Source organism: Pseudomonas silensiensis, assembly GCF_050434865.1.
GTDB lineage: Bacteria > Pseudomonadota > Gammaproteobacteria > Pseudomonadales > Pseudomonadaceae > Aquipseudomonas > Aquipseudomonas fluorescens_W.
In genome coordinates, this window is the sequence record NZ_JBNDJH010000006.1 from 230687 (window position 1) to 344847 (window position 114161).

Here is a 114161-nt window from a genome sequence, read left to right on the forward strand (position 1 = left end):
ACAGCCTTCGCCAAACCCCAACCTTCCAGCAAACCGACCTCGCCATTGCGGGCGCGGACGAAACGGTTGTCAGGATCAGCCACCACCGCGATAAAGCGAACGGGTCGGTCACCCAATACACCGTCGGCAACCTTCAATGAAGCGGGCAAACCATCAATCGGTTTTGTGCCCGCACTCAAGGCGTTGAACCAGTTCAAACCTCTCAGGGAATACGAACTCATGAGCGCTCTCCTTGATACAGATCGCGAACCGTTGACGGCTCGATTTGCGGCTCGGCGTCCAGACGGGCCAAGCGTTGCAGGAACAATTCGGCCTGACGGCTGCGTTGCTGTTCCGGCAAACCTTGCTTAAGCAATTCGCTGACCTGCTGCTGAACCTGCGCCACGTCGTCAGCGACAAAACGATCCACCAAACCGCTGGCGAAACGTTGCTCTCCACCGGTCAGGCTCCAGATGAAGGGACGATCACGGGAGTCATATTCCTCAAGCCCGGCTTCCTGTTCGATCACTTGCGGACCGTTGAGGCCAAGCCGCGCTTCCTGAGTCACCAGCAAATAACTGCACAACCCGGCAGCAATCGACATCCCGCCAAAGCAACCCACGCTGCCCGCCACCACGCCAACCACTGGCTGGTATTGGCGCAGATCGACAATCGCCGCATGAATATCGGCAATCGCCGCCAGCCCGAGGTTGGCTTCCTGCAAGCGCACGCCACCAGTTTCCAGCAGCAATACGGCGCGAGTGGGAATGCCCTTGCGGTTGTCTTCGGCGGCCAGCTCCAGCGCACCGGCAATTTTCGCCCCGCCGACCTCACCGAGGCTGCCGCCCTGAAATGCACCTTCGATGGCGGCGATCACCACCGGCAAACCGTCGATGCTGCCCTTGGCGATCACCACGCCGTCATCCGCTTGCGGCACCACACCCTGGCGCGACAGCCACGGCGACATGACGCGTTGAAACGGGTCGAGCAATTCGCGGAAGGTGCCGGCGTCGAGCAAGGCTTTTGCCCGTTGCCGGGCGCCGAGTTCGACGAAGCTGTGCTTCTGGAGGAGATCAGTCATGGCCGATCTCCTCAAAGCCTTGTTCCAGACGCAAGCGCACCACGCCCGGCGTCGCGCCGAAATCGTGGATATCGATCGCCATCGCCGGCGGTGTCTGACCGTCGAACATCCGCGCGAACAGATGCTGCCAGCGTTGTTCGGCGCCGTTGACCGAGGTCTGCACCTTGATCGTCAGTTTGCCGGCCTGACCCGGTTCGATCAGCACTTCCAGGTCGCCCGAGCCGACACAACCCACCAGCGTTCGGCCGCGTGGTGGCTGCCCGGCGGGGAATTCAAAAGATAAGGTTTCCATCAGAAAGCTCCGGACTCGATGCGGTCGATAAACAGGCAGGCGGCGAGCAAATCCGCTGCACCACCGGGCGACGCATTCAATGCGATTAATTGTTCGTCCAATTCGTGCAAACGGCGGCGACCGGCGAGGCTGGCGCTGCCGCCCGCATCGAGCACGGCTTGGGCGCCGAGCTGCATGGTCTGCAGGCCTTGTTCGCCTGCGCGGTACAGCACGCAGGTGTCGGCCAGATCCGTCATGATCGCCAGCAAGGCATCGAGCCGGGCGTTCTGCTCGCCATCGCCGGCAGCGCGGCTGCGTTTGAGTTGCGGCAACGCCCGTTGAATCACTGCCGGGAAACCAAGCTGGGCTTCTTCACGGGCACCACGAGCGCCGTAACGCTGGGCGACTTGCGCGCCGTGGCTCAGAGGACGCGGCGCGTAACGGTCGTCGAGCAAAGCCAGACGTGCAGCGCGCAAAGTGATGGAGCCTGCGCCAGTGGATTCAGGTTCCAATGCAGCCGCCGCGACCAACAAACCCAAGGCCCAGATGGCGCCGCGATGGGCATTCACCCCACCCGTGGTGGCGAGCATCACTTCCTCGCCTTCACGACCGATCAGGCCAATGGCTTCGCGCAGCGGCAAACAGACCTCGCCGAATTCAATGGCGGCCTCCGCCATTTCCTTGAACGCAGGCCACAGGCACAGCGCCGAGGCGTGCATCAGCCCGAGGTGCAAATCGGTGTGCGCGCCATTGCCGCGACGGTCGACCAGCGCCGGTTTCGGCGACAGGTCCGCTTCGTCGATCAGCGCGTCCACGGCCAGATCCGCCAGGCGCTCGGCCAACGACAGGGTTTTCGGTTGCAGGTTAAATGCGTGCATTACCAGCTCCTGAACTTGGCGGGCGGGTTATAGAGGCCACCGGACCACTCCACCAGATCAGCCACGCTTTTGGCGGCGAGCAATTCGCGGGTGGCGTCGGTGCGGCGGATGCCGAGGTCTTCGGGCAAGGCGATCAGACCTTCGCGGCGCATGCGCGCGGTGTCTTTCGGGTTGTGGCGCAGGCCGATCACGGTGACTCCGGCCACGGCCGCGATCATCGCCTGACGTTCTTCCAGCGAACGCGCCTTGTAGAGATAGGCGATGCCTTCTTCGGTCAGCAAGTGAGTGACGTCATCGCCGTAGATCATGATCGGTGCCAGCGGCATGCCACTTTTCTTCGCCACTTCCACGGCGTCGAGGGTTTCGACAAAGGTCGGTTTGCCGCCCTCCTGGAAGGTCTCGACCATTTGCACCACGAGTTTCTTGCCCCGCTCCAGCAGCGCTTCGGGCGCATCGTCGTGGCGCATATCGAGCCAGGCTGGGGTGCCGTGGCGGCGACCGCGTGGGTCATGGCCCATGTTCGGCGCACCACCGAAACCGGCCAGGCGTCCGCGCGTCACAGTGGAGGAATGGCCGTCGCCGTCGACTTGCAGCGTCGCACCGATGAACAGGTCCACCGCGTATTGCCCGGCCAGTTGGCAGAACATTCGATTGGAACGCAGAGAGCCATCGCGGCCGGTGAAGAACACGTCGGGCCGAGCGGCGATGTAGTTTTCCATGCCCAGTTCGGTGCCGAAGCAATGCACGCTTTCGACCCAGCCGCTTTCGATGGCCGGGATCAGGGTTGGATGCGGATTGAGCGTCCAGTTGCGGCAGATTTTGCCCTTCAGGCCGAGGGATTCGCCGTAGGTTGGCAGGATCAGTTCGATGGCGGCGGTGTTGAATCCGATGCCGTGGTTCAGGGACTGGACGTTGTGTTTTTCGTAGATCCCGCGGATCGCCATCATTGCCATCAGCACATGCACAGGCTTGATGTGGCGCGGGTCGCGGGTGAACAGTGGCTCGATGTAGAACGGCTTGTCGGCCACCACCACGAAGTCGACCCATGAGGCCGGGATGTCGACGCGAGGCAACTCGCTGACGTCGTCCACCAGTTGATTGACCTGAACGATGACGATGCCGTCGCTGAAGGCGGCCGGTTCGATCAAGGCGGGTGTGTCTTCGGTGCTCGGGCCGGTGTAGATGTTGCCGGCGCGGTCAGCCATGAAACCGGCCGAGAGCACGACGTTGGGAATCAGGTCGACCACCAGTCGCGCATAGAGCTCGATGTAGGTGTGGATCGCGCCGATTTCCAGCAGGCCGTCTTCCAGCAACTGGCTGATGCGCAGGCTCTGGGTGCCGGCGAAAGAGAAGTCGAGCTTGCGGGCGATGCCACGTTCAAACAGGTCCAGGTGCTCGGAGCGTCCGACGCTGGGCATGATCATGTGCAGGTCATGCAGCTTTGCCGGATCGGCCTTGGCCAGGGAGCGGGACAGGAAATCCGCCTGCTTCTGGTTATTGCCCTCCAGCACCACACGGTCGCCGGGCAGGATCAAGGCCTCCAGCGCCGCAACGATTTTGTCGGAGGGCAAGACCACACCGTCGGCGAAACCCCGTACCAGCTCGAGACGCCGCTGCTTTTCGCTGCGCCGCCGCGTCCATCGCGAGTCGGGGGATATTGTTGTTGTCATGACCACTCCACGGGTTCGCTGTCGTGGGAGTCACCTTAGGAGTGTTGGGTGGGGGGCATCAATCAAGCAGAGAGACGGATCGTTACGGTCAGGGTAATGGTTGGTCTGGTTTTCTTTTGTGTCAGTTAGATTCACCCCTCACCCTAACCCTCTCCCCAGAGGGTAGAGGGGACTGACCGAGGTGTTTGTGCTGAATGCTGCGACCTGAAATTCCTGAGTCGAATTCAGGACCTGAAAAGCATGAAGATCTGCTCCCTTCCCCCCCCCGCCCCTCTGGGGAGAGGGTTGGGGTGAGGGGTGGATTTCGAACACACCTGGTTTTTGTGTTGAAACATATGTCCTGAGAAAGCTCCACAGCAATCATCGACAAGTCCCAAAAAAGGACCAATCAGTCCCTTTTTTGGGACACTCTGCGTGGGAGCGATCAGGTCCACGATGAACTGAAGGACGCCATCTGTTCCTGCACTCGAATCAGAAGCTGTTCAGCACTTTTCAACAACTGCGCCAACAACGCCGGATCTTCATCCATATAGCCTTCGTACTCCGCCAGATTTCGTCGCTCATGACACAGGGCGAATAGCCGAACCTGTACTTTGCCAATATCAGCGGTATGTACCAGGCACTGAAACACCAGATATCGCTTGTCTGAACGGTAGCCGCACAAGCGAAGAGCCGTCAGTGCAAGGGCATGGGCAGCGTTGTAAGCCAGGTCGAAACGACTCGCGAAGGAAAGCGAAGACGTTTGCGCGTCTTTCAATCGGTCTACCGCCGAACGCATCAGCCCTTCGCATTCCTTGCGATCCGGCGGTTCAGCTTTCAGTCCACCGCTACGTAACAGGTTTTCCAGGTTCTCGTTGCTGCCCATCCTTGGACTCCAAAGGGTTTCCCCCCATCAGGTTGATCTTGTCCTGCTGCGCTACCCGCACGACGAAGCTATTTTCAGCCGCCAGTTTTGCGGCCCAGTCGTCGGGGGTGTAGAGCGTCGGGTTGAGGACGCGGCCCAACTGCTCCTCCATCGGTATAAGCCGCTCCATCACTTCACTGTAGTGCAGGCCCTCGCCGATCAGCATGAGATCAATGTCACTGGATGCGTTTGCCTGATCCTTGGCGATAGAGCCGTACACAAATGCCCAAGTGATCTGTTCGGCAAAGGGTTGGAGCGCTTGGCGCAGAGGTTCGGCAATACCAAAAGTTTTGCGGGCGATACCCAGCAGTTCCGCATAGATCGGGCAGTCGGGATTGGCTTGATAATGGGTCTGGTTGCCCTGACGGGTCATGGTCAGAACGCCTGCCCGCTGCAACCGATCCAGCTCGCGCATAAGGCTGCCTTTACCCACTTGAGCCCAGCGGGCGATCTCATTGGCGTAAAAACTTCGGTCGGGTTTACTAAACAGCAGGCCCAGCACTTTTTGCTGGGTGGTGGTGAACAAGGCTTCGCTCAATGACAGGTTTTTCACGGCAATGACCGATAAGTCCCAAAAAAGGAACGATAGGTCCCTTTTAGGGACTTATCAAGGGATGACAAAAATCCTGTGGCGAGGGAGCTTGCTCCCGTCCGGCTGCGCAGCAGTCGTAAAACCATCGCACTCGGTGTACCTGATACACCCCGGTTGCAGGTTTTGAGGGCTGCTTCGCAACCCAGCGGGAGCAAGCTCCCTCGCCACAGGGTCCGACAGCCTGGGGTTTTGTGTTTAAAAGTTTCTCCGCAGGAAGGGTGAGCGGCTACGCAGTCTGGCGTCGCTGCCTACAGCAATGCCGGAACCCGCCGACTGGTGCGGTTTTGCGTTGGTCCTTATCGTTTGCGTGTCGCTGCACATCCAGTGACTGGGACTGGAAACCCCAAAAAAAGGGCGCAAAAGCGCCATTCATAACGAATGGGCCAATTCCAATCTGTAAGCGGAAACTCATTATGTCCAAGGTAACGCCCAACTCTGCAGATAACACTGACACCGGTTCCGAAGCATCCCTCGAAGCTGAAAAACTCAAGGAAGCCGCCGACCGCGTCTTTTCCTACTACTTCCCACCCCATGAAAAACCGGGCAAGCGCCGCAAGCATCATCTCTTCAGCGTCTCCCCTGATATCGACACCGAAGCCCTGCTGGCCAATGCATCCGAAGACCTCCTGTCCATCAGCGCCATTGCTGCCGATCTGGCGGACGATGTGGAAGGCTCACGCCGCTCTGTAGCCTTGGCGCTCAGCCGCATGGCGGATGGGGTGCAGTTGTTGGTGGAGCGGGCTCTGGATCATCACGAGTCGGCGCAGATGAAGACTCGGACCGGGGTTTAGCGCAGAAACCTTGTGGCGAGGGAGCTTGCTCCCGTTCGGCTGCGAAGCAGTCGTAAAACCATTGCATGCGGTGTACCTGATACACCTCGGTTACAGGTTTTGGGGCCGCTTCGCGACCCAGCGGGAGCAAGCTCCCTCGCCACAGGGATCCGGTTAGACCAGACCCGCACTCACTAGCAGTTCTTCCAGCGCCAGCAAGTCAGGCACCTTCGCCACCTGCTCCCCCACCTGCACCGCCGCCTTTTCCAGCGAACACAACGGCACATCCACATAGCTCAACTGACTATCAAGCTTGTAAGACCGCGGAATCCCCTGCACCAGCAGGGCGATGAATTTCAAATCAGGCCGCCCACCGAGGGCATTGAGGATGACAATCCGCGCCCGCTCACCGATCACGATTTTCTGTCCACACGCCGACTCAAAACTCAGCAACGGAATCTGCCGGTTCCGCCACATGACCCGCCCGAGGTACCACGGCGGCGTGTCGAGGTCGAAGGCGCTGGGTTGGTAATCAATAAGCTCCGCAACAGCGACGTTGGGCAGGATCAGGTTGCGGTCGGCCAATGGCAACAACAGCCCCGTCAGGTTGTTGGTGCGCTGGTAAAAATGGTCATCAAGCATGGGTTTTGCTCCACAACGCGATGCTTTCGAGCAGCACCGATTCCTGGTACGGCTTGCCAAGGTAGTCGTTGACGCCGATGGCCATGGCGCGGTCGCGGTGTTTCTGGCCGGTGCGGGAGGTGATCATGATGATCGGCAGGTGCTGCAGACGTGCGTCGGCGCGTACCTGGGTCGCGACTTCGAAGCCGTCCATGCGCGGCATTTCGATGTCCAGCAGCATCAGGTCAGGCATGTGTTCTTCAAGCAGCAGCATGGCGTCGACACCGTCCTTGGCGGTCAGCACGTTCATCCCGTGGCGTTCCAGCAGACGGCTGGTGACCTTGCGCACGGTCACCGAATCGTCGACCACCAACACCAGCAATGGCTTGTGCGGCTCGACCTCCGCCTCCTGAGTCACTGGCTGTTGCGGCACGCGGGCCTGCATCGCGCGGATTGGTGCCAGCAAATCGAGAATCAGCACCACCCGCCCATCGCCGAGAATCGTGGCCCCGGACAGACCCTGCACCGCCGCAAATTGCGGGCCGAGGCTTTTGACCACGATCTCGCGAGTGCCAGCCATGGAGTCGACTTGCACCGCGATGTGCCGCTCGTTGCACTGCACCAGCAACACCGGCAGCGGCAGGCTCTGGCCGAGTAGTTTGGGGCGATGGCTGGTTTTCAGCAGTTCGCCCAGGTAACACAGTTCATAGTGTTGCCCGGCGTATTTGTAGGTCGGCGGATCGAGCCGGTAATGCCCTTCAAGCTCGTTGGGCAGCACGCGAACGATGCCATCGATGGTGTTCAGCGGGATCGCGTACTGATCATCAAAACACTGCACCATCAGCGCCCGGTTGACCGACACGGTGAACGGCAGGCGAATCCGGAAGTGCACGCCCTGCCCGGCCACAGAGTCGATGCTCATGCTGCCGCCGAGCTGCCGGACCTCTTCGTGCACCACGTCCATGCCGACGCCGCGTCCGGAAATCTGGGTGATTTTCTCGGCGGTGGAGAACCCCGGTTGCAGGATGAATTGCAGTACATCGCGGTCGCTGATGTCGCTGTCCGGGGCCAGCAACCCGCGTTTGATCGCCTTGCGCCGCACCGCGTCCAGCGGCACGCCGGCCCCGTCGTCGCGGATGTCGAAAATGATGTCGCCGCCCTCTCGCGACAGATCGAGGGTGATTCGACCCTGAGCCGGTTTACCCGCCGCGATACGCACCTCGGCGGATTCCAGCCCATGATCCACGGCGTTGCGCAGCATGTGTTCCAACGGCGCGGCCATGCGTTCGAGAACGTTGCGGTCCATCTCGCCTTCGGCATTGCCGACGATGAATTCCACATCTTTGCCCAGCTCGCCGGAGACCTGACGGACAATCCGCTTCAAGCGCGGCAGCATCCGTTCGAACGGCACCATGCGCGTACGCATCAGGCCTTCCTGCAATTCGGTGTTGATGCGGCCCTGCTGTTGCAGCAGGTTTTCCGCGTCCTGATTGCGTCGATCGAGGGTTTCCTTGAGGTCGAGCAAGTCTGACGCGGATTCGAACAGCGCGCGCGACAGTTGCTGCAACTGTGAGTGGCGGTCCATTTCCAGCGGATCGAATTCTTCGTAGCCCAAGCGTTCGGCATCGACTTGCTGGCGGCTGAGAATCCGCCCTTGGGTTTCCGTGTCGAGACGACGCAACTGGTCGCGCATGCGCTCGATGGTGGTTTCCATCTCGCTCAGGGTCACGCGCGCATCGTTGACCTGTTGTTCGATCCGGCCACGGAAGATCGACGTTTCGCCGGCCAGGTTCACCAGATCGTCGAGCAGTTCCGCCGAGACCTTGACCATGTCCGCGCCGGCATCGGGTTGCAGTGCCGGCGTCTCGACTTTCGGCGTAGCGGACACCACGACCGGTGCCGGTGCTTCTGGCACGGCCGGATGACTGAAATTCTTGATCGCGTCGATCAGTTGATCGGCGGGCGGCAATGGCTGACCGGCACGGGCCGCGTCAAGCATCTGCGCCAGTCGGTCGTGGCTGCTTTGCAACAGGCCGAACAACGCGGCGGTGGGTTGCAGCACGCCAGCCGACAGGCCTTCGTAGAGGAATTCCAGCTCATGGGCGAGGTCGCCAATCGGCGCGATTTCCACCATCCGCGCGCCCCCCTTGAGGGTGTGCAAATCACGCAGCAGGGTTTCCACTTCCTGACGATTCGACGGCTCGGCCTGCCAGCGCACCAGCGCCGCGCCAGAGTTTTCGATGATGTCGAAACCTTCCTCGAGGAAGATCTCCAGAAGCTCCGGATCATGGCCCGGCGAATCCTCGGCCCGTGCCGGTTCGACCGTTTCAACAGCGCTGGCGTTGCCCTGGCGAAACTCGCGAATGGCCTCGATCAGCTCACCCGGATCGCCCAATGGTCGCTGGTTCTGCAACTGATCAAGCAACTGCGCGAGCCGGTCGTGACTGTGTTGCAGCAAGTGCGCCAAGGCTTCGCTGTAGGCGTAACGGCGGTCCACCAGCCCTTCGTAAAGACTTTCCAGTTCATGGGCCAGATCGCCGACCGGCTCGACCTCGGCCATCCGCGCGCCCCCCTTGAGGGTGTGCAAATCTCGCTGCAACGACAACAACGGCGCGGCGTTGTCCGGATCGCTCAGCCAGCGCTGCAAGGCCTGGCCGGCGCTCTCGAGGATATCCACCGCCTCTTCGAGGAAGATCGAAACGATTTCATCGTCCAGCTCAACCTGGGTCGCGGTCTGCTCCAGTTCGGCCGTGGCGCTGCCCAGTTCCCGAATGCTCAACGTGCGGCTGCCGTCGCTGCGAATCAGGCCCATGGCCGACGGATCCAGGCTCTCATCGAGCAACCCGCGCAAGGCCCGGATGCGTTCCGGTTGCGGGCTGACTTCCTGGCCGGCGGCCAGTTCGTCGAGCATGTTGATCAGCGCTTCGTGGGCACTTTGCGCCTCGTGGAAAAACGCCTCGCTGACCGCCAGGCTGCTTTCTTCCACCGCGCCGTAGAGGTCGAGCAAGGCTTCGCAGAGTTCATCCACCGGATGCAGATCCGCCAGGTGGGCGCCTTCACCGAGGGTGGTCAATTCATCCAGCAGTGCGCTGAGTTCCTGACGCTCGCCGGGATGTTGCTGCCAGCGCTGCAACAGGCTTTCGGCGTCGAGCAGGATGTCCATGCCTTGCGCGAGGAAGTTGTTGATCAGTTGCGGATCACGCTTGATGCGCAACCCGGTATTCGGTGCACTCAGGAGTGTTTCCAGACGCTCGGCCAGCAACGCCTGGGTTCGCTCGATCAATGAGCGGGCGCCGGGAATTTCTGCCAGCGGATCAGTCTTGAGCTGTCGCAACCCGAGACGGAACAAGCCTTCGGCTTCGAGTAACAGTTCGACTTCGTCCAGGTCGAGGGCGAGCAGGTGCGCCTTGTACTCCCGGGCCAGATGATCCAGCGGTGTTGCCAGTTCGGCGATCGGCAATACGCCAGCCATGGAGGCGCTGCCCTTGAGCGTGTGCAGCGCCCGCTGCAACTCGTCGCTGGCCTGCAATGGCAGATGCTCGGCGGCTTTATCGAGGAAACGGTTGAGGCTGCCCAAATGGGTTTCGGCTTCGTTGCGGAAGATCTCGAGCAGCAGCGGATCGAGGGCTGCGACGTCCTGCGCATCCTCGTCGGGGATCGGCTCATTGCCCTTGGCCAAGGCGTGGGCGCGTGCGGCCAATTGGTCAACGTCGTTGCGCTGGCGCTGGGCATTGGCCGCAAACTCGGCCACCAGTTCCGGCAGCAGATTCAGCGCTTCGCCCAGCAGTTGCTGCACCGCCGGCCCCGGCGGAACGCTGCGTTCCAGTACGCGGTTGAGCAGGTTTTCCATCGCCCAGGCCAGTTCGCCCAGGACCAAAGCGCGGACCATCCGGCCACTGCCCTTGAGCGTATGGAAGGCCCGGCGCAGTTCGCTCAGGGCCGACTCGCTCTCGGGATCGGCCGACCAGCGCGGCAGGTACTCCCGGAGGATTTCGAGGACTTCATCGGTCTCTTCGAGGAACACTTCCCGCAGCTCATCGTCCACCGGCTCTTCACCAGCGGGCGGCGGCAACAAGCTTCCCGGGGTCGTCAGGGCGGGCGGGTTGACGGAAGACACGGGGCTGGCCAAGACATCGGCCAGTGACTTGACGGTCTCAGGGTCATCCAGTTCCTGCAGATCCTGCATGACCTGCGCTTCACTCGGGCTGAGCACATCTTCAAGCACCGGCACCTGTTGCTCGATGGGGAAAAAGCCGAGTGAGGCCAGGCTTTTTTCCGCGACGTCGAGCAACTGTTCGCCCGGCGCTTCGGGGTCGTCGCTGAGGCGCTCCAGGTAATACTCGATGCTGGTGATGACGTCGGCCAGGCTGTCCAGTTCCTGCCAGCCGGGATGATCCGGATCCAGCAGCAGGTGCTCGCGGATGAAGTGGTTGCAGGTTTCGATCAGGCTCGCCGCACGGCTCAACGGGATCATCGCCAGCGCACCGCGCACCTGGGTCAGCAAGGCCGGCAGTGGCTGCAAGTGCTGGCGGTCCCAGTCGGCGTCGATGTAGTCGACGATCATGTCCTTGGCCTGTTGCAGGCAGATGCGCGCTTCCTTGATCACAATCTGATGGATTTGGGTCAGGTCGGTGGTCGGCAGGCGGCTGTCTTCCTGGCTTTCCGGCTCGACGGTGCCGACCATGCCAGCCAGCGTCGCTTCGACGTAGAGCAAGGCACCGGCGACGTCCATCAGGATCGCGTCGTTGGGCTCACGCTGGCCCTGGGCGAGGCTCAATACCACCGCCAGTTGATCGATGATGACCTTGCGTGGCTGGCCGAAACCGAGCACCGCCAGGGTGTCGGCGATTTGCCGCAGGGGCGCCAGCAGGCTTTCGAGGTCCGAGGTGTGTTGGCGGTCACTGCGCACGAACAGGTCCAGGCGTTCCTTGACCCGCACCAGTTCTTCACACAATGCGGCCAACACCGAGCGCATGGCATCGCGGTCGGGACCGGCCAGCCGTGCTCGTTCTTCGTCGACCATTGCGCTGTCAGGCAGCGCGTCGTCCAGTCCGTAGCGATCTTTCATGGTCAGCATCTGCCCGGTGGGATGTTCGGCCTTGGCAATGTAGAACAGCAAACTCTTGAGTAACTCCAGCGGCGCTGGCTGATTGATTCCGGGCATGCCCTGTTCGAGCAGGCGCTTCAGTTCTTTATCGGCCTCCTTGAACAGACTACGCAACGCCGGACTGTTAGCAATCGAGCCGCCGCGCATGCCTTCGACCAGCGCCGAGGCGACTTGCCACAACGGGCTCAAGGGCGCGTTGCCGCACAGCCCTTCGAGGCGTGCAAAAACTTTGGTCAGGTAACCGAGGTTGGTTTCGCCGTCCTGCTCACGCAGCAATCCGACCAGGGCCATCTGCAACATCTGCCGCAACTTGCGCAGCACATTCGGTAAATCTGCCGGTTCCAGCAGTGCCAGCGACTCTTCGTCCAGTGGCGCCAGGTCCGGCAATTGCGGGCTGAACAGGCTGGTTTCCGACAACAGGCTTTCGCCACGGGCGCTGCGCAGATCGTTGATCAGCGGCAGCACCACCAGCGGCAGGTCGCGGCGCGCACTTTGCACCCGGTCGAGGTAAGTCGGCAGCCGCCCAATGGCTTGCAGCAACAGGTGGAGCGTCTCATCGCGATGACTGACGCGGTTCTGTTGCAAGGCGCTGGTCAGATGTTCCATCTCTTCGGCGAGCAGCGCCGCGCCGTAGAACTCGACCATCTGCAAACTGCCGTGAACCTGATGGATGCACGCCAGGCATTCACTGAGCGCGTGCGTCGCCTGCGGGTCATCAAGCAACGTTTCAATCGCCTGGTGAGCCACTTTCAGCGTTTCGGCAATCTCGCCTTTGACCCACTCGAGGGCCACATAGTCGTGCCGATCACCCATAACCACTCCACTCATCATTCGCGCGCCTCAAGGCGCATCACACTTTATCCGCAGCCTGCGCCTTTGCGGCCGGCAAGGTGAAACCGGACACCGAACGCCGAAGCTGGCTGGCCATTTTCGCCAGGTTGCCAATGCTCTCGGCGGTGGCGGTGGAGCCGGACGAGGTCTGCGTGGTGATCTGCTGGATCACGTTCATCGTCAGGGAAATCTGACCGGCCGAAGACGTCTGTTGCTGGGCTGCGTTGGAAATACTCTGGATCAACGCGGCGAGGGTCTTCGACACGCCTTCGATTTCTTCCAGGGCCACCCCGGCATCCTGCGCCAGACGAGCGCCACGCACCACTTCGGTGGTGGTCTGCTCCATGGAAATCACCGCTTCGTTGGTGTCGGTCTGAATCGCCCGCACCAGGGTTTCGATCTGGCGGGTGGCGGCGGACGAGCGCTCGGCCAGCCGCTGCACTTCATCGGCGACCACCGCAAAACCGCGCCCGGCATCACCGGCCATGGAAGCCTGGATCGCCGCGTTGAGCGCAAGGATGTTGGTCTGGTCGGCAATGTCATCGATCAGGCTGACAATGTCGCCGATTTCCTGAGACGACTCGCCAAGGCGTTTGATGCGCTTGGCGGTGTCTTGAATCTGCTCGCGAATATTGTCCATGCCGTGGATGGTGTTGTGCACCACCTCGTTGCCCTTGTTGGCGATTTCCACCGAGCGTTCGGCCACCGCTGAGGATTCCGCAGCGTTGGCCGAGACCTGATCGATAGACTCGGCCATGTCGTTGATCGCCGTGGAGGCTTCGGCAATCTGCTGCGCCTGATGCTCCGACGCCTGGGCCAGGTGCATGGCGGTGGCCTGGGTTTCCTGCACGGCGGCAGCGACCTGGCCAGCGGTGAGGTTGATGGTCGCCACCAGATCGCGCAGTTGGTCCACGGAATAGTTGATCGAGTCGGCGATGGTCCCGGTGAAGTCTTCGGTCACCGACGCGGTCACGGTCAGGTCGCCGTCCGCCAGGTCTTCGATCTCGTCGAGCAGGCGCATGATCGCGTTCTGGTTACGCTCGTTCTTCTCGGCCGTTTCGCGCAGCTGACGGTTGGTTTCACGGACCATCACCAGACCAATGAGGATGATCGACATCAGCGCCAGCAGGCCCAGCACGTAGCCGCCAATGGTGTCGGTGTTGCGCCCGCCGGCCAGGTTTTCGAAACCGCCGGCCAGGTGTGAGGCTTCTTCAAGCAGGGTCTGCGACAGGGTGAAGATATTGGTCGCCGATTCACGGACCTTGAACAGCTCCGGCGAAGTTTCGAGGATTTCATCCACCGAACCCGAGACGAATTCGAACAGCTCGGAAATCTCGATCAACCGCGCGCGCGCGTCGCGGTCTTCAACCTGGCTGACTTTCAGTGACGGATTGCCCTGGAGCATGCCGTTGAGCACCAGGCCGAATCGCGCCGCATCGCGACCGAAGGCGTCGGCGGCCTGCTGCGAGTTTTCATCACCGGACAGCACGGTGTTCACCGCACCGAGAATCCGCTCAGCCAATAGCGACTGGCGCTGCGCCATGGCCACCTGCGCGGCCGGGGCACCGCGCTGGAGAAGCGTTTCGACGACTTTTTCGTACTCGACCTGCAACTGCGGCACGGTTTCGGCCAGGGTCGCGGCGACTTGATGCAGCGACAGCACGGTCTGTTCGCTGGAGAGGATCGCGTCGGTGTTTTTCAGCAGGCGTTCCCAGTCCAGTTGCACGGCGCGCATTTCCGGGCGCACGGTGGACGGTGCCGGCGGCAGGCCGGTGGAAGGATCGCCTTTCTTCAGATAGCCCCAGCGTTGGGCAAAGTCGTTGCGCGCATCGCTCAGCAGTTTGAACGCCGCAGCCTTGCCGGCAGCGGCTTCGGTGGCGTTCTTGGCAATGCGCTGGGACAGCACGCGCAGCTCACCGGCGTGGCCGATGTACTGTTTGTCGTACGTGGCCTGGGTGTTGAGGTACGCGAAGTTGGCGAACAGCAGCATGATGAAGACGATCAGCGCCATGAACAGCGCGATGATCTGTGACCGGCTGCGCGACCCTTCTGGCTTGCCTGTTTTTGCTTTTATCATCGGTCCTCGCCTGTCCTGCCCAATTCACTCTATGCCCTTGTAGGAGCGAGGCTTGCCCGCGAAGCAGGCGCTGCGGTCTTACAGAAACACCGCGTTTTCGTTCTTCGCGGGCAAGCCTCGCTCCTACAGGATCGGCGTCGCCGCGTTTACAGCGCGACGTGCATGAAGCTTTGAGACTGCACCAACGCAAACGGGCTGAACACCTGCCAGGTCTGCTCGCGCTGAAACTGGCCCTGGATGAAGGGTGCAATCGCGCCGCTCAAGCTATCTGCCGGCTCAAGACTGTCCTGGGCAAAGTGCTGGAGGCCGAAAACCTCATCGACCATCAACCCGGCAAACACTTCGTTATGCTCGATCACCAATACCCGGCGCTGCTTGCGCACGGCCGACAACTCATGTCCGAAGAAGCCGCACAAGTCGATGATCGGCAACAGACGCCCGCGCAGGTTGGCCACGCCCTTGACCCAGGGTCTGACCCCCGGCAGCTGGGTGAACCGAGGTTCGTGCAACACTTCGCTGACCTCGCCCATCGGCGCGACGTACCAGTGCTCGCCCAGACGGAAGCCGATGCCGCTCCAACTGTCTTGTCGGGTCGGCTGGGACGGCAAGTCCGCCGCCAGCAGACGACAACGCTGGTCGATCTGCAGCAGCAGTTCGAAAGCCGTCAGCGACTCGGTCATGGCCGGACGATCAACCGGCCAGCACGTTGTTCAGGGTCTTGATCAGGGTCTCTTCATCGACCGGTTTGGTCAGGTAATCCTTGGCGCCCTGGCGCGTGCCCCAGACCTTGTCGGTTTCCTGATCCTTGGTGGTGATGATGATCACCGGGATGTGCCCGGTTTCCGGGTCTTTGGTCAGCTGACGGGTCGCCTGGAAACCATTGAGGCCAGGCATGACGATGTCCATCAGCACGGCGTCGGGTTTTTCCTGACGGGCCAGGGCCACGCCGTCGGCACCGTTTTCGGCTTTCAACACTTCATGACCGTTCTTTTCCAGCATGCCGGTCAGTTTGTACATTTCGGTCGGCGAATCATCGACGATCAGAATACGTGCCATGGTCTTCCCCATTCTTGTCGACGCCGGGCCCGCTGGCCGAGCGTCACTGTGCGTGTCCTACTGCGGCAAAACGGCGGCGAAGCCCGGTACATGGGCCTGGATCGCGTTCAGCAGTTCTTCCTTGCTGAAAGGCTTGGTCAAAAACTGGTCGGAGCCGACGATGCGCCCCTTGGCCTTGTCGAACAGCCCGTCCTTGGACGACAGCATAATCACTGGCGTGGACTTGAACGCACTGTTGTTCTTGATTAAAGCGCAGGTCTGATAACCATCCAGACGCGGCATCATGATGTCGACAAAGATGATGCCGGGGTGATTGTCGGCAATCTTGGCCAGGGCATCGAAACCATCGATAGCGGTGATCACTTCACAACCCACGTTTTTCAAAAGCGTTTCGGCGGTGCGGCGAATCGTTTTCGAATCGTCGATCACCATGACCTTCAAGGCGCTGGAATGCTGTTCCATAAATGCTCTGCCGTCGCCTTTGCGAATCAAATTGTCCATTTCCGATAACCGGAGGCTCGAAACCCTTGATGTTCAAGGGCCAGAACGATATGGCAGCCTTTTTAGCACAGTCTCCAAGTGCAATCTATCGGGGGACTGGCACAGTGGTTTTTCCTTGACCGGGAACACTGTGAGCGCCAATCTGACGCCACTTTTTCGTGCCGCACCGGCCACCCAAATTTCGAGGAAAAACCCATGAGCGTTCGCGTCGGGATTGTCATGGATCCTATTGCCAGCATCTCCTATAAAAAGGATAGCTCGCTGGCCATGCTGCTGGCCGCACAGAAGCGCGGCTGGGAACTGTTCTATATGGAACAGGCCGATTTGTACCAGGCCGAAGGCGAAGCGCGGGCGCGGATGCGTCCGTTGAAAGTCTTCGCCAACCCGGAAAAATGGTTCGAGCTCGAGGCCGAGACCGACGCGCTGCTGAGCGATCTGGACGTGATCCTGATGCGCAAGGATCCGCCGTTCGACATGGAATTCGTCTACTCCACCTACCTGCTGGAGCAAGCCGAACGCGCGGGCGTGCTGGTGGTCAACAAGCCGCAAAGCCTGCGTGACTGCAACGAGAAACTGTTCGCCACGCTGTTCCCGCAGTGCACGCCGCCGACCATCGTCAGCCGTCGCCCGGACGTACTGCGTGAATTCGCCGATCACCACGGCGATGTGATCCTCAAGCCGCTGGACGGCATGGGCGGTTCGTCGATCTTCCGTCACACCGCTGGCCACCCGAACCTGTCGGTGATCCTCGAAACCCTGACCTTGCACGGCAAGCAGCAAATCATGATTCAGGGTTACCTGCCGGCAATCAAAGACGGTGACAAGCGCATCCTGATGATCGACGGCGAACCAGTGGATTACTGCCTGGCACGAATTCCTGCCGCCGGTGAAACCCGTGGCAACCTCGCCGCCGGTGGCCGTGGCGAAGCCCGACCGCTGACCGAGAAAGATCGCTGGATCGCCGCACAAGTCGGCCCGACCCTGCGTGAAAAAGGCCTGTTGTTCGTCGGTCTGGACGTGATCGGCGAGCATCTGACGGAAATCAACGTCACCAGCCCGACCTGCATTCGCGAGATTGATAACGCGTTCGGCACCGACATCGGTGGCCTGCTGATGGATGCCATCGATCAGAAGCTCAAGGCCCGTTGATATAGAACAGCCAAGAAACGACCAACATTGCGTTATCATCCGCGGCCTGTGAAAAACGCGATGTTGGTTTTTTTGTCATGACGCTCCCGTCCGATCTGCCCGCTGAACTCGCCCATCGTGGCGTGCGCCCGGCTGATCGCCTCGGTTTTACCCTGTTTCTCGCGGCGCTGATTCACCTGGCCGTGCTGTTGGGCGTCGGCTTTACGATGGTCGAACCCAAGCAAATCAGCAAAACCCTGGAAATCACCCTCGCCACCTTCAAAAGCGAAAAGAAGCCAGAGAAAGCCGATTTCCTCGCTCAAGAGAATCAGCAAGGCAGCGGCACCCTGGATAAAAAGGCAATTCCCAAGACCACCGAGGTCGCGCCTTTCCAGGACAACAAGGTGCAGAAAGTCACGCCACCGCCGGCGGCCAAGCCTCAAGTGCCGGAAGCCGCACCGAAGGCAGCCGTGACGACCGTCGCGCCCAAGCCGAAAAAGGCTCCCACCAAAACCGAAGAACCCAAGCCCGTCACCAAACCCGCCGTCGCCGCGCCGACGTTTGACAGTGAACAGCTGTCCACCGACATTGCCAGCCTGGAAGCGGAACTGGCCAACGAACAACAGTTGTATGCCAAGCGCCCGCGTATCCACCGCCTGAGCGCCGCGTCGACCATGCGCGACAAGGGTGCCTGGTATAAGGACGAGTGGCGCAAGAAGGTCGAGCGCATCGGCAACCTGAATTACCCCGACGAAGCGCGACGCAAGCAGATCTATGGCAATTTGCGCCTGATGGTTTCGATCAACCGTGACGGTTCGCTCTTTGAAGTACTTGTGCTGGAGTCGTCCGGGCAACCGCTGCTGGATCAGGCAGCGCAGCGCATCGTGCGGCTGGCGGCGCCGTTTTCACCGTTTACCGGGGATCTGTCGGATATCGACCGTCTGGAAATCATCCGGACCTGGAAGTTTGCCCGCGGGGATCGGTTGTCCAGTAATTGATTGGAGATTTCCTGCCAAATGTTACCCCTGTGGCGAGGGAGCTTGCTCCCGCTGGGCAGCGAAGCAGCCCCAAAACCTGCAGGCCTTGTATTTCCTGACACACCGCAACGATCGGAATACGACTGCTGCGCAGCCGAACGGGAGCAAGCTCCCTCGCCACAGGGTTCTGCGGTGGCTTCAATCACCATTTCCTGCGCATCCTCAGCTTGTCAGTTTGCCCCTCCAACGCCACACTAGCGCTCATGAAGAACGTCAGCCCCAGCTACCTCAAGCATCAATTCCTGATCGCCATGCCTCACATGGTCGACCCGAACTTTGCGCACACCTTGACCTACATCGTCGAGCACACGGCCAATGGTGCCATGGGCCTGGTGGTCAATCGTCCGCAAGACCTCAACCTGGCCGATATCCTCGAGCAACTGCGCCCCGACATCGAACCGCCGATGCTCTGCCAGCATGTGCCGATCTTCATCGGCGGCCCGGTGCAGACTGATCGCGGTTTTGTCCTGCACCCCTCGGGGCAGAGTTATCAGGCCACCGTTGAGCTTGATGAGAAACTGGCCCTGTCGACCTCCCAGGATGTGCTGTTCGCCATCGCCGACGGCGTCGGTCCGGCGAAAAGCCTGATCGCCCTCGGATACGCTGGCTGGGAAGCCGGGCAGCTGGAAGCCGAACTGGCCCAGAACGCCTGGCTGACCTGCCCGTTCGATGCCGAAATCTTGTTCAACACCAGCAGCGAACTGCGCCTGGAAGCAGCGGCCAAGCACCTGGGCGTCAATCTCAGCCTGCTGACCAGCCAGGCGGGACACGCCTGATGGCCCTGCGCCTGATTTTGGGTTTCGACTACGGCACCAAACAGATCGGCGTGGCGGTCGGCCAGGTGATTACCGGCCAGGCCCGCGAGCTGTGCACCTTGAAGGCACAAAACGGTATTCCCGACTGGAATCAGGTCGAAGCCCTGATTAAAGAGTGGAAACCCGACGCCGTGGTGGTTGGCCTGCCCTTGAACATGGACGGCACGCCGAGCGACATGTGCGTGCGCGCCGAGAAATTCGCCCGTCGCCTGAATGGCCGCTACAACCTGCCCTTCTATACCCACGATGAACGCCTGACCACCTTCGAAGCCAAGGGCGAACGGCGTGATCGTGGCGGACAAAAGGGCAGCTACCGCGACAACCCGGTGGACGCCATCGCCGCCGCCCTGCTGCTGCAAGGCTGGCTCGACGAAAACACCGCACTGTTCGAATCCTGAAGAGCCGCAACAAGCGTCTCTACTTAGCGACAACCCGAGCCACCTCTCCAGCAGAATCCGGCTCGGGCCCAAGAAGGAGCAACCATGAGCCTGCCCAATCCCGTTGAACTGATCAGCCAGATGGCGACCCGGCTTGACGCCTATCTGGCCAAACGTGGCATCAGCGAACCGCGCTACATCGGCATTCGTACCGGTGGTGTCTGGGTCGCCCAGGCATTGCTCAATGAACTGGGCAGCGACTCGCCCCTCGGCACCCTGGACGTTTCCTTCTACCGCGACGACTTCAGCCAGAACGGCCTGCACCCGCAAGTGCGCCCGTCTGCCCTGCCGTTCGAAATCGAAGGCCAACACCTGGTGCTGATCGATGACGTACTGATGAGCGGCCGGACCATCCGCGCCGCCCTCAATGAGCTGTTCGACTACGGCCGCCCGGCCAGCGTGACATTGGTGTGCCTGCTGGACCTGGACGCCGGCGAGCTGCCGATCCGCCCGAACGTGGTCGGCGCGACCCTGTCGCTGGCCGCCCACGAACGGGTGAAACTGTCCGGCCCGGAACTCAAGCTCGAACTGCAAGACCTCGCCCTTTAATTCGCCCTATTGAGAGTCCCCCTCGCGATGACGCCTCTAGAAACCAAGCGCCCGCTGCAGCTCAATGATCAGGGCCAGCTGCGCCACTTCCTCTCGCTCGACGGTTTGCGCCGCGAGCTGCTGACGGAAATCCTCGACACCGCCGACTCGTTCCTCGAAGTCGGCGCCCGGGCGGTGAAGAAAGTCCCGTTGCTGCGCGGCAAGACCGTGTGCAACGTGTTCTTCGAGAACTCCACCCGCACCCGCACCACCTTCGAGCTGGCGGCCCAGCGGCTGTCGGCGGACGTGATCACCCTGAACGTGTCCACGTCGTCGGCGAGCAAGGGCGAAACCCTGCTCGACACCCTGCGCAACCTGGAAGCCATGGCCGCCGACATGTTCGTCGTGCGCCACGGTGATTCCGGCGCGGCACACTTCATCGCCGAACATGTCTGCCCGCAAGTGGCGATCATCAACGGCGGCGACGGCCGTCACGCCCACCCGACCCAGGGCATGCTCGACATGCTCACCATCCGTCGGCACAAGGGCGGCTTCGAAAATCTCTCGGTGGCTATCGTCGGCGACATCCTGCACTCGCGGGTGGCACGCTCGAACATGCTCGCGCTGAAAACCCTCGGCTGCCCGGACATCCGCGTGATCGCGCCGAAAACCCTGCTGCCGATCGGCATCGAGCAATATGGCGTGAAGGTTTACACCGACATGACCGAAGGCCTGAAAGACGTCGACGTGGTGATCATGCTGCGCCTGCAGCGTGAACGCATGACCGGCGGCCTGCTGCCGAGCGAAGGCGAATTCTACCGCCTGTTCGGCCTGACCACCGCGCGCCTGGCCGGAGCCAAACCGGATTGCATCGTCATGCACCCGGGGCCGATCAACCGCGGCGTGGAGATTGAGTCGGCAGTGGCCGACGGCCCGCACTCGGTGATCCTCAACCAGGTCACCTACGGTATTGCGATTCGTATGGCCGTGCTGTCCATGGCCATGAGCGGGCAGACTGCCCAGCGCCAATTCGAGCAGGAGAACGCCCAGTGAAGCTCAGCATTCTCGGCGCCCGCGTCATCGATCCAGCCAGCGGCCTGGATCAAGTTACCGATATCCATATTGAAGCCTGCAAGATCATTGCCCTTGGCGCCGCACCAGCCGGTTTTGTCGCCGTCGACACACTCGACGCCAAAGGCCTGGTCGCCGCCCCCGGGCTGGTTGACCTGAACGTCGCCCTGCGCGAGCCGGGCTACAGCCGTAAAGGCTCAATCGTCAGTGAAACCCGCGCCGCCGCGGCCGGTGGCGTCACCAGCCTGTGCTGCCCGCCGAAAACCAAACCGGTGCTGGACACCTCGGCCGTGGCCGAACTGATCCTCGACCGCGCCCGCGAGGCCGGCAACACCAAGGTTTTCCCGATCGGCGCCCTGAGCAAAGGCCTGGACGGCGAACAGCTGGCCGAACTGGTCGCCTTGCGCGATGCCGGTTGCGTGGCCTTCGGCAACGGCCTGGACAGCTTCCGCAACACTCGCACGCTGTGCCGGGCGCTGGAATACGCCGCAACATTCGATCTGACGGTGATTTTCAACTCTCAGGACCATGACCTGGCCGAAGGTGGCTTGGCCCACGAAGGCCCGACCGCCAGTTTCCTCGGTTTACCGGGCATTCCGGAAACCGCGGAAACCGTGGCTCTGGCCAGGGATCTGCTGCTGGTCGAGCAAAGTGGCGTGCGCGCACACTTCAGCCAGCTCACCAGCGCCCGTGGTGTGGCCCTGATCGCTCAGGCCCAGGCTCGCGGCCTGCCGGTGACGGCCGATGTCGCCCTGTATCAGCTGATCCTGACCGACGAAGCGCTGATCGACTTCAGCAGCCTCTATCACGTCCAGCCGCCGCTGCGCACCCGCGCTGACCGCGATGGCCTGCGCGAAGCGGTGAAATCGGGTGTGGTCTCAGCCATCTCCAGCCATCACCAACCCCACGAGCGGGATGCCAAACTGGCGCCGTTCGGGGCCACCGAGCCGGGCATCAGCAGTGTTGAACTGCTGCTGCCGTTGGCGATGACACTGGTGGAAGACGGTTTGCTGGACCTGCCAACGCTGTTGGCGCGCTTGAGTACCGGACCTGCCGAGGCGTTGCGCCTGCCGGCGGGCAAACTGGCGGTAGGTGGACCGGCGGACATCGTGCTGTTCGATCCGGCGGCTTCGACCGTGGCCGGCGAGACCTGGCTGTCCAAAGGCGAAAACTGCCCGTTCATTGGCCACAGCCTGCCGGGCGTGGTGCGTTACACCCTGGTGGATGGACGCATCAGCCACCAGGCGTAAGCCCGCGTCGCCCCCAATCGCGGGCAAGCCCGCTCCCACAGGGGATTTGTGTTAATTCACAAATCGATGGCTATACGCCGAACCTGTGGGAGCGGGCTTGCCCGCGATGGCTTACTGGAAGGCGCCCCTATTCTGGGCATTGCGAATCGACACCTGGTCGTTCAGCGTCCAGAAGTCATACAACACCCCCAGAAAGAACAACCCGCCCGTTAACAGGTACAGCAATCCGCTGATCCACTTCCCCTGATACATCCGGTGTACGCCGAACATCCCAAGAAACGTCAGCAGAATCCATGCAACGTTGTATTCGATAGGCCCCGCGGTGAACCGCAGGTCTGCTTCACGGTCCATTGCCGGGATCAGAAACAGGTCGATCAGCCAGCCGATACCCAACAAACCGAAGGTTAAGAACCAGATCGTCCCCGTCACCGGCTTGCCGTAATAAAAGCGGTGAGCGCCGGTAAAACCGAAAATCCACAGCAGGTAACCGATCACTTTGCTGTGCGTGTCTTGATGCGGAACGGGCTGTTGATAGGTGTTCATGAAGGACCTCGATTCACACGATAGATAAATATTCTTTAAATCTTTGTGACTTTTTTACGAGTTGCCGACGTATGGCAAATGGTACTGTCTCTCCCGTCAAAGCCTTATACCACCTGACGTCTGTCCGACAATCGCGTCCATTTTCCGCTTATTTGGTTCCGTTGACCCCAAGGTTGAATCGACCAACGGCCTCGGAAGGGGCAAAAAAGCTGTTATAAAGTTGCGCGCTAACTTATATGAGCCCTGCCTAATGCGTCCATTTTTCAAGACATGGCTAACCATTTGCCTTTTGATGCCACTGGCCGCCCACGCCACCAATCGTGAGCAACGTCTTCCTAACGTTAATGGTTACACCCCAAAATCCCATGTTTCTGCTCCTTCGAGCAAAAACAAACAGACCGTAAATCGCGCTCCCCAACTGAGCAGCAAAAGTGGCCTGGTTCCGCCAATGGCGAGCAAGGAAAGCAGCAACGTGCTGAGCCGCGCCGTCAACGTCCTCGGTACACCCTACCGTTGGGGCGGCAGCAGCCCAAGTAAAGGCTTCGACTGCAGTGGTCTGGTGAAATACGCGTTCAACGACGCCACGTTTGACCTGCCGCGCACCTCCAACGCCATGGCCAGTGGTCATGGGGAGAAAGTCGATCGCAAGGATCTGAAGCCTGGCGACCTGATTTTCTTCAACATCAAGAGCCGTAGGGTCAATCACGTTGCCATCTACCTGGGCAACGACCGCTTCATCCACGCACCACGTCGTGGCAAGTCGGTGACCATCGACACGCTGAAAAAACCCTACTGGGAAAGCCACTACGTGGTTGCCAAGCGGGTTATGCCGAAAGAGAAGAACACCCTGCAGGTTGTTCAGCGCTGATATGAAATCCTGAGGCTGACCCGGGACTTACTTTGATCATGCAGCCCCCTTCGCGGGCAAGCCTCGCTCCTACAGGATCTATGTAATTCCCTGTAGGAGCGAGGCTTGCCCGCGAAGGCGTTTCTGGATCCCTCAAAAACCATCCGGCGTGCGCGCCTTCTCCCGTGCATGCTCGCGGCTGATCAAGCCCTTGCTCACCAGTTCCTTCAAGCACATATCCAGCGTTTGCATCCCCAGGTTCCCCCCGGTCTGAATCGACGAGTACATCTGCGCCACCTTGTCTTCGCGGATCAGGTTACGGATCGCTGACGTTCCGAGCATGATTTCGTGGGCCGCGATCCGCCCGCCGCCGATCTTCTTGACCAACGTCTGCGACACCACCGCCAGTAACGACTCGGACAGCATCGAACGAACCATCGACTTCTCGTCCCCCGGAAACACGTCCACCACCCGATCGATGGTTTTCGCCGCCGAGGTCGTGTGCAGCGTGCCAAACACCAGGTGACCGGTTTCGGCGGCAGTCAACGCCAGGCGAATGGTCTCCAGATCCCGCATCTCCCCCACCAGAATCACGTCCGGGTCCTCCCGCAGGGCCGAGCGTAGAGCCGTGGCGAAACTGCGCGTATCACGGTGGACTTCACGCTGATTGATCAAGCATTTGCGTGACTCGTGGACGAACTCGATCGGGTCTTCGATCGTGAGGATGTGCTGATGACGATGGCCGTTCAGGTGATCGATCATCGCCGCCAGGGTGGTGGATTTGCCGGAACCGGTCGGACCGGTCACCAGCACCAGCCCCCGCGGCGCTTCGGTAATCTTGCGAAACACTTCCCCCATGCCGAGGTCGTCCATGCTCAGGACCTTGGACGGAATGGTCCGGAACACCGCGCCAGCACCACGATTGTGGTTGAACGCGTTAACCCGAAAACGCGCCACGCCGGGCACATCAAAGGAGAAGTCGGTTTCCAGGTGCTTCTCGAAGTCCACCCGCTGGGTGTCGTTCATGATGTCGTAGATCAGCGCCTGCACCTGTTTGTGGTCCAGGGCCGGCAGGTTAATGCGCCGCACATCGCCGTCGACACGAATCATCGGTGGCAGGCCGGCAGACAGGTGCAAGTCGGACGCGCCCTGTTTCGCGCTGAAAGCCAGCAGCTCAGTGATATCCATAGCGTTCCTCAATTCCAGTAGAATGCCGCGAACCTTCAGCCGCCGGCGCCTAATCCTCGCCTGATAAAGTCGCCGAGCGATGATCAGGCAAGGCAAAAGTCGGCGAAAAAGCGGAGTTGACGTCAGTCAATGAGCATTTTGAGTCGACTTTTAACGCCGCATGATCGAGTGCAGGCACTTTTCAGGCAGGATTTGATGTCCACGATAGCAGACAACATCGCTCAGGTTAGTTCACGCATCCACGCAGCCGCCCTTGCCGCAAAGCGCGACGAAGACAGCGTCCAGCTGCTGGCCGTGAGCAAGACCAAGCCCGCCGAAGCCCTGCGCGAAGCGTATGCCGCCGGGCTGCGCGACTTTGGCGAGAACTACCTGCAGGAAGCCCTGAGCAAACAGCTCGAATTGGCCGACCTGCCCTTGATCTGGCACTTCATCGGCCCCATTCAATCGAACAAGACTCGCGCTATCGCCGAGCACTTCGCCTGGGTGCATTCCGTGGATCGTTTGAAAATCGCACAACGCCTGTCCGAACAACGTCCCGCCGATCTGCCGCCACTGAACATCTGCATCCAGGTCAACGTCAGCGGTGAAGCCAGCAAGTCCGGCTGCACCCCGGCCGACCTGCCGGCCTTGGCCAATGCCATCAGCGAACTGCCGCGCATCAAGCTGCGCGGATTGATGGCAATCCCCGAGCCGACTGAAGATCGCGCCGCCCAGGATGCCGCTTTTGCTGCCGTACAAAGCCTGCAAGCCAGCCTGAACCTGCCGCTCGACACACTTTCCATGGGCATGAGCCACGACCTCGAGTCGGCCATCGCCCAAGGCGCCACGTGGGTACGTATCGGTACGGCCCTGTTTGGCGCCCGCGACTACGGCCAGCCATAACGTGGCTGACTTACCTCTCTATAAGGACCTGACATGAGCAAGACTCGTATTGCCTTTATCGGTGCCGGCAACATGGCCGCCAGCCTGATCGGTGGCCTGCGCGCCAAAGGTCTGGACGCCGCGCAGATCCGCGCCAGCGATCCGGGTGCTGAAACCCGCGCTCGCGTGAACGCTGAACACGGTATCGAAGTGTTCGCCGACAACGCCGACGCCATCCAGGGCGCCGAAGTCGTCGTACTGGCGGTCAAACCTCAAGCGATGAAAGCCGTCTGCGAAGCGCTTCGCCCAAGCCTCAAGCCGAATCAACTGGTGGTTTCGATTGCGGCCGGCATCACCTGCGCCAGCATGAACAACTGGCTCGGTGCCCAACCGATCGTGCGTTGCATGCCCAACACCCCGGCGCTGCTGCGTCAGGGCGTGAGCGGTTTGTTCGCCACGGCTGAAGTGAGCACCGAGCAACGCCAACAGGCGCAGGAACTGCTGTCCGCCGTCGGCATCGCATTGTGGCTGGATGAAGAGCAGCAACTGGACGCGGTCACCGCCGTTTCCGGCTCGGGCCCTGCGTACTTCTTCCTGCTGATCGAAGCCATGACCGCCGCTGGCGTGAAACTTGGCCTGCCAGCAGACATCGCGGCACAACTGACCCTGCAAACCGCTTTGGGCGCTGCTCACATGGCCGTGGCCAGTGACGTCGACGCTGCGGAACTGCGTCGCCGCGTGACATCGCCTGCGGGCACGACGGAAGCGGCGATCAAGTCGTTCCAGGCCGACGGCTTCGAAGCCCTGGTAGAAAAAGCACTTGGCGCCGCGGCGCACCGCTCGGCCGAGATGGCCGAACAACTGGGTCAATAAGGAGCCTTACATGATTGGATTGAACACTGCAGCGGTCTACGTGCTGCAAACCCTCGGCAGCCTGTACCTGCTGATCGTGCTGCTGCGCTTCGTGCTGCAACTGGTACGCGCAAACTTCTACAACCCGCTCTGCCAGTTCGCCGTGAAAGCCACTCAGCCGTTGCTCAAGCCATTGCGCCGGATCATCCCGAGCATGTTCGGCCTGGACATGTCCTCGCTGGTGCTGGCGATCCTGGTACAACTGGCGCTGATGGCCCTGACCCTGCTGCTGACTTACGGCACCACCGGCAACCCGCTGCAATTGCTGATCTGGTCGCTGATCGGCGTGACCGCGCTGTTCCTGAAGATTTTCTTCTTTGCCCTGATCATCAGCGTGATCCTGTCCTGGGTCGCACCGGGCAGCCATAACCCTGGCGCCGAGCTGGTGAACCAGATCTGCGAGCCCGCCCTGGCGCCGTTCCGCAAGATCCTGCCGAGCCTCGGCGGCCTGGATATCTCGCCGATCCTGGCGTTCATGGTGCTCAAGCTGATCGACATGCTGGTGATCAACAACCTCGCCGCCATGACGATGATGCCGGAAATCCTGCGTCTGCTGATCTGACCCGGTGAGCTACTTTCGCTGGGACGGTGACGACCTGATTCTGGAATGTCACCTGCAACCGGCAGCCCGCAGCGATAATTTCTGCGGGCTGCATGGTGATCGATTGAAGATTCGCCTCACGGCGCCGCCGGTTGAAGGCAAGGCCAACGCGTATTTAATGGCGTTTCTGGCCAAGGCGTTTGGGGTTTCCAAGAGTCAGGTCAGTTTGATTAGCGGCGAGCTGAACCGGCAGAAGCGGGTTCGCATCAACTCGCCGAAGAAGTTACCGGATCTGCCGGGTTTGGTGCAGCGTTCGCTTTGATTGGGTATTGCTTCATAAAGCCACCCCTCACCCCAGCCCTCCCGAAACGTCGGACCGCCCCAGTGGGGAGAGGGGGAAAGGGAGCAGATCGGGGACTTTTCAGAACCTGAGTTCGACTCAGACTTTCAGGTCGATGTAGCTTGGCCAAACACCTCGGTCAGCCCCCTCTACCCTCTGGGGAGAGGGTTAGGGTGAGGGGTCGATCCAACGCCGAGCACCCATTTCCCAAACACCTCGGCCTTAGCTTGCTGCTAAAGGCAGCGGTCTTTAGACTTACGCCTCATTTCAACGAGAGCAGGGTCGATGCCAGCTGCCTTCCCCCCCGATTCTGTTGGTCTGGTGACGCCGCAAGTGGCGCACTTCAGTGAACCCCTGGCCTTGGCCTGCGGCCGTTCGCTCCCAGCTTATGACCTGATCTACGAAACCTACGGCACGCTGAACGCCGCGGCGAGCAACGCCGTGCTGATCTGCCACGCCTTGTCCGGTCACCATCACGCTGCCGGCTTCCACAGCCCCGACGACCGCAAACCCGGTTGGTGGGACAGCTGCATCGGCCCCGGCAAGCCGATTGATACCAACAAATTCTTCGTGGTCAGCTTGAACAACCTCGGCGGTTGCAACGGCTCTACCGGCCCGAGCAGCACCAATCCGGAAACCGGCAAGCCGTTCGGCGCCGACTTCCCGGTGCTGACCGTGGAAGACTGGGTTCACAGCCAGGCGCGCCTGGCAGACCTGCTCGGCATCGGCCAATGGGCCGCCGTGATTGGCGGCAGTCTCGGTGGCATGCAGGCGATGCAGTGGAGCATCACTTACCCGGATCGCATTCGCCACTGCCTGGCCATCGCCTCGGCGCCCAAGCTGTCGGCGCAGAACATTGCCTTCAACGAAGTGGCGCGCCAGGCGATCCTCACTGACCCCGAGTTCCACGGCGGTTCGTTCCAGGAAGCGGGCGTGATCCCCAAGCGTGGCTTGATGCTGGCGCGGATGGTCGGGCACATCACGTACCTGTCTGACGACTCGATGGGCGAGAAATTCGGTCGTGGCCTGAAGAGCGAAAAGCTCAACTACGACTTCCACAGCGTCGAGTTCCAGGTCGAAAGCTACCTGCGTTATCAGGGCGAAGAGTTTTCCGGGCGCTTCGATGCCAACACGTACCTGCTGATGACCAAAGCGCTGGACTACTTCGATCCGGCGGCGAACTTCGACGATGACCTGGCGAAAACCTTCGCCAACGCCCAAGCCAAGTTCTGCGTGATGTCTTTCACCACCGACTGGCGCTTCTCCCCTGCCCGCTCGCGGGAACTGGTGGACGCGCTGATGGCCGCCAGGAAAGACGTCTGCTACCTCGAGATCGACGCTCCGCAAGGCCACGACGCCTTCCTGATTCCGATCCCGCGCTACTTGCAGGCATTCAGCAATTACATGAACCGCATTACGTTGTGAGAAAGCCATGAGAGCTGATCTGGAAATCATCCAGGAATGGATCCCCGCCGGCAGCCGCGTACTCGACCTCGGTTGCGGCGATGGCGAATTGCTGACCTGGCTGCGCGATAACAAGCAAGTGACCGGCTATGGCCTGGAAAACGACCCGGAGAACATCGCCGAGTGCGTGGCCAAGGGCATCAACGTCATTGAACAGGACCTGGACAAGGGCCTGGGCAACTTTGCCAGCAACAGCTTCGACGTCGTGGTCATGACCCAGGCGCTGCAAGCCGTGCACTACCCGGACAAGATCCTCGACGAAATGCTGCGCGTCGGTCGCCAGTGCATCATCACCTTCCCCAACTTCGGTCACTGGCGCTGCCGCTGGTACCTGGCGAGCAAGGGCCGGATGCCGGTGTCCGATTTTCTGCCGTACACCTGGTACAACACGCCGAACATCCACTTTTGCACCTTCGAAGACTTTGAAGCGTTGTGTCGCGAACGTGAAGCCAGGGTCATTGATCGGCTTGCCGTGGATCAACAACACCGACACGGGTGGGCCAGTAAGCTATGGCCTAATCTGTTAGGTGAGATCGGTATTTACCGCGTCAGCAGCCCCGGGCTGCAAGACCACAAGGTCGCGGTCTGAGTCACGACATTTCGAGGAGAACGATCATGGGTCGTCTAGCGCTGTTTGTACTTACTGCCTGCCTGAGCGTCACCGCCATGGCCGCCGACGTCATCAAAGGCGAGCGCAAAGAAACCTTTGGCGATGTCACGGTGCACTACAACACCTTCAACTCCACCTTCCTGACACCGGATATCGCCAAAGCAGCCGGGCTGACTCGAAGCAAGAACCAGGGCGTGATAAACGTCGCCGTGATCAAGGATGGCAAGCCATTGACCGCTGATGTCAGTGGATCGGTGAAGGACTTGACCAGCCAGACCGTGCCGTTGAAGTTCAAACAGATCACTGAACAAGGCGCGATCTACTACATCGCCCAGTTCCCGGTCGATCAGCAGGAAGTCCGTACCTTCGACATCAAGGTGCAGAACGGCGATAAAATCAACACCATCAATTTCAACCAAGAGCTCTTCCCCGGCGAATGATCAATTTCACGCAACTCGTACTGGCCAGCCACAACGCCGGCAAACTCAAGGAACTTCAGGCCATGCTCGGCGAATCGGTGCAACTGCGCTCGATCGGCGAGTTCAGCAGCGTCGAACCTGAAGAAACCGGCCTGTCGTTCGTCGAAAACGCCATCCTCAAGGCCCGCAATGCCGCGCGCATCTCCGGCCTGCCTGCACTGGCGGACGATTCGGGGTTGGCCGTGGATTTCCTCGGCGGTGCGCCGGGTATCTACTCGGCTCGTTACGCCGATGGTCAGGGCGATGCGGCGAACAACGCCAAACTGCTCGATGCCTTGAAAGACGTGCCGGAAGCCGAACGCGGTGCGCAATTCGTTTGCGTGCTGGCGCTGGTGCGTCACGCCGATGATCCGTTGCCGATCCTTTGCGAAGGTCTGTGGCACGGCCGCATCCTGACCCAAGCCAGTGGCGAACATGGGTTTGGCTACGACCCGCTGTTCTGGGTGCCGTCGCGCGATTGCTCCAGCGCCGAGCTGAGCCCGAACGAAAAGAACCTCATCAGCCACCGCGCCCGTGCAATGGATCTGCTGCGCCAGCGTCTGGGCCTGATATGACCCCTGACTCATCCGCGTCGCCGCTGATCTTCGGCGGCGCCGCCCAATCGCCTCGCGCCGCCCTGCCTGTGCTGCCGCCGCTGGCGTTGTACATCCACATTCCGTGGTGTGTGCGCAAATGCCCTTATTGCGACTTCAATTCCCACACCGCCAGCCCGGTGTTGCCGGAAGAAGAATATGTGGACGCGCTGCTGGCCGACCTCGATCAGGACCTGCATGCGGTTTACGGCCGTGAGCTGAGTTCGATCTTCTTTGGTGGTGGCACGCCAAGCCTGTTCAGCGCCGAGGCTTTGGGCCGCTTGCTCAAAGGCGTCGAGCAACGCATTCCGTTCGCCAGCGACATCGAAATTACCCTGGAAGCGAATCCCGGGACGTTCGAACAAGAGAAGTTCGTCGCCTACCGGGCGCTGGGCATCAATCGCCTGTCGATCGGCATCCAGAGCTTTCAGGAAGAGAAACTCAAAGCGCTGGGGCGGATTCACAACGGTGACGAAGCGGTACGTGCCGCCGGCATGGCCCGTCAGGCAGGGTTCGACAACTTCAATCTGGACCTGATGCACGGTTTGCCCGATCAGTCCCTGGACGACGCCCTGAGCGACCTGCGCCAGGCCATCGCCCTGAAACCGACCCACTTGTCCTGGTATCAGCTGACCCTGGAGCCGAACACAGTGTTCTGGAACCAGCCGCCGACGCTGCCAGAAGACGACACGTTGTGGGACATTCAGGAGGCCGGTCAGGCACTGTTGGCCGAGCACGGTTACGCTCAATACGAAGTCTCGGCGTATGCCCAGCCCGGTCGTCCGGCGCGGCATAACCTCAATTACTGGAGTTTCGGCGACTTCATCGGCATCGGTGCCGGGGCTCACGGCAAGCTCAGCCACCCCGACGGGCGCATTGTCCGTACCTGGAAGACCCGTTTGCCGAAGGACTACCTCAACCCGGCGAAAAGCTTCAAGGCTGGGGAGAAAGCCCTGACCAATGAAGAACTGCCGTTCGAGTTCCTGATGAACGCCTTGCGCCTGACCGAGGGCGTGGAATCGCGACTGTACCCGGAACGCACCGGGCTGAGCCTGGAAAGCTTCGCCGAAGGCCGCCGGGTCGCAGAACAAAGTGGCTTGTTGCAGGTCGAACCGTCACGTCTGGCGGCCACCGAGCGCGGACAACTCTTCCTCAATGACTTGCTGCAGACATTTCTGAGCTGATTTCAGCCTTAAGGGAAAACGAATGGATTTGATACTCGACCTGCTCGCCACCGCGTCCCGCTGGAGCCGTAGCAACCTGTCTGAAATCGCGCTGGCACTGGTGGGCTGCCTGCTGGTGTTGTTTGGTGCCGATATCAAAGGCTGGGTCGACGCACGCCTGGGCAGCATCGCCGGCGCCTTGCGCGTCCCGCTGATGGCCCTGCTGTGCATGGTCGGCAGCGGCGTCGCGTTGATCTACGCCACGCCGTGGATCATCAAAGGCCTGAGCCAGTTCAACAACTACAGCCTGGCGCCGGTGTTGTTGGTGGTGCTGGTGTTGATTGGCGTCGTAGCAGACCGCCGCTGACTTTCGAACACACCCAAAAATAACTGTAGGAGTGAGCCTGCTCGCGATAGCGTCATGACATTCAACCTCTTAGGTGACTGTCAGACCGTTATCGCGAGCAGGCTCACTCCTACATTTTTTACCGCGTGATGCTCAGGACTGTTTTTCGAACTTCAGGTCCCACACGCCATGCCCAAGACGTTCGCCGCGGCGTTCGAACTTGGTGATCGGGCGCTCGGTCGGGCGCGGGACGCATTTGCCGTCTTCGGCCAGGTTGCGATAACCCGGCGCGACGCTCATCACTTCCAGCATGTACTCGGCGTACGGTTCCCAGTCGGTGGCCATGTGCAGCACACCGCCGACCTTCAACTTACTGCGCACCAGTTCAGCAAACGACGCCTGAACGATACGGCGCTTGTGGTGACGGCTCTTGTGCCATGGGTCCGGGAAAAACAGCATCAGGCGATCGAGGCTGTTGTCAGCAATGCAACGGTTGAGCACTTCGATCGCGTCGCAATCGTAGACCCGCAGGTTGGTCAGGCCCTGGGTCAGCACGCCATTGAGCAGCGCGCCAACACCCGGGCGGTGCACTTCCACACCGATGAAATCCTGCTCCGGCGAGGCCGCGGCCATTTCCAGCAGCGAATGACCCATGCCAAAACCGATTTCCAGCGAGCGCGGCGCCGAACGACCGAACACCTGATCGAAGTCCACCGGCGCATCGGCCAGAGGCAACACGAACAGCGGCGTGCCCTGCTCCAGACCTTTTTGCTGGCCTTCGGTCATGCGCCCGGCGCGCATCACAAAACTCTTGATGCGGCGGTGTTGGCGCTCTTCGCCTTCTTCCGGCTGGATAGGCGTTTCGTTTGATTCAGTCATCAATGGCTCTTACTTGATCAGACCATCCAGCGGCGAGGAGGCGCTGGCATAGAGTTTTTTCGGCATGCGGCCGGCGAGGTAGGCCAAGCGACCCGCGACGATGGCGTGTTTCATGGCTTCAGCCATCATGATCGGCTGCTGAGCGTGGGCGATGGCCGAGTTCATCAGCACCGCTTCGCAACCCAGTTCCATGGCGATGGTGGCGTCGGAGGCGGTACCGACACCGGCATCCACCAACACCGGGATCTTGGCTTCTTCGAGAATGATCTGCAGGTTGTACGGGTTGCAGATCCCCAGGCCCGTGCCGATCAGACCGGCCAGCGGCATCACCGCAATAACGCCGATTTCCGCCAGTTGACGGGCAATGATCGGGTCATCACTGGTGTAGACCATCACGTCGAAACCTTCCTTGACCAGCACTTCGGCGGCCTTGAGGGTTTCGATCACATTGGGGAACAGGGTTTTCTGGTCGGCCAGCACTTCCAGCTTCACCAGGTTGTGGCCACCGAGCAGCTCACGGGCCAGGCGACAGGTGCGCACAGCCTCGGTAGCGTCGAAGCAACCGGCGGTGTTAGGCAGGAAGGTGTAGCGATCCGGCGACAGGACTTCGAGCAGGTTCGGTTCGCCCGGGTTCTGGCCGAGGTTGGTGCGGCGCACCGCGAAGGTGACGATCTCGGCACCCGAGGCTTCGATGGCCAGGCGGGTTTCTTCCATGTCGCGGTACTTGCCAGTACCTACCAGCAAACGCGACTGGTAAGTACGACCGGCCAGGACGAAGGGCTTGTCGCTACGAACGATGCTCATGGGAAATCCTCTGTAGGGGTGAGGTTCTTGCAGAATTCTGTGCCCTTGCGGGCCGGGCGACTAGCCGCCGCCGATGGCGTGCACGACTTCGACACTGTCGCCGTCGTTCAGCGTGGTGTCGGCATGCTGACTGCGCGGGACGATATCCAGATTGAGTTCGACCGCCACCCGGCGTCCGGTCAGTTCCAGACGGGTCAGCAGGGCCGCAACGGTTTCACCGTCGGGCAGTTCAAGGGATTCGCCGTTCAACTGAATGCGCATGCCGAATGCCGCCATCATTTTTAGGGGCTGGCATTCTAGCCCGATCAGTCTTGGCGACCCAAGCCATTCGTCATGAAATGGACTGCTCGGTCAGCTCAACCGCCAGGCGGCAAGCCCCAGGCAGAACCAGCCGACCAGAAATGCCAGGCCGCCGAAGGGGGTGATGATCCCGAGCTTGCTAACGCCGGTCATGGTCAACAGGTACAGACTGCCGGAAAACAGCAGGATGCCGACGACAAAAGATGCACCCGCCCAGGTGATCAGGCGACCGGGAATCTGCGTGGCCAGCAGTGCAACGCCCAGCAAGGCCAAGGTATGCACCAATTGGTAGGTCACGCCGGTGTGGAAAATCGCCAGGTACTCGGGTGTCAGACGGCTTTTCAAGCCATGGGCGGCGAACGCGCCAAGGGCAACGCCGGTGAAGCCGAAAAAAGCGGCCAGCATCAGAAAGCCACGCAGCATGAAGAACTCCAGTCAGACTCGATCCACAGGGTCTGTATAATGGCCCGCTCAACGGGTTCGGCCAAGCCATCTCTATGCTGCGTATATTTTTGCGACGATTCACGAAGGCCCTGCTCTGGTTCGCGGGTGGCAGCGTATTGCTGGTGCTGATCTTTCGCGTGGTACCGCCACCGGGAACGGCGTTGATGGTCGAGCGCAAGGTCGAATCCTGGTTCGACGGCGAGCCCATCGACCTGCAACGCACCTGGAAACCCTGGGATGAAATCTCTGACGACCTGAAAGTCGCGGTGATTGCCGGCGAAGATCAGAAATTCCCGGAGCATTGGGGTTTTGACTTTGGCGCGATCCAGGCCGCACTGGCTCACAACGAGCTCGGTGGAACGGTTCGCGGCGCCAGCACCCTGAGCCAGCAGGTCTCGAAGAATCTGTTTCTGTGGTCCGGCCGCAGCTGGCTGCGCAAAGGCCTGGAAGCGTGGTTTACCGGGCTGATCGAGGTGTTTTGGCCCAAGCAGCGAATTCTTGAGGTGTACCTCAACAGTGTCGAGTGGGATGACGGTGTGTTTGGCGCTGAAGCAGCCGCCAGGCATCACTTTGGCGTCGGCGCTCGTTCGCTGTCCCGGCAGCAGGCCAGTTTGCTGGCTGCGGTGCTGCCTAACCCGCGAGTGTGGAGTGCCAGCCATCCGACTAACTACGTCGCACGACGAGCGGGATGGATTCGACAGCAAATGAGTCAGCTCGGCGGTGATAGCTACCTTGTAGGGATCAATGATTCACGCCGCGCACCTTGGGCCGAGTGACCTTTTGATGCACAAACAAAAACGCCCCGATCAATGATCGGGGCGTTTTTTTATGCCTGCGCGCAGGTTATGCGGCAATCGACAACTTGAGCTTGTTCATCGCGCTCTTCTCGAGCTGACGAATACGCTCGGCCGACACGTTGTACTTCTGCGCCAGGTCATGCAGCGTGGCTTTTTCTTCTGCCAGCCAGCGCTGGTAGAGGATGTCACGGCTGCGGTCGTCCAGCACTTCAAGCGCTTCGTGCAGGTTGTGGTTCGAGTTGTCGCTCCAGTCAGCGTCTTCCAGTTGACGGGCCGGGTCGTACCGGTGGTCTTCCAGATAGTTGGCCGGCGATTGGAAAGCACTGTCGTCGTCCGCTTCCGTGGCCGGGTCGAAGGCCATGTCATGGCCGGTCAGGCGACTTTCCATCTCACGCACTTCCCGAGGCTCTACACCGAGGCTTTCCGCCACACGGTGGACTTCCTCGTTGTTCAGCCACGCCAGACGTTTTTTCTGGCTGCGCAGATTGAAGAACAGCTTGCGCTGGGCCTTGGTGGTCGCGACTTTCACAATGCGCCAGTTGCGCAGGATGAACTCGTGGATTTCCGCCTTGATCCAGTGCACAGCGAACGAAACCAGGCGCACACCCATTTCCGGGTTGAAGCGCTTCACGGCCTTCATCAGGCCGACGTTGCCTTCCTGGATCAGGTCAGCCTGAGCCAGACCGTAGCCGGAATAGCTACGGGCGATATGTACGACAAAACGCAGGTGGGCGAGCACCATCTGCCGAGCCGCCCCCAAATCCTGCTCATAATAGAGACTCTCGGCCAGTTCACGCTCCTGCTCCGGCGTCAGCAATGGAATGCTGTTCACGGTGTGCACATAGGCCTCCAGGTTCGCACCCGGGACCAGAGCATATGCAGGTTGCAAAGAATTGGTCATACGAAAAAACCTCCGACTTACATAACTCGTGCAGTTCAGCACTGCGAAAATTGACCGGAAACCAAAAGACAAGTTCCCATAAACGCTGAAAGGTCAATACGAGCAAAATGATACTACTTAGGCGCAAGCTCCCTCAGGTGGCGTGCGACTGCAATCCATGCACCGATATACCCCAACAGCACCGCGCCAAGCAAGAGAGACAGACCGTCGGCAACCGGCACTCCGGCCAGCGCGAAATCACTGCCGTACAGACCGGCCAGCCCAACTACCGCGTCGTTCAGCCAATCAAGGCCGAACGCCAATACGCCCCAGGAAAGAAGCCCCGCACCAAAGCCATAAAGCGCACCCATATACAGAAAGGGCCTGCGCACATAGCTGTCAGTGCCGCCGACGAGTTTAATCACTTCTATCTCTGTGCGGCGGTTTTCAATATGAAGACGAATGGTATTGCCTATCACCAAAAGTAATGCAGAAACCAGAAGCACGGTCAAACCGAAGACAAAACGGTCACCCAGCTTGAGGATGGCTGCCAGACGCTCGACCCAGACTAGATCAAGTTGCGCCTGTTGTACCTTGGGCAACTCGGAAAGTTTTTGTCGTAATGCTTCAAGAGCCGGCTTGTCGACTTCGTTCGGCGTCACCAAAACCACGCCCGGCAGCGGGTTTTCCGGCAGCTCCTTGAGCGCCTCGCCCAGACCGGACTGCTGCTGGAACTCTTCCAGCGCCTGATCGCGACCGACATATTCAGCATCAGATACGCCAGGCATCCCCTTGATCTGCTCGCGCAACGACTCGCCTTCAGCGGGGCTGGCCTCGATTTGCAAATACAGGGAAATCTGCGCCGCACGCTGCCAGGAACCGCCGAGGCGCTCGACGTTACTTAGCAAAAGTGACAGGCCCATCGGCAAACTCAGGGCAACCGCCATCACCATGCAGGTGAAGAAGCTACCGATGGGCTGCTTGCCCAAACGACGCAAGCTATCGAGCAGGCTGGCGCGATGACTCTCGACCCAGGCACGGAACAGTGTGGCGAAATCCGGGCCGTCATCATCGTCGCGTTTTTTCTTCTGCGGTTGCTGGTCGGCGGCCTTCGGGGCCACGCGCTCGGAAACCTTGGGGCTGCGGGTCGCACTCATACGCCGGCCTCCCCGTCACCGATCAATCGGCCGCGTTGCAGGGTCAGCATGCGGTGGCGCATGCGGGCGATCAGTGCCAGGTCGTGACTGGCAATCAGCACGCTGGTGCCCAGACGGTTGATGTCTTCGAACACGCCCATGATTTCTGCCGCCAGACGTGGATCGAGGTTACCGGTCGGCTCATCTGCCAGCAGCAAGGCCGGACGGTGAACGATGGCGCGGGCGATGCCTACGCGCTGTTGCTGACCGGTGGACAGGTCGCCGGGGTACAAATCGGTCTTGTCCGACAGCGCCACGCGCTCCAGCGCCGAATCCACGCGCTTGGCGATCTCGGCCTTGGACAGCCCAAGGATCTGCAACGGCAGCGCGATGTTGTTGAACACCGTGCGATCGAACAGCAGCTGGTGATTCTGGAACACCACGCCGATCTGGCGCCGCAGGTACGGAATCTGTGCGTTGCTGATGGTGCTGAGGTCTTGCCCGGCCAGCAGCAATTTGCCAGTGGTCGGACGCTCCATCGCCAGCAGCAGGCGCAACAAGGTGCTTTTACCGGCACCAGAGTGGCCGGTCACAAACAAAAACTCGCCCCGACGGACTCGAAAGCTCAGCTCATGCAAGCCGACGTGACCGTTCGGGTAGCGCTTACCGACCTGTTCGAAACGAATCATGAACGCTCCCGCTCGGCAAACAATGCCTGGACAAAGGGTTCTGCTTCAAAAGTACGCAAATCATCGATGCCTTCACCGACGCCGATGTAGCGAATCGGCAAGCCAAACTGCTTGGCGAGAGCGAAAATCACCCCGCCTTTGGCGGTGCCATCGAGCTTGGTCAGCGCCAGGCCGGTCAGTTCGACGGTCTGGTTGAATTGTTTGGCCTGGCTGATCGCGTTCTGGCCCGTACCGGCATCGAGCACCAACAGCACCTCGTGAGGCGCATCGGCGTCGAGTTTGCTGATAACCCGGCGAACCTTCTTCAACTCTTCCATCAAATTGTCTTTGGTGTGCAGGCGACCGGCGGTGTCGGCGATCAGTACATCAATGCCACGGGCCTTGGCGGCTTGCACGGCGTCGAAGATAACCGAAGCCGAGTCCGCGCCGGTGTGCTGGGCGATGACCGGGATCTTGTTGCGCTCACCCCAAACCTGCAATTGCTCGACGGCGGCGGCGCGGAAGGTATCGCCGGCCGCGAGCATGACTTTCTTGCCTTCGAGCTGCAGCTTCTTCGCCAGTTTGCCGATGGTGGTGGTCTTGCCGGCACCGTTGACACCGACGACCAGAATCACGAACGGCTTGTTCTGCGAAGTGATTTTCAGCGGTTGCTCGACGGGTTTGAGCATCGCCGCCAGTTCCGCCTGCAGGGATTTGTACAGCGCATCGGCATCGGCCAGTTCTTTGCGAGCGACCTTCTGGGTCAAACGCTGAATGATCACCGAAGTCGCTTCGACGCCAACGTCGGCGGTCAGCAGGCGGGTTTCGATGTCTTCGAGCAGCTCGTCATCGATGATCTTCTTGCCCAGGAACAGGCTGGCCATGCCTTCGCCGATGCTGGCGCTGGTCTTGGACAAGCCTTGTTTCAGGCGGGCGAAGAAACCGGCTTTGGTTTCTTCGGTACGCGCGGGCTCGGCAGGCGCTTCGACGGGAACGGCAGGTGCGGCGGCAACGGGAGCGACGACCGGTGCCGGCGCTTGAGCAACCGGAGCAACCGGAGCAACCGGAGCAACGAAAGCGGGCACTACAGGCTCCGGAACAACCGGTTCAGGCTCGGCCACCACCACTGGCGCGACAACCGGCTCAACCACTGGTGCTTGAACGGGCTCAGGAGCAAAGGCAGTCGGGGCTGGAATGGGTGGTGTAACGTGCGGCGCCCGATCATCTACAACCAATGCCACCGGCTCTTCCGCCACTGGCAACGTCAGCCATGGCTCGGCAACGGGCGTGAGCGGCACCTGGGCCACAACTTCGGCGACGACATCAGGCTCAGGCTCGGCGACCGGTTGCAGCACCGGCTCGGCGATCGGCGGGACAATTGGCGCGGGCTTTTCATCTATTACCGGCGCAGGCGTGGGCTCAGGAAGTGGTTGTGGCTGTTCGACGACGGGTTCCTGCGGCTTTTTGCGCAGCCATCCGAACAGGCTTTTCTTCTCACCAGCCGCAGCTGGGGCTTTCTTGTCGTCGTTGGAACCAAACATGGAGGACGGCTATCTCACAGTAGCGACGCGCCAAAGGGCGCCTCGGCAAATAAATATTCGATGCAGAACAGACTGCGATTGACCCAGCTTGTTCACGCGCAACATTTTGTCGAGGTGCAAACGGCACCTTACAAAAACGATTTCACGAAGGACTGGAGCGGCAAAATCGGCGAAAAAGCAGAGTTTAGTTGATAAACCACAGCCTTCTGCCGCAAACCCATACAACCTGATCAAACCCGAAGGCCTGATAGGCGTGGCCGCCAGCAAAACGGATCAGTATCCTAGCACCCTCTCGCCCGCCGACGCTAAGACCAAGCGGGCAGCCCCAAAGGTTTAAAAACGAATGAATGCTCTAGCCCGCCGCGCTGCAGGCCTGCTGCTCAGCACAGTTTGTCTGCCCCTCTCGGCCCTGGCCGCCGATCCACAACCCACTCACGAATTCACCCTCGATAACGGCCTGAAGGTCGTCGTGCGCGAAGACCATCGCGCGCCGGTGGTGGTTTCCCAGGTCTGGTACAAGGTCGGCTCCAGCTACGAGACCCCGGGTCAGACCGGGTTGTCCCACGCTCTGGAACACATGATGTTCAAGGGCAGCGAGAAAGTCGGCCCTGGCGAAGCCTCGCTGATCCTGCGCGACCTCGGCGCCGAAGAGAACGCGTTCACCAGCGATGACTTCACGGCGTATTACCAGGTACTGGCCCGCGACCGTCTGGGCGTGGCCTTCGAGCTGGAAGCCGATCGCATGGCCAGCCTGCGTCTGCCGGCCGACGAGTTCGCCCGCGAGATCGAAGTCATAAAAGAAGAACGTCGCCTGCGCACTGACGACAAGCCAATGTCCAAGGCCTACGAACGCTTTAAGGCCATGGCTTACCCGGGCAGCGGTTACCACACGCCGACCATCGGCTGGATGGCGGACCTGGACCGGATGAAAGTCGAAGAGCTGCGCCACTGGTACGAATCCTGGTACGTGCCGAACAACGCCACATTGGTGGTCGTAGGCGACGTGACCCCGGACGAGGTCAAAACCCTGGCCCAGCGCTATTTCGGCCCAATCGCCAAACGTGATGTGCCATCGGCGAAAATCCCGCTGGAACTGGCCGAACCCGGCGAACGGCAGATCACCCTGCATGTGAAGACTCAATTGCCGAGCCTGATGCTGGGTTTCAACGTGCCAAGCATTGCCACCGCTGAAGACAAACGCTCGGTCAACGCCTTGCGCCTGATCTCCGCCCTGCTCGACGGCGGCTACAGCGGACGTATCCCGACACAACTGGAGCGCGGCGAAGAGCTGGTGTCCGGCGGTTCGTCGAGTTACGACGCCTATACCCGTGGCGACAGCCTGTTCACCTTGTCCGCAACACCCAATACACAGAAAAAGAAAACCATGGCCCAGGCCGAAGCCGGCCTGTGGAGGCTGCTCGAACAGCTGAAAACCACCGCGCCGTCCGCTGAAGAACTGGAACGAGTGCGGGCACAGGTCATCGCTGGCCTGGTCTACGAGCGTGACTCGATCACCAGCCAGGCCACTGCCATAGGCCAACTGGAAACTGTCGGCCTGTCGTGGAAGCTGATGGACACCGAACTCGCCGAACTGGAAAGCGTGACCCCGGAAGACATCCAGAAAGCCGCCAAGCTGTATTTCACCCGCGAACGTCTCAGCGTCGCCCATGTATTGCCGGAGGAGACGACTCATGAGTGAGCGTAAAAAACCGCGCCTGGCCCTGATGGGCCTGATCGCTGTCGCATTGATCGGGTCTGCCGCGTTTTACTTTTCAAAGACCGACGATTCCAAGGCCAGCGAAGCCCTCGACAAGGCCAAGTCCAGCCAGAAGCTTCAATCGCTGGCTGAACTCGACGGCAAGGCGCCAAGCCACCGCGCGCTGGACGTGCAGACCTGGAAAACCGCCGAGGGCGCCAAGGTGCTGTTCGTTGAAGCCCGGGAACTGCCGATGTTCGACATGCGCCTGATCTTCGCCGCCGGCAGCAGCCAGGACGGCGACGCACCTGGCCTCTCCGTACTGACCAACGCCATGCTCAATGAAGGTGTGGCCGGCAAAGATGTCGGCGCCATCGCTCAGGGCTTCGAAGGCCTGGGCGCAGACTTTAGCAACGGCGCGTTCAAGGACATGGCCCTTGCATCCCTGCGCAGCCTCAGCGCCGCGGACAAACGCGAACCGGCCCTGAAATTGTTCTCCGAAGTCGTCGGCAAACCGACCTTCCCGGCCGATTCCTTTGCGCGCATCAAGAACCAGATGCTCGCCGGTTTCGAGTACCAGAAGCAGAACCCCGGCAAACTCGCGAGCCTGGAGCTGATGAACCGTCTGTACGGCGATCACCCGTACGCGCACTCCAGCGACGGCACGGCGAAAACCGTTCCAGCGATCACACTGGCTCAGCTGAAGGCGTTCCATGAGAAGGCCTACGCGGCTGGCAACGTGGTGATTGCGCTGGTGGGCGACCTGTCTCGTGCCGAGGCGGAGGCGATTGCTGCGCAAGTCTCCAGTGCGCTGCCAAAAGGCCCGGAGCTGGCGAAAATCCCGCAACCGGAAGAGCCGAAAGCCAGCATCGGTCACATCGAGTTTCCGTCCAAGCAGACCAACCTGATGCTCGCGCAATTGGGCATCGACCGTGACGACCCGGACTACGCGGCCCTGTCCTTGGGTAACCAGATTCTTGGCGGCGGTGGCTTCGGCACGCGATTGATGAGCGAAGTGCGCGAGAAGCGCGGCCTGACGTATGGCGTGTATTCGGGTTTCACCCCGATGCAGGCGCGCGGCCCGTTCATGATCAACCTGCAAACCCGCGCCGAAATGAGCGAAGGCACGCTGAAACTGGTGCAGGACGTGCTCGCCGACTACCTTAAAACCGGCCCGACCCAGAAAGAACTCGACGACGCCAAGCGTGAACTGGCCGGCAGCTTCCCGCTGTCCACCGCCAGCAACGCCGATATCGTCGGCCAACTCGGCGCCATGGGTTTCTACAACCTGCCGCTGAGTTACCTGGATGACTTCATGCGCGAGTCCCAGAGCCTGACGGTCGAACAGGTCAAAACCGCACTGAACAAACACTTGAGCACGGATAAAATGGTCATCGTCAGCGCTGGCCCGACCGTGCCGCAAAAGCCGTTACCGGCCCCAACTGATAAACCTGCCGAGCAACCGCTCGGGGTTCCGGAGCATTAATGGCCACTCGTCCTAAAAAACCCGTTCACAACGTGCACAACGGCGTGAACCAACTCCGCATCATCGGCGGTGAATGGGGCAGCCGGAAGCTGAGCTTCCCGGATGCACCGGGCCTGCGTCCGACCCCGGACCGAGTGCGTGAAACCCTGTTCAACTGGCTCGCACCGTATGTTGCGGGTGCCAAGGTGCTCGATCCGTTCGCTGGCAGCGGCGCGTTGTTCCTCGAAGCCTTGTCCCGCGGCGCAGCCATGGGTCAGGCGCTGGACGCCAGCAACATCGCGGTCGCCAGCATCAAGGAACATCTGGGCACGCTGCGCTGCACCACCGGCCAGATTCAGACCGCCGATGCCCTGCGCTACCTGGAAACCCAGACAGCGACCGCTTACGACCTGGTGTTCCTCGACCCTCCCTTCAACCAGAACCTGTTGCCGGGCGTTTGCGCATTGCTTGAAGAGCGTCAGTGGCTGGCCGACGAAGCCTGGATCTACACTGAAAGCGAGAATGCGCCATCGAGCCTTGGCTTACCAGGCAACTGGCGCCTGCACCGGGAGCAGAAATCCGGGCGGGTGTATTACGCGTTGTGGCAACGTATGGCAGAGATTGCCGGTTAATCAACCGGCCTGAAAAAGGTGCGCGCCTCAAGCGAGGCTCGCACCGCTGCATCGAGAACCATCGTGTCCCATCCGACAGAACGTTTCACCCCCGCCTTCGGCCTCGGCAACCCGCACTTGCAAACCTTGTGGGGGCCGCTGTGGCGCAAAACCACGCACATCGAACGCCAGCGCGAACGCTTGTGGCTTGAGGATGGCGACTTTCTCGATCTCGACTGGCACGGCCCCCACAGCGCCGATGCGCCACTGGTGCTGGTGTTGCACGGCCTGACCGGTTCTTCAAACTCGCCTTACGTGGCCGGGGTGCAGAAAGCACTGGGCGCCCAAGGCTGGGCCAGCGTCGCACTGAACTGGCGCGGCTGTTCGGGCGAGCCGAATCTGTTGCCGCGCAGTTACCATTCCGGCGCCAGTGAAGACCTGGCCGAAACCATCAAGCACCTGAAGGCCCAACGACCGCTCGCGCCGTTGTATGCCGTCGGCTATTCCATGGGCGGCAATGTGCTGCTCAAACATTTGGGCGAATCCGGCAGCAACAGTGGCGTGGCCGGTGCGGTGGCGGTGTCGGTGCCGTTTCGCCTCGATCAATGCGCCGACCGTATCGGCCAGGGTTTCTCGAAGGTCTATCAGGCGCATTTCATGCGGGAGATGGTGGCCTACATCAAGAACAAACAACGCAAGTTCCAGCATGACGGACACGAGGATGGACTGGCGGCATTGGCCGCGCTGGGCTCGCTGGAGAACATGCGCACGTTCTGGGATTTCGATGGCCGGGTCACCGCCCCGCTGAACGGTTTTGCCGATGCCGAGGATTACTATCGCCGCGCTTCGAGTCGCTATTTCCTTGGCGAGATTCGTACGCCGACCCTGATCATTCAAGCGGCCGATGACCCGTTTGTCTTTCCTCACAGCCTGCCGCAAGCCGACGAATTGTCTGCCTGCACTCAATTCGAGTTACAGGCCAAGGGGGGGCATGTCGGCTTCGTCGATGGTTCGTTCAAACAACCGGGTTACTACCTGGAACGCCGCATCCCGCAATGGCTGACCTCCATGGGCCGTCAGTAAGGCCATGGACGTCGATCAGGGCGAGTCGATCCGATTCTGGCAAACAGCGCCGTTGGCCGGCGTCGAGTTATTGTCCGCACGCTACATCGAACACCGTTTCGCGCCCCATGTGCATGACGGTTACGTGATCGGCATGATCATGGCCGGCGCCCAGCGTTATCGCTATCGCGGTGCCGAACACCTGGCCGGGAGCGGCACGCTGGTGCTGATCAATCCAGACGAACTGCACACCGGCCATAAAGGCACGGAGGATGGATGGTTGTATCGGGCGTTTTATCCGGACAGCGGGCAGATTCTGTCGCTACTCGATGAACTGGAACTGCCGACCAACAACTTGCCGGCGTTTGGCGCGACGCTGTATCGCGATCCGGACCTGGTAAAGGGTTTCTGCCAACTGCACCGTCTACTGGAAAGTCCGTCCACTGCCCTGCAACAACAAACGGTCTGGCGGGAAATGATGCTGTTGCTGCTGCAACGGCACGCGGCCGTGCCGATTGCAGGCAAGCCGGGCAAGGAACATCGGGCGGTGACACTGGCCAAGGATCTGCTGCAGGCACAATTGGCGACGCCGCCTTCGCTGGAAGAACTGGCAGCGGCGGTCAACCTTTCGCCCTTCCACTTCGCCCGCGTGTTCCGCCGCACCACGGGCATGCCGCCGCACAACTGGCTGATGCAGCAGCGCATCGCCCGGGCGCGAGCGCTGTTACAGAACGGTTGTTTGCCGCTGGAAGTGGCGACGCAGCTGGGGTTTGCTGACCAGAGTCATCTGAGTCGGCAGTTCAAGCAGGTTTACGGCGTCGGGCCGAGCGCGTATCGAAGTGCGCGGCAATCGTTCAGAAAATGAACATTACTGTAGGAGTGAGCCTGCTCGCGATAGCGGTGGGTCAGTCGACATCGATACTGACAGACACTCCGCTATCGCGAGCAGGCTCACTCCTACAGGGGGGTTGGGGTTATTCGCCGATGGCGATGCCATGCGCAGGATCGTTGATCCACTCGCTCCATGAACCGGCATACAACGAGCCCAACGGATAACCCGCCAGGCACAGTGCGAACAGGTTGTGACAGGCCGTCACGCCAGAACCGCAGTACGCCACCAGATCGGTCGGCGAACGATCACCGAGCTTCTCGGCAAAACGCTGTTTGAGCTGATCGGCCGGCAGAAAACGCCCGTCGCTGCCCAGGTTGTCGGTAAACGCCGCACATTGCGCGCCGGGAATGTGCCCGGCAATCGGGTCGATCGGCTCTACTTCGCCCTTGAAACGCGGCAAGCCGCGGGCATCGAGCAGGGTCAGCGCGGGCTGGCCGAGACGTTGCTGGAGCTGTTCGGCGCTCAAGATCAGCGCGTTGTCCGGCGACCCCGTGAAGGTGCCACGCTCAATCTGCGGCGCATCCAGACTCAGGGGCAAACCGGCCGCGTGCCAGGCCTTGAGTCCGCCATCCAGGATGAACACGCCGTCACGTTTGCCCAGCCAGGCCAGCAACCACCAGGCCCGCGCCGCGTAAGCACCCGGACCGTCGTCATACAAAACCACATCACTGTCGGCGTTAATGCCCCAGGCTTGCAGACGTTCGATCAAGTCTTCAGGTTCAGGCAACGGATGGCGCCCGGTCACACCCTTGATCACTGTCCCGCTCAAATCACGCTCAAGATCGGCGAAGCTCGACTCGGCAATATGCCCTTCGGCATAACTGCGCTGACCGTAATCCGGGTCTTCGAGGGCAAAACGACAATCCAGAATCACCAGCCCCGGCTGCTCCTTTTTCAGGTCCAACGCTTGCGGGCTGATCAGTTGCGCAATGGGCATAACGGGCCCCTGTGATTAGGCGATGTTTGATCCTACTGCACTTTTTATCCCACTTCCTCCAGCGCTTGGGCCAGCGGCACGTAAAACTCCTCGAACAGCGCATTCACCTCATCGCGAGACTGATCCGTGACAAAACCGGCCTCCAGCACCAGCACCTGATACACCCCACGTTTAATGGCCTGTTCGCTCAGGTGATTGGAGTTTTCACGTGTGGTGCAGAGAAAACGCACCCAGGACGTCAGGATGATCCAGGCATTGAGCGTCAGGGATTCGATCTGAATCTTGTCCATTTGCAGGATGCCGGCCTCGACGAAGCCCGCGTAGATGTGCGTGCCATGGATCAGACAGCGTTGGGAAAAGCGCCGATAACGGGCGGCCAGCTCCGGATCACTGTCGAGCAGGTGCTCCAGATCGCGGTGCAAAAACCGGTAGCGCCACATGGCGGCCAGCAACTCCTGAAGGTAGAAGCGCTTGTCTTCGACCGTGGCGGCACGCCCCTGGGGCGGGCGCAGGAAGCTGTCCACCAGGCTTTCGTACTCACTGAACAGCACGGCGATGATCGCCTGCTTGTTGGGGAAGTGGTAGTACAGATTGCCCGGGGAAATTTCCATATGGGCAGCAATGTGGTTGGTGCTGATGCTGCGCTCACCCTGCTGATTGAACAGCTCCAGGCTGTTCTGCACGATGCGCTCGCTGGTTTTGATCCGAGGGGCCATGGCTTGGGCTTTAATTCAAAGTGCGTTGACCGGCATCTTACGACCTAACTGCGAGTGGATAAAACAAAGCTGCGCCAGGATGTCATTTGACTTTCTAGAGCATGGACTCTAAAAAGTCACTCATTACAATAAATCCGGAGCCGACCATGACTGCTGACATCGCCTACTTGCAGAACCTGCAGCAGCCCCTCGAAGAGCTCCAGACCCTGTTCGACGCCCAACGCGCGGCGTATGCCGCCAACCCGATGCCACCCGCCGGCCAGCGCCAGCAATGGCTAAAAGCCCTGCGCGATCTGTTGAGCAATGAGCGTCAGGCATTGATCGATGCCATCAGCCAGGATTTCAGCCATCGCAGCGCCGATGAAACCCTGCTCGCCGAACTGATGCCCAGCCTGCACGGCATTCACTACGCCAGTCAGCACCTCAAAGGCTGGATGAAGGCGTCGAAGCGCAAGGTCGGGATCGCCTTTCAACCCGCGGCGGCCAAAGTCGTTTATCAACCGTTGGGTGTGGTCGGGGTGATCGTGCCGTGGAACTACCCGCTGTATCTGGCCATCGGGCCATTGGTAGGCGCGTTGTCGGCAGGCAATCGGGTGATGCTCAAGCTCAGCGAATCGACTCCCGCCACCGGTTTGTTGCTCAAGGAGCTGCTGGGCCGAATTTTCCCGCAAGACCTGGTCTGCGTGGTGCTGGGCGAAGCCGATATCGGTGTGGCGTTCTCCAGATTGCGGTTCGATCACCTGCTGTTCACTGGCGCCACCAGCATCGGCAAACACGTGATGCGTGCGGCGGCCGAAAACCTGACCCCGGTGACCCTCGAACTCGGCGGCAAATCCCCGGCCATCGTGTCCCGCGACGTGCCGCTCAAGGACGCTGCCGAACGCATCGCCTTCGGCAAGACGCTCAACGCCGGACAGACCTGCGTGGCCCCGGACTATGTGCTGGTGCCGGAAGATCGCGTAGGCGCTTTCGTCGAAGCCTATCGTCAGGCAGTTCGCGGGTTTTATCCGACCTTGACCGACAACCCGGACTACACCGCGATCATCAATGACCGGCAATTGGCGCGCCTCAATGGCTACATCAGCGACGCCACCAGCAAGGGCGCGCTGCTAATTCCACTGTTCGACAAGGGCCAGGGGCGCCGCATGAGTCACAGTCTGCTGCTCAACGTCAGCAACGACATGATGGTGATGCAGGACGAAATCTTCGGTCCGCTGTTGCCGATCGTTCCCTACAAGGATCTGGATCAGGCCTTTGCCTACATCAATGAACGACCTCGCCCGCTGGCCCTGTATTACTTCGGCTACGACAAGCGTGAGCAACACCGTGTACTTCACGAAACCCATTCCGGCGGCGTGTGCCTGAACGACACCCTGCTGCACGTCGCTCAGGACGACATGCCATTCGGCGGGATCGGCGCCTCGGGCATGGGCCATTACCACGGCCACGAAGGTTTTCTGACCTTCAGCAAAGCCAAAGGTGTGCTGATCAAACAGCGGTTCAATGCGGCGAAATTGATCTACCCGCCGTACGGCAAATCCATTCAGAAGCTGATTCAGAAGCTGTTTATCCGCTAACGATCATCCCCTTCGGGTAATAACAATAATGAGCCCAAGCCTGTCCGATACCCCCGCGCTGTCACGGCGCGGCCTGCTTAAATTCAGCCTGGGTGCCAGCGCTTTTCTCGCCACCGCCGGTTTGGGAGCGAGCCTCAGCGGCTGCTCATCGAGCATTCCGGCCAGCGGTTTCGCGATTCTGCGCAACGGTGACTTGCTGTTTTTGCGGGCACTGATTCCGGTGATGCTCGACGGCGCGGTGGCCGTCGAAAAAACACCGGCGGCTGTCAGTGAAACCCTGCACTGCCTGGATAACGGCCTGAATCATCTGTCGCCGGAAATGCTCAAGCTGACCCGGCAGTTATTCGATGTGCTGGGAATGGCCGTGACTCGCGGGCCACTGACCGGGATCTGGGGCAGCTGGGAAAACGCCAGTGCCGACGAGATCCGGCACTTTCTCGATCGCTGGGAAAACAGCTCGTTAAGCCTGCTGCGCATGGGCCATAGCTCGCTGCTGCAACTGGTGATGATGGCGTGGTACAGCCGGGCGGAGTCGTGGGCGCATTGCGGGTATCCCGGGCCGCCTACCGTTTGAGATCGGCCCGCCCACACCTCCAATAATAAAAAGAGAACCTGAAGATGCCCGTACCCGATCCGTTCCGCGAAGGCCTGGCCCGTGGCTGGAAAACCTATAACGGTTCACAACTGACCCAGGACCTGACCCTCGAAGCGGACGTGGCGATTATCGGCAGCGGTGCGGGCGGCGGCACCACCGCCGAAATCCTCAGCGCCGCGGGCTACAAGGTATTGCTGATCGAGGAAGGCCCGCTCAAGACCAGCAGCGACTTCAAGATGCTTGAAGACCAGGCCTACACCAGCCTCTATCAGGAAGGTATCGGCCGCATGAGCAAGGACGGCGCGATCACCATCCTTCAGGGCCGGGCGGTGGGCGGGACCACGCTGATCAATTGGACCTCAAGCTTTCGCACGCCGGACCCGACCCTCGACCACTGGGCCAAGGAACACGACGTCAAAGGCCACACGCCAGCCGAGATGGTGCCGTGGTTCGAGAAAATGGAACAACGCCTGGGCGTCGCCCCCTGGATGATCCCGCCCAACGCCAACAACGACGTGATCCGCAAAGGCTGCGAAAAACTCGGCTACGCCTGGCATGTGATCCCGCGAAACGTGCGTGGCTGCTGGAACCTTGGCTACTGCGGCATGGGTTGCCCGACCAACGCCAAGCAATCGATGCTGGTCACGACCATACCGGCGACTCTGGAAAAAGGTGGGGAGTTGCTCTATCTGGCTCGCGCCGAAAAGCTCTTGATCAGCGGCGACAAGGTCACGGGCTTGCATTGTGTAGCGATGGACGACCGCTGCGTCGCGCCTACCGGACACACGATCACGGTCAAGGCGCGGCATTACGTGCTGGCCGGTGGCGGGATCAACAGTCCGGCGCTGCTCATACGCTCCGAGGCGCCGGACCCACACAAACGGCTGGGTAAACGGACTTTTCTACACCTGGTGAACATGTCGGCAGGGCTGTTCGACGAAGTGATCAACCCGTTTTATGGCGCGCCACAGTCGATCTATTCCGACCATTTTCAATGGCAGGACGGCACCACCGGAAAAATGTCTTACAAACTCGAAGTGCCACCGCTGCACCCGGCACTGGCCACGACTTTGCTCGGCGGTTTCGGCAAGGAAAACGCCCAACACATGGAAAACCTGCCCCACACCCACGCCATGCTGGCGTTGCTGCGGGACGGTTTTCACCCGGACAGCCCCGGTGGCAGCGTCGAATTACGCGGTGACGGCACGCCGGTGCTCGACTATCAGGTTTCCCCCTATGCCTGGGACGGATTGCGGCGGGCGTTCCACAGCATGGCCGAGATCCAGTTCGCGGGCGGCGCCAGTGCAGTAATGCCAATGCACGCCGACGCTCGTTATGTGAAAACCCTCGCCGAAGCGCGCACGCTGATCGACGGCCTGAGCCTTGAGCTGTATCGCACACGGCTGGGCAGCGCCCATGTGATGGGCGGTTGTGCCATGGGGGAAGACCCGAAAAACGCCGTGACCGACAGCCTCGGCCGGCATCATCAGTTAGGCAATCTGTCGATTCATGACGGCTCGCTGTTCCCCACCAGCATTGGCGCAAACCCGCAATTGTCGGTCTACGGGCTGACGGCGCAGCTGGCAACTTCTTTGGCCGAACGTTTGAAAAACCCATGAAAATGGAGAATATTCCAATGGCCGATAGTGCTTTCTTACCCAAAAGGCGACTTGGCCGACCGGGAAGGCTGCGATACCATCCGACTCCCCAACGGACTCCCGCCAGGACGACGCGATGAACCGAGTGTTGTACCCAGGTACCTTCGACCCTATTACCAAGGGCCATGGCGATCTGGTCGAACGCGCCTCGCGCCTGTTCGATCATGTGATCATCGCCGTCGCCGCCAGCCCGAAGAAAAACCCGTTGTTTCCCCTGGAACAGCGTGTGGCGCTGGCCCGCGAGGTCACTAAACATCTGCCCAACGTTGAAGTCGTCGGCTTCTCGACGTTGCTGGCGCATTTCGCCAAAGAGAAGAACGCCAACGTGTTCCTGCGTGGTTTGCGTGCGGTATCGGACTTCGAATACGAATTCCAGCTGGCCAACATGAACCGTCAGCTGGCACCGGATGTGGAAAGTCTGTTCCTTACCCCGTCCGAGCGTTATTCGTACATTTCCTCGACGCTGGTCCGTGAAATCGCAGCCCTGGGCGGCGATATCACCAAGTTCGTCCACCCTGTGGTGGCGGACGCCCTGAACGAGCGCTTCAAGAAGTAACAACCGCTCAAGCGGCGCCCGCGTGCACTGCGGGCGCCAATGCGGCACAATTGTGCGCATTGGTTTATTGCGCCCGGGCCTTCCGCCCTGGCTGGAGTTAGCATGTCCCTGATCATCACCGACGATTGCATCAACTGCGACGTCTGCGAACCCGAGTGTCCGAACGCCGCCATCTCCCAGGGCGAAGAGATCTACGTGATCGACCCGAACCTGTGCACCCAGTGCGTCGGCCACTACGACGAACCTCAGTGCCAGCAAGTGTGCCCGGTGGATTGCATTCCGCTGGACGAGGCGCACCCGGAGACTGAAGAGCAGTTGATGGAGAAGTACCGGAAGCTTACCGGCAAGGCTTGATTCGGTTGGCGCCCGTGAGGGCGCCTTCGCGGGCGAAGGTCACTCCCGCTGCTCAAACCCTTCTCCGATACACCCCAGGCACCGCACGAACGCTGCTTTCGCCGGGTCGACCACCAACGCCTGCCCCGCATCGCCGACGCCGCCCCCCAACGCGGTAAACGGCAGCGACACCACAAACGCCCCTGCACCGAGCACGGTCGCCACGACCAGCAAAGGTCGGGCAATCAGCAAATCGCCGAGCATGGCGTACGCCGGGGGGTTCTGGATGGTGTAGCGCGGGTCACCGCTGGCCGTGTTTGCTGCCAGCGCTGGCGCACCGACGGTCAGCAGCAAAACGACGACAACGGTTCGAAACAGGTTCATGGCACGGTCCTTGGGTTAGGCAGTCAGAACACTGACTATAGACCCTGGGCGTTTCAGCTCTGACAACGCGGGCAAAAGACGCTGGCGCGCTGCCCGAGCTTCACTTCTCGCAACTCCGTGCCGCAGACCTTGCAGGGCGCACCGCCACGGCCGTACACGAACAGTTCCTGCTGGAAATAACCCGGCTGACCGTCACCGCCGATAAAGTCGCGCAATGTGGTACCGCCGCGCTCGATAGCGGCCGCCAGGATGCGTTTGATCTCGATCGCCAGTTTCAGATAACGCGCCCGAGAGATGCTTTTGGCCTCACGACGCGGGTCGATACCGGCGGCGAACAACGCTTCGGTGGCGTAGATATTGCCCACGCCGACCACCACCGCGTTGTCCATGATGAACGGTTTGACCGCCATGGATCGCCCGCGGGACTGCTGGAACAAGCGCTCGCCGTCGAACAGGTCGGTCAACGGCTCCGGCCCCAGGCGAATCAACAATTCATGGTTAAGTGGGTCAAGGCTCCAGAGCATCGCACCAAACCGTCGCGGGTCGGTGTAACGCAGGGCCAGGCCGGATTCCAGCTCGATGTCCACATGCTCATGCTTGGCCACCGGCGTGCCGATTTCCACCAGACGCAGATTTCCCGACATCCCCAAATGGCTGATCAGCGTGCCGACTTCGGCATTGATCAGCAGGTACTTCGCGCGTCGTTCCACCAACACGATGCGCTGGCCAGACAGCCGCACATCCAGGTCTTCGGGAATGGGCCAGCGCAAGCGCCGCTCACGCACGATCACCCGGCTGACGCGCTGGCCTTCCAGGTGCGGCGCAATCCCGCGGCGGGTGGTTTCGACTTCAGGCAGTTCCGGCATGGTGCTCTCGAATCAGGCGGTGCAACGCTCAGCGATGAGCGCCAAGGTCACGAATCGTTTGTTTGAGGGTCTCGAAGTCATAGTCCGAGACACCGACATAATCGAGAACCAGCGGTGCAATGCTGTCCCACTCGTGGTCATCACGCTGGTTGCCCAGCACCCGGAAAGACGCACAAATGTGCTCGGCCATCTTCAGGATCGCCAGCAGGTTTTTCAGCTGGCTGTTGCGCGACGACTCATCGCTGAAGATCGCCAACGCATTGTGGTGATTGGCGATGGCGGCAGTCACATGCTCCGGCAGGCGCCAGGATTTGGCGGTGTAATAACCCACCACCGCGTGGTTGGTATTGAACACCCGATTCTCGGTGTCCACCACCCGACATTCGGCGCTGGCACTGGCGTAGGCCTCTTCCAGAACGGTCATGTAGTTGGGGAAGCGCTGGAGCATCAACGGCACGCCGCAGTCATGGAACAGGCCCAACGCGTACGCTTCATCGCCGGCCTGGACGCCAATGCGCTTGGCCAGGGTCAGGCAGGTCATCGCCACGTCCTGAGCGGTATCCCAGAAACGATTCAAGGTAACGATGGTGTCGTCATTCATCTGGCCTTTGATCGACTGCGCGTTGATCAGGTTGATGACCGAGCGGCTGCCCAGCAGGTTCACCGCACGCTGAATCGAGGCGATCTTGTTGCTCAAGCCGTAATACGGCGAGTTGACGATTTTCAACAAGGCGCCAGAGAGGCCCGGGTCCTGGGAGATCAGCTTCGCGATCACCTCCAGATCCGGATCGGGCATGTACTGTTCCATCTGCAAATCCACCATGATCTGCGGCTGGGCCGGCACGCTGATGCCTTGCAGGGACTGTTGAATCTGTTCGGTAGTCAGCTCTGGGGACATAAGTACACACTCTGGGACAGGCGGCGATTCTAACCCTTATAAAGTTGGATCCGACACCCTGGCCAATCCATCGCCTGAAGTTTCATCAAATGCCCGAGCCTGCCGCACCGCATGTCCATCCGCCAAACCGTGGCCTTGCGCAACACGCTATACTCCCGCTCTTTTTTCCGGAGCGACGTCATGTCCCTGCCTAGCCTGCGCCTCAAAGCCAACGCCGACCGTCGCCTGCGGAACGGCCACTTGTGGGTCTATAGCAACGAAATCGATGTAGCCGCCACGCCTTTGCACGGTTTCAAGGCCGGCGACCAGGCGATCCTCGAAGCAGCCAGCGGCAAGCCGCTGGGCATCGTCGCCATGAGCCCGAACAACCTGATCTGCGCCCGCCTCTTGTCGCGCGACATCAAGTTGCCGCTGGACAAGTCGCTGCTGGTGCATCGCCTGAACGTCGCGCTGTCCCTGCGCGATCGCCTGTTCGACAAGCCGTTCTATCGGCTGGTCTACGGCGATTCCGACCTGCTGCCAGGTCTGGTAGTCGACCGTTTCGGCGACATCCTGGTGGTACAGATCGCTTCGGCCACCATGGAAGCCCATAAAGAAGACGTGATCGCCGCGCTGACCCAAGTGATCAAGCCTAGCGGCATTCTGTTCAAGAACGACTCCGCCGCCCGTGATGCCGAAGGCCTCAACCGCTACGTCGAAACCGTGTTCGGCCTGGTGCCGGAGTGGGTTGCGCTGGAAGAGAACGGCGTGAAATTCGAAGCACCGGTTATCCAGGGCCAGAAAACCGGGTGGTTCTACGACCACCGCATGAACCGCGCACGCCTGGCACCTTATGCCAAAGGCAAACGCGTGCTGGACCTGTACAGCTACATCGGTGGCTGGGGCGTGCAAGCGGCTGCTTTCGGCGCCAGTGAAGTGTTCTGCGTCGACGCATCGGCCTTCGCCCTCGACGGCGTCGAGCGCAACGCCGCGCTGAATGGCTTCGCCGACAAGATGACCTGCATTGAAGGTGACGTGTTCGAAGCCCTGAAAGAGCTGAAAGCCAGCGAAGAGCGCTTCGACGTGATCGTTGCCGATCCTCCGGCGTTCATCAAACGCAAGAAAGACATGAAAAACGGTGAAGGCGCCTACCGTCGCCTGAACGAGCAAGCCATGCGCCTGCTCAGCAAGGACGGCATCCTGGTCAGCGCTTCGTGCTCGATGCACCTGCCGGAAGACGATCTGCAGAACATCCTGCTGACCAGCGCCCGTCACCTGGACCGCAACATCCAGATGCTGGAGCGCGGCGGTCAGGGCCCGGATCACCCGGTTCACCCGGCCATCGCCGAAACCCGCTACATCAAGAGCATCACCTGCCGTCTGCTGCCAAACAGCTGATTACGCCGGTTTGACGGGGAGCCAGCCGGCTCCCCGTTCTGTTTTCTGTTATTCAATTCTCCAACTTCCTACTCCAGCGGTCTTAATGACTTGCAGGACGTTTCGCTATGTCTTTTATTTTAGCGGACAGAACTTACAAAAATTCATCCAACCCTCAGATCGATCCGACAAAATTACTGGAACATTCCTACCCAATCTCCCCTTGATAAGAACTCATTACAAACTATGATTAAGTCGTCACAAAGGAGTGACACTCACTATCAATTACAAGGAGTTCAAAACATGAAAGCAATTACTCTGGAAACCAACAAAATCGCTAACCTGGCTTTTCTGGTTGCACCAAAAGCCCGCTAAGTAAATGAAACGCTGGGGAGTGCCGGCTACCCAGCGTTTTCTATGGCAAAGACCAGAGTGAGTCGCCAACCATGCAGATAAATCCTTATATATTCATACTTCCTCGCTCGCCCGACCAAATAGTCTGGGATTACAAGAACCACAAACAATTTGAATTGAATCTTGAATATTCAACCCGTCTGGCACACCTTATCGACAACCCTGAAAAGTTTGATGACAACAATATAATAGACACGCAACTACTAAACGCAGGAATACTCACAACTTCAATACACGACACCCTTGAATGGGGTTGGGATGAACTGTCGAAGATATTTCATATCGGCACCAAGAACATTCCTTGTGACTATATCCCCCAAGATATTAATGAATGGTCGAGACACTATCTGGACCATTGCACCGAAGTACTGGCCACTCCTGCCCCGGAGGCCAGACTCACAGAACGCCCGACAAGCGAGCGGATTGCCCTGCCCCAACCTTCCGGTCTGCCGCAAAGCGCACTTGCAAAGACCTTGATCGACCGAAAGACCTGTCGCTCCTACACGGGTGAAGGGGTTTCTCTCGACGATGTGGGCACTCTTTTGTATTTGTCCCTTGGCTATCTGCGAGAGCGCGACAACGACATCGACGAAACCATCGCCGAAGGTCTCGGCGCCCGGCGCAGCAGTCCATCCGGTGGCGGGCTGAATGCCTGCGAAGGTTTTCTTCATGTTCAGAACGTCAGCGGCCTGAATCCCGGGCTCTACGCCTACCACCCCAATGAACATGCGTTGAGCTTCGTCAATCCGCTGCCCGACTCGCCCTTGGGCCAGTTGTTGTGTGGACAGCATTTCATCAACAACCTGCCAGTCGGCCTGTTCATCACCGCTCGCTTCGACAAACTGTGGTGGAAATATGAACACTCGCGGGCCTACCGAATGGCGTACGTCGAGGCAGGCCATATTTCCCAGACCTTTCAACTGGTGGCCACCGCACTTGGGTTAAGCACCTGGCTGACCGGTGCGTTGGCGGACGATCAGGTCGAAACGTTGCTGGGGATCGAGGACAGCGCCGAACAAGCGTTGTTTTTTGTGGGCTGCGGCCAGAGTGACGGGCAAGTGATGTGCAAGGAATTGAAAGCGCTGCTAAGCAGCCGAGACTCCCAACAATGACCGGGCCCCGCACAGACGAGCTGTCACTGCCCGACGCCTGGGCCCAGCGCTTCACCCTCGGTGACTGGAACACCCGAGCCTCGGTACGAACCAGCGAGCACACCTATCAATTGCCATCAGATCTGGAACGGCAACTGGAAACACGACACTGGTTCCCGCCGGCCTTCCTGCCCTATCTGAATCACCCGAAAATCAAAGCAGCCGGCAGTGCGATCACCCATCGATTATCAGCCAACCATCTGGTGTATTTCCTCGACTACACCACCCGGCTCGAACATCGGATCGTCAACCGCTCCGTGGAAACCATTGTCCACGATGAGCTCGGTGCATCTATCCCCCGACGGATGAAAGCGGCCGCCCTCCAGCTCTATACCGATGAGGGTTTTCACGCGCTGTTCTCCAATAGTCTCGCCGAGCAAATAGCCGACCTCTACGGCATGACCCAACGCCCGGTGATGCCGCACCGCATTACCCGACTGAACGCCCTGCTTGACCACGCACCTGACAGGCATAAGGCATTGGCCTGGTTTCTCGTTGGCTTCGTGTCCGAAACCATCATCGCCAGGGAACTGCTCGAGGTTTGCCGCAACGAGCTGGTGTCCAGCGTCCAGGAAATGCTCAGGGACCACCTCACCGACGAGGCCCGACACAGTCGTTACTTTTGCGAAGTGTTCCATTATCTGTGGCTGACCCTGAACAGCAGCCAACGCACGTTCGCCGCGAAGCTGCTGGTGGACATCCTCCTGATTTTCTTTGAGGTCGATGAGCGATGGCTGAAGGAAAGCCTGAACAGCGTGGGCTTCAGGGAGAATTGCATCGCAGAAATCCTCAGTGCCCTGACCGGCCCGCAAGCCTGCCTTCAGCGCGCCCGATCAGGTGCAGGCGCGACGCTACAGGCAATGGAAAAGGCAGGTTTTTTCGACCTGCCTTTTAACCAGCAGCTCTTCGCACAGGCAGGACTTGTCGATGAATGAAAGAAAATCTGCGGTCAGTGCCAAACACCGCCGCTCTGCGATCACCCTGTTAATGACCATGGTGATGCTCGGGGTCTTCCCACTGGATGTTCTGCTGCCATCGTTCCCGGCGCTGGCCGAACACTTCCGGACCACGCCAGGCGACATCGCGTTTTCCATCAGCCTGTTTGCCATCGGCATCGCCCTTTCCCAACTACTGGTCGGGCCGCTCTCGGATGTCATCGGGCGCAAAAGTCTGCTGCTGGCGGGAATGGCGGTCTCGATTGTCGGTGCGACGGGTTGCGTGCTGTCCACCGACTACGCCTGGTTCCTGATGTTCCGGGTGGTGCAGGCCATCGGCTGCGGTTGCTTCGTACTTTCACAGGCGCTGGTCCAGGACCTGTTCGACGGCAAGGAACGGGATCAGTTGCGGATTCTGATGGTCACCGCCAGCGGGATCTTCATTTCCGTCTCGCCACTGGCGGGCACCCTGTTGCAACAGGCACTGGACTGGCCCGCAAGCTTCATTGTCTTTATTGCCCTCGCCGCCGCCGTGTTCCTCAAGGCCTGCTTCTTTCTTGAAAACCGGCACACCGCCACAACCCCGCGCCGAAGCATTCTTCAGTCCTACCGGCGCGTCTGTCGCGATGCGGGTTTCCTCGGCTATTGGCTGATCGCCGCAATCGCCTTCACCTGCCACTTTTCCTTCATTGTCATCTCGCCCCTGATCTTCATGGAGCAGTTGCAGCTGTCGGCCTACGAGTTTTCCCTGACACTGCTGCTGTATGGCGTGGCCTACATCATCGGCGGTATTGTCGCTCGAGTCCTCGCTGGGCGAATCGACCCCAATACACAGATCATCGTCGGTCTTAGCCTGATCTTTATTTCGGGACTGGTGATGCTCTTACTCTCAAACCTGCTGGGGCTTTCTACCCTGACGGTGCTGATCCCGATGATTATTTGCACCGCCGGCACAACCATCGCTCGCCCTATCGCCACCTCGAAGGCGATGGAGGTTTTTCCGGACATGGCCGGCACCTCGGCGTCGGCCGGGAACACGTTGGTCTTCATCTTCGGCGGGCTGATCAGCGCCCTGATCAATCTGAGTGGAGCTCATCTGCAAACGACTCTCGCACTGAGTTTCCTCGCCTTGAGCACCGTCGGCGTTTCCTTCAATGCACTGATCACACGTCGGCAGCTCGCGCTGAATAGCGGGTGATTCCTGCCGATCGTCATCCCACACGCCCCGTCAACGCTGGATCACCCTCTTCCAGCATTCCCTCCTGACGCCAGCCGTGTAGAATCGCGACATTCATCGCCAGTCATCCCCCGGCGGGTTTATGAGCTCAAGCTGAAGCGCGCGGCGATCCCGCAAAGTTATCGGCAACTTCCGGACACACGGCCATTTCTGAGTGTTCCAGACGTCAATAGAAGCTCACTTCCCTTTTGATACCTGATTAGCCGCCCGGAGTGCTTCATGCCTGATTACCGCTCGAAAACATCCACCCATGGCCGCAACATGGCCGGCGCCCGCGCACTGTGGCGCGCAACGGGGATGAAAGATGACGACTTCAAAAAGCCGATCATCGCCATTTCCAACTCCTTCACCCAGTTCGTACCGGGCCACGTCCACCTCAAGGACCTGGGCCAACTGGTCGCCCGCGAAATCGAACGCGCCGGCGGTGTAGCCAAAGAATTCAACACCATTGCCGTGGATGACGGCATCGCCATGGGCCACGACGGCATGCTGTATTCGCTGCCGAGCCGCGAGATCATCGCCGACTCCGTCGAATACATGGTCAACGCCCACTGCGCCGACGCCATCGTCTGCATCTCCAACTGCGACAAGATCACCCCAGGCATGCTGATGGCTGCCCTGCGCCTGAACATCCCGGTGATCTTCGTTTCCGGCGGCCCGATGGAAGCCGGCAAGACCAAACTGGCCAGCCACGGTCTCGACCTCGTCGACGCCATGGTGATCGCCGCCGACTCCAGCGCTTCTGACGAGAAAGTCGCTGAGTACGAGCGCAGTGCCTGCCCGACCTGCGGTTCGTGCTCCGGCATGTTCACCGCCAACTCGATGAACTGCCTGGTTGAAGCACTGGGCCTGGCATTGCCGGGCAACGGTTCAACCCTCGCCACCCACAGCGACCGCGAACAGCTGTTCCTGCAGGCCGGCCGCACCATCGTCGAGCTGTGCAAGCGTTACTACAACGACAACGATGAATCTGTATTGCCGCGCAACATCGCCAACTTCAAGGCGTTCGAAAACGCCATGACGCTGGACATCGCCATGGGCGGATCCACCAACACCATCCTGCACTTGCTGGCCGCGGCCCAGGAAGCCGAGATCGATTTCGACCTGCGCGACATCGACCGTCTCTCCCGTCACGTGCCGCAACTGTGCAAAGTTGCGCCGAACATCCAGAAGTACCACATGGAAGACGTGCACCGTGCCGGCGGGATCTTCAGCATCCTCGGCTCGCTGGCCCGTGGCGGCCTGCTGCACACCGACCTGCCGACCGTGCACAGCAAAACCCTGGCCGAAGGCATCGCCAAGTGGGACATCACCCAGACCGACGACGAAGCGGTGCATCACTTCTTCAAGGCCGGCCCTGCGGGCATCCCGACGCAAACCGCGTTCAGCCAGTCGACCCGTTGGGAAACCCTGGACGACGACCGTGAAAACGGCTGCATCCGTAGCGTCGAACACGCCTACTCGAAAGAAGGCGGCCTGGCCGTTCTCTACGGCAACATCGCGCTGGACGGCTGCGTGGTGAAAACCGCCGGCGTCGACGAGTCGATTCACGTGTTCGAAGGCAACGCGAAGATCTTCGAAAGCCAGGACAGCGCCGTACGCGGCATCCTCGCTGACGAAGTGAAAGCCGGCGACATCGTGATCATTCGTTACGAAGGCCCGAAAGGCGGCCCGGGCATGCAGGAAATGCTGTACCCGACGTCCTACCTGAAATCCAAAGGCCTGGGCAAAGCTTGCGCCCTGCTCACCGATGGTCGCTTCTCCGGCGGCACCTCGGGCCTGTCCATCGGCCACGCTTCCCCGGAAGCGGCGGCGGGCGGCGCGATTGGTCTGGTGCAGGATGGCGACAAAGTGCTGATCGACATTCCGAACCGCTCGATCAACCTGTTGATCAGCGACGAAGAAATGGCCGGCCGTCGTGCCGAGCAGGATCAGAAAGGCTGGAAGCCTGTGGAAAAACGTCCACGCAAGGTGACCACCGCTCTGAAGGCCTATGCCCTGTTGGCGACCAGCGCCGACAAGGGTGCGGTGCGTAACAAGGCGATGCTCGACGGGCTGTGATGCTTAACCGTTGAACAAAAAAATGCCCCGCCAAGTGCGGGGCATTTTTTTGACCAAAATCCTCCAAACACTGGAGATCAACTGTAGGAGCGAGCCTGCTCGCGATAGCGGACTACCAGGCAAAATCTAGGGTGACAGGCACTCCGCTATCGCGAGCAGGCTCACTCCCACACTGGATTTTCGGTGCTTACTGGATTTCTGCCGGCGTCACCACCACCCAGTTCTTGTCAGCCGTAACCTGCAACCCTTCCTTGGCCTGAGCGGCGGCGTGCTTGGCCATCATGCCGTTAATCTGGGTCATGTATTTGTCTTTGCGGTTGACCCACAAGTGGATGCCGCCCTTGGCCACGTCGACGCTGTGGAACAGCATGTAACCGTCGCTGCTTGGGGTGTCGCCGCCCACCAGCACCGGTTTTTTCCACTCATCGATGTAGGTCAGAATTGCCGCTTGCTTACCCGCCATCCAGGTCGCCGGGGTCCACAGGTACGGGGTCAGTTCGAGGCCGAGGTTAGCGTTCTCGTCATACTTGCCCGCGGTGATCTGCTTGCGCGCCGTGGTCAGCTCGCCGGTCTTCGGATCCTTGAGCAACAAGCTCACGCCGATCACGTTCTGCGGTTTGACGTTGTAGCCGTACTTCGGATCGGCAGCGACCATGCGCACCAGTTCTTCGGAGGCAGCGGTCATCACGTAGACCTCGATACCGTTCTCCATCAGCTTGTTGTAGAGCTCTTTCTGGCCAGTGAAGATTTTCGGCGGGTTGACGTCGAGGTTCTTGACCACGTCGCCTTCGTAATACGTCGCCGGCACCGGTTTACCGGACGCCATCAACTCATCGACGTAGCCTTTGAGTTCCTGGAGGGTGAAGCCGGAGAACACTTGGGCGACCCATGGATAGCAGACCATGTCGTCGACTTCGCAGAGGCGATAGTAGTAGCTGAACAGGCTTTCCTTGTGGTCGGCGGTGTCTTTGAACGGCATCAGTTTCAGGGAGGGGTCGAGTTTCTCGCGGGTGATCAGGCCCTTGTTTTCCATGAACGGCAGCAACGACTCTTCGAGGTCGTAGCGGTAACTGGTGTTGTCCATGTCGAACACCGCGTAGTTACCTTTGTTGGCGTTGGCGGCAATCATTGCGTCCAGCGCCTTGGCCTGATCGGCTGGCCAATGCTTCAAATCCGTGGCGAATACCTGGCCGGCAAGGCCTAGGCAGAGTGCTGCGGCCAAAAATTTCGGTGCGAGCTTCATCAACATTTCTCCCTGAGTCAAAGATATCGACGCTAACAAATTAGTGTGACAGTCCTCGTCTGCCTGCGACCGCCCGCGTCCCTTTCGCGTCAGCTGCATCTCCAACAACGACACCCTCTTATTCCAAAAACGACAGTTAACAGACCTTTTTGATATTAAATCATTAGTTTTCAAGCTGTTAGGCTTGCCGGTTCGCAGCTGCCCCGGAAGGTGGCTGGCACAAGTCTCTCTCGGAGTTCACATGAATCTGCCGCTGATCCTCAATCTGCTGGTGTTCCTCGCCCTGCTCTTCGGCTTGGCGCAAACCCGACACACGACGTGGAGCTTAGCTAAAAAAGTCCTGCTCGCATTGGTGCTGGGCGTGGTGTTCGGTGTGGCTTTGCATACCGTTTACGGTGCCGGCAACCCGGTACTGAAAGCCTCGATCGGCTGGTTCGATCTGGTGGGCAACGGTTACGTGCAGTTGCTGCAAATGATCGTGATCCCGCTGGTGTTTGCCTCGATCCTCAGCGCCGTGGCCCGTCTGCACAACGCCTCGTCGCTGGGCAAGATCAGCTTCCTGACCATCGGCACGCTGTTGTTCACCACAGCCATCGCGGCACTGATCGGTATCGGTTTGACCAATCTGTTTGGTCTGACCGCCGAAGGCCTGGTGGCTGGCACTCAAGAAATGGCCCGCCTGCAAACTATCCAGACTGACTACGCGGGCAAGGTCGCTGACCTGAATGTGCCGCAGCTGTTGCTGTCGTTCATTCCGCAAAACCCGTTCGCCGACCTCGCTCGCGCGAAGCCGACCTCGATCATCAGCGTGGTGATTTTTGCTGCGTTCCTTGGGGTCGCGGCGCTGCAACTGCTCAAGGACGATGTCGAGAAAGGTCAGAAAGTGATCAACGCCATCGACACCCTGCAAGCCTGGGTGATGCGTCTGGTGCGTCTGGTGATGAAGCTGACCCCGTATGGCGTATTGGCGCTGATGACCAAAGTGGTCGCCGGCTCCAACCTGCAGGACATCATCAAACTCGGCAGCTTCGTGGTGGTTTCCTACATCGGGCTGGGCCTGATGTTCGTGGTCCATGGCTTGCTGGTGTCGGCCGCCGGGATCAACCCGCTGCGCTTTTTCCGCAAGATCTGGCCGGTGCTGACGTTTGCTTTCACCAGCCGTTCCAGCGCAGCGACTATTCCGCTGAGTATCGAAGCACAGACCAGCCGTTTGGGTATTCCACAATCCATTGCCAGTTTCGCCGCGTCGTTCGGCGCGACCATTGGCCAGAACGGTTGTGCCGGTCTGTACCCGGCGATGTTGGCGGTGATGGTTGCGCCGACCGTGGGCATCAACCCGCTGGACCCGCTGTGGATCGCGACGCTGGTGGCGATTGTGACGCTGAGTTCTGCGGGTGTGGCCGGCGTGGGCGGTGGCGCGACGTTTGCCGCGTTGATCGTGTTGCCGGCGATGGGCTTGCCGGTGTCACTGGTGGCGCTGCTGATTTCGGTTGAGCCGCTGATCGACATGGGCCGTACGGCGTTGAACGTGAGTGGTTCGATTACCGCCGGCGCGATCACCAGCCAGATCATGCAGCAGACGGATAAAGAGTTGCTGGATGCGGATGAGCATGCGGAGTTGGCTCAGGCTTAACCCTAGAACAACCTTGTGGCGAGGGAGCTTGCTCCCGCTGGGTCGCGAAGCGGCCCCAATAAGGCTAACGCGGTCTTTCGGGAAGAACGCAGCGCCGGGTTTCAGGGCTGCTGCGCAGCCCAGCGGGAGCAAGCTCCCTCGCCACAGTTTTTAAGCCTTCTCCCAAACTTCGAAGTTGTACGCTGGCTTGTCGCCTTCCGCCGGATTCGGCACGTTCGACACCAACTTCCACTGGTTCAAATCAAACTCCGGAAACCACGCATCCCCTTCCGGGCTCAGCGCCACGCGCGTCAAATACAGCCGATCAGCCTGCGCCAACCCTTGTGCATACAACTGCGCGCCGCCAATCAGCATCAGCTCATCGACGCCCTGTTCTTTCGCCCATGCTTCGGCCCGAACAACGGCGGCCTCCAGCGACGGATAAACCTCCGCGCCCTCCAACACCAGATCCGCCTGACGGCTGACCACGATGTTCAACCGGCCCGGCAACGGACGACCGAGGGAATCCCAGGTCTTGCGACCCATGATGATCGGCTTGCCCAGGGTGGTGGCCTTGAAGTATTTGAAGTCCCCCGGCAAGTGCCAGGGCATGGTGTTGTCGACGCCGATCACACGGTTTTCACCGAGGGCTGCAATCAGGCTGAGGGGGAGTGATTTAGTCATGCCGGCGAGGATACCAGAGCCATCCGTAACCCCATAAGCGCCACAGCGGTTATGCTCACAGCTCAATTGAGCGACGGGATGGCGCGTGACTGAACTGAATAACCTCTGGTTGACGGAAACCATTCGCCTGCGTGAAGAGCACGCAGGCCCCCTGGATGATCTGGAAGCCAACCGACTGGCCCGCAGCGCCGGTGGTGACCTGCCGACACGAATTCAACGCCGCGCGTTGTGGCTCGCCGAGCGCGACGGACTGACCAACGCCCTCCAGCATTGGCTTCAAGGCGCGCGTCTGGCGCTGATTGTGATGGCGGTGCTGGCCATTGTCAGCGGCGCCGGCCTGGCGTTTGCCGCAATGGGCGACGGTCAGACTCCAGTCAATGTGTTCTGGGCCTTGGGCAGTCTGCTCGGGCTGAACCTGATTCTTCTGCTGAGCTGGGCGCTGGGCCTGGTGTTTGCCGGTGAACATGGCGCAACGCTGGGACGCTTGTGGTTATGGCTCAGCGAAAAACTCGCTCGCGATGCCAAAGCCGCGCAACTGGCCCCGGCCCTGCTGCTCTTGCTGCAACGACAGAAACTCAATCGCTGGGCGCTCGGCGTGCTGGTCAACGGTTTGTGGTTGCTGGCGATGCTCAGCGGGCTGGTGATGCTGTTGATGCTGATGGCGACCCGGCGTTACGGCTTCGTCTGGGAAACCACGCTCCTGGGCGGCGACACTTTCGTCGCCATGACCCAGGCCCTCGGCGCCCTGCCGGCCCTGCTGGGTTTCAACGTTCCGACCGTGGAAATGATCCGCGCCAGCGGCGATGCCGCGCTGAACATCGAAAGCGCCCGTCAGGCCTGGGCAACATGGCTGGTCGGCGTGCTGGTGGTCTACGGTGTGTTGCCGCGACTGTTGCTGGCGCTGTTCTGCCTGTGGCGCTGGAAAACCGGGCAAGCGGCATTGCATCTGGATTTGAACCTGCCCGGTTACGCCCAACTGCGTGAACGGCTGATGCCCACCAGTGAACGCCTTGGCATCAGCGACGCGGCGCCAGAGCAACTGCACCGAATCGAAAACGGTGTCAGCGATCTGCCAAGCGATGGCGCGTTGTTGGTCGCCATCGAGCTGGACGATCAACGTCCATGGCCGCCGCAATTACCGAAAACCGTGGGCAACGCCGGGATTCTCGACAGTCGCGAATCGCGCAACAAACTCCTCGAACAACTGAGCCGCTTTCCCCCTGCCCGTCTGGCCATCGCTTGCGATCCGCGACGTTCACCGGACCGCGGCAGTCTGGCACTGATCGCCGAACTGGCGCGCAACGCCAGCGCCACCCGCGTCTGGTTGCTGCAAGCTCCACCGGGCGAAGCGCTGGATGCCGAAAGGCTGGGTGACTGGCACGTGGCGCTGCAACAGCTGGACCTGCCGTTCGCCGATTGCGCGCCGTTGAACTGGCTGGAGAGCGGTCATGACTAACCCCTGGAAAGCGCCCTTGAAGCTCGCGGTAGTCGGCCACACCAACGTCGGCAAAACCTCATTACTGAGAACGCTGACCCGGGATGTCGGCTTTGGTGAAGTCTCTCATCGCCCCAGCACCACTCGACACGTCGAGGGCGCGCGGTTGTCGGTAGACGGCGAGCCGTTGCTCGATCTCTTCGACACGCCGGGCCTGGAAGACGCCATCGCCCTGCTCGACTACCTCGAACGTCTGGAACGACCGGGTGAACGCCTCGACGGTCCGGCGCGTCTGGCGCGTTTCCTTGAGGGCAGCGAAGCCCGGCAGCGTTTCGAACAGGAAGCCAAGGTGCTGCGGCAACTGCTGACCTGCGACGCCGGTCTCTACGTGATCGACGCCCGGGAACCGGTGCTGGCCAAGTACCGCGACGAACTGGAAGTGTTGGCCAGCTGCGGAAAACCGCTGCTGCCGGTGCTGAACTTTGTCAGCAGCGCCAACCACCGCGAGCCGGATTGGCGCGAAGCGTTGGCACGTCTGGGCTTGCACGCCTTGGTGCGTTTCGACAGCGTCGCACCACCGGAGGACGGCGAACGTCGACTGTATGAAAGCCTCGCGCTGCTGCTGGAAAACGCCCGCCCGCAACTGGAACGCTTGATCGCCGATCAGCAAGCCCAACGCCAGGCCCGGCAACAGAGTGCGGCACGGCTGATTGCTGAATTATTGATCGACTGCGCCGCGTGCCGACGCAGCGTGGTCAGCGAAGCCGAGCAAGAACAGCAGGCCATCAGTGAATTGCGCACAGCGGTTCGACAACGGGAACAACGCTGCGTCGAAGCGTTGCTCAAGCTGTACGCCTTTCGTCCACAGGATGCGGCGGCCAGTGATCTGCCACTGCTCGATGGCCGCTGGGGTGACGACCTGTTCAACCCGGAAACACTGAAGCAACTGGGCGTTCGGGTCGGTGGTGGCATCGCGGCCGGCGCGGCAGCCGGGGCCGGGGTCGATCTGCTGGTGGGCGGGCTGACCCTTGGCGCAGCGGCATTGGCCGGGGCGATTGCCGGTGGCGCGCTGCAAACGGCCCGCAGTTATGGCAGCCGCCTGCTGGGCAAGATCAAAGGCCAGCGAGAGCTGACCGTCGATGACGGCGTGCTGCGGCTCTTGGCGTTGCGTCAGCGGCAACTGCTGCACGCGCTCAATGCGCGTGGGCATGCAGCGATGGACAGCATTCAAGTGGCCACGCCCCAGGACAAAACCTGGCGCGAAGGCAAATTGCCCGAGGCGCTGAACAAGGCTCGGGCGCATCCGCAGTGGTCGTCGCTTAATCCGCATCCGAAGTTGAGCCAGGCGGAAAGGCAAGAGCAAGTTGAGGTGTTGGCCGGCAAGGTGGGGGAGCTTTAATCCGGCAGCATACTGCGCTGACTTGTAGCAGCTGCCGAGCCTGCGAGGCTGCGTTCGGCTGCGCAGCAGTCGTAAAATCAGCCAACTCATTCGGTCAGGCAAACCGCATACACAGGATTTGCGAGGACTTCGGTCGAACGCGACCCCGGCTCGAACGCAGCCTCGCAGGCTCGGCAGCTGCTACAGGTCCCGGTCGATCTTCAAAAAGCTCTGCGTCAACGACCGGACACGATTGCGATCCGTGCGATTCGCCCGCCCGTCGTTGTCCACATCAGAACTCAATATCAGCTCGAAAACCCCATCGTTATCAAGATCGCGAGCCGCTGCCTTGTAGGCAATCGTCAGCCCTTCATGAAAATGCAGGCGTACCGTTTCAGGCGTGCCGTCAGCGGATGGATTCTGCGAGAAGATTCGCAAGTGACGGTCCTCACCCTCCCCGCTGTTGTACCAAGCGCATTTCAAATACGTTTTGCTGAAAGACTTGAGCCGTTGTCGATCCGCCTCCGTCGCCTTGCGCTGCAACTGATCATCTTCATAGAACTCAAAATGAACGGTATCTGCCACACCCTGACCGCTTCGATCCTGTGCAATCACTTTTAAATAACGCATCCGTGCGCTTCCTTGGGAAAAGCCCAGACTGGCCCAATACCGCAAGGCAATCCATCCACCGTTTCCCTATTGCCTGTGAGACAACTCAACGCGCCTCGCCGGACAAGACCTTCGCGGCCTTGCGCTTCAACACCTCAAGATCAATCACCGGCACCGCCATTTCCTTGGCCTGCTCATCCCACTGCCGCATTCGCAAACTCACCGCACACAATGGGTCCTGTTCGAAAGCTTCAGCCTCTTCAGTGGTCATCACTCCGCCCTGGTATTCCAGAGTGCGGCGACTGGCTTCACTCAAGCGTTCGTAGTACCCAGGCTCTTTGAGTGTCAGATAACGCTTGGCCTGAACGTGGTATTCCACAAGCCGCGCCATGCGCTCGCTGAAACCTGCGCGGCGTAAATAATCCGCGCCCAACCGCTCGTGACTGACCACGCCGAAGCCGCCCATGTTCTCGGCGCTCTCGGCGCAGATATGCCCGATGTCGTGGAAGAACGCGGCCAGCACCACTTCGTCATCGAAGCCCTCGGCCATGGCCAGTTCCGCCGCCTGTGACATGTGCTCGATCTGCGACACCGGTTCGCCGATGTAATCGCTGTCGCCAAAGCGCTCGTACAGACCGAACACCTCGGCGATCACTTGCTCATTGCGGCCCATCAACGCTCTCCCAACAACGTCGCTACGTTACGTTCAGCCATCGCCGGCCCGACGCTCATGCCGACACCCGTGTGCATCAGTGCCACGCTCACGCCCGGCATCGGACGCAGAAACGAGAACGGCCGCGGTCCCCGTGAACCATAGACACCCTGCCAGCGTTCGACCACTTGCACCTTGCAACCCAACGTCTGCTCGGCCAGCTCAATCATCCAGTTGTCCACTTGCTCGGCATTGAACGGCGACGGGTCGCTGCCGTAATGGTGGGAGTCGCCGATGATCAACTCACCATAAGGCGTCGGACTGATCAGCAGGTGAATGCCGTTTTCATGCAGGTGCGGTTCCTCTCGCAGGATTTGCGCCTGCACCGCCGCCGCTTCCGGCAGATCGGCGAAGGCGCCGTAGTGCACGCAACTCAAACCGGTGAGCAACGCGTGTTGCAGGTTGAGGTTGATTTGCGGTCGAGCGCGGAGCATTTGCAGGCGGCAGATTTGCGGGTTGAGCTCGGCGATTGGCTCGGCCAGCAACGTCTGATAATCGTGGCCGGAACAAACGATGATCTGCTCGGCGCTGAAGGATCCGGCGGTGCTGTGCAAGCGGCCGGGCTCGATGTCGCGCACCAGGGTGGAGAAGTGAAACTCGACGCCGAGTTCGCGGTGCAGGTAGTCGATCAGCGCTGGAATCGCTTCACGGGAATACAGTTGCTGATCGTCCATCCCGTGTAACGCCGCGCGATGATGGCTGAACTGACCGCCGTACAAATCGTGCAATGCAGCGCCGCGCAACAGGTCTACGCGGTAACCGTGCTCCACGGCGCGACCGGCGCAGAAGGCTTCCAGTAGATGTTCTTCGGCTTCGGTGCGGGCAAACAGGTACGAGCCGTTGCGCTTGAGTTGCAGGCCGGCGAGTTGCGCCCATTGGCCCCATATTTCGCGGCTTGCCTTGGCCAGTTCGAGCATCGGGCCCGGTGGTTGGCCGGTGACCAGTGCCTGGCCGAAATTGCGTACCGAGGCGCCTAAGGGCGTTTCGCTGCGTTCGAAAACGGTGACTTTCAGACCGCGCTTGGCGGCGGCGTAGGCGTGGGACAGACCGAGGATGCCGGCGCCGACGATCAGCATGTCGTTGTGTTGTGTCATGGGGTTTTGTCCTGAGCTCTGTGGCGAGGGGATTTATCCCCTCACCAAAGGTTGTGCATTGTTTACTTGGCAACCACTTTCTCGGACTTGCCGTCATAGCGCTTGCGCCACTCGGTCAGGATTTCGTCGCGATTCTTCGAGGCCCAGGCGAAGTCGTTCTTGATCAAACGCTGCTCATAATCCGCCGGCAACTCGGTCTGCGGCTTGGCAATACCTGGCTGCGCGAGCACCGCAAAGTTCTCTTTATAAAGCTCCATCGCTGCCGGGCTTGCCGAGAAGTCGGCCAGTTTCTTCGCCGCGTCTTCATGCGGTGTGCCCTTGATCACGGCGGTGGCTTCGATCTCCCAGCCCAGGCCTTCTTTCGGCAGGATGATGTCCAGCGGCGCGCCTTGGCGCTTCAACTGAACGGCCGGGTATTCAAAGGAAATACCGATCGGGAATTCACCCGCCGCCGCCAGTTTGCAAGGCTTGGAACCGGAGTGAACGTACTGGCCGATGTTCTGGTGCAGACCGTCCATGTACGCCCAGCCCTGCTTCTCGCCGAAGGTTTGCAGCCAGGCGCTGACGTCGAGGAAACCGGTGCCGGACGAGGCCGGGTTGGGCATGACGATCTTGCCTTTGTACTCAGGCTTGGTCAGGTCCTGCCAGCTCACGGGTTTGCTCAAACCCTGCTTTTCGGCTTCGACAGTGTTGAAGCAAATGGTCGCCGCCCACACGTCCATGCCGACCCAGGCCGGTGGGTTGGCAGCGTCGCGGTAGTTGCCGCCGATCTTGCCCAGGTCCTTCGGCGCGTAGCTTTGCAGCATGCCTTGCTGATCGAGGATCGCCAGGCTCGAAGCGGCCAGGCCCCACACCGCATCAGCCTGCGGGCGGGCTTTTTCGGCCAGCAGCTTGGCGGTGATGATGCCGGTGGAGTCGCGCACCCACTTGATCTCGACGTCCGGATTGGCCTTTTCGAAGGCCTCTTTATAGGTCTTCAGTTGTTCGGCTTCGAGGGCGGTATACACCGTCAACTCGGTTTTCGCCGCGAAGGCGTTCAGGCTGAAAGCGGTGAGGACAGCAGCGGCCAGGGCCAGGGGCTTGAACATGATCTTTTCCTGTTTGAGTTGAGGGTGTGAGTCAGTTGCCGGGCGCGGTCTGCCGCCAGGCCTGGGAGCGGCGCAGCAAACCGCGCGAAGCCCAGGCCAGCAGCAGGGACACGCCCGCCGAGGTGAACAGAATCAAAGTCGACATCGCCGCCGCGCCGCCGACATTGCCGGCGTCATCCATATTCAGCACCGCCACCGCCGCGAGGATGGTGTCGGGGCTGTAGAGGAAGATCGCCGCCGAGACCGTGGTCATGGCCGAGACGAACAGGTAGCGCACGATGTCCAGCAGCGCCGGCAGGCAGATCGGCACGGTGACGCGCAGGTAATGCCGATAGAGCGGCGCCTTGAGCGAGAGCGCGGCGGCTTCGAACTCGGCGTCGAGTTGGCGCAGCGCCGTGGTCGCGGTCATTTGCGCGGTGGTCAAATAGTGAGCAATGGTGCAGACCACCAGCAGGGTCATGGTCCCGTAGAGCACATGCAACGGGTTGCCGGTGAGGTTGAAGAAGAAGACATAACCCAGGCCCAGCACCAGACCCGGCACCGCCATCGGTACGAAACTGAGCATGCGCAGGATCAGATTCAGTCCGCGCTGGCCCTTGGTTTTTTCCATCAGGTAGGCGCCGGTGAAGATCAGCACGCTGCCGATCAATGCCGTACACAGCGCCATCTTCACGCTGTTGCCATAGGCCAGCCAGCCACCGCCCGCGGTGTCGTTGAACTGGTAATGATTGAGCGACAGCGACAGGTTGTACGGCCAGAACTTCACCAGCGACGAGTACACCGCCATGCCGAACACCAGCAGCAACACCGCGCAGATCAGTAGCACGATCGCTAGGTAGCAGCCGTCCCGCAGTTTCGACGGCGCCGGTTGAAAGACCTGCGCCCGACCGCTCATGGAATCGCCGTGTCGCCGACGCAGCCAGGCGTCGACACCGAAGCTGAACAGCGCCGGCAACAGCAGGACCATGCCGATCAACGCGCCGCGACCGAACTGTTGTTGGCCGACCACGGCTTTATAGGCTTCCAGCGCCAGCACCTGATAATCGCCACCGACCACCACGGGCACGCCGAAGTCGGTGATGGTCAGGGTGAACACCAGACAGAACGCCGCGAACACAGCCTGACGGGTTGCCGGCCAAGTGATGCTGCGAAAGGCTTTCGCCGGACTGGCGCCCATGCTCGACGCAGCATCGAACAATCGCGCATCCGCCAGGGACAGCGCCGACAGCAGAATCATCAGCGCGTGTGGGAAGGTGTAGATGACCTCGCCCAGAACAATGCCCCAGAAGCCGTAGATGTTGTCCGAGAGCAAACCGCGCAGCATGCCTTGGTTGCCGAACAGATAGACCAGCGCAATGCCTGGCAACATCGACGGCGCCATCAGCGGCAACAACGACATGCCGCGCCAGATGCCTTTGCCCGGTATCAACGTGCGTTGCAGGGCGTAAGCAAACAGGTACGCCAGCGGTACGACAATCGCCGCCACGCTGAGGGACACTTTCAGGCTATTGCCGAGCAACCAGTGGAAATTGGCACTGGTCACCAATTCACGGGCAGCCACCAGACCGCCGCCCTGCCCGGCTTCCGAACTGAAACCGCGCCAGAAGATCGCCAGCAACGGCATCAGTACCGCAACGCCGAGCAACACCAGCAAAAGGACTTTGCCGCCGACCACGAATACCCGGTCGCCGATCTCGGCACGGGAGGTCTGCCGAACCTGCTTGTGCGGTATCGGCAGCGCGAGGTTCGCGCTCATCAGGCAAACACCTGCAGGCTGCGCGGCGGCAAGGCGACCATGATTTGCTGCGCGCCGAGGCGTGGCATGGCTTCCGGCGCCAGTTCCGCGAGCAATGCGTGGCCCGGCAGTTGATCGAGTTCGAAACTCATGCGGCAGCGGTTGCCGAGGAAGGTGATTTCGCGAACCTTGGCCGGGAACAGGTTTTCTTCATGCACCGGCGGGTTGACGTTGATGGCTTCCGGGCGGCAGAACAAACGGCCCGACGCGGTTTTGGCGCTGCCTTCGGCAAGGCGCATGTTCATCCCGCCAACTTGCGCATGGCTGTCGCTGCTGCGCTGGAATGGCAGCCAGTTACCCTGGCCGACGAACTCCGCCACAAACGGTGTGGCCGGGCGGTTGTAGATTTCCTGCGGTGTGGCGTACTGCTCGACCTTGCCGTTGTTCATCACGGCGATGCGGTCGGCCATCAGCATGGCCTCGTCCTGATTGTGGGTGACCATCAGGGTGGTGACGCCGAGGTTGCGCTGCAGTTGGCGCAGTTCGGTGCACAGATGCTCGCGGACTCGGGCGTCGAGGGCCGACATCGGTTCGTCCAGCAACAACAAGGAAGGCGCCGGCGCCAGGGCCCGAGCCAGTGCGACACGTTGCTGTTGGCCGCCGGACAATTGGCCGGGGTACTTTTTCTCACTGCCGATCAGGCCGACCAGCTCCAGCATCTGACCGACACGCTTGCGCACTTCATCGCGACCACTGCCGGCGAGGCCGTAGGCGATGTTCGCTTCGACGGTGAGATTGGGGAACAGCGCGTAGGACTGAAACAGAATGCCGTAGTCCCGAGCCTGGGGCGCAAGGTGGGAAACGTCGCGATCGCCGAGGTACAACTCGCCGCTGTCCTGCTTCTCAAGACCGGCGATGCAGCGCAGCAAGGTGGTTTTGCCACAGCCCGACGGACCGAGCAGACACACCAGCTCACCAGCCGCCACGTCGAGGGAAACGTTATCCAGCGCGGTGAAGGCGCCAAAGCGTTTCTGCACGCCGCGCACTTTCATCGGGGCGCCGGGGTTGGTCAGGGCAGTTGCGATCGAGTGGTTCATGGACAGGCCTCATCAAGCAGATGAAGGCCATCCTAGGTTTGTAATGCGTCCGTCATGTGGCAGTGAGGCAAAAACGGCTGATAGTGGTATTCGAGGATTTGGGTTGGGTAGAACGAGCGATGAGTAACCTGTGGCGAGGGAGCTTGCTCCCGCTGGGCTGCGAAGCGGCCCCAAAAAATGAGCCTGCTGCGCAGTCCAGCGGGAGCAAGCTCCCTCGCCACAGGGATCTACGCGGGGGCCATTTCCTGCGCCAGGCCGAGAAACGCCGCCGGCAGCCGCGCGCCTTTGCGTTCCTTGAGGCAATACAAATACTCAGGAATCTGCGGCGAATTCTCGATGGTCAGTACGCGCAGTTGCGGATCATGCGGCACTTCCTGCCGGGCAATGATGCTGATGCCGATGTTGCGCAACACCGCCTCACGGATCGACTCACGGCTGCCAATCTCCAGCAGCGGCCCGAAACTCACCCCGGCGCTGGCCAGCAATTCCTCGGTCAGGCGTCGAGTGGTCGAACCCGATTCGCGCATCAATAACGTATGCCCGGCCAACGCACTGAGCGGCACATGGTCGTGGACCGCCAGCGGATGATTGCGATGCACCGCCAGCACCAGCGGATCGCTGCCGAGCACCCGGCGAATCAGCCGTGCATCGTCGAGTAATTGCGACGACGCCGCGACATCCACCCGGTAATCCTCCAGCGCTTCAAGCACCTGCTGGGAGTTGCCGATCTCCACCGACACCTCCACCTGCGGCAAGCGCTCGCGAAAGGTCTTCACTAGATCGAGGATGTAATACGGCGCGGTCGCAGCGATGCGCAACGTGCCCTGGACCTGACCGCTGTTGCGCAGGAAAAACTCGATGTCGGCTTCCTGCTGCAACAGCGCCTTGACCATCGGCAGCAACCGCGCGCCTTCATCGCTGACGCTGAGGCGGCGGCCGCCACGGTAGAACAGCTCAACCGAGTACTGGCTTTCCAGATTGCGAATCTGCGTGGTCACCGTGGGTTGGCTCAGACCGAGCTTTTTCGCCGCCAGGGTAATGCTGCCCAGGCGGGCAACCATGTAAAACGCCTTCAGCTCGGCACTCAGCACACCCTTCCCTCATCGCTTATTTGCGCAACAGGCGCAAACCGTTGAACACCACCAACAGGCTCACACCCATGTCGGCGAACACCGCCATCCACATGGTGGCGATCCCGGCGAAGGTTACCCCAAGAAAGATCGCTTTGATGACCAATGCCAGGGCGATGTTCTGTTTGAGGATGTTTGAGGTTTGCCGTGACAGCCGGATGAAGGTCGGGATCTTGCGCAGATCGTCGTCCATCAGGGCGACATCGGCGGTCTCGATGGCGGTATCCGTGCCCGCCGCCGCCATGGCAAAACCGATCTCGGCTCGCGCCAGCGCCGGAGCGTCGTTGATGCCGTCGCCGACCATGCCGACGTTATGGCCCTGTGCATAAAGGGCTTCGATGGCTTGCAGCTTGTCGGTCGGCAGCAGATCGCCCTTGGCCTCGTCGATGCCGACTTGCGCGGCAATCGCCTGAGCGGTGTGGACGTTGTCGCCGGTGAGTATCAGGGTTTTGATGCCCAGGTCGTGCAGTTGCTGGATTGCTTCGCGGCTGGACTCTTTCACGGTGTCGGCCACTGCGAACAGCGCCAATGGGCCGGATTTGTCGAGCAGCAGCACCACGGACTTGCCCTGTTTCTCCAACGCGAACAGCTTTTCTTCCAGTTCGGGCGAGCACAGGTTCAGGTCTTCCACCAAACGGTGATTACCCAAGTGGTAAACCTGACCATTGATTTCGCCGCGTACACCACGACCGGCCAGCGCCTCGAAGTTATCCACAATCAGCGGTGCGAGTTGTTTATCCACAGCCGCGTTGGCGATGGCCAAGGACACCGGGTGATCCGAACGACCGGCCAACGCCGCCGCAATCGCCAGAGTTGATGCGTCAGCGGTTGGATCAAGCGACAGGTAATCGGTCTGCACCGGTTTGCCGTGCGTGATCGTGCCGGTCTTGTCTAGCGCCAGGTAATCGAGCTTGTAACCGCCCTCCAGATAGACGCCGCCCTTCACCAGAATGCCTTTGCGCGCCGCCGCCGCGAGGCCGCTGACGATGGTCACTGGCGTAGAAATCACCAGCGCACATGGGCACGCAACCACCAGCAACACCAACGCCCGGTAGATCCAGTCGAACCATACGGCGCCCATGAACAGTGGCGGAATCACAGCAACGGCGAGCGCCAGAATGAACACCGCCGGGGTGTAGATTTTCGAGAAGCTGTCGACGAAACGCTGGGTCGGTGCCCGTGCGCCCTGGGCTTGTTCCACGGCGTGGATGATTCGCGCCAGGGTCGAGTTGTTGGCCGCTGCGGTTACCGAGTACTCCAGGGAACCGGCCTGGTTGATGGTGCCGGCGAAGACTTTATCGCCGAGGGTCTTCTCCACCGGCAGGCTTTCACCGGTGATCGGCGCCTGATCGATGGTCGAACTGCCCGCCACCACTTCACCGTCCAGACCAATCCGCTCACCGGGACGCACCCGCACTCGCGCACCCAACTCAATGGATTTGACAGGCTGCAAGACCCAACTGCCGTCGGCCTGCTGCACCGTGGCTTGCTCCGGGGTCATCTGCATCAAGCCGCCAATGGCGTTGCGCGCCCGGTCCAGAGACTTGGCCTCAATCAACTCGGCCACGGTGAACAAGAACATCACCATCGCTGCTTCCGGCCACTGACCGATCAGGATCGCGCCAGTCACCGCGATGCTCATCAGCGCGTTGATGTTCAGGTTGAGGTTTTTAAGTGCGATCCAGCCCTTTTTATAGGTGCCGAGGCCGCCGCTGAGGATCGAGATCAACGCAATGACCGCCACCACCCAGTTCGGCGCAGCGTTGGTGAAGTGGATCACTTCGGCGGTCAATGCACCAACACCCGACAGCGCCAAGGGCCACCAGGGCTTTTTCTCGGGGGCCGGCGCTGGCGGCTCGACGCCCTGCTCCAGCGGCTCGGCCTGCATGCCGAGAGATTTGATCGCGTCGATGATCGGTGCAGTGCTCGGCAAGTCATGGGTGACGCCCAGCACGCGGTTGATCAGGTTGAATTCCAGTTGCTGCACGCCCACGAGCTTGCCGAGTTTGTTCTCGATCAGCGTCTGCTCGGTCGGACAGTCCATGGCGTCGATGCGGAAAATGCTCAGTCGCGCGCCAGCAGTCGGCGTTTCGCTGAATTTGATCAGCGACGGTGCCGCCACTTTGGACGAACAGCAGGAATCCCCGTGACCACCATGGTCATGCTTCTGCACAGGCTGCAGCTTGTGGCTGTGCTCGTGCTCATCCTCGGGTTTGTGCGTGTGAAGGGAATCGCTCATTGGGTCGCGTCCGGAAAGGTGCCTGTTGCCAAGTAAAGACCCTGTAGCCACTATAGGGTCAAGCACCCATTTGGAGATTGCCGTCATGAAAATCGGAGAACTGGCCAAACTCACCGACTGCGCCGTGGAAACCATCCGCTACTACGAGCGCGAAAACCTGCTGCCGGAGCCGGCCCGCAGCGACGGCAACTACCGCGTCTACACCCAGGCTCATGCTGAGCGCCTGACCTTCATCCGTAATTGCCGCACCCTCGACATGACCCTGGAAGAAATCCGCAGCCTGCTGGCCCTGCGCGACAGTCCGCAGGATCAATGTGAAAGCGTGAATGCGTTGATCGACGAACACATTCATCACGTCAAAGCGCGGATCGATGGGTTACTGGCGTTGCAGACACAACTGCTCGACCTGCGCCAACGTTGTGGCGAAGGGCCGGAGATTGATCAGTGCGGGATTTTGCAGCGGCTTGAAGTGAGCGGCGGGGTTGTGGCGACGGAGGTTGAGCATTCCCATGTCGGGAGAAGTCATGGGCATTGAGGGCCTCTTCGCGGGCAAGCCTCGCTCCTACAGTTGATCGTATTCCCCTGTAGGAGCGAGGCTTGCCCGCGAACACCGCGCAGCGGTGCCTGAATCAGACAGCCATCGGCGCGGTCATTGGGGCGTGATGCTCGTAGCCTTCCAGCGAAAAATCGCTCGGCTCGATCAACTCCAGCCACTCCGGCTGATACACACCCGTCTTGGCAAACTCCGGCACACGATCACTAATCACCAGTTTCGGCATCGGGAACGGCTCGCGCTTGAGCTGTTCGTTCAGCATGTCCAAGTGGTTTTCGTAGACGTGGGCATCACCGATGAAATAGGTGAACCAGCGCGGCGTGTAACCGGTCAGGCGACCGATCAGGCTCAGCAGCGCGGCGCCTTCGGTGAGGTTGAACGGCGTGCCCAGGCCTAGGTCATTCGAACGGATGTAGAGGGTCAGGGAGATTTCCTTCGTCTCGACGTTCGGGTGGAACTGGTACAGCAGATGGCACGGCGGCAAAGCCATTTCATCGAGCTGGGCGACGTTCCAGCCGTGGAACAGGATGCGGCGGCTGCCCGGGTCTTTGATGATGGTGTCGACGCACTGGCGGATCTGGTCGATCGCCTTGTACAGCACCACGTAAGCCTGACCGTCTTCTTCGCCTTCGGCGATCTGGCGATAACCTTGACTCAGGGTCTGCTCGATGGCGGCCTGGTTGCTGACCGGGATCTGCTTGTACGCTGGCCATTTGCGCCATTGCACGCCGTAGATCTCGCCGAGGTCGTCTTCGCCCTGACGGAACGGGTTGGCCAGCCACTGGGCGTTTTCGTTGGCGTTCTGATCCCAGACTTTGCAGCCCAGTGCACGGAATTCGGCGGCGTTGTTCACTCCGCGCAGAAAACCACACATCTCGCCGATGGCCGATTTGAAGGCCATCTTGCGCGTGGTGATCGCCGGGAAACCTTCCTTCAGGTCATAACGCAGCATCGCGCCAGGGAAGCTGATGGTGTTCACGCCAGTGCGGTTGGCTTGCTTGGTGCCGTTCTTGATGACGTGGGCGACCAGTTCGAGATATTGCTTCATGAGTTACCTGTGTCCTTGAACCCGGGACCAAAGCCCCGGGGTTCGAATTTATACGGCCGCCGCTGGAGCCGCCGGTGCACGGTGATACGCCAGCCAGATCAGGTACAGACCGCCGACGATCATCGGTACGCACAGTACCTGACCCATGGTCAGCCAGTTCCAGGCCAGATAGCCCAGTTGCGCGTCCGGTACGCGGACGAATTCGACGATGAAACGGAAGATGCCATAGAACAGCGCGAACATCCCGGACACCGCCATGGTCGGCCGCGTCTTGCGCGAGAACAACCAGAGAATGGCGAACAGCGCGACGCCTTCGAGGGCGAACTGATACAGCTGCGACGGGTGACGCGCCAGTTGCGCGGGATCGGTCGGGAAGACCATCGCCCACGGCACATCGGTGGCCTTGCCCCACAACTCGGCGTTGATGAAGTTACCGATACGTCCGGCGCCCAGACCGATCGGTACCATCGGCGCGACGAAATCCATCAGCTGGAAGAACGACTTGCCGTTCTTTTTACCGAACCACAACGCGGCCAGCATCACGCCGATGAACCCGCCGTGGAACGACATGCCGCCCTTCCACACTTCAAAGATCAACAGCGGGTTGGCGAGGTAAGCGCTCAGATCGTAGAACAGCACATAGCCTAACCGGCCGCCGACAATGACCCCCATCGACATCCAGAACACCATGTCGGAGAGTTTCTCTTTACTCCAGGTGGGGTCGAAGCGGTTCAACCGACGCGACGCCAGCAGCCAGGCGCCGCCGATGCCGATCAGGTACATCAAGCCGTACCAGTGGATTTTCAGCGGACCGATGGCCAATGCCACCGGGTCGATCTGCGGGTAAGGCAGCATTGCGACTCCTCGTTAGAGTTGAAACTTTCAAAATTCCCGGGCGACGCTGTCACGCCAGGATTAAGTCAGGATTGCGCTGCGTCAGAGCAGGAAATTCAGGCCCACGCAGAACAGCAAAGCGGCGAACAGTCTTTTCAGCAACTTCGGCGACAGGCTGTGGGCCAGTCGTGCGCCGAGGCGAGCGAAGAACATGCTGGTCAGGGCGATCCCCAGCAGCGCCGGTAAATAAACAAAACCGAGACTATGGGCCGGCAGCAATGGATCGTGCCAGCCCAGAATCATGAAAAATAATGCACTGGACAAGGCAATCGGCAGACCGCAGGCGGATGAAGTCGCCACCGCTTGCTGCATCGGTACGCTGCGCCAGGTCAGGAACGGCACCGTCAGCGAGCCGCCGCCAATCCCGAAAATCGCCGAGGCCCAGCCAATCACACTGCCGGCCACGGTCAGACCGACTTTACCCGGCACCGTTCGGCTGGCCTTGGGTTTGAAATCCAGCGCCAATTGCGCAGCGATGACCAGCGCGAAGACGCCAATGATTTTCTGCAAGTTGGGCCCGGAGATCGCCTCAGCCGTCAGCGCGCCGAAACCGGCGCCGATGAGAATACCGAGGGTCATCCAGGCAAAAATCGGCCAACGCACGGCATCGCGACGGTGATGTTCGCGGATCGCATTGACCGAGGTAAATATGATCGTCGCCAGGGACGTGCCGACCGCCAGGTGCGTGAGGATCGACGGATCGAACCCTTGCAGCTTGAAACTGTAAACCAGCACCGGAACGATAATGATCCCGCCGCCAACCCCGAACAGCCCGGCCAGCACACCTGCACAGGCGCCGAGCGCCAGATAGAGCAGAAATTCCATGCGCATCCCCAAATGAGAGCGGCATGGTAACGGATGCATAGCCTCAAGCTCCACTGGATGGCGATGGATACCCACTCGATGACTGAGTAGAGTGGGCAGAAAACACACAAGGACTGCCTTATGTGCCTGATTGTTTTCGCTTGGCGACCGGGTCACGCCCAGCCGCTGATCGTGGCGGCCAACCGCGACGAATTCTATGCCCGGCCCAGCCTGCCCCTGGCGCAATGGCCCGAAGCACCGCACGTGCATGCCGGTCGCGATCTGGAGGCCGGGGGCACCTGGCTCGGTGTCGGCGCCAATGGACGCTTCGCCGCGCTGACCAATATCCGCGATCCGCATCAGCCTCCATCGCGCAAATCGCGAGGTGAACTGGTGGCGGGTTTTCTTTTAGGCAACATGTCGATTGATGATTACTTAAGCGACGTTGTCGGACGTTCGCTGGAATATGCCGGATTTAACCTACTGGTCGGCAATACCAACGAATTGTGGCACTTCAATGCCCGGGAGACTGAGGCAGTGATGCTGCCTCCGGGGGTTTATGGGTTGTCGAACGCCGGGCTGGATACGCCGTGGCCGAAACTGCTCAAGGCGCGGGCAGCGCTGGAGGAAGTGCTGGACGATCCGCAACCCCAGGCTTTATTGGCGCTGCTGAATGATCCGCAGACGGCGCCATTTGCCGAACTGCCGGATACCGGGGTCGGGTTGGCCACCGAGACGTTGCTATCGAGTGTGTTTATTGCCAGTCCGACTTATGGGACGCGAGCGAGTACGGCGTTGATTGTTCAGGCGGATGGGACGCGATGGATGGTGGAGCGGAGTTTTGGGCCGTATGGCGGGCATTTGGGGGAGGTTGAGGTGCGGGTTTAACTATGCGGGGTGTCAGATGGAACCACCCCTCACCCTAACCCTCTCCCCAAGGGGGCGAGGGAACTGACCGAGGTGTTTTTTCGAGCTACATCGACCTGAGATATCGAGTCGAACTCAGGTTTTGAAAAGCTTGAATATCTGCTCCCTTTCCCCCTCTCCCCCTTGGGGCGGTCCGACGTTTCGGGAGGGTTGGGGTGAGGGGTCGATTTTAGAGTCGCCGCAGGCTTAGAGGGTCTTGGCCGAAGCCGGATTAATCATCCGCGCCAACCCAAGGTTCTTCAGCGCCAATTGCAGCGAGCTGTGGATAACTTGCGGGTTGTCGATGGTCATCAGCTCGGCGAGCAATTCCTTGGCCTTGCTCAGGTTGATCTGACGCAGCATCCACTTCACTTTCGGCAAGTTGGTGGCGTTCATCGACAGGCTGTCGAAGCCCATCGCCATCAACAGCACCGCCGCCGCCGGATCGCCAGCCATCTCACCGCAGATACTTACTGGCTTGCCTTCGGCATGGGCGTCCCGCACCACGCTCTGAAGGGCTTGCAGCACCGCAGGGTGCAGGTAGTCGTAGAGGTCGGCTACCCGCGGGTTGTTTCGATCCACGGCCAGCAGGTACTGGGTCAGGTCGTTGGAGCCGACCGACAGGAAGTCCACTTGCCGCGCCAGTTCCTTGGTCTGATAAACCGCTGCCGGAATTTCGATCATCACGCCGATCGGCGGCATAGGCACGTCGCAACCTTCGTCGCGGACTTCGCCCCAGGCCCGGTGAATCAGGTGCAGGGCTTCTTCCAGCTCGTGGGTGCCGGAGATCATCGGCAGCAGAATCCGCAGGTTGTTCAAGCCTTCGCTGGCCTTGAGCATGGCGCGGGTCTGGACCAGGAAAATTTCCGGGTGGTCGAGCGTAACGCGAATGCCGCGCCAGCCGAGGAACGGGTTGTCTTCCTTGATCGGGAAGTACGACAGCGATTTGTCGCCACCGATGTCCAGGCTGCGCATGGTCACTGGTTGCGGGTGGAACGCGGCGAGCTGCTCGCGATAAATCGCCAGTTGCTCTTTTTCACTCGGGAAGCGCTGGTTGATCATGAACGGCACTTCGGTGCGATACAGACCGACGCCTTCAGCGCCACGCTTCTGCGCCCGCGCCACGTCCGCCAGCAGGCCGGTGTTGACCCACAGCGGCATGCGGTGACCATCGAGGGTCACGCACGGCAAGTCCCGCAGAGCATCCAGCCCGAGGGCCAGTTGCTTCTCTTCCTCGACCACTTCGGCGAACTGCTTGCGCAACACTTCGCTGGGGTTGGTGTAGACCTCGCCGTGGTAGCCGTCGACGATCATCTGGATGCCGTCGACCTTGGAATACGGCAAGTCGACCAGGCCCATCACCGTCGGGATACCCATGGCGCGCGCCAGGATCGCCACGTGGGAGTTGCCGGAACCGAGTACCGAGACCAGACCGACCAGCTTACCTTCCGGCACCTCGCCGAGCATTGCCGGCGTCAGTTCTTCGCTGATCAGGATGGTGTTGTCGGGGTAGACCAGGGTCTGCTGACGCTCTTCCTGCAGATAAGCCAGCAAGCGTCGGCCGAGGTCTTTGACGTCCGACGCGCGCTCACGCAGGTAGGCGTCGTCCATCAATTCAAAACGGTTGACGTGTTCGGTGACCACCTGACGCAACGCGCCCTGGGCCCACTGACCGGTCTTGATCACGGTGGTGATTTCGCTGCCCAGAGAGGCATCGTCGAGCATCATCAGGTAGACATCGAACAGCGCGCGCTCTTCCGGGCGCAACTGGTTCGCCAGCTTGGCGGACAAGGCGCGCATGTCGGCCCGCACGCCTTCGATGGCGGTCTTGAACAGCCCGAGTTCGGCGGCGATGTCGGTGATGGTCTTGTCCGGCACCACGTCCAGATCGGCCGGCGGCAGCATGACTACCGCGGTACCGACCGCCGCACCCGGCGAACCCGGTACGCCGATGAACTTGGCTTCCTGGATGCCTTTGCCCTGACGACCCAGCCCCCGGATCGAACCGGTGGCTTCGGCGTGGGCGATAACGCCGGCGAGCTGCGCGCTCATGGTCACGAGGAAGGCTTCTTCACCTTCATCGAACTGGCGACGTTCTTTTTGCTGAATGACCAACACGCCGACGACGCGGCGGTGGTGAATGATCGGCGCCCCGAGGAATGAGGCGTAGCGCTCTTCACCGGTCTCGGCGAAGTAGCGGTAGCGCGGGTGATCCGCGGCGTTTTCGAGGTTCAGGGGTTCTTCACGCGTGCCGACCAGGCCAACCAGACCTTCGTTGGGTGCCATGCTGACTTTGCCGATCGAGCGCTTGTTCAAGCCCTCGGTGGCCATCAGCACGAAGCGGTTGGTTTCAGGGTCAAGCAGGTAGACCGAGCAGACCTGGCTGCCCATGGCCTCTTTGACGCGCAATACAATAATGCCCAACGCCGCCTTGAGATCCTTGGCGGAGTTAACTTCCTGGACGATCTTGCGCAGCGTATTGAGCATGGCTCGGGGTCGAACTCCGTCGTCAGTCGCGCGATAAAAGGCGCGGGGCAAGCTCTTTGAGAGCGCGTCGATACACCTCGCGCTTGAATGTCACCACCTGGCCCAACGGATACCAATAACTGACCCAGCGCCAGCCATCGAATTCCGGTTTACCGGTCAAATCCATCCGCACCCGTTGCTCGTTGGAGACCAGGCGCAGGAGAAACCATTTCTGTTTCTGGCCGATGCACAGCGGTTGGCTGTGCGTCCTGACCAGACGTTGCGGCAAACGATAGCGCAACCAGCCCCGGGTGCAGGCGAGAATTTCAACATCTTCGCGCTCAAGCCCCACTTCTTCGTTCAACTCGCGGTACAAGGCGTCTTCCGGCGTCTCCTGGGGGTTGATCCCGCCCTGTGGAAACTGCCAGGCATCTTGATTGATACGGCGAGCCCATAGCACCTGTCCGGCATCATTCGTGAGAATGATCCCGACATTGGGGCGGAAACCATCGGGGTCGATCACGGCAACAACCTCGCAAACGCATGTCGCCGCATTGTTCCACAAAGGTTGTGATAGCAGCAACGAGCCGGTCTACCTTATGTGCACTCTTGTGAAAAGTCCGTATTCTGGACGCCTTTCTACAGACTTTTCAGCGAGTAACTGCAATGCGGCTGGCTTTATTCGACTTGGACAACACGCTCTTGGGCGGTGACAGTGACCACGCCTGGGGCGATTACCTGTGCGAACGCGGCTTCCTCGACGCCGTTGCCTACAAGGCGCGCAACGATGAGTTCTATCAGGATTACCTGGCCGGCAAGCTGGATAACGACGCTTATCTCAACTTCTGCCTGGAAGTGCTCGGCCGCACCGAGATGGCCACACTGGATCAATGGCATCTGGATTACATGCGCGATTGCATTGAGCCGATTGTGTTGCCCAAGGGTCTCGAACTGCTGGCCAAGCACCGCGAGGCGGGTGACAAACTGGTGATCATCACCGCCACCAACCGTTTTGTTACCGGGCCGATTGCCCAGCGTCTGGGCGTCGAAACCCTGATCGCCACGGAATGTGAAATGGTTGATGGTCGCTACACCGGGCGCAGCACCGACGTGCCGTGCTTCCGTGAGGGCAAGGTGACGCGGTTGAATCGCTGGCTGGAAGAAACCGGGTATTCGCTGGAGGACAGCTATTTCTACAGCGACTCGATGAATGATTTGGCGCTGCTTGAGCAAGTGGCCAATCCGGTTGCGGTCGATCCTGATCCAAACCTGCGCGCTGAAGCCGAGAAGCGTGGCTGGCCGGTGATTAGTCTGCGCGACTAATACCGCCATCGCGAGCAGGCTCACTCCTACAGAAGAATGCGGTCCCCTGTAGGAGTGAGCCTGCTCGCGATGGGGTCAACCCGGTCTCAAGCCTTAAACAGGCTTGGCACCCATCAACCCGGCAATGGCGATAAAGCAGACAAAACTGAACAACGCCAAGGTAAAGGTAAATTTCCCATTGCCCGCTGCCGGTGCCTTACGCAGCCGATTCAGCCGCACCAGCAACCAGAACCAGCCCAACGCTGCGACGGTGTAAAGCACACTGGAAGCCAACAACCAGATCTGCCCCAGCGGCCAGCCCACCAGATGCACCATCCACCAACCGGTAAACGGCATGCTCAGCAGCGCCAGCCCCATCACCAGCCAGATAAACACCCGCGGCCGTTGCAACGTCCGCGCGTGAGCCGTTGCGTCACCGCTACGGCGCGTACGCCAGACCCAGATCGCCAGACCCAGTGCGCTGACCAGCAGCAACACCGTCGCCGCCATATGAGCGACTTTCAGGGCGGTTAACGTTTCCATTGTTCGATTTCCTTATGGCCTGGCCATCAGCGTAGCCGCTCAGCCGAGAAACAGCTGATAGGCCGGGTTGTCGCTCTCGTCCCAGTACGGGTAGCCGATTTCTTCCAGCGCTGCGGGCACCAGGTGGCGTTCATCGTGAGGCACTTGCAGGCCCGCGACCACACGACCATCCGCCGCGCCATGGTTGCGGTAGTGGAACATCGAGATGTTCCAGCGCCCACCGAGCTTGTTGAGGAAGTTGAACAGCGCCCCCGGACGCTCCGGGAATTCGAAGCGCAGAATCACTTCATCAACCACATGAGCCGCACGGCCGCCGACCATGTGGCGGATGTGCAACTTGGCCAATTCGTTGTCGGTCAGGTCCAGCACCGGGAAACCCTGCTCGGTCAGACTGGCAAGCAGCGCACTGCGCGGATCGTTTTCCGGGTGCGTCTGCACGCCCACAAAGATGTGCGCCTCGCTGCCGGTGTTGTAGCGGTAGTTGAATTCGGTGATCTGGCGCTTGCCGATGGCTTCACAGAACGCCTTGAAGCTGCCCGGTTTCTCGGGAATCGTCACGGCGATAATCGCTTCGCGGCCCTCGCCCAGCTCAGCACGCTCGGCGACGTGGCGCAGGCGGTCGAAGTTGACGTTGGCGCCAGAATCAATAGCCACAAAGGTGTGACCGGTGACGCCGCGTTGCTCGACGTATTTCTTGATCCCGGCGACGCCCAATGCGCCAGCAGGTTCGGTGATCGAGCGGGTATCGTCGTAGATGTCCTTGATCGCCGCACAGATTTCATCGGTGCTGACGGTGATCACTTCATCGACATAGTCTTTGCAGATATCAAAGGTGTGCTGACCGATCTGCGCCACTGCGACGCCGTCGGCGAAGAGGCCCACGGTCGGCAGGATCACGCGCTCGCCAGCGGCCATGGCGGCTTGCAGGCAGTTGGAGTCGTCCGGCTCGACGCCGATGATTTTGATTTCAGGTCGCAAGTACTTCACGTATGCCGCGATCCCGGCGATCAACCCGCCACCGCCCACCGGGACAAAAATCGCATCCAGACGGCCAGGGTGCTGACGCAGAATCTCCATCGCCACCGTGCCCTGCCCGGCAATGGTGTGGGGATCGTCGTAAGGGTGAATGTAGACGTAGCCTTTTTCGTCGACCAGTTTCAGCGAGTAGGCCAGGGCTTCCGGGAACGAATCCCCGTGCAGCACCACTTTGCCGCCACGCGAACGCACGCCTTCGACTTTAATTTCCGGGGTGGTCTTGGGCATCACGATGGTCGCTTTCACGCCCAACACTTTCGCCGCCAGGGCCAGGCCTTGCGCGTGGTTACCCGCCGAAGCGGTGACCACGCCGCGAGCGCGCTCTTCATCGGAAAGCTGCGTGAGCTTGTTGTAGGCGCCCCGAATCTTGAACGAGAACACCGGCTGCAAGTCTTCGCGCTTGAGCCAAATACTGTTGCCCAGCCGCTCGGAGAGCTGGCGGGCAGTCTGCAATGGGGTTTCTACGGCAACGTCATAAACGCGCGAGGTGAGGATCTTTTTGACGTACTGTTCGAGCATCGGAAAGCATCACTGAGCGGGTTGGGCAGGGCCAAGGAGTCTAACCCGGCTTTCGGGCGGGCGACCACACTAAACAGGTGGTTTTAGCCTTCTCAGACACTGTAGATCCATTGTGGCGAGGGAGCTTGCTCCCGCTCGGCTGCGCAGCAGTCGTAAACCGGCGCGCGGAATTCTCCAGATTGACTTCGTGACTGGAATTGCGGGGGACCGCTTCGCGCTCCAGCGGGAGCAAGCTCCCTCGCCACAAAAGCAACCCGCCAATCGGGCAATGACCTTCCCTGCCCCGAAGCCTATAATGCCGCCCTTTCGTTCCCTCCTTCGGCACCTCGGAGCCCGCATGACCCAGGATCAACTCAAACAGGCAGTGGCTCAGGCCGCCGTCGACTTCATCCTCCCGAAACTCGACGACAAGAGCATCGTCGGGGTCGGCACCGGCTCCACCGCCAACTGCTTCATCGATGCGCTGGCCAAGCACAAAGGCGCGTTCGACGGCGCGGTCGCCAGTTCCGAAGCCACCGCTGCCCGCCTCAAGGGCCACGGCATTCCGGTGTATGAGTTGAATACGGTCAGCGACCTGGAGTTCTACGTCGACGGCGCCGATGAAAGCGACGAACACCTGAACCTGATCAAGGGCGGCGGCGCAGCCCTGACCCGCGAGAAGATTGTGGCGGCCGTGGCCAAGACCTTTATCTGCATCGCCGACGCCAGCAAACTGGTGCCGGTGCTCGGTGAGTTCCCACTGCCGGTGGAAGTGATCCCGATGGCCCGCAGCCACGTGGCCCGCGAGCTGGTGAAGCTGGGCGGCGACCCGGTCTACCGTGAAGGCGTGTTGACCGACAACGGCAACATCATCCTCGACGTGTTCAACATGCAGATCACCAACCCGGTGGAGCTGGAGACCCAGATCAACGCCATCGTCGGCGTGGTCACCAATGGGTTGTTCGCGGCACGTCCGGCGGATTTGCTGCTGCTGGGCACCAGCGAAGGCGTGAAAACCCTCAAGGCCTGACACCCCGCACTCCCCCGTAGGAGCGAAGCTTGCTCGCGAAGAGGCCGTAACAGTCGACAGAGATGTTGAATGTTACGGCCTCTTCGCGAGCAAGCTTCGCTCCTACAGGGTTTTGGGGCGTTTGTTAGTTCTGTGCAGGTTTTTTGAAGACGTAGTACAGATTCGGCTCGCTCACCAGGTACATCGTACCGTCGTCATCCATGGCGATCCCTTCCGCTTGTGGCACTGTCTTCTGCAACCCCTGACGCCCCTTGCTCAGTGACAGGGTGCTCAGCGGCCGCCCATCCACATCGAGTTCCAGAATCAGCCGCGACTCATCCGACAACGCCAGCAAATGGCCGCTGCGCTCGTCGTATTGCAGGCTCGACAGGTCCGTCACGAACATCCCGGCATCGCGCTTGGGGTTGTTCACTACGTGCACCGCGTAGGATTTTTCCGGGTTGTAATGCGGAAAGCCGTGCACTTCGTAGATCAGCATCGGGTCGCGTTCCTTGGCGACAAACAATCGCTTGCCCACCGAGTCGTAAGCCAGGCCTTCGAAGCCCTTGTTGCCGCTCATGTGCACGCCAAGGGTCATCTGCTCGGCATCCGCTGCGTCGAGGAACGTTGTGTCGCTCTCCAGATGAATCTTGATCAGCCGCTGCTGACGCTCGTCAGTGATCACGTAAGTGTCGGTAGTGATGAATTCCACGGCTTCTGGATCGCCAAACCCTACCAGCGAAACGCGTCGAACAATCTGGCCGTCCAGCGACAGTTCGATCAGCTCTGAGTTTTTGTTGGTGACGGTGAACAGGCTTTTGCGCACCGGATCGAAGGTCAGCGCCGAAACATCGTCGTCCAGCCCTTCGATGACTTGCGCCTCAACCGCTACCTGGTACTGATCCAGAGCGATGGACTGACCGTTCACGGGCTGCCAAAAGGTGTGCAGGTTGAACCAAGCACGCTCGAACAGGCGCTGGTACTGGCCAACCGCGACCAGGGCGATCAACGCAATGACCGACAGGATCAAAAGCAGAGGCTTGGGGCGGACAAGTCGATGCATTCAGGCCTTATTTCTGCTTTTCGAAGCGGTAGAACAGGTTCGGCTCGCTCACCATGTACAGCGTGCCCGCCTCGTCCATGGTCACGCCTTCGGCGCGAGGAATGGTTTTCTTCAAACCATTGAAGCCGCCCAGCAAGGTCATGAAGCTGACCTGCTCGCCCTTCTCGTCCAGCTCCAGCAACAAGTGGGAGTCGGCAGACAACACCAGGGTGTGGCCAGTGCGCGGGTCGATGGCCAGGGCCGAGAGGTTGCGCATGTCCAGTGCATTACTGGTGAGTTTTTGCTTGTCGCCCTTCAGGATCTGGCTGCCATCGCTTTTCCAGCTAAACAGTGCTGGCGGACGCTCTTCGCCCAGCAGGATTTGCTGATGGCGCGAGTCCCAGACGACGGCTTCGAACGCCTTGTTCTGGTCTTTCGAAGGGCCGAGGTCGTATTTCGGGAAGTTGGCGATGTTCAGCTCGCGGGTATCGGCATCGACCTTGACGATGGAGAGCATGTGTTCGCGCTCATCGACGATGGCCAGCAGACCGTTGCCCATCACCGTCACCCCTTCCGGGTTGCTCCAGCCCACCAGCGGCATCTTGCGCAGCACGTCGCCCTGCAGGGTCAGCTCGACCAGGAACGGGTTCTTGCCCATGACCGAGAACAGGGTTTTGGTTTGAGGGTTGTAGGCCAGGTCGGACGCTTCATCCTTCTCCATGCCCGGCAGCAGCTTGGCGTCGATCACTGCCCGGTAATCCGGCAACCAGACACTGGCCTGACGCTCGGCCGGGCTTTCGAAACGCTCACGCAACCAGAGCACGCCACGATCATCCCAATGCATCGCGAACGCGAGGCCATAGCCCGCCACAACAGCCAGCAACAGCCAGTAGTACCAGCGCAGGAGAAAACGTGGACGACGAGAAGTTTGCAGAGTCGGGAGCGGTTGCGTTGCCATCAGGGGATGCGTTCCAGAAATTCAGGCTAAGGGTAATAGCACAAACGGGCAGGCTCAGACGCCAGGAACCCCGGAATTATCCAGACAGGATGTGAAAAAAACGGGAAATGGCGGGAAAGCCCTTTCGGCACCCACAAAAAAATGTAGGAGTGAGCCTGCTCGCGATGAGGCTGTGTCAGCCAATAAAGATGTCGGCTGACACACCGCTATCGCGAGCAGGCTCGCTCCTACAAGGGTTTTGCGGTGTTTCGGTTAGCGGACGCTGCTGGTGAAGCTGCTGGCGCCTGGCAATTCAATCACCAGTTCGTCACCGACATTCAGCGGACCAACACCCACCGGCGTACCCGTCAGGATCACGTCACCAGCCTGCAGCGAGAAGCAGCCGGCCATGTGCTGGATCATCGGCACGATCGGGTTGAGCATCGCGCTGCTGTTGCCGTCCTGGCGCACTTCGCCGTTGATGGTCAGGCGGATGCCGATGTCGGTCAGATCAGCGAACGTGCTGCCGGACACGAATGGTGCAATCACCGCCGCTCCGTCGAAGGACTTGGCGATTTCCCACGGCAGGCCCTTGGCTTTCAGCTCGGCCTGCTTGTCGCGCAGGGTCAGGTCCAGGGCCGGGGCGAAACCGGAGATAGCATCGAGCACTTCTTCACGGCTCGGTTTGGTCGACAAAGGCTTGCCGATCAACACCGCGATTTCCGCTTCGTAATGCACCGAGCCACGTTCAGTCGGAATGCTGAAACTGCCTTCCAGCGGCACCACGCAACTGCCCGGCTTGATGAACAGCAGCGGCTCGGTCGGCACCGGGTTGTCCAGCTCCTTGGCGTGTTCGGCGTAGTTGCGGCCAATGCACACCACTTTCCCCAACGGAAAGTGAATACGCGTACCGTCGACATACTGGTGCTGATAGCTCATTACCGACTCCTGTTTCGTAGCTCTTAAATTCAAAAGTCAAACAGCGAAAATTTTGCCCGGGTTCATGATGCCGTTCGGATCGAACACCGCTTTGACGGCTTTCATGTACTCGATCTCGACCGGCGAACGGCTGTAGGTCAAGTAATCACGCTTAGTCATGCCCACGCCATGTTCAGCGGAAATCGAGCCGTTGTACTTCTCAACGGTTTCGAACACCCACTTGTTGACGGTCGCGCACTTGGCGAAGAACTCATCCTTGCTCAGGTTTTCCGGCTTGAGGATGTTCAAGTGCAAGTTGCCGTCGCCGATGTGGCCGAACCAGACGATTTCGAAATCCGGGTAGTGTTCGCCGACGATCGCGTCGATTTCCTTCAGGAACGCCGGGACTTTCGACACAGTGACCGAAATGTCGTTCTTGTACGGCGTCCAGTGGGAAATGGTTTCGGAGATGTATTCGCGCAGCTTCCACAGGTTCTGCAACTGGGTTTCGCTCTGGCTCATCACGCCGTCCAGCACCCAGCCCTGCTCAACGCAGTGTTCAAAGGTTTCCAGGGCGTGGTTGGCCACTTCTTCGGTGGTCGCTTCGAATTCCAGCAGCGCGTAGAACGGGCAATCTGTTTCGAATGGCGCGGGTACGTCGCCCCGGCCCATGACCTTGGCCAAGGCTTTGTCGGAGAAAAATTCGAACGCGGTCAGGTCAAGCTTGCTCTGGAACGCGTGCAACACCGGCATGATCGAGTCAAAATCGGCAGTGCCGAGGACCATGGCGGTGAGGTTTTTCGGCGCACGGTCCAGACGCATGGTGGCTTCGACCACAAAACCGAGGGTGCCTTCAGCGCCGATGAACAGCTGACGCAAATCGTAGCCGGTGGCGTTCTTGATCAGGTCTTTGTTCAGTTCCAGCAGGTCGCCCTTGCCGGTGACGACTTTCATGCCGGCCACCCAGTTACGGGTCATGCCGTAGCGAATCACCTTGATCCCGCCGGCATTGGTGCCGATATTGCCGCCAATCTGGCTGGAACCTGCCGAAGCGAAGTCCACCGGGTAGTACAGGCCTTTTTCTTCGGCGACGTTCTGCAGGTGTTCGGTGACCACGCCCGGCTGGCAGACCGCGGTGCGGTCGGTCATGTTCACGTCGAGGATCTGGTTCATGTAGTCGAAGGACACCACGACTTCGCCATTGGCGGCCACGGCCGCGGCGGACAGCCCGGTGCGACCGCCGGACGGCACCAGCGCAATTTTGTGCTCATTGGCCCAACGGACAATGGCCTGGACCTGCTCGGTGGTCTTGGGGAATACGATGGCGGTCGGGGCCGGGGCGAAATGCTTGGTCCAATCCTTACCGTAAGCATTCAGGGAGTCGGCATCGGTCAGCACCTTGCCAGGCTCAACCAGGGTCTTCAGCTCTTCAATCAGGGCAGGATTGGTCATCGACAGAACTCTCGAACAATTCATGGTCATCCTGAGAACGCTTCACGTCGCAGGAATGAGTGTTTAGCGGGGTGCATATGCTAGCATACCGACCCCGCAGGATAGTGCCCAACGGCTATTCTGTGGCGACGGCTTTCCTGCCGTCCGGGTCAGCGTCTGCTGGCTATTTCCTGCCATTTTTCTCCGGGATACAGGTTTACGCAGATGAGCAAGACTTCTCTCGATAAGAGCAAGATCAAGTTCCTTCTTCTCGAAGGCGTCCACCAATCGGCTGTCGACGTCCTCAAGTCGGCGGGCTACACCAGCATCGAGTACCTCACAGGTTCTCTGCCGGAAGCCCAGCTGAAGGAAAAGATCGCTGATGCGCACTTCATCGGCATTCGCTCGCGCACTCAACTGACCGAAGAGATCTTCGATCACGCGAAGAAACTGGTCGCTGTCGGCTGTTTCTGCATCGGCACCAACCAGGTTGACCTCAATGCTGCCCGCGAACGCGGCATCGCAGTGTTCAACGCTCCGTACTCCAACACTCGCTCCGTAGCCGAACTGGTGCTGGCCGAAGCGATCCTGTTGCTGCGCGGCATCCCTGAGAAGAACGCTTCCTGCCACCGTGGCGGCTGGATCAAGAGCGCAGCCAACTCCTTCGAAATCCGTGGCAAGAAGCTCGGCATCGTCGGTTACGGCTCGATCGGTACTCAACTGTCGGTCCTGGCTGAAGGCCTGGGCATGCAGGTGTACTTCTACGACACCGTGACCAAGCTGCCATTGGGCAACGCGACTCAGGTGGGTAACCTGACCGAGCTGCTGGGCATGTCCGACATCGTCACCCTGCACGTTCCGGAAACCGCTGCGACCCAGTGGATGATCGGCGAGAAAGAAATCCGTGCGATCAAGAAGGGCGGCATTCTGATCAACGCGGCTCGCGGCACCGTGGTCGAACTGGACGCTCTGGCGGACGCGATCAAGGACAAGCACCTGATCGGCGCGGCCATCGACGTCTTCCCGGTGGAGCCGCGCTCCAACGAAGAAGAGTTCGAAAGCCCGCTGCGTGGCCTGGACAACGTGATCCTGACCCCGCACATCGGCGGCTCTACCGCTGAAGCGCAAGCCAACATCGGTCTGGAAGTAGCTGAGAAGCTGGTCAAGTACAGCGACAACGGTACGTCGGTATCCTCGGTCAACTTCCCGGAAGTGGCCCTGCCGGCTCACCCTGGCAAGCACCGTTTGCTGCACATCCACGAGAACATTCCGGGTGTGATGAGCGAGATCAACAAGGTCTTCGCCGAAAACGGTATCAACATTTCCGGTCAGTTCCTGCAGACCAACGAGAAAGTCGGCTACGTCGTGATCGACGTCGACGCCGATTACTCGGAAATGGCGCAAGAGAAGCTGCAGCACATCAACGGCACCATTCGTTGCCGCGTGTTGTTCTGATAGCGATTTGAGCGACAAAAAAAGGAGCCCTTAGGGGCTCCTTTTTCATGGGCGCGGTTCTTTATTCCGAGCAGGTTACTTAACGTTGACGGTGATCTTCTCCGACACGATCGGCGGATCAAACGGCATGTGGTTGCTGTCGCCCAGTTCGAGTTGCAAGGTATGTTTGCCCGGTGTCAGCTTTATTTCAGCCTGGGTCTGCGCCTTGCCGAAATGCACGTGGTTGGCATCGTTGGGGATTGGCGCACCGGCGGCCGGCAGTTGATCGACATCGATCAGCAAGTGGTGATGGCCGGTGTTCTTGGTGGCGTCACCCGCTGGCGCCAGCGAAATGTTCTCGACAGCGAACTTGACGACGACGGTTTGCGGAATCGTGGCACCGTCCGCAGGAGAAACGATGGACACTTCTGCACCTTTGGGAGCCGGTGTAGCCGCCGTTGCCAGCATCGAAGCTCCCATCAACAGGCCAGCCAATGCTGCTCGTGACATAAAGGTTTTCATTCTCTTCTCCAGTTTTTTCGTAAAATCCGTGTGGCCATGACAACTTCACGGCCATTCGTTGTCGAAGGCACTCGACAACCATAGCAAAGCGAGCCTGAATCAGAGCATCGCAAAAATGAATTCAAAGGAGTGACCATGCGCTTTTTGCCTGGCCTGATCTGCCTGCTACCCCTTCTTAGCCCGTTGGCTCATGCCGAACTGATTGACGATGTGAACGACCGAGGCGAATTGCGTATTGCCCTTGAGGCTAATACACCGCCCTTCAATTTCAAGGAAGACGGCAAACTCACCGGGTTCGAAGTCGAGCTGGGGCAACTGCTGGCCAACGAACTGGACGTACGGGCCGACTTCGTCGTTACCGATTCCAGCGATCTGATGCAAGGCGTTGAAACCGGCAAGTACGACGTCGCCATCAACCACATAGCAGTGACCCCGGACCTCAAGGATCGTTTCGACTTCAGCGAACCTTACATTCACACCGATGCGCAATTGATCGCGCAGAAGGAAGAGCAACCACGCTCAATGCTGCTGGTGCAGTCACTGACGGAAGAGAAGCCGAAGGCTGCCCCGGCAGTGAATCTGGCGATTCCGTTTCAGAAAGGTAACCCGGCGTTTCATGCCAGCCTGGAAAACGCGCTGCAGCGGATCAAGTCGGATGGGCGACTCCAGGCACTGGAGCAGAAATGGTTCGGGGCGGATGCGAGTGTGGCGCCAAAGCCTTAAGAATTTTGTCGCTCTTTAGATCCCGCCCCTCACCCTAACCCTCTCCCCAGGGGGGGGGCGAGGGGACTGACCGAGGTGTCAGACGCTATCCATCGACCTGAAAGATGGAGCCGACTATGGATTCAACACAAAGACTTTCAAGTCGCAAAATTTCTACAGATCCCCACGATCAGTCCCCTCGCCCCCTGGGGAGCGGGTTAGGGTGAGGGGGAAGGATTCTGGATCAGTCCAGAGTATTCAAAGCCACCGCCGCCTCAACCATCTCCAGCTCGCTGAAGACCTGAACGCCATGGCGCTTGAGCAACGCCGCCGTCACCCCCTCGCCACTGACCTTCACACCACTGAACGTCCCGTCGTAGGTCAACAGATTCCCGCAAGACGGGCTGTTGGCCTTGAGTACGGCAATGCGGATGCCGTGCTTTTGCACCAGTTCCAACGCTTGATAAGCCCCCGAGAGAAACTCGGCGCTGACGTCCTCGCCCTCGGTGGTGATCACTGAGGCGTGTCCATCAAGCACTTCACCACCCTGCCCACCCGGAATTTCCGCCGCCGCCCTTGGCGTTGGCAAGCCACCGGCAACCTCCGGACACAACGGCACCACCCGACCTTCATCAAGCCACTGCTGAAGCTGATCGAACGGCCCGCTCGCCCCGCCGTCGTAACGTACGCGGTGCCCCAGCAGACAGCGGCTTACCAGAATTTTTTGCATGATCAGAACGGCTCGTTACCACGGCGCCGGAACCAGCCGGTCAATGACAGGCGATCGCGGGTCGCGGGCAGGACTTCGTGGGGCACTTCACCGGACAGGAACACCACCAGGCATCCACCGGTGGGCACCACATCATGTTCGACGCTTTCATTCAGGTACATGCGCAACTGCCCGCCGTGCTCAGGCAGCCAGGCGTCATTGAGATAGACCACCGCCGACACCATACGCCGGTCGTCGTCGCGGAAACGGTCGACATGCTTGAGGTAGAACGCGCCGGGCGGGTACAGCGCGAAATGGCTTTCGAAATCTTCCAGGCCCAGAAACAAACCGCGATTCATCGCCTCGCGCAGGCTGTCCATCAAATCCAGATAACCGTCGCACGCCAACGCCTGGCCGGGCTCGATCCACTGGATATGGTCGCCGCGAATCCCCTCGCGAATCTCGGAGGTTGCCCCTCGACCCACGGCGGCCGGGGCCAATTCGCCCTCGGCAGCACGTTTACGGCACTCAGCCGCCAGTTCCCGGGTCAGACCCAGAGGAAGGAAAATATTCTGCTGCGACCAACCGTGTTCGGCCAGGTCATCGACGATACGTAACAGCAGCGGGTGATCAGAGGGTATTCGCATGCCGCGCATAGTATTCCTGTGCCTGAAAATCCGACAGAGCCGCGCAGCGGGTTGATACGAATTCTCGACAAGGACGAATGCCACACGGAGAATAGTCGCCTGCTGACAGGAGTCCCTATGCGCCGTTTGCTTTTTTCACTGTTGATGTTCTGTGTATTGCCCGCTTGGGCAGACGGCCACGACCAGTTGTACAAGGTCGCCGGTTGGCCAGAACAACGCGCGCATTTCAACGACGCTCTCTCGGCCGCTCAGCAGCGGTACCAGAACAGCCTGCCGCCGGCCGTGTTCCAGGCACTGGTGAATAACAGCAATCAGCGATTTGCCCCCCAGGCCGTGGACCAGCGCGCCGAAGCGCAATTGCGCAAGACCCTCGCCGACCCGAAACCCGCGCTGACGTTCTTTCAATCACCCTTGGGCAAGAAAATCGTAGCCGCCGAGTTGCTGGCGACCCGTCGCGATCAGTTGGCAAAAAACGCCAAGGGCTTGCCGAAGATCCAGGCCAGCGACAGCCGCATGCTGATCATCGGCCATCTGGCCCAGGCCCTGCCCGCTCGCGAGGCTGGCGCGGAAGTCAGCCTCGCGATTGCCGGCGTCGCGGCCGACAGCCTTAGTTCGATGATCCCCGGCCTGCTTGGTGGTGGTCAGGCTCAAGGCATGTTGAACGGTCAGCGTCAGCGCTTGATGGACCAGATCGGCAACGACCTGAACAACACGCTGCTGTATGTCTATCGCGACCTGTCGGATGAAGAACTGGAAGAGTTCGCGACCTTTGCCGAGTCCACCGAGGGCAAGGCTTATTACCAGGCAGCACTGGCGGCGATTCGCGCGGGGCTGGCGGTGGGGCAGGATACTTCAACGCTTCGCCAGTAATTTTTAGCGCCTGATAAATCGCTATCGCGAGCAAGCTCGCTCCCACAGTGACCGAGTTGTTCAGACGTACTCGGTCTAATGTGGGAGTGAGCCTGCTCGCGATGAGGCCATATCTGTCGCTAAAGATTCCTGCCCTTGATCCGCTTGGTCAAAAACCCGAAATACTCCCGCCGCAACGCCAGCGTCTCATTCGCCAGGTGATGCCGCGCCTCAGGCAACATCAGCACCTGTGGCCGATCGAACTTGCCCCGCAACACTTCAAGGTTATGCTCCCAATCCACAGTCATGTCCGCCTGCCCCTGCACAATCAGCGGTCGCCGCATGCTGTACGGTGCGGCTTCGATACGTTTGATCCAGCGCGCCAGCGCACCGACCCAGGCGGTCGGTAAACGGAGCGGCTGCAACGGGTCCGCTTGCAGGAAGGGCAGAAAATCCGGGTCGTTGGAGTTCTCGCTGAAGCGCCGGGCAATCGCTTTGACGAAAGGCTTGAGCAGGTAATAGCTGAGTTGCGACCAGCCCCAGGCCCGCGGCCTTACCAACGGCGACAACAGTATGACCTGGCCCTGAGCCGGACTGCTGGCGCCCTGATTGAGTACATGATCAATCACGATCGCGCCGCCCGTGCTTTGCCCGCACAGGTGCCACGGCTGCGGCAGATCGAGGGATTGCGCTTCGCTGAACAACCCTTGCAGCGTGTCCTGATACTCGGTGAAATCCTTGATGCTCGCCCGTTCGCCACTGGACAGCCCATGTCCCGGCAGGTCGCAGGCAATCACCGCAAAATCCTGATCCAGCGCCCATTCGATCACATGCCGGTAAAGCCCCGTGTGATCATAAAAACCGTGGAACAAAAACAGCGTGGCCTTCGCCTGCTCCGGCCACCAGACCTGGCTGACCACGTCATAACCATCGACCGCGAAACGTCCAAGGCCACTGCGCACATTACGCCCCGCAAAATCCAGCCCGTAGAAGCGCTGGTAAGCCAGCGCTTCTACCGACAGCGGCTGCCAGTCGGCCAGCGGCCGCAGGCTGGCACGCAGATGATCGGAGTCGAAAGTGGCAGACATGAGCAATTCCAGAACGCGAAACGGACTTTATGGGCCTGCGATATTCATCTGTTGAGGCAAGCATGGCAAGCTAGCGCACCTTCGAGGACTGAAATCCATGCGCTCGCCCTACCGCGCCACTCTGCTTGCCAGCCTCCTCGCCCTCGTGTGCGCTGGCGTGCTGTGGGCTGCCTACGACTGGTTTCAGGGGCGCTACCTGCGAGCGTTCAGCGAACACACCGCGGTGTTCTCCGGCGACCCGCTGCGCCTGCCCGACAACCTCGCCGGCCCCGGCGCCATCCGCCTCGTGCACTTCTGGGACCCGGCCTGCCCGTGCAACGTCGGCAACCAACAACACCTGAGCGAACTGGTTGAGCACTATGCACCGCAAGGCGTGGAGTTTTATGCGGTACAAAAGCCTGGCAGCCACGGCCAATTACCGAGCACCTTAAGCAGCCTGAAAAGCATCGCCGTCCTGCCAGGCTCCGAACAGATCCCCGCCAGCCCGGCCGTGGCGATCTGGGATCGCAGCGGCAAACTGGCGTATTTCGGCCCGTACAGCGAAGGCCTGACCTGCAATTCGAGTAACAGCTTTATCGAACCGATTCTGCAAGCGTTGAACGAAGGCCGCACGGTGAATGCCACGCACACACTGGCCGTGGGTTGTTACTGTCCGTGGCCCGTCGACGCAGTGAAGCAAGGCTGACAGGAGACGCGAATCCCTCCTAAGTGCGATGGCCATGGCGGCAAGCCATGTTAAACAGGGGCGCCAGGGAACTGCAGCCACTGATAACAACAAGGAATCACCATGAAACGTAGCCTGACTGTTCTCGCCCTGCTGATTGTTGCGCTCGCCGCAGGTGCAGGCGGGTACGTCTACAGCAAACAGCCGACACGCCAGGGCATGGTGGAGCTGCAACACCTGCAAGGTTCGGTCACCGTGCGCTACGACGAGCGCGGTATCCCGCACATCCGCGCCGAGAACGAAACCGACCTGTACCGCGCCCTCGGGTACGTGCACGCCCAGGATCGGCTGTTTCAGATGGAAGTCCTCCGTCGCCTCGCCCGTGGTGAGCTGGCCGAAGTACTGGGCCCGAAACTGCTCGACACCGACAAGCTGATGCGCAGCTTGCGCATTCGCGAACGCGCCGACACCTACCTGGCGAACATGGACAAACAGTCGCCGGCCTTTATCGCCATGCAAGCCTATCTGGATGGCATCAACCAGTATCAGGACAGTCATTCAAAACCTGCGGAGTTTGATGTACTGGGCATCCCCAAACGCCCGTTCACCGCCCAGGACACCATCAGCATCGCCGGTTACATGGCCTACAGTTTTGCCGCCGCGTTTCGCACCGAACCGTTGCTGACCTATGTGCGTGATCAGTTGGGCGCCAACTACCTGAACGTCTTCGATCTCGACTGGCAGCCCAAGGGCGTGCTGGCGAAAAACCGCAGCGGTGCCATGCCACCCCTCGCCAGTACCGACTGGAAAGACCTCAACGCCCTCGCCCGCCTCAGCGAGCAGGCACTGGCCGACAACGGCTTGCCGCAGTTCGAGGGCAGCAATGCCTGGGCTGTCTCCGGCAGTCGGACCAAAAGCGGCAAACCGCTGTTGGCCGGCGACCCGCATATCCGCTTTTCCGCGCCGTCGGTGTGGTATGAAGCGCAGCTCTCGGCGCCGGGCTTCGAGCTCTACGGCCACTATCAGGCATTGATGCCGTTCGCCTCCCTCGGGATGAACCGCGACTTCGGCTGGAGCATCACCATGTTCCAGAACGACGACCTGGACCTGATCGCCGAGAAGGTCAACCCGGACAACCCCAATCAGGTCTGGTATCGCGGCAAGTGGGTGGACATGGTGACCAGCGAACAACAGATCGCGGTCAAGGGCCAGGCACCGGTGACGCTGGTGTTGCGCCAGTCGCCGCACGGTCCGATCGTCAACGATGCACTGGGCAGCGGCGTCGGCAAAACGCCGATCGCCATGTGGTGGGGTTTTCTCGAAAGCCAGAATCCGATCCTTGAGGGCTTCTACCAGCTCAACCGCGCCGACACCCTGGCCAAGGCGCGCAGTGCCTCCGCAAAGGTCCAGGCACCGGGCCTGAACATCGTCTGGGCCAACGCCAAGGGCGACATCGGCTGGTGGGCAGCGGCGCAACTGCCAAAACGTCCGGCGGGTGTGCGTCCGGGGTTCATCCTCGATGGCAGCACCACCGACGCGGACAAGGAAGGCTTCTACCCGTTCAGCGCCAACCCGCAGGAAGAGAACCCGGCACGCGGCTATATCGTCTCGGCCAACTTCCAGCCGGTGTCGCCGACCGGCATGGAAATTCCCGGTTACTACAACCTGGCCGACCGAGGTCAGCAGCTCAATCGCCAGCTCAGCGACAAAACCATCAAGTGGGATCTGGAGGCCAGCCAGCAGCTGCAACTGGGCACCATCACCGCTTACGGCCCGCGCTTGCTCGCGCCGTTGTTGCCCGTACTGCGTGAAGTGGTGAGCGATCCCGCCGAACTCAAACTGGTTGAGCAATTGGCCCAGTGGAAAGGCGACTACCCGCTCGACTCCACCAGCGCCACGCTGTTCAACCAGTTCCTGTTCAACCTGGCTGACGCGACGATGCACGATGAGCTGGGCAATGATTTCTTCGAGACGTTGCTGTCGACCCGGGTGATTGATTCCGCACTGCCTCGCCTGGCTGCGACTGCCGATTCACCGTGGTGGGACAACCGCAACACCCTCGGCAAGGAAACCCGCGCCGATACGGTCAAGGTTGCGTGGCAGGCGAGCATTGCTCATCTCAAGACCACCCTCGGCGGCGATTTCGCGCAATGGCAGTGGGGCAAGGCGCACACGCTGACCCATGGCCATCCGCTGGGGCAGCAAAAGCCGCTGGACCGGATCTTCAATGTCGGCCCGTTCGCGGCACCCGGCACACACGAAGTGCCGAACAACCTCTCGGCCAAAATCGGCCCGGCACCGTGGCCAGTCACTTATGGCCCCTCGACCCGCCGCCTGATCGACTTCGCCGACCCGACCCACAGCCTGACCGTCAACCCGGTCGGCCAGAGTGGCGTACCGTTCGACAGCCACTATGACGATCAGGCTGAGGCGTTTATCGAAGGGATCTACTACCAGGCGCATCTCAACGACGAAGAAGTCGCGGCCAACACGCGCAGTACGTTGAAGCTATTGCCGGCGCGGGCTGCGCAATAAATGATCATTCCCACTCTGCGTGGGAACGATCGATCAGCCTCTAAACCATCGCTGCAAAGTTCAGCCTGAACTGCTGCGGCGTCACCCCCAGCCTGCGGTTGAACACACTGCGCATGTGCTGGGCATCGCGAAATCCGCACTGATAAGCCACGGTCTTCAGCGGCGATTGGGTGCTTTCAAGCAGCACCCGCGCCGCATCCACCCTGGCCCGTTCGACGAACTCCGCCGGGGTGACTTTCGCCTCTTTGGCAAACACTCGGGAAAAGTTGCGGGCGCTCATGTTGGCGGCGTTGGCCAGGTCGGCAATCGTCAGGTCGCCTGTCAGGTTGGCCAACACGTAGAGCTGCACCAACGCCACGGCAGAAGTGGGTTCGGCGTGTGGCGTGAGGAATGGGCTGAACTGTGACTGCCCGCCCGAGCGCTGAGTGAACACCACCAGCCGTTTTGCCACACTCAGCGCTACTTCCGGCCCGTGATCCCTGGCCAGCAAGTACAGCGACAGATCAATCCCCGCTGTGACACCCGCCGAGGTGTAGAGCTCGCCGTCCTCCACGTAAAGGCGATCTGCCTCGACCTGAGTCGACGGGCACAACTGCGCCAGCGCCGCGGCGTCGCCCCAGTGGGTGGTGACCGTTCGCCCTTCCAGCAATCCGGCCCGGGCGAGCATGAACGCGCCGTTGCAGATCGAGCCAAAGCGTTGCGCCTGCGCGCAGGCATCGCGCAACCAGGCATCGAATGCCGCACCAAAATCCATGAACGGCAACTGCGGCCCACCGGCCACCAGCAGCAAGTCGAAAGCTTCCAGCGCTTCGCTGAAATGCCGATGGGCATTGAGTGACAAACCGTTGGAACACGCCATCGCCCCGCGCTCGACGCCGATCACCTCCAGTCGATAGTGATCTGGCGGCTCAAGGAAACGATTGGCTTCGCAAAACACATCCATGGGACCGGTGACGTCCAGGGACTGGACGCCTGAGAACACCACGATGGCAACGGTTTTACTCATGGCTCAATTGCCTCTATGGATCACACTTTCCTGTGGCGAGGGAGCTTGCTCCCGTTGGAGTGCGCAGCACTCCCATTCCTGTCGCCACTGTTTGCCCGGTGTAATTGTGTGGCAGGTTTTGGGGCCGCTGCGCAGCCCAGCGGGAGCAAGCTCCCTCGCCACAAAAGCTTATTCACCCTAGCCAATCCGCGCGCAACAAGCGAGGTTGGCGCGATATGCATGCTCATTGGCAAGGATCGCAGCCATGGATCGATTGTCCGGTTTCGGGTGCGCGGACAGACTGATCCCATCAGCGCCGCCACGGCGTTCCCCATGAGGACAGCACCATGAGCAGCACCATCGCCGGTATCAAAATCCCCGACAGCGCGTTGGCCAAGGCCACCACGGAATACATTCGCGACGTCGAATCAGACCTGCTGTATCACCACTCGCGTCGGGTGTTTCTGTTCGGTGCCTTGAGCGGTGAACGCAAGCAACTGGCCTACAACCCCGAGCTGTTGTACGTCGGCGCGATGTTCCATGACTTGGGCCTGGTGGAAGGTCATCGCACTGATGACGAGCGCTTCGAAGTCGATAGCGCCAACGCTGCCAAAGCGTTCCTCAAGCCTTACGGCTTGTCCGACGATGATATCGAGCAAGTGTGGCTGTCGATTGCCCTGCACACCACACCGGGCGTGCCGCAACACCTGCGACCTAATGTGGCGCTGGTGACTGCTGGCGTTGAAATGGATGTGCTGGGTATCGATTACGCAGCGTTCCCGAGCGCGCAACGTGAAGAAGTGGTGCATGCCCACCCGCGTGGCGAAGGGTTCAAGGAGTGCATCCTGTGTGCGTTTGCCAATGGCTTCAAGCACAAACCGGACACCACTTTTGGCACCGTAAACGCGGATGTGTTGGTGGATAGCGAGCCAGGCTTCAAACCGATGAACTTCGTCGAGATCATCCGCAAATCGCCTTGGGTTTCCTGACCCCGATCGTTGATCGTTCCCACGAGCGTGGGAACGATCAGGTGAGGATCAAGCCGCTTCCGGCGCCTGCTGGGCGCGACGCACGTCCGGTTGTTTCCAGGAGTCGGCAGCGCCTTCTTCGATCGCCTGCTGAATCGCACGCTTGCGACTTTCTTCGGCACGACGGCTGAAGAACCAGACCAGGAACGTCATCAACGATACCGCCAGCAAAATCAGACTGGCCACGGCGTTGATCTCGGGTTTCACGCCCAGGCGCACCGCCGAGAACACTTCCATCGGCAGGGTCGTGGAACCCGGACCGGACACGAAGCTCGCCAGCACCAGGTCATCCAGCGACAGGGCAAACGACATCATGCCGCCGGCCCCCAACGATGGCGCGATCATCGGAATGGTGATCAGGAAGAACACCTTCCACGGCCGCGCACCAAGGTCCATGGCCGCTTCTTCGATGGACAGGTCCAGCTCACGCAAACGCGCCGAGACCACCACCGCCACATACGCCGCACAGAACGTGGTGTGGGCGATCCAGATGGTGAAGATGCCGCGTTCCTGTGGCCAGCCGATCATCTGCGCCATCGCCACGAACAGCAGCAACAGCGACAGACCGGTGATCACTTCGGGCATCACCAGCGGCGCGGTGACCAGGCCACCGAACAGCGTACGACCCTTGAAGTGGGTGATACGGGTCAGCACAAACGCCGCCAACGTACCCAGCACCACCGCCGCTACCGCCGTGTAGCAGGCGATTTCCAGCGAGCGCACCACCGAGCCCATCAGTTGGGTGTTGTCCATCAGACCGACGTACCACTTGATCGACCAGCCGCCCCACACCGTCACCAGTTTCGAGGCGTTGAACGAGTAGATCACCAGGATCAGCATCGGCGCGTAGATGAACAGCAAACCTGCTATCAGCATGAAGCTTGAGAAACGGAAGCGTTTCATTCTTTGCCCTCCATTTCTTTGGCCTGGCTACGGTTGAACAGGATGATCGGCACAATCAGGATCGCCAGCATCACCACCGCCAGGGCAGACGCCACCGGCCAGTCACGGTTGTTGAAGAACTCTTGCCACAGCACTTTACCGATCATCAGGGTTTCCGGACCGCCGAGCAGTTCCGGGATCACGAACTCGCCCACCACCGGAATGAACACCAGCATGCAACCGGCGACGATGCCGTTCTTGGACAGCGGAATGGTGATCTTCCAGAAGCTGTTGAACGTGCTCGAACCCAGGTCGGACGCGGCTTCCAGCAGGCTGTTGTCGTGTTTCACCAGGTTGGCGTAGAGCGGCAGGATCATGAACGGCAGGTACGAATAAACAACGCCGATGTACACCGCGAGGTTGGTGTTGAGGATCTGCAGCGGTTCGTCGATCCAGCCCATGCTCATCAGGAAACCATTGAGCAGACCGTTGTTGCTGAGGATGCCCATCCACGCGTAAACGCGGATCAGGATCGCGGTCCAGGTCGGCATCATGATCAGCAGCACGAGTACCGTTTGCATCTCTTTGCGGGCACTGGCAATGGCGTAGGCCATCGGGTAGCCGATCAGCAAACAGAGGACGGTGCTGATCAGCGCCATCTTCAACGAGCCGAGGTAGGCGGCGATGTACAACTCGTCGCCGGCCAGCATCGCGTAGTTGCTCAGGTTAAGCAGCAACTGCACTTTTTGGTCGAGGTAGCTGTAGATCTCGGTGTACGGCGGAATGGCCACGTCGGCTTCGGCGAAGCTGATCTTCAGGACGATGAAGAACGGCAACATGAAGAACAGGAACAGCCAGATGAACGGAACCCCGATGACCAGCTGACGGCCACCGGGAATTATTCGATTGAGGCGGCGTTTGAATTTGCGCATGTTCATGAGCGAAGTACCACGCCGCTGTCGTCTTCCCAATACACGTAAACCTGGTCACCCCAGGTTGGGCGCTGGCCACGGCGCTCGGCGTTGGCGACGAAAGACTGGACGATTTTGCCGCTTGGCAGTTCGACGTAGAACACCGAGTGACCACCGAGGTAGGCGATGTCGTGCACCTTGCCGCTGGACCAGTTGTATTCGCAGGTCGGCATGGTCGGCGTCACCAGCAGTTTTTCCGGACGAATCGCGTAGGTCACGGATTTGTCCTGCACTGAGGTGCTGATGCCGTGGCCCACGTAAATCTGGCGGTCCAGGTCCTTGCAGGTGATGGTCGCGTGACCTTCGGCGTCGTCGATCACTTCACCGTCGAAGATGTTGACGTTGCCGATGAACTCGCAGACCAGACGGCTGGTCGGGGTTTCGTAGATGTCGATCGGGCTGCCGATCTGGGCGATCCAGCCCAGGTGCATGATCGCGATGCGTTCGGCCATGGTCATGGCCTCTTCCTGGTCGTGGGTCACCATGACGCAGGTTACGCCGACCCGCTCGATGATCTCGACAAGCTCAAGCTGCATTTGCGAACGCAGCTTCTTGTCCAGAGCACCCATCGGTTCGTCGAGCAGCAACAGCTTCGGTCGCTTGGCCAGGGAACGCGCCAGGGCCACACGCTGACGCTGGCCACCGGACAACTGATGCGGCTTGCGCTTGGCGTATTGCGTCATCTGAACCAGCTTGAGCATGTCCGCGACACGGGCATCGACTTCAGTGGCGGGGATTTTGTCCTGCTTGAGGCCGAAGGCGATGTTCTGCGCCACGGTCATGTGCGGGAACAGGGCGTAGGACTGGAACATCATGTTGATCGGCCGCTCGTACGGCGGCATGTCGGTGATGTCTACGCCATCGAGGAAAATGCGCCCCTCCGTGGGCCGTTCGAAGCCTGCGAGCATGCGCAGCAACGTGGATTTGCCCGATCCCGAACCGCCGAGCAGGGCGAAAATCTCGCCTTTCTTGATTTCCAGGGACACATCGTCCACGGCAATCGTCTCGTCGAACTTCTTCGTGACCCGGTCGATTTTGACCAACACCTGTTTAGGTGATTGGTCGCCCTCGAGGGCTTTCTTATAGGCGCCGGAGGCAACTGCCATTTACGAAACTCCCAGAAAAAAGAGTGCAGTTCGCTCAAGGTGAGCCAACCTTGGATAGTTTGAGCCTTGTTGCTATTTACCCGACTTGACCTTGGTCCAGCTGCGGGTCATCAAACGTTGAATGTTTGGCGGTAACTCGATCGACACGTAAGTCTTGTCGAGGACTGCTTGCGGTGGGTAAACCGCTTCGTCGGTGCGAATGGACTGTTCCATCAGTTTGTCCGACCCGGGGTTAGGGTTGGCATAGCCGACGTAATCACTGACCTGGGCGATCACCTCAGGTTTCAGCAAATAGTTGATGAAGGCGTGGGCTTCTTTGACGTTGGCCGAATCCTTCGGAATCGCCAGCATGTCGAACCACAGCGCACCGCCCTCCTTTGGAATCGAGTAGGCGATGTTGACGCCTTTCTTCGCTTCAGCCGCACGGTTTCTGGCCTGGAACATGTCGCCGGAGAAACCGATCGCGACACAGATATCGCCGTTAGCCAGATCGGCGATGTATTTGGAAGAGTGGAAGTACGTCACATAAGGCCGCACCGCCAGTAACTTGGCTTCGGCCTTTTTGTAGTCTTCGGGGTTGGTGCTGTTGGCGTTCAGGCCCATGTAGTTGAGGACCGTCGGCATCATTTCATCGGCGGAGTCGAGGAACGCCACGCCGCAACTTTGCAGCTTCTTGATGTTCTCCGGCTCGAATACCGCAGCCCAGGAATCGATCTTGTCGACACCCAGCACAGCCTTGATCTTGTCGACGTTGTAACCGATGCCGTTGGTGCCCCACAGGTACGGTACCGCGTACAGATTACCGGGATCGTTCTGTTCCAGACGCTTGAGTAATACGGGGTCGAGGTTCGAGTAGTTCGGCAACTTCGACTTGTCGAGTTTCTGGAAAGCTCCGGCCTTGATCTGCTTGCCAAGGAAGTGGTTGGACGGCACGACCACGTCATAACCGGTACGCCCGGCCAGCAACTTGCCTTCCAGGGTTTCGTTGGAGTCGAACACGTCATAAACCGGTTTGATGCCGGTCTCTTTCTGGAAGTCGGCCAAGGTGCTCTCGCCGATGTAATCTGACCAGTTATAAATATGCACAGTGCCAGCGGCCTGGACACTAACGGCAAGCGTCAGTCCGGCGCCGACCAGCAGTGCATTGCGCAACAAAGAAAAAACAGGCACGTGGAGGTCCTCTAAAATTAGTTGGGCCCAAGTTGCCCAGCGTTACATGACAGCCATGGCTGCCTGGCAACAAAACCGGCGCGCAACTTACCCTCGAAAAACCGTTCCAGCAAACTTTATGAAGATCCCTGTAGCAGCTGCCGAAGGCTGCGTTAAGGTCCGAAGGACCTTCCCGCGTTTTCAACAGCACAACTGCTTCGCAGTTGGACGCAGCCTGCGGCAGCTGCTACAGGGTTTTACTTACTTACCGGATTTGATCTTGGTCCAGCTGCGAGTCAGGATCCGCTGGGTCGCGGCCGGCAAGTCGGCAATCGCGTACAGCTTGGCCAGCACGTCAGCCGGCGGGTAGATGCCTGGGTCGGCGGTGATGTCTTTATCAACCAGTGCAGTAGCTGCCGCGTTACCGTTCGGGAAGCGCACGGCGTTGGTGATGGCGGCCATGACTTCCGGCTTTTGCAGGTAGGTCATGAACTTGTAGGCGCCTTCGACGTTTTCGGCATCTTTAGGGATGGCGACCATGTCGTAGAAGCTGCCCGCACCTTCTTTCGGAATGTTGTAGCTGACTTTCACCTTGTCACCGGCTTCAGCCGCACGGGACTTGGCCTGGTAGATATCGCCCGAGTAACCCACGGCCACGCAGATGTTGCCGTTGGCCAGGTCGGAGATGTACTTGGACGAGTGGAAGTAGGCGATCGAAGGACGAACTTTCATGATCAAGGCTTCAGCCTTGTCGATGTCTTCTTTCTTCTGGCTGTCGGTCGGCAGGCCCAGGTAATGCAGTGCCACCGGGATCATTTCGGTTGGCGAATCGAGCAGGCTGATACCGCACGACTTCAGCTTGGCGGCGTTTTCAGGCTTGAAGATCAGGTCCCAGGAATCGGTCGGTGCATCGGCGCCCAGTGCAGCCTTGACCTTCTCGGCGTTGAAACCGATACCGATCGAACCCCACATGTACGGGAAAGCGTGCTCGTTGCCCGGGTCGCTCACCGATACCGCTTTGAGCAGGTCGGGGTTCAGGTTTTTCCAGTTCGGCAGCTTGGACTTGTCCAGCTTCTGGTAAACACCGGCCTTGATTTGCTTGGCCAGGAAGTTGTTCGACGGCACGACGATGTCGTAACCGGACTTGCCTGCCAGCAACTTGGCTTCCAGCGTTTCGTTGCTGTCAAAAACGTCGTACACCACCTTGATCCCGGACTCTTTCTCGAAGTTCGCGATGGTGTCCGGCGCGATGTAATCGGACCAGTTATAGACGTGCAACACCTTGTCGTCCGCCTGTACCGCACCCGCCATCATTCCCATCAGGGACATGGCGAGGAGAGTCTTGCCAGCAAACTTTTTTCCTAATGCCTTCATGCGTAATGCTCCAAATTTTTCTTTTTTGAACCACTTTGTTCAGCGGCCGAACCCGGACAACTGGAACCGCGGCTAGTCTGGCAAGATCCGAGGCGGTCTTTCAAGGAAAGGCCGCCCTTCAGGACTGCTCTGAGCGAAAGTTTCATGAGCCCCGCTCAGAGCCTAGCACTTAGCCCTGTAATGCACTCAGGGTCAGGTCCAGGCACTTGCGAGCCTTTGTCACCAACTCATCGATTTCAGCCGGTGTAATCACCAGTGGCGGAGCAATGATCATGGTGTCGCCCACGGCGCGCATGATCAGGCCGTTCTCGAAGCAGAAGGTGCGGCAAATCATGCCAGCGCCCTTGCCTTCGTAACGCTTGCGAGTGGCTTTGTCCTGCACCAGCTCGATCGCCCCCAGCAGACCCACCCCACGCACTTCCCCTACCAACGGGTGATCGCTCAGTTCCCGTAGACGCTTTTGCAAATAGGGTGCCGTTTCTGCATGGACGCGCTCGATAATTTTTTCTTCGCGCAGGATGCGGATGTTCTCCAGTGCCACCGCAGCAGCCACCGGGTGCCCGGAATAGGTGAAACCGTGGTTGAAATCGCCACCTTCGTTGAGCACCGCAACCACTTCGTCACGTACGATCAAGCCACCCATAGGGATGTAGCCGGACGTCAGGCCTTTGGCGATGGTCATCATGTCGGGTTTGAGGTCGTAGAAATCGGTACCGAACCACTCACCGGTACGGCCGAAACCACAGATCACTTCGTCAGCCACGAACAGGATGTCGTACTTGGCGAGGATTTCCTTGATGCGCGGCCAGTAGGTGTCTGGCGGAATGATCACGCCGCCGGCACCCTGGATCGGCTCGGCAATAAAGGCACCGACGTTGTCCACGCCGACTTCCAGAATTTTCTCTTCGAGCTGATTGGCCGCCCAGATACCGAACTCTTCCGGCGTCATCTTGCCGCCTTCAGCAAACCAGTACGGCTGCGCGATGTGGACGATGCCCGGGATCGGCAAGTCGCCTTGTTCGTGCATGTACGTCATGCCACCCAGGCTAGCGCCGGCCACGGTGGAACCGTGATAGCCGTTCTTGCGGCTGATGATGACTTTCTTCTTCGGCTGGCCCTTGATCGCCCAGTAGTGACGAACCATACGCAGCATGGTGTCGTTGCCTTCTGAACCGGAACCGGTGAAGAACACGTGGTTCATGCCTTCTGGCGCGATGTCGGAGATGGCCTTGGCCAGCTCCAGCACCGGCGGGTGAGCCGTCTGGAAAAACAGGTTGTAGTAAGGCAGTTCACGCATTTGTTTACTGGCGGCATCGGCCAGCTCATCGCGACCGTAGCCGATCGCCACGCACCACAGGCCGGCCATACCGTCGAGGATCTTGTTGCCTTCGCTGTCCCACAGGTAAACGCCCTTGGCGTTGGTGATGATCCGCGGGCCTTTCTCTTTCAGCTGCTTGAAATCGCTGAACGGGGCCAGGTGGTGATCGTTGCTCAGGGTTTGCCATTCACGGGTTTGCGGATTGTTGCTGGTCATACGAATCTCCTAAAAAAAATCAGGTGAAAGCGCCGCCCGATAACGGCGGCGCCCGGCGCATCAGACGGCGAAGAGCAGGAATTCCCGCTCCCACGAACTGATCACGCGCTTGAAGTTTTCATGCTCGGCCCGCTTGACCGCGACGTAGCCAGTGATGAATTTCTTGCCCAGGTATTTCTCGATAGTCGCGCTGTGTTCCATGCGTTCCAGCGCGTCTTCGATGGTCAGTGGCAGGCGCAGGTTGCGGCGTTCATAGCCACGGCCCACCACCGGCGCACTCGGGTTGATGCCTTCGACCATGCCGATGTAACCGCAGAGCAGGCTCGCGGCAATCGCCAGGTACGGGTTGGCGTCGGCGCCCGGCAGGCGGTTTTCCACCCGACGGTTTTGCGGCCCGGCATCCGGAACCCGCAGGCCCACGGTGCGGTTCTCTTCGCCCCACTCCACGTTCACCGGTGCCGAGGTGTCCGGCAGGAAGCGGCGGAACGAGTTCACGTTAGGCGCGAACAGCGGCAACAGCTCGGGGATCAGTTTCTGCAAACCACCGATGTGATTCAGGAACAACTGGCTCATGGACCCGTCTTCATTGGAGAAGACGTTCTTGCCGGTCTCGATGTCGATGATGCTCTGGTGCAAGTGCATCGCACTGCCCGGCTCGCCGGTCATGGGTTTGGCCATGAAGGTGGCTGCCACGTTGTGCTTGAGCGCGGCTTCGCGCATGGTGCGCTTGAACACCAGGATCTGGTCGGCCAGGGACAGGGCGTCGCCGTGACGGAAGTTGATTTCCATCTGCGCCGTGCCGTCCTCGTGGATCAGCGTGTCGAGGTCCAGTTCCTGCAATTCGCACCAGTCGTAGACGTCTTCGAACAGCGGATCGAATTCGTTTGCCGCTTCGATCGAGAAGGACTGGCGACCGGTTTCCGGGCGACCGGAACGGCCAACCGGCGGTTGCAGCGGGAAGTCCGGGTCCTCGCAGCGCTTGGTCAGGTAGAACTCCATTTCTGGCGCCACGATCGGTTGCCAGCCCTTGTCGGAATAGAGTTTCAGTACCTTCTTGAGCACGTTGCGCGGCGACAGCTCGATCGGGTTGCCTTGCTTGTCGTAGGTGTCGTGAATCACCTGAGCGGTGGGCTCGATGGCCCACGGCACCAGGAACACCGCATTCGAGTCCGGGCGGCAGATCATGTCGATGTCAGCCGGGTCGAGCAGTTCGTAATAGATGTCGTCTTCGACATAGTCGCCGGTCACGGTCTGCAACAGAACGCTCTCGGGCAGGCGCATGCCTTTTTCGGCAATGAACTTGTTGGTCGGCGAGATCTTGCCCCGGGTGATACCCGTCAAGTCGCCAACCATGCATTCGACTTCTGTGATCTTGTGGTCTTTCAACCAATCGGTGAGCTGGTCGAGGTTGTTACTCATAAATGCCTCTTAGGCTTGGTTTCCTGACTCTTATAAGTCAGGCGTTGTTTGACGCATCGGCGTCGCGTTGTAATGCGTGCTTACGGCAGGCATCGCCAAATGCCTGGAAGATCGCAAGGTAATCCGGGTTTGAGCATACCTGCCATTCGGGATGCCATTGCACCCCCAAAGCAAAACCCTTGCCCTGCGGGACCGAGACGGCCTCGATCAACCCATCGGGAGCCAGGGCCTCAACGCAAAGGCCCGGCGCCAGACGTTCAACGCCCTGACCATGAATCGAATTGACGTGAATCTCGCTCGCCAGGCCCAAACCTGCGAGCACACCACCCGGTTGGATGTGCACCGGGTGACTTGGCGCATACTGTCCTTCAAGCGGTAGGCTATCGTCTTCACGGTGATCCATGAATGGACCGGCTTCGTGGACTTTTTGATGCAGGCTGCCGCCGAACGCCACATTCATTTCCTGGAAGCCGCGGCAAATACCGAGCACGGGAATACCGGCCTCGACGGCGGCGCGGATCAACGGGAGGGTGGTGGCATCGCGTGCAGAATCATGAGCAGTGCCCGGTGCGCTGGCTGGGCCGCTATAGTGAAACGGTTCTATATTGGAAGGAGAGCCTGTAAAGAGGATGCCATCCAGACCGTCCAGAATATCGGACGGTGCCAGCAAATCGGCCAGGGCAGGAAGAATCACCGGCAGCCCCTTGGCCGCTGTGGCCACGGCGCGGACGTACTTGTCGCCACTGATGTGATAAGCATGCAGACCGATCTGCTTAGAGCAGGCGGTGACGCCGATTAACGGCAGGCGAGACATGAAGCACCCCGGTATTATTGGTGTTATGGGTTTGAATCGAGCTTAGCCTTGTTCATTTTTTTACACAACACCCCCGTAAAAAATACAACACGGCCCGCTCAAACCCGCAGGCGCTAAATCACTCAAAGGCATAAAAACGCTCCAAAGTGCCTCAAAAAAGCCCAATGGGTGCTTTTTTAGGGCAAAAAAGGCCTCGCTTGACTTCGGCATGCCGTTCGGGTTGACTGGAATCCGAAGAGATCAATGATTGATATTTTTAACAACAAAGGTGTTGCATCATGTCGGTACCCCCGCGTGCCGTTCAGCTTAACGAAGCGAACGCGTTCCTTAAGGAACATCCTGAGGTTCTGTACGTTGACCTTCTGATTGCGGATATGAATGGTGTGGTGCGCGGCAAGCGCATTGAACGCACCAGCCTCCACAAGGTTTACGAGAAAGGCATCAACCTGCCGGCCTCTCTATTTGCTCTGGATATCAATGGCTCGACGGTGGAAAGCACCGGCCTGGGCCTGGACATCGGCGATGCTGACCGAATCTGCTATCCAATCCCTGACACCCTGTGCAATGAGCCTTGGCAGAAGCGCCCTACCGCGCAACTGTTAATGACCATGCACGAACTCGAAGGTGAACCTTTCTTCGCGGATCCCCGTGAAGTGCTGCGTCAAGTTGTTGCCAAGTTCGACGAGATGGGTCTGACCATCTGCGCCGCGTTCGAACTGGAGTTCTACCTGATCGACCAGGAGAACGTGAACGGTCGCCCACAACCGCCTCGCTCGCCAATCTCCGGCAAACGCCCGCATTCGACACAGGTTTACCTGATCGACGACCTCGACGAATACGTCGACTGCCTCCAGGACATTCTGGAAGGTGCGAAAGAGCAAGGCATCCCTGCCGACGCGATCGTCAAGGAAAGTGCCCCGGCGCAGTTCGAAGTGAACCTGCACCACGTGGCCGACCCGATCAAGGCCTGCGACTACGCGGTCCTGCT

Annotated in this window: 111 protein-coding genes (2 of these 111 running past the window's edge); 49 read left to right on the plus strand and 62 right to left on the minus strand. The window is 60.1% G+C overall.

Features of this window, described 5'->3' with window-relative positions:
* The 7 genes from mdcE to QF010_RS11405 all read right to left on the minus strand — a co-directional run.
* On the minus strand, positions 1–221 hold the beginning of the coding sequence (gene mdcE / locus QF010_RS11375; RefSeq protein ID WP_429533142.1) for a biotin-independent malonate decarboxylase subunit gamma. The gene continues 583 nt to the left of window position 1, outside the view; the window shows 221 of its 804 coding nt (coding positions 1–221); its start codon is at positions 219–221; its stop codon lies off the left edge, out of view.
* Positions 218–1060, minus strand: a complete 843-nt coding sequence (locus QF010_RS11380) for a biotin-independent malonate decarboxylase subunit beta (protein ID WP_429511687.1) — start codon at positions 1058–1060, stop codon at positions 218–220. Before QF010_RS11380 ends, mdcE begins: the two co-directional genes overlap by 4 nt.
* Positions 1053–1352, minus strand: coding sequence for a malonate decarboxylase subunit delta (locus tag QF010_RS11385; RefSeq protein ID WP_008026217.1), 300 nt, complete (start codon positions 1350–1352; stop codon positions 1053–1055). The genes QF010_RS11380 and QF010_RS11385 overlap by 8 nt, the downstream gene beginning before the upstream one ends.
* Entirely contained in the window at positions 1352–2209 is an 858-nt protein-coding gene (locus QF010_RS11390; protein ID WP_429533143.1) for a triphosphoribosyl-dephospho-CoA synthase, read from the minus strand. The genes QF010_RS11385 and QF010_RS11390 overlap by 1 nt, the downstream gene beginning before the upstream one ends.
* Positions 2209–3879 carry a malonate decarboxylase subunit alpha gene (mdcA, locus tag QF010_RS11395; protein WP_429533144.1) on the minus strand — a complete coding sequence of 557 codons (1671 nt, stop codon included), beginning with the start codon at positions 3877–3879 and terminating at the stop codon, positions 2209–2211. Before mdcA ends, QF010_RS11390 begins: the two co-directional genes overlap by 1 nt.
* Before the next feature lie 424 nt (positions 3880–4303).
* The gene (locus QF010_RS11400; RefSeq protein WP_033060452.1) at positions 4304–4744 is read right to left on the minus strand and encodes a hypothetical protein; all 441 of its coding nucleotides are present in this window, start codon (positions 4742–4744) and stop codon (positions 4304–4306) included.
* Positions 4707–5336 (minus strand): nucleotidyltransferase domain-containing protein, encoded by a 630-nt coding sequence (locus QF010_RS11405; RefSeq protein WP_429533145.1) that lies wholly within the window; start codon positions 5334–5336, stop codon positions 4707–4709. Before QF010_RS11405 ends, QF010_RS11400 begins: the two co-directional genes overlap by 38 nt.
* A gap of 452 nt (positions 5337–5788) precedes the next feature.
* Here QF010_RS11405 and QF010_RS11410 point away from each other — a divergent pair, with 452 nt between their 5' ends.
* Positions 5789–6166, plus strand: coding sequence for a DUF6124 family protein (locus tag QF010_RS11410; RefSeq protein WP_033060454.1), 378 nt, complete (start codon positions 5789–5791; stop codon positions 6164–6166).
* A 153-nt stretch (positions 6167–6319) separates the two neighbouring features.
* On the opposite strand, the gene QF010_RS11415 is transcribed toward QF010_RS11410, so the two are convergent.
* The 6 genes from QF010_RS11415 to pilG all read right to left on the minus strand — a co-directional run bounded on the left by QF010_RS11415 (position 6320) and on the right by pilG (position 16299).
* Entirely contained in the window at positions 6320–6787 is a 468-nt protein-coding gene (locus tag QF010_RS11415) for a chemotaxis protein CheW (RefSeq protein WP_033060455.1), read from the minus strand.
* Positions 6780–12686: an Hpt domain-containing protein gene (locus QF010_RS11420; RefSeq protein WP_429533146.1), complete on the minus strand. Its 5907-nt coding sequence runs from the start codon at positions 12684–12686 to the stop codon at positions 6780–6782. The genes QF010_RS11415 and QF010_RS11420 overlap by 8 nt, the downstream gene beginning before the upstream one ends.
* Before the next feature lie 37 nt (positions 12687–12723).
* Positions 12724–14781 (minus strand): methyl-accepting chemotaxis protein, encoded by a 2058-nt coding sequence (locus QF010_RS11425; protein WP_033060457.1) that lies wholly within the window; start codon positions 14779–14781, stop codon positions 12724–12726.
* Positions 14782–14927: 146 nt separating this feature from the next.
* Complete coding sequence (locus QF010_RS11430) at positions 14928–15461, minus strand: chemotaxis protein CheW (protein ID WP_429533147.1); 534 nt, start codon at positions 15459–15461, stop codon at positions 14928–14930.
* A gap of 10 nt (positions 15462–15471) precedes the next feature.
* Positions 15472–15837, minus strand: coding sequence for a twitching motility response regulator PilH (gene pilH, locus QF010_RS11435; protein WP_033060460.1), 366 nt, complete (start codon positions 15835–15837; stop codon positions 15472–15474).
* 57 nt (positions 15838–15894) lie between these two features.
* Positions 15895–16299: a twitching motility response regulator PilG gene (gene pilG / locus QF010_RS11440; protein ID WP_008152601.1), complete on the minus strand. Its 405-nt coding sequence runs from the start codon at positions 16297–16299 to the stop codon at positions 15895–15897.
* A gap of 234 nt (positions 16300–16533) precedes the next feature.
* On the opposite strand from pilG, the gene gshB reads away from it, so the two are divergent.
* The 7 genes from gshB (at position 16534) to QF010_RS11475 (ending at position 22604) form a co-directional block, all read left to right on the plus strand.
* Complete coding sequence (gene gshB, locus QF010_RS11445) at positions 16534–17487, plus strand: glutathione synthase (protein ID WP_429511680.1); 954 nt, start codon at positions 16534–16536, stop codon at positions 17485–17487.
* 77 nt (positions 17488–17564) lie between these two features.
* The gene (locus QF010_RS11450) at positions 17565–18464 is read left to right on the plus strand and encodes an energy transducer TonB (RefSeq protein WP_033060463.1); all 900 of its coding nucleotides are present in this window, start codon (positions 17565–17567) and stop codon (positions 18462–18464) included.
* A 242-nt stretch (positions 18465–18706) separates the two neighbouring features.
* Positions 18707–19279: a YqgE/AlgH family protein gene (locus tag QF010_RS11455; RefSeq protein WP_008152608.1), complete on the plus strand. Its 573-nt coding sequence runs from the start codon at positions 18707–18709 to the stop codon at positions 19277–19279.
* A complete protein-coding gene (gene ruvX, locus QF010_RS11460) occupies positions 19279–19716 on the plus strand; it encodes a Holliday junction resolvase RuvX (RefSeq protein WP_429533148.1) in 438 nt (145 codons plus the stop codon). Before QF010_RS11455 ends, ruvX begins: the two co-directional genes overlap by 1 nt.
* Positions 19717–19800: 84 nt before the next feature.
* The gene (gene pyrR / locus QF010_RS11465; RefSeq protein ID WP_429533149.1) at positions 19801–20304 is read left to right on the plus strand and encodes a bifunctional pyr operon transcriptional regulator/uracil phosphoribosyltransferase PyrR; all 504 of its coding nucleotides are present in this window, start codon (positions 19801–19803) and stop codon (positions 20302–20304) included.
* 27 nt (positions 20305–20331) lie between these two features.
* Positions 20332–21336, plus strand: coding sequence for an aspartate carbamoyltransferase catalytic subunit (locus tag QF010_RS11470; RefSeq protein ID WP_007897943.1), 1005 nt, complete (start codon positions 20332–20334; stop codon positions 21334–21336).
* Positions 21333–22604 carry a dihydroorotase gene (locus QF010_RS11475; protein WP_008152614.1) on the plus strand — a complete coding sequence of 424 codons (1272 nt, stop codon included), beginning with the start codon at positions 21333–21335 and terminating at the stop codon, positions 22602–22604. The genes QF010_RS11470 and QF010_RS11475 overlap by 4 nt, the downstream gene beginning before the upstream one ends.
* Positions 22605–22715: 111 nt before the next feature.
* Here QF010_RS11475 and QF010_RS11480 read toward each other — a convergent pair whose 3' ends face one another.
* Positions 22716–23147, minus strand: a complete 432-nt coding sequence (locus QF010_RS11480) for an NINE protein (RefSeq protein WP_429533150.1) — start codon at positions 23145–23147, stop codon at positions 22716–22718.
* A gap of 250 nt (positions 23148–23397) precedes the next feature.
* On the opposite strand from QF010_RS11480, the gene QF010_RS11485 reads away from it, so the two are divergent.
* A complete protein-coding gene (locus QF010_RS11485; protein ID WP_033060471.1) occupies positions 23398–24015 on the plus strand; it encodes a C40 family peptidase in 618 nt (205 codons plus the stop codon).
* 132 nt (positions 24016–24147) lie between these two features.
* On the opposite strand, the gene QF010_RS11490 is transcribed toward QF010_RS11485, so the two are convergent.
* Entirely contained in the window at positions 24148–25182 is a 1035-nt protein-coding gene (locus QF010_RS11490; protein WP_033060473.1) for a type IV pilus twitching motility protein PilT, read from the minus strand.
* 195 nt (positions 25183–25377) lie between these two features.
* Between QF010_RS11490 and QF010_RS11495 the strand changes: the two genes are divergently transcribed.
* The 10 genes from QF010_RS11495 to QF010_RS11540 all read left to right on the plus strand — a co-directional run bounded on the left by QF010_RS11495 (position 25378) and on the right by QF010_RS11540 (position 32491).
* Positions 25378–26064, plus strand: coding sequence for a YggS family pyridoxal phosphate-dependent enzyme (locus QF010_RS11495; RefSeq protein WP_429533151.1), 687 nt, complete (start codon positions 25378–25380; stop codon positions 26062–26064).
* Between the two features lie 33 nt (positions 26065–26097).
* Positions 26098–26916 carry a pyrroline-5-carboxylate reductase gene (proC, locus tag QF010_RS11500; RefSeq protein ID WP_429533152.1) on the plus strand — a complete coding sequence of 273 codons (819 nt, stop codon included), beginning with the start codon at positions 26098–26100 and terminating at the stop codon, positions 26914–26916.
* Between the two features lie 10 nt (positions 26917–26926).
* Entirely contained in the window at positions 26927–27517 is a 591-nt protein-coding gene (locus QF010_RS11505; protein ID WP_008152625.1) for a YggT family protein, read from the plus strand.
* A gap of 4 nt (positions 27518–27521) precedes the next feature.
* Positions 27522–27818, plus strand: coding sequence for a DUF167 domain-containing protein (locus tag QF010_RS11510; RefSeq protein WP_429533153.1), 297 nt, complete (start codon positions 27522–27524; stop codon positions 27816–27818).
* Positions 27819–28121: 303 nt separating this feature from the next.
* Entirely contained in the window at positions 28122–29261 is a 1140-nt protein-coding gene (gene metX, locus QF010_RS11515; protein ID WP_429533154.1) for a homoserine O-succinyltransferase MetX, read from the plus strand.
* 7 nt (positions 29262–29268) lie between these two features.
* The gene (gene metW / locus QF010_RS11520; RefSeq protein ID WP_046053673.1) at positions 29269–29889 is read left to right on the plus strand and encodes a methionine biosynthesis protein MetW; all 621 of its coding nucleotides are present in this window, start codon (positions 29269–29271) and stop codon (positions 29887–29889) included.
* Between the two features lie 26 nt (positions 29890–29915).
* Entirely contained in the window at positions 29916–30350 is a 435-nt protein-coding gene (locus tag QF010_RS11525) for a DUF4426 domain-containing protein (RefSeq protein ID WP_429511675.1), read from the plus strand.
* Positions 30347–30943, plus strand: coding sequence for an RdgB/HAM1 family non-canonical purine NTP pyrophosphatase (rdgB, locus tag QF010_RS11530; RefSeq protein WP_033060482.1), 597 nt, complete (start codon positions 30347–30349; stop codon positions 30941–30943). The genes QF010_RS11525 and rdgB overlap by 4 nt, the downstream gene beginning before the upstream one ends.
* Positions 30940–32145 carry a radical SAM family heme chaperone HemW gene (gene hemW, locus QF010_RS11535; protein ID WP_429533155.1) on the plus strand — a complete coding sequence of 402 codons (1206 nt, stop codon included), beginning with the start codon at positions 30940–30942 and terminating at the stop codon, positions 32143–32145. The genes rdgB and hemW overlap by 4 nt, the downstream gene beginning before the upstream one ends.
* A gap of 22 nt (positions 32146–32167) precedes the next feature.
* Entirely contained in the window at positions 32168–32491 is a 324-nt protein-coding gene (locus QF010_RS11540) for a DUF3392 domain-containing protein (protein WP_033060485.1), read from the plus strand.
* Between the two features lie 132 nt (positions 32492–32623).
* Here the strand turns inward: QF010_RS11540 and trmB are convergent, their stop codons facing one another.
* From trmB to QF010_RS11560, 4 genes are all read right to left on the minus strand, one after another.
* Positions 32624–33349, minus strand: a complete 726-nt coding sequence (gene trmB, locus QF010_RS11545; RefSeq protein ID WP_429533156.1) for a tRNA (guanosine(46)-N7)-methyltransferase TrmB — start codon at positions 33347–33349, stop codon at positions 32624–32626.
* Between the two features lie 9 nt (positions 33350–33358).
* Complete coding sequence (locus tag QF010_RS11550; protein WP_008068101.1) at positions 33359–34153, minus strand: thiazole synthase; 795 nt, start codon at positions 34151–34153, stop codon at positions 33359–33361.
* A 60-nt stretch (positions 34154–34213) separates the two neighbouring features.
* A complete protein-coding gene (gene thiS, locus QF010_RS11555; RefSeq protein WP_008026157.1) occupies positions 34214–34414 on the minus strand; it encodes a sulfur carrier protein ThiS in 201 nt (66 codons plus the stop codon).
* A gap of 90 nt (positions 34415–34504) precedes the next feature.
* On the minus strand, positions 34505–34876 hold the full coding sequence (locus tag QF010_RS11560) for a DUF423 domain-containing protein (RefSeq protein ID WP_033060488.1): 372 nt from the start codon (positions 34874–34876) through the stop codon (positions 34505–34507).
* 74 nt (positions 34877–34950) lie between these two features.
* On the opposite strand from QF010_RS11560, the gene mtgA reads away from it, so the two are divergent.
* A complete protein-coding gene (gene mtgA / locus QF010_RS11565) occupies positions 34951–35673 on the plus strand; it encodes a monofunctional biosynthetic peptidoglycan transglycosylase (RefSeq protein ID WP_429533157.1) in 723 nt (240 codons plus the stop codon).
* A 67-nt stretch (positions 35674–35740) separates the two neighbouring features.
* Here mtgA and rpoH read toward each other — a convergent pair whose 3' ends face one another.
* From rpoH to ftsY, 4 genes are all read right to left on the minus strand, one after another.
* Positions 35741–36595 (minus strand): RNA polymerase sigma factor RpoH, encoded by an 855-nt coding sequence (gene rpoH, locus QF010_RS11570; protein ID WP_033060492.1) that lies wholly within the window; start codon positions 36593–36595, stop codon positions 35741–35743.
* A 113-nt stretch (positions 36596–36708) separates the two neighbouring features.
* On the minus strand, positions 36709–37731 hold the full coding sequence (gene ftsX / locus QF010_RS11575) for a permease-like cell division protein FtsX (protein ID WP_033060493.1): 1023 nt from the start codon (positions 37729–37731) through the stop codon (positions 36709–36711).
* Entirely contained in the window at positions 37728–38399 is a 672-nt protein-coding gene (gene ftsE / locus QF010_RS11580; RefSeq protein WP_008152655.1) for a cell division ATP-binding protein FtsE, read from the minus strand. The genes ftsX and ftsE overlap by 4 nt, the downstream gene beginning before the upstream one ends.
* The gene (gene ftsY, locus QF010_RS11585) at positions 38396–39919 is read right to left on the minus strand and encodes a signal recognition particle-docking protein FtsY (protein WP_429533158.1); all 1524 of its coding nucleotides are present in this window, start codon (positions 39917–39919) and stop codon (positions 38396–38398) included. Before ftsY ends, ftsE begins: the two co-directional genes overlap by 4 nt.
* Before the next feature lie 343 nt (positions 39920–40262).
* Here ftsY and QF010_RS11590 point away from each other — a divergent pair, with 343 nt between their 5' ends.
* From QF010_RS11590 to QF010_RS11610, 5 genes are all read left to right on the plus strand, one after another.
* Positions 40263–41618 carry a M16 family metallopeptidase gene (locus tag QF010_RS11590; RefSeq protein ID WP_429533159.1) on the plus strand — a complete coding sequence of 452 codons (1356 nt, stop codon included), beginning with the start codon at positions 40263–40265 and terminating at the stop codon, positions 41616–41618.
* On the plus strand, positions 41611–43101 hold the full coding sequence (locus QF010_RS11595) for a M16 family metallopeptidase (protein ID WP_033060497.1): 1491 nt from the start codon (positions 41611–41613) through the stop codon (positions 43099–43101). The genes QF010_RS11590 and QF010_RS11595 overlap by 8 nt, the downstream gene beginning before the upstream one ends.
* Positions 43101–43712, plus strand: a complete 612-nt coding sequence (gene rsmD, locus QF010_RS11600) for a 16S rRNA (guanine(966)-N(2))-methyltransferase RsmD (RefSeq protein ID WP_033060498.1) — start codon at positions 43101–43103, stop codon at positions 43710–43712. The genes QF010_RS11595 and rsmD overlap by 1 nt, the downstream gene beginning before the upstream one ends.
* 63 nt (positions 43713–43775) lie before the next feature.
* Entirely contained in the window at positions 43776–44774 is a 999-nt protein-coding gene (locus QF010_RS11605) for a hydrolase (RefSeq protein ID WP_429533160.1), read from the plus strand.
* Between the two features lie 4 nt (positions 44775–44778).
* Positions 44779–45618, plus strand: a complete 840-nt coding sequence (locus QF010_RS11610) for an AraC family transcriptional regulator (RefSeq protein ID WP_429533161.1) — start codon at positions 44779–44781, stop codon at positions 45616–45618.
* 109 nt (positions 45619–45727) lie between these two features.
* On the opposite strand, the gene QF010_RS11615 is transcribed toward QF010_RS11610, so the two are convergent.
* A complete protein-coding gene (locus QF010_RS11615) occupies positions 45728–46582 on the minus strand; it encodes a sulfurtransferase (RefSeq protein ID WP_033060503.1) in 855 nt (284 codons plus the stop codon).
* A 44-nt stretch (positions 46583–46626) separates the two neighbouring features.
* Complete coding sequence (locus QF010_RS11620) at positions 46627–47298, minus strand: TetR/AcrR family transcriptional regulator (protein ID WP_429533162.1); 672 nt, start codon at positions 47296–47298, stop codon at positions 46627–46629.
* Between the two features lie 146 nt (positions 47299–47444).
* On the opposite strand from QF010_RS11620, the gene QF010_RS11625 reads away from it, so the two are divergent.
* The 5 genes from QF010_RS11625 to QF010_RS11645 all read left to right on the plus strand — a co-directional run bounded on the left by QF010_RS11625 (position 47445) and on the right by QF010_RS11645 (position 52038).
* The gene (locus QF010_RS11625) at positions 47445–48875 is read left to right on the plus strand and encodes a coniferyl aldehyde dehydrogenase (RefSeq protein ID WP_033060506.1); all 1431 of its coding nucleotides are present in this window, start codon (positions 47445–47447) and stop codon (positions 48873–48875) included.
* 28 nt (positions 48876–48903) lie between these two features.
* Complete coding sequence (locus QF010_RS11630; RefSeq protein ID WP_429533163.1) at positions 48904–49449, plus strand: twin-arginine translocation pathway signal protein; 546 nt, start codon at positions 48904–48906, stop codon at positions 49447–49449.
* A 44-nt stretch (positions 49450–49493) separates the two neighbouring features.
* Positions 49494–51089 (plus strand): GMC family oxidoreductase, encoded by a 1596-nt coding sequence (locus QF010_RS11635; protein WP_429533164.1) that lies wholly within the window; start codon positions 49494–49496, stop codon positions 51087–51089.
* Positions 51090–51204: 115 nt separating this feature from the next.
* Positions 51205–51684, plus strand: a complete 480-nt coding sequence (gene coaD / locus QF010_RS11640) for a pantetheine-phosphate adenylyltransferase (RefSeq protein ID WP_033060511.1) — start codon at positions 51205–51207, stop codon at positions 51682–51684.
* A 102-nt stretch (positions 51685–51786) separates the two neighbouring features.
* On the plus strand, positions 51787–52038 hold the full coding sequence (locus QF010_RS11645) for a YfhL family 4Fe-4S dicluster ferredoxin (protein ID WP_008150569.1): 252 nt from the start codon (positions 51787–51789) through the stop codon (positions 52036–52038).
* Positions 52039–52077: 39 nt separating this feature from the next.
* On the opposite strand, the gene QF010_RS11650 is transcribed toward QF010_RS11645, so the two are convergent.
* From QF010_RS11650 to QF010_RS11660, 3 genes are read right to left on the minus strand one after another with little or no spacing between them, the layout of a single operon-like run.
* The gene (locus QF010_RS11650) at positions 52078–52401 is read right to left on the minus strand and encodes a hypothetical protein (protein ID WP_033060512.1); all 324 of its coding nucleotides are present in this window, start codon (positions 52399–52401) and stop codon (positions 52078–52080) included.
* A gap of 53 nt (positions 52402–52454) precedes the next feature.
* Positions 52455–53267, minus strand: a complete 813-nt coding sequence (gene mutM / locus QF010_RS11655) for a bifunctional DNA-formamidopyrimidine glycosylase/DNA-(apurinic or apyrimidinic site) lyase (RefSeq protein WP_033060513.1) — start codon at positions 53265–53267, stop codon at positions 52455–52457.
* A 28-nt stretch (positions 53268–53295) separates the two neighbouring features.
* A complete protein-coding gene (locus QF010_RS11660; protein ID WP_197281772.1) occupies positions 53296–54111 on the minus strand; it encodes an HDOD domain-containing protein in 816 nt (271 codons plus the stop codon).
* A 234-nt stretch (positions 54112–54345) separates the two neighbouring features.
* Between QF010_RS11660 and QF010_RS11665 the strand changes: the two genes are divergently transcribed.
* The 5 genes from QF010_RS11665 to ilvD all read left to right on the plus strand — a co-directional run bounded on the left by QF010_RS11665 (position 54346) and on the right by ilvD (position 61319).
* Complete coding sequence (locus tag QF010_RS11665; protein WP_033060516.1) at positions 54346–55542, plus strand: class I SAM-dependent rRNA methyltransferase; 1197 nt, start codon at positions 54346–54348, stop codon at positions 55540–55542.
* A gap of 425 nt (positions 55543–55967) precedes the next feature.
* Entirely contained in the window at positions 55968–57047 is a 1080-nt protein-coding gene (locus QF010_RS11670) for a SagB family peptide dehydrogenase (RefSeq protein WP_033060518.1), read from the plus strand.
* A complete protein-coding gene (locus QF010_RS11675) occupies positions 57044–58021 on the plus strand; it encodes a diiron oxygenase (RefSeq protein WP_429513142.1) in 978 nt (325 codons plus the stop codon). The genes QF010_RS11670 and QF010_RS11675 overlap by 4 nt, the downstream gene beginning before the upstream one ends.
* Entirely contained in the window at positions 58014–59219 is a 1206-nt protein-coding gene (locus QF010_RS11680; RefSeq protein WP_033060520.1) for a multidrug effflux MFS transporter, read from the plus strand. Before QF010_RS11675 ends, QF010_RS11680 begins: the two co-directional genes overlap by 8 nt.
* A gap of 258 nt (positions 59220–59477) precedes the next feature.
* Positions 59478–61319: a dihydroxy-acid dehydratase gene (ilvD, locus tag QF010_RS11685; protein WP_033060521.1), complete on the plus strand. Its 1842-nt coding sequence runs from the start codon at positions 59478–59480 to the stop codon at positions 61317–61319.
* 187 nt (positions 61320–61506) lie between these two features.
* Here ilvD and QF010_RS11690 read toward each other — a convergent pair whose 3' ends face one another.
* A complete protein-coding gene (locus tag QF010_RS11690) occupies positions 61507–62562 on the minus strand; it encodes an HAD family hydrolase (RefSeq protein ID WP_033060523.1) in 1056 nt (351 codons plus the stop codon).
* 241 nt (positions 62563–62803) lie between these two features.
* Here QF010_RS11690 and QF010_RS11695 point away from each other — a divergent pair, with 241 nt between their 5' ends.
* A complete protein-coding gene (locus QF010_RS11695; protein WP_033060524.1) occupies positions 62804–64195 on the plus strand; it encodes an L-cystine transporter in 1392 nt (463 codons plus the stop codon).
* Between the two features lie 150 nt (positions 64196–64345).
* Here the strand turns inward: QF010_RS11695 and QF010_RS11700 are convergent, their stop codons facing one another.
* Positions 64346–64858: a dihydrofolate reductase gene (locus QF010_RS11700; RefSeq protein ID WP_429533165.1), complete on the minus strand. Its 513-nt coding sequence runs from the start codon at positions 64856–64858 to the stop codon at positions 64346–64348.
* An 85-nt stretch (positions 64859–64943) separates the two neighbouring features.
* Between QF010_RS11700 and QF010_RS11705 the strand changes: the two genes are divergently transcribed.
* Positions 64944–66314, plus strand: a complete 1371-nt coding sequence (locus QF010_RS11705; RefSeq protein ID WP_429533166.1) for a DUF2868 domain-containing protein — start codon at positions 64944–64946, stop codon at positions 66312–66314.
* Positions 66307–67692 (plus strand): GTPase/DUF3482 domain-containing protein, encoded by a 1386-nt coding sequence (locus tag QF010_RS11710; RefSeq protein ID WP_429533167.1) that lies wholly within the window; start codon positions 66307–66309, stop codon positions 67690–67692. The genes QF010_RS11705 and QF010_RS11710 overlap by 8 nt, the downstream gene beginning before the upstream one ends.
* A gap of 180 nt (positions 67693–67872) precedes the next feature.
* Here the strand turns inward: QF010_RS11710 and QF010_RS11715 are convergent, their stop codons facing one another.
* The 8 genes from QF010_RS11715 to QF010_RS11750 all read right to left on the minus strand — a co-directional run bounded on the left by QF010_RS11715 (position 67873) and on the right by QF010_RS11750 (position 77375).
* Positions 67873–68301, minus strand: a complete 429-nt coding sequence (locus tag QF010_RS11715; RefSeq protein WP_429533168.1) for a hypothetical protein — start codon at positions 68299–68301, stop codon at positions 67873–67875.
* An 85-nt stretch (positions 68302–68386) separates the two neighbouring features.
* Entirely contained in the window at positions 68387–68953 is a 567-nt protein-coding gene (locus tag QF010_RS11720; RefSeq protein WP_429533169.1) for a phosphonate degradation HD-domain oxygenase, read from the minus strand.
* Positions 68953–70086: a TIGR03364 family FAD-dependent oxidoreductase gene (locus QF010_RS11725; RefSeq protein ID WP_429511657.1), complete on the minus strand. Its 1134-nt coding sequence runs from the start codon at positions 70084–70086 to the stop codon at positions 68953–68955. Before QF010_RS11725 ends, QF010_RS11720 begins: the two co-directional genes overlap by 1 nt.
* A gap of 62 nt (positions 70087–70148) precedes the next feature.
* Positions 70149–71174: a putative 2-aminoethylphosphonate ABC transporter substrate-binding protein gene (locus QF010_RS11730; protein WP_090178483.1), complete on the minus strand. Its 1026-nt coding sequence runs from the start codon at positions 71172–71174 to the stop codon at positions 70149–70151.
* Between the two features lie 31 nt (positions 71175–71205).
* Complete coding sequence (locus QF010_RS11735) at positions 71206–72930, minus strand: putative 2-aminoethylphosphonate ABC transporter permease subunit (RefSeq protein ID WP_429511656.1); 1725 nt, start codon at positions 72928–72930, stop codon at positions 71206–71208.
* Complete coding sequence (locus QF010_RS11740; RefSeq protein WP_429511655.1) at positions 72930–74006, minus strand: putative 2-aminoethylphosphonate ABC transporter ATP-binding protein; 1077 nt, start codon at positions 74004–74006, stop codon at positions 72930–72932. Before QF010_RS11740 ends, QF010_RS11735 begins: the two co-directional genes overlap by 1 nt.
* 227 nt (positions 74007–74233) lie before the next feature.
* The gene (locus QF010_RS11745; RefSeq protein WP_429511654.1) at positions 74234–75097 is read right to left on the minus strand and encodes a LysR family transcriptional regulator; all 864 of its coding nucleotides are present in this window, start codon (positions 75095–75097) and stop codon (positions 74234–74236) included.
* Positions 75098–75113: 16 nt separating this feature from the next.
* Positions 75114–77375 (minus strand): heavy metal translocating P-type ATPase, encoded by a 2262-nt coding sequence (locus QF010_RS11750; RefSeq protein WP_429533170.1) that lies wholly within the window; start codon positions 77373–77375, stop codon positions 75114–75116.
* An 85-nt stretch (positions 77376–77460) separates the two neighbouring features.
* Between QF010_RS11750 and cadR the strand changes: the two genes are divergently transcribed.
* Complete coding sequence (gene cadR, locus QF010_RS11755; RefSeq protein ID WP_027926516.1) at positions 77461–77910, plus strand: Cd(II)/Pb(II)-responsive transcriptional regulator; 450 nt, start codon at positions 77461–77463, stop codon at positions 77908–77910.
* Positions 77911–78004: 94 nt separating this feature from the next.
* Here the strand turns inward: cadR and QF010_RS11760 are convergent, their stop codons facing one another.
* The 3 genes from QF010_RS11760 to QF010_RS11770 all read right to left on the minus strand — a co-directional run bounded on the left by QF010_RS11760 (position 78005) and on the right by QF010_RS11770 (position 80695).
* The gene (locus tag QF010_RS11760; RefSeq protein ID WP_033060541.1) at positions 78005–78976 is read right to left on the minus strand and encodes a thymidylate synthase; all 972 of its coding nucleotides are present in this window, start codon (positions 78974–78976) and stop codon (positions 78005–78007) included.
* A gap of 48 nt (positions 78977–79024) precedes the next feature.
* Positions 79025–79831, minus strand: a complete 807-nt coding sequence (lgt, locus tag QF010_RS11765; protein WP_429511652.1) for a prolipoprotein diacylglyceryl transferase — start codon at positions 79829–79831, stop codon at positions 79025–79027.
* An 81-nt stretch (positions 79832–79912) separates the two neighbouring features.
* Positions 79913–80695, minus strand: coding sequence for a sulfite exporter TauE/SafE family protein (locus QF010_RS11770; RefSeq protein ID WP_429533171.1), 783 nt, complete (start codon positions 80693–80695; stop codon positions 79913–79915).
* Positions 80696–80815: 120 nt separating this feature from the next.
* Between QF010_RS11770 and QF010_RS11775 the strand changes: the two genes are divergently transcribed.
* Entirely contained in the window at positions 80816–81562 is a 747-nt protein-coding gene (locus QF010_RS11775) for an NRDE family protein (protein WP_033060545.1), read from the plus strand.
* 225 nt (positions 81563–81787) lie between these two features.
* Here QF010_RS11775 and ptsP read toward each other — a convergent pair whose 3' ends face one another.
* Together ptsP and QF010_RS11785 are read right to left on the minus strand one after the other, a co-directional pair.
* Positions 81788–84067 carry a phosphoenolpyruvate--protein phosphotransferase gene (ptsP, locus tag QF010_RS11780; protein ID WP_033060547.1) on the minus strand — a complete coding sequence of 760 codons (2280 nt, stop codon included), beginning with the start codon at positions 84065–84067 and terminating at the stop codon, positions 81788–81790.
* A gap of 22 nt (positions 84068–84089) precedes the next feature.
* On the minus strand, positions 84090–84569 hold the full coding sequence (locus QF010_RS11785; protein ID WP_008150514.1) for an RNA pyrophosphohydrolase: 480 nt from the start codon (positions 84567–84569) through the stop codon (positions 84090–84092).
* A 143-nt stretch (positions 84570–84712) separates the two neighbouring features.
* Here QF010_RS11785 and QF010_RS11790 point away from each other — a divergent pair, with 143 nt between their 5' ends.
* Complete coding sequence (locus tag QF010_RS11790; RefSeq protein WP_429511651.1) at positions 84713–85369, plus strand: histidinol-phosphatase; 657 nt, start codon at positions 84713–84715, stop codon at positions 85367–85369.
* A 93-nt stretch (positions 85370–85462) separates the two neighbouring features.
* On the opposite strand, the gene QF010_RS11795 is transcribed toward QF010_RS11790, so the two are convergent.
* Both QF010_RS11795 and ilvA read right to left on the minus strand, forming a co-directional pair.
* Entirely contained in the window at positions 85463–85891 is a 429-nt protein-coding gene (locus QF010_RS11795) for a DUF2269 domain-containing protein (RefSeq protein WP_429533172.1), read from the minus strand.
* A 39-nt stretch (positions 85892–85930) separates the two neighbouring features.
* Positions 85931–87445, minus strand: coding sequence for a threonine ammonia-lyase, biosynthetic (gene ilvA, locus QF010_RS11800; RefSeq protein WP_008150508.1), 1515 nt, complete (start codon positions 87443–87445; stop codon positions 85931–85933).
* A 337-nt stretch (positions 87446–87782) separates the two neighbouring features.
* Between ilvA and rpiA the strand changes: the two genes are divergently transcribed.
* Positions 87783–88454, plus strand: coding sequence for a ribose-5-phosphate isomerase RpiA (gene rpiA / locus QF010_RS11805; protein WP_033060551.1), 672 nt, complete (start codon positions 87783–87785; stop codon positions 88452–88454).
* A gap of 124 nt (positions 88455–88578) precedes the next feature.
* Here rpiA and QF010_RS11810 read toward each other — a convergent pair whose 3' ends face one another.
* The 4 genes from QF010_RS11810 to QF010_RS11825 all read right to left on the minus strand — a co-directional run bounded on the left by QF010_RS11810 (position 88579) and on the right by QF010_RS11825 (position 92782).
* Positions 88579–89496 (minus strand): SdiA-regulated domain-containing protein, encoded by a 918-nt coding sequence (locus QF010_RS11810; RefSeq protein WP_429533173.1) that lies wholly within the window; start codon positions 89494–89496, stop codon positions 88579–88581.
* A 7-nt stretch (positions 89497–89503) separates the two neighbouring features.
* Complete coding sequence (locus QF010_RS11815) at positions 89504–90433, minus strand: SdiA-regulated domain-containing protein (RefSeq protein WP_429533174.1); 930 nt, start codon at positions 90431–90433, stop codon at positions 89504–89506.
* A 252-nt stretch (positions 90434–90685) separates the two neighbouring features.
* Positions 90686–91351 (minus strand): fumarylacetoacetate hydrolase family protein, encoded by a 666-nt coding sequence (locus QF010_RS11820; protein WP_033060555.1) that lies wholly within the window; start codon positions 91349–91351, stop codon positions 90686–90688.
* Between the two features lie 36 nt (positions 91352–91387).
* Positions 91388–92782 (minus strand): FAD-binding oxidoreductase, encoded by a 1395-nt coding sequence (locus QF010_RS11825; RefSeq protein ID WP_123368546.1) that lies wholly within the window; start codon positions 92780–92782, stop codon positions 91388–91390.
* Between the two features lie 204 nt (positions 92783–92986).
* On the opposite strand from QF010_RS11825, the gene serA reads away from it, so the two are divergent.
* Positions 92987–94216, plus strand: coding sequence for a phosphoglycerate dehydrogenase (serA, locus tag QF010_RS11830; RefSeq protein ID WP_033060557.1), 1230 nt, complete (start codon positions 92987–92989; stop codon positions 94214–94216).
* Between the two features lie 75 nt (positions 94217–94291).
* On the opposite strand, the gene QF010_RS11835 is transcribed toward serA, so the two are convergent.
* Positions 94292–94717, minus strand: a complete 426-nt coding sequence (locus QF010_RS11835) for a DUF4399 domain-containing protein (RefSeq protein WP_429533175.1) — start codon at positions 94715–94717, stop codon at positions 94292–94294.
* Positions 94718–94852: 135 nt separating this feature from the next.
* Between QF010_RS11835 and QF010_RS11840 the strand changes: the two genes are divergently transcribed.
* A complete protein-coding gene (locus QF010_RS11840; protein ID WP_033060560.1) occupies positions 94853–95440 on the plus strand; it encodes a transporter substrate-binding domain-containing protein in 588 nt (195 codons plus the stop codon).
* 223 nt (positions 95441–95663) lie between these two features.
* On the opposite strand, the gene QF010_RS11845 is transcribed toward QF010_RS11840, so the two are convergent.
* Positions 95664–96149: a 2-thiouracil desulfurase family protein gene (locus QF010_RS11845; protein WP_429533176.1), complete on the minus strand. Its 486-nt coding sequence runs from the start codon at positions 96147–96149 to the stop codon at positions 95664–95666.
* A gap of 2 nt (positions 96150–96151) precedes the next feature.
* The gene (locus QF010_RS11850; protein ID WP_429533177.1) at positions 96152–96784 is read right to left on the minus strand and encodes a 2OG-Fe(II) oxygenase; all 633 of its coding nucleotides are present in this window, start codon (positions 96782–96784) and stop codon (positions 96152–96154) included.
* 108 nt (positions 96785–96892) lie between these two features.
* On the opposite strand from QF010_RS11850, the gene QF010_RS11855 reads away from it, so the two are divergent.
* Positions 96893–97645, plus strand: coding sequence for a DUF2059 domain-containing protein (locus QF010_RS11855; protein ID WP_033060564.1), 753 nt, complete (start codon positions 96893–96895; stop codon positions 97643–97645).
* Positions 97646–97764: 119 nt separating this feature from the next.
* Here QF010_RS11855 and bipL read toward each other — a convergent pair whose 3' ends face one another.
* A complete protein-coding gene (bipL, locus tag QF010_RS11860; RefSeq protein ID WP_429511646.1) occupies positions 97765–98712 on the minus strand; it encodes a phospholipase BipL in 948 nt (315 codons plus the stop codon).
* A gap of 97 nt (positions 98713–98809) precedes the next feature.
* On the opposite strand from bipL, the gene QF010_RS11865 reads away from it, so the two are divergent.
* The gene (locus QF010_RS11865; RefSeq protein WP_429511645.1) at positions 98810–99397 is read left to right on the plus strand and encodes a DUF6436 domain-containing protein; all 588 of its coding nucleotides are present in this window, start codon (positions 98810–98812) and stop codon (positions 99395–99397) included.
* 102 nt (positions 99398–99499) lie between these two features.
* The gene (locus tag QF010_RS11870) at positions 99500–101911 is read left to right on the plus strand and encodes a penicillin acylase family protein (protein ID WP_429533178.1); all 2412 of its coding nucleotides are present in this window, start codon (positions 99500–99502) and stop codon (positions 101909–101911) included.
* 40 nt (positions 101912–101951) lie between these two features.
* Here the strand turns inward: QF010_RS11870 and QF010_RS11875 are convergent, their stop codons facing one another.
* Positions 101952–102917: a GlxA family transcriptional regulator gene (locus QF010_RS11875; protein WP_429511643.1), complete on the minus strand. Its 966-nt coding sequence runs from the start codon at positions 102915–102917 to the stop codon at positions 101952–101954.
* Positions 102918–103243: 326 nt separating this feature from the next.
* Here QF010_RS11875 and QF010_RS11880 point away from each other — a divergent pair, with 326 nt between their 5' ends.
* Entirely contained in the window at positions 103244–103885 is a 642-nt protein-coding gene (locus QF010_RS11880) for an HD domain-containing protein (protein ID WP_140675225.1), read from the plus strand.
* Positions 103886–103933: 48 nt separating this feature from the next.
* On the opposite strand, the gene QF010_RS11885 is transcribed toward QF010_RS11880, so the two are convergent.
* The 8 genes from QF010_RS11885 to QF010_RS11920 form a co-directional block, all read right to left on the minus strand.
* Entirely contained in the window at positions 103934–104827 is an 894-nt protein-coding gene (locus QF010_RS11885; protein ID WP_033060575.1) for an ABC transporter permease subunit, read from the minus strand.
* Positions 104824–105744: an ABC transporter permease subunit gene (locus QF010_RS11890; protein WP_033060577.1), complete on the minus strand. Its 921-nt coding sequence runs from the start codon at positions 105742–105744 to the stop codon at positions 104824–104826. The genes QF010_RS11885 and QF010_RS11890 overlap by 4 nt, the downstream gene beginning before the upstream one ends.
* Positions 105741–106883, minus strand: coding sequence for an ABC transporter ATP-binding protein (locus tag QF010_RS11895; protein ID WP_429533179.1), 1143 nt, complete (start codon positions 106881–106883; stop codon positions 105741–105743). The genes QF010_RS11890 and QF010_RS11895 overlap by 4 nt, the downstream gene beginning before the upstream one ends.
* Before the next feature lie 72 nt (positions 106884–106955).
* Positions 106956–108053, minus strand: coding sequence for a polyamine ABC transporter substrate-binding protein (locus QF010_RS11900; protein ID WP_429533180.1), 1098 nt, complete (start codon positions 108051–108053; stop codon positions 106956–106958).
* A gap of 240 nt (positions 108054–108293) precedes the next feature.
* Entirely contained in the window at positions 108294–109406 is a 1113-nt protein-coding gene (locus tag QF010_RS11905) for a polyamine ABC transporter substrate-binding protein (protein ID WP_033060580.1), read from the minus strand.
* A gap of 169 nt (positions 109407–109575) precedes the next feature.
* Positions 109576–110940, minus strand: coding sequence for an aspartate aminotransferase family protein (locus QF010_RS11910; RefSeq protein WP_429511641.1), 1365 nt, complete (start codon positions 110938–110940; stop codon positions 109576–109578).
* A gap of 60 nt (positions 110941–111000) precedes the next feature.
* The gene (locus QF010_RS11915; protein ID WP_033060583.1) at positions 111001–112359 is read right to left on the minus strand and encodes a glutamine synthetase family protein; all 1359 of its coding nucleotides are present in this window, start codon (positions 112357–112359) and stop codon (positions 111001–111003) included.
* Positions 112360–112396: 37 nt separating this feature from the next.
* Positions 112397–113173, minus strand: coding sequence for a gamma-glutamyl-gamma-aminobutyrate hydrolase family protein (locus tag QF010_RS11920; RefSeq protein ID WP_429533181.1), 777 nt, complete (start codon positions 113171–113173; stop codon positions 112397–112399).
* Positions 113174–113451: 278 nt separating this feature from the next.
* Between QF010_RS11920 and QF010_RS11925 the strand changes: the two genes are divergently transcribed.
* Positions 113452–114161: the 5' portion of a glutamine synthetase family protein gene (locus QF010_RS11925; RefSeq protein WP_033060587.1), read on the plus strand. It continues 667 nt past the right edge of the window; only the first 710 of its 1377 coding nucleotides appear in the window; the start codon lies at positions 113452–113454; its stop codon lies off the right edge, out of view.

Coding starts and splice junctions, on each gene's coding strand:
- QF010_RS11380 (WP_429511687.1), bottom strand. CDS start 1,060: ATGACTGATCTCCTCCAGAAGCACAGCTTCGTCGAACTCGGCGCCCGG.
- QF010_RS11385 (WP_008026217.1), bottom strand. CDS start 1,352: ATGGAAACCTTATCTTTTGAATTCCCCGCCGGGCAGCCACCACGCGGC.
- QF010_RS11390 (WP_429533143.1), bottom strand. CDS start 2,209: ATGCACGCATTTAACCTGCAACCGAAAACCCTGTCGTTGGCCGAGCGC.
- mdcA (WP_429533144.1), bottom strand. CDS start 3,879: ATGACAACAACAATATCCCCCGACTCGCGATGGACGCGGCGGCGCAGC.
- QF010_RS11400 (WP_033060452.1), bottom strand. CDS start 4,744: ATGGGCAGCAACGAGAACCTGGAAAACCTGTTACGTAGCGGTGGACTG.
- QF010_RS11410 (WP_033060454.1), top strand. CDS start 5,789: ATGTCCAAGGTAACGCCCAACTCTGCAGATAACACTGACACCGGTTCC.
- QF010_RS11415 (WP_033060455.1), bottom strand. CDS start 6,787: ATGCTTGATGACCATTTTTACCAGCGCACCAACAACCTGACGGGGCTG.
- QF010_RS11420 (WP_429533146.1), bottom strand. CDS start 12,686: ATGGGTGATCGGCACGACTATGTGGCCCTCGAGTGGGTCAAAGGCGAG.
- QF010_RS11425 (WP_033060457.1), bottom strand. CDS start 14,781: ATGATAAAAGCAAAAACAGGCAAGCCAGAAGGGTCGCGCAGCCGGTCA.
- QF010_RS11430 (WP_429533147.1), bottom strand. CDS start 15,461: ATGACCGAGTCGCTGACGGCTTTCGAACTGCTGCTGCAGATCGACCAG.
- pilH (WP_033060460.1), bottom strand. CDS start 15,837: ATGGCACGTATTCTGATCGTCGATGATTCGCCGACCGAAATGTACAAA.
- pilG (WP_008152601.1), bottom strand. CDS start 16,299: ATGGAACAGCATTCCAGCGCCTTGAAGGTCATGGTGATCGACGATTCG.
- gshB (WP_429511680.1), top strand. CDS start 16,534: ATGAGCGTTCGCGTCGGGATTGTCATGGATCCTATTGCCAGCATCTCC.
- QF010_RS11450 (WP_033060463.1), top strand. CDS start 17,565: ATGACGCTCCCGTCCGATCTGCCCGCTGAACTCGCCCATCGTGGCGTG.
- QF010_RS11455 (WP_008152608.1), top strand. CDS start 18,707: ATGAAGAACGTCAGCCCCAGCTACCTCAAGCATCAATTCCTGATCGCC.
- ruvX (WP_429533148.1), top strand. CDS start 19,279: ATGGCCCTGCGCCTGATTTTGGGTTTCGACTACGGCACCAAACAGATC.
- pyrR (WP_429533149.1), top strand. CDS start 19,801: ATGAGCCTGCCCAATCCCGTTGAACTGATCAGCCAGATGGCGACCCGG.
- QF010_RS11470 (WP_007897943.1), top strand. CDS start 20,332: ATGACGCCTCTAGAAACCAAGCGCCCGCTGCAGCTCAATGATCAGGGC.
- QF010_RS11480 (WP_429533150.1), bottom strand. CDS start 23,147: ATGAACACCTATCAACAGCCCGTTCCGCATCAAGACACGCACAGCAAA.
- QF010_RS11485 (WP_033060471.1), top strand. CDS start 23,398: ATGCGTCCATTTTTCAAGACATGGCTAACCATTTGCCTTTTGATGCCA.
- QF010_RS11490 (WP_033060473.1), bottom strand. CDS start 25,182: ATGGATATCACTGAGCTGCTGGCTTTCAGCGCGAAACAGGGCGCGTCC.
- QF010_RS11495 (WP_429533151.1), top strand. CDS start 25,378: ATGTCCACGATAGCAGACAACATCGCTCAGGTTAGTTCACGCATCCAC.
- proC (WP_429533152.1), top strand. CDS start 26,098: ATGAGCAAGACTCGTATTGCCTTTATCGGTGCCGGCAACATGGCCGCC.
- QF010_RS11505 (WP_008152625.1), top strand. CDS start 26,927: ATGATTGGATTGAACACTGCAGCGGTCTACGTGCTGCAAACCCTCGGC.
- metX (WP_429533154.1), top strand. CDS start 28,122: ATGCCAGCTGCCTTCCCCCCCGATTCTGTTGGTCTGGTGACGCCGCAA.
- metW (WP_046053673.1), top strand. CDS start 29,269: ATGAGAGCTGATCTGGAAATCATCCAGGAATGGATCCCCGCCGGCAGC.
- QF010_RS11525 (WP_429511675.1), top strand. CDS start 29,916: ATGGGTCGTCTAGCGCTGTTTGTACTTACTGCCTGCCTGAGCGTCACC.
- rdgB (WP_033060482.1), top strand. CDS start 30,347: ATGATCAATTTCACGCAACTCGTACTGGCCAGCCACAACGCCGGCAAA.
- hemW (WP_429533155.1), top strand. CDS start 30,940: ATGACCCCTGACTCATCCGCGTCGCCGCTGATCTTCGGCGGCGCCGCC.
- QF010_RS11540 (WP_033060485.1), top strand. CDS start 32,168: ATGGATTTGATACTCGACCTGCTCGCCACCGCGTCCCGCTGGAGCCGT.
- trmB (WP_429533156.1), bottom strand. CDS start 33,349: ATGACTGAATCAAACGAAACGCCTATCCAGCCGGAAGAAGGCGAAGAG.
- QF010_RS11550 (WP_008068101.1), bottom strand. CDS start 34,153: ATGAGCATCGTTCGTAGCGACAAGCCCTTCGTCCTGGCCGGTCGTACT.
- thiS (WP_008026157.1), bottom strand. CDS start 34,414: ATGCGCATTCAGTTGAACGGCGAATCCCTTGAACTGCCCGACGGTGAA.
- QF010_RS11560 (WP_033060488.1), bottom strand. CDS start 34,876: ATGCTGCGTGGCTTTCTGATGCTGGCCGCTTTTTTCGGCTTCACCGGC.
- mtgA (WP_429533157.1), top strand. CDS start 34,951: ATGCTGCGTATATTTTTGCGACGATTCACGAAGGCCCTGCTCTGGTTC.
- rpoH (WP_033060492.1), bottom strand. CDS start 36,595: ATGACCAATTCTTTGCAACCTGCATATGCTCTGGTCCCGGGTGCGAAC.
- ftsX (WP_033060493.1), bottom strand. CDS start 37,731: ATGAGTGCGACCCGCAGCCCCAAGGTTTCCGAGCGCGTGGCCCCGAAG.
- ftsE (WP_008152655.1), bottom strand. CDS start 38,399: ATGATTCGTTTCGAACAGGTCGGTAAGCGCTACCCGAACGGTCACGTC.
- ftsY (WP_429533158.1), bottom strand. CDS start 39,919: ATGTTTGGTTCCAACGACGACAAGAAAGCCCCAGCTGCGGCTGGTGAG.
- QF010_RS11590 (WP_429533159.1), top strand. CDS start 40,263: ATGAATGCTCTAGCCCGCCGCGCTGCAGGCCTGCTGCTCAGCACAGTT.
- QF010_RS11595 (WP_033060497.1), top strand. CDS start 41,611: ATGAGTGAGCGTAAAAAACCGCGCCTGGCCCTGATGGGCCTGATCGCT.
- rsmD (WP_033060498.1), top strand. CDS start 43,101: ATGGCCACTCGTCCTAAAAAACCCGTTCACAACGTGCACAACGGCGTG.
- QF010_RS11610 (WP_429533161.1), top strand. CDS start 44,779: ATGGACGTCGATCAGGGCGAGTCGATCCGATTCTGGCAAACAGCGCCG.
- QF010_RS11615 (WP_033060503.1), bottom strand. CDS start 46,582: ATGCCCATTGCGCAACTGATCAGCCCGCAAGCGTTGGACCTGAAAAAG.
- QF010_RS11620 (WP_429533162.1), bottom strand. CDS start 47,298: ATGGCCCCTCGGATCAAAACCAGCGAGCGCATCGTGCAGAACAGCCTG.
- QF010_RS11625 (WP_033060506.1), top strand. CDS start 47,445: ATGACTGCTGACATCGCCTACTTGCAGAACCTGCAGCAGCCCCTCGAA.
- QF010_RS11630 (WP_429533163.1), top strand. CDS start 48,904: ATGAGCCCAAGCCTGTCCGATACCCCCGCGCTGTCACGGCGCGGCCTG.
- QF010_RS11635 (WP_429533164.1), top strand. CDS start 49,494: ATGCCCGTACCCGATCCGTTCCGCGAAGGCCTGGCCCGTGGCTGGAAA.
- coaD (WP_033060511.1), top strand. CDS start 51,205: ATGAACCGAGTGTTGTACCCAGGTACCTTCGACCCTATTACCAAGGGC.
- QF010_RS11645 (WP_008150569.1), top strand. CDS start 51,787: ATGTCCCTGATCATCACCGACGATTGCATCAACTGCGACGTCTGCGAA.
- QF010_RS11650 (WP_033060512.1), bottom strand. CDS start 52,401: ATGAACCTGTTTCGAACCGTTGTCGTCGTTTTGCTGCTGACCGTCGGT.
- mutM (WP_033060513.1), bottom strand. CDS start 53,267: ATGCCGGAACTGCCTGAAGTCGAAACCACCCGCCGCGGGATTGCGCCG.
- QF010_RS11665 (WP_033060516.1), top strand. CDS start 54,346: ATGTCCCTGCCTAGCCTGCGCCTCAAAGCCAACGCCGACCGTCGCCTG.
- QF010_RS11670 (WP_033060518.1), top strand. CDS start 55,968: ATGCAGATAAATCCTTATATATTCATACTTCCTCGCTCGCCCGACCAA.
- QF010_RS11675 (WP_429513142.1), top strand. CDS start 57,044: ATGACCGGGCCCCGCACAGACGAGCTGTCACTGCCCGACGCCTGGGCC.
- QF010_RS11680 (WP_033060520.1), top strand. CDS start 58,014: ATGAATGAAAGAAAATCTGCGGTCAGTGCCAAACACCGCCGCTCTGCG.
- ilvD (WP_033060521.1), top strand. CDS start 59,478: ATGCCTGATTACCGCTCGAAAACATCCACCCATGGCCGCAACATGGCC.
- QF010_RS11690 (WP_033060523.1), bottom strand. CDS start 62,562: ATGAAGCTCGCACCGAAATTTTTGGCCGCAGCACTCTGCCTAGGCCTT.
- QF010_RS11695 (WP_033060524.1), top strand. CDS start 62,804: ATGAATCTGCCGCTGATCCTCAATCTGCTGGTGTTCCTCGCCCTGCTC.
- QF010_RS11700 (WP_429533165.1), bottom strand. CDS start 64,858: ATGACTAAATCACTCCCCCTCAGCCTGATTGCAGCCCTCGGTGAAAAC.
- QF010_RS11710 (WP_429533167.1), top strand. CDS start 66,307: ATGACTAACCCCTGGAAAGCGCCCTTGAAGCTCGCGGTAGTCGGCCAC.
- QF010_RS11715 (WP_429533168.1), bottom strand. CDS start 68,301: ATGCGTTATTTAAAAGTGATTGCACAGGATCGAAGCGGTCAGGGTGTG.
- QF010_RS11720 (WP_429533169.1), bottom strand. CDS start 68,953: ATGGGCCGCAATGAGCAAGTGATCGCCGAGGTGTTCGGTCTGTACGAG.
- QF010_RS11725 (WP_429511657.1), bottom strand. CDS start 70,086: ATGACACAACACAACGACATGCTGATCGTCGGCGCCGGCATCCTCGGT.
- QF010_RS11730 (WP_090178483.1), bottom strand. CDS start 71,174: ATGTTCAAGCCCCTGGCCCTGGCCGCTGCTGTCCTCACCGCTTTCAGC.
- QF010_RS11735 (WP_429511656.1), bottom strand. CDS start 72,930: ATGAGCGCGAACCTCGCGCTGCCGATACCGCACAAGCAGGTTCGGCAG.
- QF010_RS11740 (WP_429511655.1), bottom strand. CDS start 74,006: ATGAACCACTCGATCGCAACTGCCCTGACCAACCCCGGCGCCCCGATG.
- QF010_RS11750 (WP_429533170.1), bottom strand. CDS start 77,375: ATGAGCGATTCCCTTCACACGCACAAACCCGAGGATGAGCACGAGCAC.
- cadR (WP_027926516.1), top strand. CDS start 77,461: ATGAAAATCGGAGAACTGGCCAAACTCACCGACTGCGCCGTGGAAACC.
- QF010_RS11760 (WP_033060541.1), bottom strand. CDS start 78,976: ATGAAGCAATATCTCGAACTGGTCGCCCACGTCATCAAGAACGGCACC.
- lgt (WP_429511652.1), bottom strand. CDS start 79,831: ATGCTGCCTTACCCGCAGATCGACCCGGTGGCATTGGCCATCGGTCCG.
- QF010_RS11770 (WP_429533171.1), bottom strand. CDS start 80,695: ATGGAATTTCTGCTCTATCTGGCGCTCGGCGCCTGTGCAGGTGTGCTG.
- QF010_RS11775 (WP_033060545.1), top strand. CDS start 80,816: ATGTGCCTGATTGTTTTCGCTTGGCGACCGGGTCACGCCCAGCCGCTG.
- ptsP (WP_033060547.1), bottom strand. CDS start 84,067: ATGCTCAATACGCTGCGCAAGATCGTCCAGGAAGTTAACTCCGCCAAG.
- QF010_RS11790 (WP_429511651.1), top strand. CDS start 84,713: ATGCGGCTGGCTTTATTCGACTTGGACAACACGCTCTTGGGCGGTGAC.
- QF010_RS11795 (WP_429533172.1), bottom strand. CDS start 85,891: ATGGAAACGTTAACCGCCCTGAAAGTCGCTCATATGGCGGCGACGGTG.
- ilvA (WP_008150508.1), bottom strand. CDS start 87,445: ATGCTCGAACAGTACGTCAAAAAGATCCTCACCTCGCGCGTTTATGAC.
- rpiA (WP_033060551.1), top strand. CDS start 87,783: ATGACCCAGGATCAACTCAAACAGGCAGTGGCTCAGGCCGCCGTCGAC.
- QF010_RS11810 (WP_429533173.1), bottom strand. CDS start 89,496: ATGCATCGACTTGTCCGCCCCAAGCCTCTGCTTTTGATCCTGTCGGTC.
- QF010_RS11815 (WP_429533174.1), bottom strand. CDS start 90,433: ATGGCAACGCAACCGCTCCCGACTCTGCAAACTTCTCGTCGTCCACGT.
- QF010_RS11820 (WP_033060555.1), bottom strand. CDS start 91,351: ATGAGCTATCAGCACCAGTATGTCGACGGTACGCGTATTCACTTTCCG.
- QF010_RS11825 (WP_123368546.1), bottom strand. CDS start 92,782: ATGACCAATCCTGCCCTGATTGAAGAGCTGAAGACCCTGGTTGAGCCT.
- serA (WP_033060557.1), top strand. CDS start 92,987: ATGAGCAAGACTTCTCTCGATAAGAGCAAGATCAAGTTCCTTCTTCTC.
- QF010_RS11835 (WP_429533175.1), bottom strand. CDS start 94,717: ATGAAAACCTTTATGTCACGAGCAGCATTGGCTGGCCTGTTGATGGGA.
- QF010_RS11840 (WP_033060560.1), top strand. CDS start 94,853: ATGCGCTTTTTGCCTGGCCTGATCTGCCTGCTACCCCTTCTTAGCCCG.
- QF010_RS11845 (WP_429533176.1), bottom strand. CDS start 96,149: ATGCAAAAAATTCTGGTAAGCCGCTGTCTGCTGGGGCACCGCGTACGT.
- QF010_RS11850 (WP_429533177.1), bottom strand. CDS start 96,784: ATGCGCGGCATGCGAATACCCTCTGATCACCCGCTGCTGTTACGTATC.
- QF010_RS11855 (WP_033060564.1), top strand. CDS start 96,893: ATGCGCCGTTTGCTTTTTTCACTGTTGATGTTCTGTGTATTGCCCGCT.
- bipL (WP_429511646.1), bottom strand. CDS start 98,712: ATGTCTGCCACTTTCGACTCCGATCATCTGCGTGCCAGCCTGCGGCCG.
- QF010_RS11865 (WP_429511645.1), top strand. CDS start 98,810: ATGCGCTCGCCCTACCGCGCCACTCTGCTTGCCAGCCTCCTCGCCCTC.
- QF010_RS11870 (WP_429533178.1), top strand. CDS start 99,500: ATGAAACGTAGCCTGACTGTTCTCGCCCTGCTGATTGTTGCGCTCGCC.
- QF010_RS11875 (WP_429511643.1), bottom strand. CDS start 102,917: ATGAGTAAAACCGTTGCCATCGTGGTGTTCTCAGGCGTCCAGTCCCTG.
- QF010_RS11880 (WP_140675225.1), top strand. CDS start 103,244: ATGAGCAGCACCATCGCCGGTATCAAAATCCCCGACAGCGCGTTGGCC.
- QF010_RS11885 (WP_033060575.1), bottom strand. CDS start 104,827: ATGAAACGCTTCCGTTTCTCAAGCTTCATGCTGATAGCAGGTTTGCTG.
- QF010_RS11890 (WP_033060577.1), bottom strand. CDS start 105,744: ATGAACATGCGCAAATTCAAACGCCGCCTCAATCGAATAATTCCCGGT.
- QF010_RS11895 (WP_429533179.1), bottom strand. CDS start 106,883: ATGGCAGTTGCCTCCGGCGCCTATAAGAAAGCCCTCGAGGGCGACCAA.
- QF010_RS11905 (WP_033060580.1), bottom strand. CDS start 109,406: ATGAAGGCATTAGGAAAAAAGTTTGCTGGCAAGACTCTCCTCGCCATG.
- QF010_RS11910 (WP_429511641.1), bottom strand. CDS start 110,940: ATGACCAGCAACAATCCGCAAACCCGTGAATGGCAAACCCTGAGCAAC.
- QF010_RS11915 (WP_033060583.1), bottom strand. CDS start 112,359: ATGAGTAACAACCTCGACCAGCTCACCGATTGGTTGAAAGACCACAAG.
- QF010_RS11920 (WP_429533181.1), bottom strand. CDS start 113,173: ATGTCTCGCCTGCCGTTAATCGGCGTCACCGCCTGCTCTAAGCAGATC.